This is a genomic window from Caulobacter sp. GW821-FHT11E10 (assembly GCF_058808375.1).
Window position 1 is genome coordinate 57,672 of record NZ_JBXARP010000005.1, and the last position, 111,570, is coordinate 169,241.

The 111,570-nt window shown below is 68.1% G+C and carries 106 protein-coding genes, 1 tRNA gene and 1 pseudogene (2 of these 108 running past the window's edge); 48 read left to right on the top strand and 60 right to left on the bottom strand.

Features of this window, described 5'->3' with window-relative positions; all coding sequences use genetic code 11:
• The 3 genes in view from AC1RRV_RS11345 to rhmD are tightly spaced (at most 23 nt apart) and all read right to left on the bottom strand, a layout consistent with a single transcriptional unit that may run on beyond the window.
• A protein-coding gene (locus AC1RRV_RS11345; protein ID WP_492859726.1) for an SDR family NAD(P)-dependent oxidoreductase crosses the window boundary here: on the bottom strand, window positions 1-481 show its 5' portion. Its footprint begins 272 nt before the window's first position; only the first 481 of its 753 coding nucleotides appear in the window; its start codon is at window positions 479-481; the stop codon falls past the left edge of the window.
• Entirely contained in the window at window positions 478-1,341 is an 864-nt protein-coding gene (locus AC1RRV_RS11350; protein WP_492859728.1) for a 2,4-didehydro-3-deoxy-L-rhamnonate hydrolase, read from the bottom strand. Before AC1RRV_RS11350 ends, AC1RRV_RS11345 begins: the two co-directional genes overlap by 4 nt.
• A gap of 23 nt (window positions 1,342-1,364) precedes the next feature.
• The gene (gene rhmD, locus AC1RRV_RS11355) at window positions 1,365-2,543 is read right to left on the bottom strand and encodes an L-rhamnonate dehydratase (RefSeq protein WP_492859729.1); all 1,179 of its coding nucleotides are present in this window, start codon (window positions 2,541-2,543) and stop codon (window positions 1,365-1,367) included.
• A gap of 260 nt (window positions 2,544-2,803) precedes the next feature.
• Between rhmD and AC1RRV_RS11360 the strand changes: the two genes are divergently transcribed.
• The 7 genes and pseudogenes from AC1RRV_RS11360 to AC1RRV_RS11390 all read left to right on the top strand — a co-directional run.
• A complete protein-coding gene (locus AC1RRV_RS11360; RefSeq protein WP_492859730.1) occupies window positions 2,804-3,595 on the top strand; it encodes an IclR family transcriptional regulator in 792 nt (263 codons plus the stop codon).
• Between the two features lie 25 nt (window positions 3,596-3,620).
• On the top strand, window positions 3,621-4,382 hold the full coding sequence (gene lra1 / locus AC1RRV_RS11365; RefSeq protein ID WP_492859731.1) for an L-rhamnose 1-dehydrogenase Lra1: 762 nt from the start codon (window positions 3,621-3,623) through the stop codon (window positions 4,380-4,382).
• Window positions 4,383-4,386: 4 nt separating this feature from the next.
• The gene (gene lldD / locus AC1RRV_RS11370) at window positions 4,387-5,529 is read left to right on the top strand and encodes an FMN-dependent L-lactate dehydrogenase LldD (protein ID WP_492859732.1); all 1,143 of its coding nucleotides are present in this window, start codon (window positions 4,387-4,389) and stop codon (window positions 5,527-5,529) included.
• Window positions 5,526-6,302, top strand: coding sequence for a rhamnogalacturonan acetylesterase (locus AC1RRV_RS11375; RefSeq protein WP_492859733.1), 777 nt, complete (start codon window positions 5,526-5,528; stop codon window positions 6,300-6,302). The genes lldD and AC1RRV_RS11375 overlap by 4 nt, the downstream gene beginning before the upstream one ends.
• Window positions 6,303-6,327: 25 nt before the next feature.
• The gene (locus AC1RRV_RS11380; protein ID WP_492859734.1) at window positions 6,328-7,566 is read left to right on the top strand and encodes an SGNH/GDSL hydrolase family protein; all 1,239 of its coding nucleotides are present in this window, start codon (window positions 6,328-6,330) and stop codon (window positions 7,564-7,566) included.
• A 236-nt stretch (window positions 7,567-7,802) separates the two neighbouring features.
• Entirely contained in the window at window positions 7,803-10,841 is a 3,039-nt protein-coding gene (locus tag AC1RRV_RS11385) for a DUF4982 domain-containing protein (RefSeq protein WP_492859735.1), read from the top strand.
• A 29-nt stretch (window positions 10,842-10,870) separates the two neighbouring features.
• Window positions 10,871-10,942: pseudogene (locus AC1RRV_RS11390) on the top strand (hypothetical protein); the annotation flags it as partial.
• 56 nt (window positions 10,943-10,998) lie between these two features.
• On the opposite strand, the gene AC1RRV_RS11395 reads toward AC1RRV_RS11390, so the two are convergent.
• Window positions 10,999-12,339: an oligogalacturonate lyase family protein gene (locus AC1RRV_RS11395; RefSeq protein ID WP_492859736.1), complete on the bottom strand. Its 1,341-nt coding sequence runs from the start codon at window positions 12,337-12,339 to the stop codon at window positions 10,999-11,001.
• Window positions 12,336-14,303, bottom strand: a complete 1,968-nt coding sequence (locus AC1RRV_RS11400) for a rhamnogalacturonan lyase (RefSeq protein WP_492859737.1) — start codon at window positions 14,301-14,303, stop codon at window positions 12,336-12,338. Before AC1RRV_RS11400 ends, AC1RRV_RS11395 begins: the two co-directional genes overlap by 4 nt.
• Before the next feature lie 295 nt (window positions 14,304-14,598).
• On the opposite strand from AC1RRV_RS11400, the gene AC1RRV_RS11405 reads away from it, so the two are divergent.
• Window positions 14,599-18,249 carry a TonB-dependent receptor gene (locus tag AC1RRV_RS11405; protein WP_492859738.1) on the top strand — a complete coding sequence of 1,217 codons (3,651 nt, stop codon included), beginning with the start codon at window positions 14,599-14,601 and terminating at the stop codon, window positions 18,247-18,249.
• Window positions 18,250-18,404: 155 nt separating this feature from the next.
• Here AC1RRV_RS11405 and AC1RRV_RS11410 read toward each other — a convergent pair whose 3' ends face one another.
• The 9 genes from AC1RRV_RS11410 to AC1RRV_RS11450 all read right to left on the bottom strand — a co-directional run bounded on the left by AC1RRV_RS11410 (window position 18,405) and on the right by AC1RRV_RS11450 (window position 27,237).
• Window positions 18,405-19,106, bottom strand: a complete 702-nt coding sequence (locus AC1RRV_RS11410; protein WP_492859739.1) for a DUF6250 domain-containing protein — start codon at window positions 19,104-19,106, stop codon at window positions 18,405-18,407.
• The gene (locus AC1RRV_RS11415; protein ID WP_492859741.1) at window positions 19,106-20,533 is read right to left on the bottom strand and encodes a rhamnogalacturonidase; all 1,428 of its coding nucleotides are present in this window, start codon (window positions 20,531-20,533) and stop codon (window positions 19,106-19,108) included. The genes AC1RRV_RS11410 and AC1RRV_RS11415 overlap by 1 nt, the downstream gene beginning before the upstream one ends.
• Entirely contained in the window at window positions 20,530-21,498 is a 969-nt protein-coding gene (locus AC1RRV_RS11420) for an alpha/beta hydrolase (protein ID WP_492859742.1), read from the bottom strand. The genes AC1RRV_RS11415 and AC1RRV_RS11420 overlap by 4 nt, the downstream gene beginning before the upstream one ends.
• A complete protein-coding gene (locus AC1RRV_RS11425; RefSeq protein ID WP_492859743.1) occupies window positions 21,488-22,726 on the bottom strand; it encodes a rhamnogalacturonan acetylesterase in 1,239 nt (412 codons plus the stop codon). Before AC1RRV_RS11425 ends, AC1RRV_RS11420 begins: the two co-directional genes overlap by 11 nt.
• A gap of 100 nt (window positions 22,727-22,826) precedes the next feature.
• Complete coding sequence (locus tag AC1RRV_RS11430) at window positions 22,827-23,660, bottom strand: helix-turn-helix transcriptional regulator (RefSeq protein ID WP_492859744.1); 834 nt, start codon at window positions 23,658-23,660, stop codon at window positions 22,827-22,829.
• 13 nt (window positions 23,661-23,673) lie between these two features.
• Window positions 23,674-24,645 carry an alpha/beta fold hydrolase gene (locus tag AC1RRV_RS11435; RefSeq protein WP_492859745.1) on the bottom strand — a complete coding sequence of 324 codons (972 nt, stop codon included), beginning with the start codon at window positions 24,643-24,645 and terminating at the stop codon, window positions 23,674-23,676.
• A 17-nt stretch (window positions 24,646-24,662) separates the two neighbouring features.
• Window positions 24,663-24,815 carry a hypothetical protein gene (locus AC1RRV_RS11440; RefSeq protein WP_492859746.1) on the bottom strand — a complete coding sequence of 51 codons (153 nt, stop codon included), beginning with the start codon at window positions 24,813-24,815 and terminating at the stop codon, window positions 24,663-24,665.
• A 221-nt stretch (window positions 24,816-25,036) separates the two neighbouring features.
• Window positions 25,037-26,038: a flippase-like domain-containing protein gene (locus AC1RRV_RS11445; RefSeq protein WP_492859747.1), complete on the bottom strand. Its 1,002-nt coding sequence runs from the start codon at window positions 26,036-26,038 to the stop codon at window positions 25,037-25,039.
• Window positions 26,035-27,237, bottom strand: a complete 1,203-nt coding sequence (locus AC1RRV_RS11450) for a glycosyltransferase family 4 protein (protein ID WP_492859748.1) — start codon at window positions 27,235-27,237, stop codon at window positions 26,035-26,037. The genes AC1RRV_RS11445 and AC1RRV_RS11450 overlap by 4 nt, the downstream gene beginning before the upstream one ends.
• 398 nt (window positions 27,238-27,635) lie before the next feature.
• Between AC1RRV_RS11450 and AC1RRV_RS11455 the strand changes: the two genes are divergently transcribed.
• Window positions 27,636-28,394 carry a phosphocholine cytidylyltransferase family protein gene (locus tag AC1RRV_RS11455; RefSeq protein WP_492859749.1) on the top strand — a complete coding sequence of 253 codons (759 nt, stop codon included), beginning with the start codon at window positions 27,636-27,638 and terminating at the stop codon, window positions 28,392-28,394.
• Here AC1RRV_RS11455 and AC1RRV_RS11460 read toward each other — a convergent pair.
• From AC1RRV_RS11460 to AC1RRV_RS11480, 5 genes are read right to left on the bottom strand one after another with little or no spacing between them, the layout of a single operon-like run.
• Window positions 28,391-29,248: a nucleotidyltransferase family protein gene (locus AC1RRV_RS11460; RefSeq protein WP_492859750.1), complete on the bottom strand. Its 858-nt coding sequence runs from the start codon at window positions 29,246-29,248 to the stop codon at window positions 28,391-28,393. The genes AC1RRV_RS11455 and AC1RRV_RS11460 overlap by 4 nt on opposite strands.
• A complete protein-coding gene (gene bcerS, locus AC1RRV_RS11465) occupies window positions 29,152-30,306 on the bottom strand; it encodes a ceramide synthase (RefSeq protein WP_492859752.1) in 1,155 nt (384 codons plus the stop codon). Before bcerS ends, AC1RRV_RS11460 begins: the two co-directional genes overlap by 97 nt.
• On the bottom strand, window positions 30,306-31,367 hold the full coding sequence (locus AC1RRV_RS11470) for an LptF/LptG family permease (protein ID WP_492859753.1): 1,062 nt from the start codon (window positions 31,365-31,367) through the stop codon (window positions 30,306-30,308). Before AC1RRV_RS11470 ends, bcerS begins: the two co-directional genes overlap by 1 nt.
• The gene (locus AC1RRV_RS11475; RefSeq protein WP_492859755.1) at window positions 31,364-32,584 is read right to left on the bottom strand and encodes an LptF/LptG family permease; all 1,221 of its coding nucleotides are present in this window, start codon (window positions 32,582-32,584) and stop codon (window positions 31,364-31,366) included. Before AC1RRV_RS11475 ends, AC1RRV_RS11470 begins: the two co-directional genes overlap by 4 nt.
• On the bottom strand, window positions 32,581-33,018 hold the full coding sequence (locus tag AC1RRV_RS11480; protein ID WP_492859756.1) for an HIT family protein: 438 nt from the start codon (window positions 33,016-33,018) through the stop codon (window positions 32,581-32,583). Before AC1RRV_RS11480 ends, AC1RRV_RS11475 begins: the two co-directional genes overlap by 4 nt.
• Before the next feature lie 144 nt (window positions 33,019-33,162).
• Here AC1RRV_RS11480 and AC1RRV_RS11485 point away from each other — a divergent pair, with 144 nt between their 5' ends.
• Window positions 33,163-33,699, top strand: coding sequence for a DUF2141 domain-containing protein (locus AC1RRV_RS11485; RefSeq protein WP_492859758.1), 537 nt, complete (start codon window positions 33,163-33,165; stop codon window positions 33,697-33,699).
• Here the strand turns inward: AC1RRV_RS11485 and AC1RRV_RS11490 are convergent.
• Entirely contained in the window at window positions 33,692-34,591 is a 900-nt protein-coding gene (locus AC1RRV_RS11490) for a metallophosphoesterase family protein (protein ID WP_492859759.1), read from the bottom strand. The two genes, AC1RRV_RS11485 and AC1RRV_RS11490, sit on opposite strands and share 8 nt — an antisense overlap.
• A gap of 89 nt (window positions 34,592-34,680) precedes the next feature.
• Between AC1RRV_RS11490 and AC1RRV_RS11495 the strand changes: the two genes are divergently transcribed.
• From AC1RRV_RS11495 to AC1RRV_RS11505, 3 genes are read left to right on the top strand one after another with little or no spacing between them, the layout of a single operon-like run.
• Window positions 34,681-35,808 (top strand): CDP-alcohol phosphatidyltransferase family protein, encoded by a 1,128-nt coding sequence (locus AC1RRV_RS11495; RefSeq protein ID WP_492859761.1) that lies wholly within the window; start codon window positions 34,681-34,683, stop codon window positions 35,806-35,808.
• Window positions 35,727-36,719 carry a diacylglycerol/lipid kinase family protein gene (locus AC1RRV_RS11500; RefSeq protein ID WP_492859762.1) on the top strand — a complete coding sequence of 331 codons (993 nt, stop codon included), beginning with the start codon at window positions 35,727-35,729 and terminating at the stop codon, window positions 36,717-36,719. Before AC1RRV_RS11495 ends, AC1RRV_RS11500 begins: the two co-directional genes overlap by 82 nt.
• Window positions 36,716-37,594, top strand: a complete 879-nt coding sequence (locus AC1RRV_RS11505) for a hypothetical protein (protein WP_492859763.1) — start codon at window positions 36,716-36,718, stop codon at window positions 37,592-37,594. Before AC1RRV_RS11500 ends, AC1RRV_RS11505 begins: the two co-directional genes overlap by 4 nt.
• Before the next feature lie 71 nt (window positions 37,595-37,665).
• On the opposite strand, the gene spt is transcribed toward AC1RRV_RS11505, so the two are convergent.
• The 7 genes from spt to lptC all read right to left on the bottom strand — a co-directional run bounded on the left by spt (window position 37,666) and on the right by lptC (window position 44,966).
• A complete protein-coding gene (spt, locus tag AC1RRV_RS11510) occupies window positions 37,666-38,880 on the bottom strand; it encodes a serine palmitoyltransferase (protein ID WP_492859765.1) in 1,215 nt (404 codons plus the stop codon).
• A gap of 3 nt (window positions 38,881-38,883) precedes the next feature.
• The gene (locus AC1RRV_RS11515; protein ID WP_492859766.1) at window positions 38,884-39,135 is read right to left on the bottom strand and encodes an acyl carrier protein; all 252 of its coding nucleotides are present in this window, start codon (window positions 39,133-39,135) and stop codon (window positions 38,884-38,886) included.
• A gap of 77 nt (window positions 39,136-39,212) precedes the next feature.
• Window positions 39,213-40,154, bottom strand: a complete 942-nt coding sequence (gene cerR, locus AC1RRV_RS11520; protein WP_492859767.1) for a ceramide reductase — start codon at window positions 40,152-40,154, stop codon at window positions 39,213-39,215.
• Window positions 40,154-41,872 (bottom strand): fatty acyl-AMP ligase, encoded by a 1,719-nt coding sequence (locus AC1RRV_RS11525; protein ID WP_492859768.1) that lies wholly within the window; start codon window positions 41,870-41,872, stop codon window positions 40,154-40,156. Before AC1RRV_RS11525 ends, cerR begins: the two co-directional genes overlap by 1 nt.
• Window positions 41,835-43,208, bottom strand: a complete 1,374-nt coding sequence (locus AC1RRV_RS11530; protein ID WP_492859769.1) for a lipopolysaccharide biosynthesis protein — start codon at window positions 43,206-43,208, stop codon at window positions 41,835-41,837. The genes AC1RRV_RS11525 and AC1RRV_RS11530 overlap by 38 nt, the downstream gene beginning before the upstream one ends.
• Window positions 43,205-44,332 carry a CDP-glycerol glycerophosphotransferase family protein gene (locus tag AC1RRV_RS11535; protein WP_492859770.1) on the bottom strand — a complete coding sequence of 376 codons (1,128 nt, stop codon included), beginning with the start codon at window positions 44,330-44,332 and terminating at the stop codon, window positions 43,205-43,207. The genes AC1RRV_RS11530 and AC1RRV_RS11535 overlap by 4 nt, the downstream gene beginning before the upstream one ends.
• Before the next feature lies 1 nt (window position 44,333).
• Window positions 44,334-44,966 carry an LPS export ABC transporter periplasmic protein LptC gene (lptC, locus tag AC1RRV_RS11540; RefSeq protein ID WP_492859771.1) on the bottom strand — a complete coding sequence of 211 codons (633 nt, stop codon included), beginning with the start codon at window positions 44,964-44,966 and terminating at the stop codon, window positions 44,334-44,336.
• A 188-nt stretch (window positions 44,967-45,154) separates the two neighbouring features.
• On the opposite strand from lptC, the gene AC1RRV_RS11545 reads away from it, so the two are divergent.
• The 3 genes from AC1RRV_RS11545 to AC1RRV_RS11555 are packed head-to-tail and all read left to right on the top strand — an operon-like array spanning window position 45,155 to window position 48,210.
• Complete coding sequence (locus AC1RRV_RS11545) at window positions 45,155-46,219, top strand: LLM class flavin-dependent oxidoreductase (protein WP_492859772.1); 1,065 nt, start codon at window positions 45,155-45,157, stop codon at window positions 46,217-46,219.
• A complete protein-coding gene (locus tag AC1RRV_RS11550) occupies window positions 46,216-46,839 on the top strand; it encodes a cysteine hydrolase family protein (RefSeq protein ID WP_492859773.1) in 624 nt (207 codons plus the stop codon). The genes AC1RRV_RS11545 and AC1RRV_RS11550 overlap by 4 nt, the downstream gene beginning before the upstream one ends.
• The gene (locus tag AC1RRV_RS11555) at window positions 46,840-48,210 is read left to right on the top strand and encodes a zinc-binding metallopeptidase family protein (RefSeq protein ID WP_492859774.1); all 1,371 of its coding nucleotides are present in this window, start codon (window positions 46,840-46,842) and stop codon (window positions 48,208-48,210) included.
• Here the strand turns inward: AC1RRV_RS11555 and AC1RRV_RS11560 are convergent.
• Window positions 48,207-49,514: a DsbA family protein gene (locus tag AC1RRV_RS11560; protein ID WP_492860098.1), complete on the bottom strand. Its 1,308-nt coding sequence runs from the start codon at window positions 49,512-49,514 to the stop codon at window positions 48,207-48,209. The genes AC1RRV_RS11555 and AC1RRV_RS11560 overlap by 4 nt on opposite strands.
• A 111-nt stretch (window positions 49,515-49,625) precedes the next feature.
• Here AC1RRV_RS11560 and AC1RRV_RS11565 point away from each other — a divergent pair, with 111 nt between their 5' ends.
• Window positions 49,626-51,281, top strand: a complete 1,656-nt coding sequence (locus AC1RRV_RS11565) for a sulfatase-like hydrolase/transferase (RefSeq protein ID WP_492859775.1) — start codon at window positions 49,626-49,628, stop codon at window positions 51,279-51,281.
• Complete coding sequence (locus AC1RRV_RS11570) at window positions 51,278-52,300, top strand: formylglycine-generating enzyme family protein (protein WP_492860099.1); 1,023 nt, start codon at window positions 51,278-51,280, stop codon at window positions 52,298-52,300. The genes AC1RRV_RS11565 and AC1RRV_RS11570 overlap by 4 nt, the downstream gene beginning before the upstream one ends.
• Here AC1RRV_RS11570 and AC1RRV_RS11575 read toward each other — a convergent pair whose 3' ends face one another.
• Together AC1RRV_RS11575 and AC1RRV_RS11580 are read right to left on the bottom strand one after the other, a co-directional pair.
• Window positions 52,301-52,717 carry a DUF1330 domain-containing protein gene (locus AC1RRV_RS11575; protein WP_492859776.1) on the bottom strand — a complete coding sequence of 139 codons (417 nt, stop codon included), beginning with the start codon at window positions 52,715-52,717 and terminating at the stop codon, window positions 52,301-52,303.
• A complete protein-coding gene (locus AC1RRV_RS11580) occupies window positions 52,714-53,634 on the bottom strand; it encodes a haloalkane dehalogenase (RefSeq protein ID WP_492859777.1) in 921 nt (306 codons plus the stop codon). The genes AC1RRV_RS11575 and AC1RRV_RS11580 overlap by 4 nt, the downstream gene beginning before the upstream one ends.
• Before the next feature lie 79 nt (window positions 53,635-53,713).
• On the opposite strand from AC1RRV_RS11580, the gene AC1RRV_RS11585 reads away from it, so the two are divergent.
• The 3 genes from AC1RRV_RS11585 to egtB all read left to right on the top strand — a co-directional run bounded on the left by AC1RRV_RS11585 (window position 53,714) and on the right by egtB (window position 57,989).
• On the top strand, window positions 53,714-54,811 hold the full coding sequence (locus AC1RRV_RS11585; protein WP_492859778.1) for an MBL fold metallo-hydrolase: 1,098 nt from the start codon (window positions 53,714-53,716) through the stop codon (window positions 54,809-54,811).
• A 58-nt stretch (window positions 54,812-54,869) separates the two neighbouring features.
• Window positions 54,870-55,511, top strand: coding sequence for a TetR/AcrR family transcriptional regulator (locus tag AC1RRV_RS11590; RefSeq protein ID WP_492859779.1), 642 nt, complete (start codon window positions 54,870-54,872; stop codon window positions 55,509-55,511).
• 315 nt (window positions 55,512-55,826) lie between these two features.
• Entirely contained in the window at window positions 55,827-57,989 is a 2,163-nt protein-coding gene (gene egtB / locus AC1RRV_RS11595) for an ergothioneine biosynthesis protein EgtB (protein ID WP_492859780.1), read from the top strand.
• Between the two features lie 99 nt (window positions 57,990-58,088).
• Here egtB and AC1RRV_RS11600 read toward each other — a convergent pair whose 3' ends face one another.
• Both AC1RRV_RS11600 and AC1RRV_RS11605 read right to left on the bottom strand, forming a co-directional pair.
• The gene (locus AC1RRV_RS11600; RefSeq protein ID WP_492859781.1) at window positions 58,089-58,352 is read right to left on the bottom strand and encodes a con-10 family general stress protein; all 264 of its coding nucleotides are present in this window, start codon (window positions 58,350-58,352) and stop codon (window positions 58,089-58,091) included.
• Complete coding sequence (locus AC1RRV_RS11605) at window positions 58,306-58,476, bottom strand: hypothetical protein (RefSeq protein ID WP_492859782.1); 171 nt, start codon at window positions 58,474-58,476, stop codon at window positions 58,306-58,308. Before AC1RRV_RS11605 ends, AC1RRV_RS11600 begins: the two co-directional genes overlap by 47 nt.
• 118 nt (window positions 58,477-58,594) lie before the next feature.
• Here AC1RRV_RS11605 and AC1RRV_RS11610 point away from each other — a divergent pair, with 118 nt between their 5' ends.
• Entirely contained in the window at window positions 58,595-59,263 is a 669-nt protein-coding gene (locus tag AC1RRV_RS11610) for a DUF1345 domain-containing protein (protein ID WP_492859783.1), read from the top strand.
• A gap of 2 nt (window positions 59,264-59,265) precedes the next feature.
• Here AC1RRV_RS11610 and AC1RRV_RS11615 read toward each other — a convergent pair whose 3' ends face one another.
• The 5 genes from AC1RRV_RS11615 to AC1RRV_RS11635 form a co-directional block, all read right to left on the bottom strand.
• Complete coding sequence (locus AC1RRV_RS11615) at window positions 59,266-60,015, bottom strand: EF-hand domain-containing protein (RefSeq protein WP_492859784.1); 750 nt, start codon at window positions 60,013-60,015, stop codon at window positions 59,266-59,268.
• A 111-nt stretch (window positions 60,016-60,126) separates the two neighbouring features.
• A complete protein-coding gene (locus tag AC1RRV_RS11620; protein ID WP_492859785.1) occupies window positions 60,127-61,551 on the bottom strand; it encodes an ATP-binding protein in 1,425 nt (474 codons plus the stop codon).
• Window positions 61,548-62,312, bottom strand: coding sequence for a response regulator (locus tag AC1RRV_RS11625; protein ID WP_492859786.1), 765 nt, complete (start codon window positions 62,310-62,312; stop codon window positions 61,548-61,550). Before AC1RRV_RS11625 ends, AC1RRV_RS11620 begins: the two co-directional genes overlap by 4 nt.
• A gap of 199 nt (window positions 62,313-62,511) precedes the next feature.
• A complete protein-coding gene (locus tag AC1RRV_RS11630) occupies window positions 62,512-63,222 on the bottom strand; it encodes an MBL fold metallo-hydrolase (RefSeq protein WP_492859787.1) in 711 nt (236 codons plus the stop codon).
• Between the two features lie 75 nt (window positions 63,223-63,297).
• Window positions 63,298-64,914: an amino acid permease gene (locus AC1RRV_RS11635; protein ID WP_492859788.1), complete on the bottom strand. Its 1,617-nt coding sequence runs from the start codon at window positions 64,912-64,914 to the stop codon at window positions 63,298-63,300.
• Between the two features lie 181 nt (window positions 64,915-65,095).
• Here AC1RRV_RS11635 and hrpB point away from each other — a divergent pair, with 181 nt between their 5' ends.
• Window positions 65,096-67,537, top strand: coding sequence for an ATP-dependent helicase HrpB (hrpB, locus tag AC1RRV_RS11640; RefSeq protein ID WP_492859789.1), 2,442 nt, complete (start codon window positions 65,096-65,098; stop codon window positions 67,535-67,537).
• Here the strand turns inward: hrpB and AC1RRV_RS11645 are convergent.
• From AC1RRV_RS11645 to AC1RRV_RS11660, 4 genes are read right to left on the bottom strand one after another with little or no spacing between them, the layout of a single operon-like run.
• The gene (locus AC1RRV_RS11645) at window positions 67,534-68,400 is read right to left on the bottom strand and encodes a DUF4350 domain-containing protein (RefSeq protein WP_492859790.1); all 867 of its coding nucleotides are present in this window, start codon (window positions 68,398-68,400) and stop codon (window positions 67,534-67,536) included. The two genes, hrpB and AC1RRV_RS11645, sit on opposite strands and share 4 nt — an antisense overlap.
• A gap of 24 nt (window positions 68,401-68,424) precedes the next feature.
• Window positions 68,425-69,216: a TrmH family RNA methyltransferase gene (locus tag AC1RRV_RS11650; protein ID WP_492859791.1), complete on the bottom strand. Its 792-nt coding sequence runs from the start codon at window positions 69,214-69,216 to the stop codon at window positions 68,425-68,427.
• A 5-nt stretch (window positions 69,217-69,221) separates the two neighbouring features.
• Entirely contained in the window at window positions 69,222-70,148 is a 927-nt protein-coding gene (locus tag AC1RRV_RS11655) for an RsmD family RNA methyltransferase (RefSeq protein ID WP_492859792.1), read from the bottom strand.
• A gap of 17 nt (window positions 70,149-70,165) precedes the next feature.
• Complete coding sequence (locus AC1RRV_RS11660; RefSeq protein WP_492859793.1) at window positions 70,166-71,605, bottom strand: glycosyltransferase; 1,440 nt, start codon at window positions 71,603-71,605, stop codon at window positions 70,166-70,168.
• A gap of 198 nt (window positions 71,606-71,803) precedes the next feature.
• On the opposite strand from AC1RRV_RS11660, the gene AC1RRV_RS11665 reads away from it, so the two are divergent.
• From AC1RRV_RS11665 to AC1RRV_RS11680, 4 genes are read left to right on the top strand one after another with little or no spacing between them, the layout of a single operon-like run.
• Window positions 71,804-72,439: a TetR/AcrR family transcriptional regulator gene (locus AC1RRV_RS11665; protein ID WP_492859794.1), complete on the top strand. Its 636-nt coding sequence runs from the start codon at window positions 71,804-71,806 to the stop codon at window positions 72,437-72,439.
• Between the two features lie 4 nt (window positions 72,440-72,443).
• A complete protein-coding gene (locus AC1RRV_RS11670) occupies window positions 72,444-73,250 on the top strand; it encodes an ABC transporter substrate-binding protein (RefSeq protein WP_492859795.1) in 807 nt (268 codons plus the stop codon).
• Entirely contained in the window at window positions 73,193-74,233 is a 1,041-nt protein-coding gene (locus tag AC1RRV_RS11675; protein WP_492859796.1) for a FecCD family ABC transporter permease, read from the top strand. The genes AC1RRV_RS11670 and AC1RRV_RS11675 overlap by 58 nt, the downstream gene beginning before the upstream one ends.
• Window positions 74,230-74,985, top strand: coding sequence for an ABC transporter ATP-binding protein (locus AC1RRV_RS11680; RefSeq protein ID WP_492859797.1), 756 nt, complete (start codon window positions 74,230-74,232; stop codon window positions 74,983-74,985). Before AC1RRV_RS11675 ends, AC1RRV_RS11680 begins: the two co-directional genes overlap by 4 nt.
• A 9-nt stretch (window positions 74,986-74,994) precedes the next feature.
• Here AC1RRV_RS11680 and AC1RRV_RS11685 read toward each other — a convergent pair whose 3' ends face one another.
• A complete protein-coding gene (locus AC1RRV_RS11685; RefSeq protein ID WP_492859798.1) occupies window positions 74,995-77,109 on the bottom strand; it encodes a lytic transglycosylase domain-containing protein in 2,115 nt (704 codons plus the stop codon).
• Between the two features lie 244 nt (window positions 77,110-77,353).
• Here AC1RRV_RS11685 and dapA point away from each other — a divergent pair, with 244 nt between their 5' ends.
• The gene (gene dapA, locus AC1RRV_RS11690; RefSeq protein WP_492859799.1) at window positions 77,354-78,238 is read left to right on the top strand and encodes a 4-hydroxy-tetrahydrodipicolinate synthase; all 885 of its coding nucleotides are present in this window, start codon (window positions 77,354-77,356) and stop codon (window positions 78,236-78,238) included.
• Window positions 78,238-78,696 (top strand): SsrA-binding protein SmpB, encoded by a 459-nt coding sequence (gene smpB, locus AC1RRV_RS11695; protein WP_492859800.1) that lies wholly within the window; start codon window positions 78,238-78,240, stop codon window positions 78,694-78,696. The genes dapA and smpB overlap by 1 nt, the downstream gene beginning before the upstream one ends.
• Before the next feature lie 6 nt (window positions 78,697-78,702).
• Here the strand turns inward: smpB and AC1RRV_RS11700 are convergent, their stop codons facing one another.
• The 5 genes from AC1RRV_RS11700 to AC1RRV_RS11720 all read right to left on the bottom strand — a co-directional run bounded on the left by AC1RRV_RS11700 (window position 78,703) and on the right by AC1RRV_RS11720 (window position 81,946).
• The gene (locus tag AC1RRV_RS11700; RefSeq protein ID WP_492859801.1) at window positions 78,703-78,846 is read right to left on the bottom strand and encodes a hypothetical protein; all 144 of its coding nucleotides are present in this window, start codon (window positions 78,844-78,846) and stop codon (window positions 78,703-78,705) included.
• 162 nt (window positions 78,847-79,008) lie between these two features.
• Entirely contained in the window at window positions 79,009-79,203 is a 195-nt protein-coding gene (locus tag AC1RRV_RS11705) for a hypothetical protein (RefSeq protein WP_492859802.1), read from the bottom strand.
• Between the two features lie 126 nt (window positions 79,204-79,329).
• Complete coding sequence (locus tag AC1RRV_RS11710; protein ID WP_492859803.1) at window positions 79,330-80,325, bottom strand: DUF2891 domain-containing protein; 996 nt, start codon at window positions 80,323-80,325, stop codon at window positions 79,330-79,332.
• Window positions 80,322-81,278: a DUF979 domain-containing protein gene (locus tag AC1RRV_RS11715; protein ID WP_492859804.1), complete on the bottom strand. Its 957-nt coding sequence runs from the start codon at window positions 81,276-81,278 to the stop codon at window positions 80,322-80,324. The genes AC1RRV_RS11710 and AC1RRV_RS11715 overlap by 4 nt, the downstream gene beginning before the upstream one ends.
• Window positions 81,275-81,946 carry a DUF969 domain-containing protein gene (locus AC1RRV_RS11720; RefSeq protein WP_492859806.1) on the bottom strand — a complete coding sequence of 224 codons (672 nt, stop codon included), beginning with the start codon at window positions 81,944-81,946 and terminating at the stop codon, window positions 81,275-81,277. The genes AC1RRV_RS11715 and AC1RRV_RS11720 overlap by 4 nt, the downstream gene beginning before the upstream one ends.
• A gap of 159 nt (window positions 81,947-82,105) precedes the next feature.
• Between AC1RRV_RS11720 and AC1RRV_RS11725 the strand changes: the two genes are divergently transcribed.
• From AC1RRV_RS11725 to AC1RRV_RS11745, 5 genes are all read left to right on the top strand, one after another.
• The gene (locus AC1RRV_RS11725; protein WP_492859807.1) at window positions 82,106-82,879 is read left to right on the top strand and encodes a class II aldolase/adducin family protein; all 774 of its coding nucleotides are present in this window, start codon (window positions 82,106-82,108) and stop codon (window positions 82,877-82,879) included.
• 98 nt (window positions 82,880-82,977) lie between these two features.
• Window positions 82,978-83,667 carry a hypothetical protein gene (locus AC1RRV_RS11730; protein ID WP_492859808.1) on the top strand — a complete coding sequence of 230 codons (690 nt, stop codon included), beginning with the start codon at window positions 82,978-82,980 and terminating at the stop codon, window positions 83,665-83,667.
• A 119-nt stretch (window positions 83,668-83,786) separates the two neighbouring features.
• Window positions 83,787-84,923: an efflux RND transporter periplasmic adaptor subunit gene (locus tag AC1RRV_RS11735; protein ID WP_492859809.1), complete on the top strand. Its 1,137-nt coding sequence runs from the start codon at window positions 83,787-83,789 to the stop codon at window positions 84,921-84,923.
• Window positions 84,923-88,066 (top strand): efflux RND transporter permease subunit, encoded by a 3,144-nt coding sequence (locus AC1RRV_RS11740; RefSeq protein WP_492859810.1) that lies wholly within the window; start codon window positions 84,923-84,925, stop codon window positions 88,064-88,066. Before AC1RRV_RS11735 ends, AC1RRV_RS11740 begins: the two co-directional genes overlap by 1 nt.
• A gap of 126 nt (window positions 88,067-88,192) precedes the next feature.
• Complete coding sequence (locus tag AC1RRV_RS11745) at window positions 88,193-90,559, top strand: thiamine pyrophosphate-binding protein (RefSeq protein ID WP_492859811.1); 2,367 nt, start codon at window positions 88,193-88,195, stop codon at window positions 90,557-90,559.
• On the opposite strand, the gene AC1RRV_RS11750 is transcribed toward AC1RRV_RS11745, so the two are convergent.
• From AC1RRV_RS11750 to AC1RRV_RS11765, 4 genes are read right to left on the bottom strand one after another with little or no spacing between them, the layout of a single operon-like run.
• On the bottom strand, window positions 90,556-90,912 hold the full coding sequence (locus AC1RRV_RS11750; protein WP_492859813.1) for a nuclear transport factor 2 family protein: 357 nt from the start codon (window positions 90,910-90,912) through the stop codon (window positions 90,556-90,558). The two genes, AC1RRV_RS11745 and AC1RRV_RS11750, sit on opposite strands and share 4 nt — an antisense overlap.
• A complete protein-coding gene (locus AC1RRV_RS11755) occupies window positions 90,909-91,646 on the bottom strand; it encodes a nuclear transport factor 2 family protein (RefSeq protein WP_492859814.1) in 738 nt (245 codons plus the stop codon). Before AC1RRV_RS11755 ends, AC1RRV_RS11750 begins: the two co-directional genes overlap by 4 nt.
• Complete coding sequence (locus AC1RRV_RS11760; RefSeq protein WP_492859815.1) at window positions 91,643-92,026, bottom strand: nuclear transport factor 2 family protein; 384 nt, start codon at window positions 92,024-92,026, stop codon at window positions 91,643-91,645. The genes AC1RRV_RS11755 and AC1RRV_RS11760 overlap by 4 nt, the downstream gene beginning before the upstream one ends.
• A 2-nt stretch (window positions 92,027-92,028) precedes the next feature.
• Window positions 92,029-92,523, bottom strand: coding sequence for a c-type cytochrome (locus AC1RRV_RS11765; RefSeq protein WP_492859816.1), 495 nt, complete (start codon window positions 92,521-92,523; stop codon window positions 92,029-92,031).
• 280 nt (window positions 92,524-92,803) lie between these two features.
• On the opposite strand from AC1RRV_RS11765, the gene AC1RRV_RS11770 reads away from it, so the two are divergent.
• From AC1RRV_RS11770 to AC1RRV_RS11780, 3 genes are all read left to right on the top strand, one after another.
• A complete protein-coding gene (locus tag AC1RRV_RS11770) occupies window positions 92,804-93,304 on the top strand; it encodes a GcrA family cell cycle regulator (RefSeq protein ID WP_492859817.1) in 501 nt (166 codons plus the stop codon).
• Between the two features lie 62 nt (window positions 93,305-93,366).
• Entirely contained in the window at window positions 93,367-93,591 is a 225-nt protein-coding gene (locus tag AC1RRV_RS11775; protein ID WP_492859818.1) for a hypothetical protein, read from the top strand.
• A 194-nt stretch (window positions 93,592-93,785) separates the two neighbouring features.
• Window positions 93,786-94,313 (top strand): MarR family winged helix-turn-helix transcriptional regulator, encoded by a 528-nt coding sequence (locus AC1RRV_RS11780; RefSeq protein ID WP_492859819.1) that lies wholly within the window; start codon window positions 93,786-93,788, stop codon window positions 94,311-94,313.
• Between the two features lie 12 nt (window positions 94,314-94,325).
• On the opposite strand, the gene arfB is transcribed toward AC1RRV_RS11780, so the two are convergent.
• The 4 genes from arfB to amaB all read right to left on the bottom strand — a co-directional run bounded on the left by arfB (window position 94,326) and on the right by amaB (window position 96,934).
• Window positions 94,326-94,757: an alternative ribosome rescue aminoacyl-tRNA hydrolase ArfB gene (gene arfB, locus AC1RRV_RS11785; RefSeq protein WP_492859820.1), complete on the bottom strand. Its 432-nt coding sequence runs from the start codon at window positions 94,755-94,757 to the stop codon at window positions 94,326-94,328.
• 1 nt (window position 94,758) lies between these two features.
• On the bottom strand, window positions 94,759-95,223 hold the full coding sequence (locus tag AC1RRV_RS11790) for a YaiI/YqxD family protein (protein WP_492859821.1): 465 nt from the start codon (window positions 95,221-95,223) through the stop codon (window positions 94,759-94,761).
• A 31-nt stretch (window positions 95,224-95,254) separates the two neighbouring features.
• Window positions 95,255-95,329 (bottom strand) — tRNA-Thr (locus AC1RRV_RS11795).
• Window positions 95,330-95,410: 81 nt separating this feature from the next.
• Window positions 95,411-96,934: an L-piperidine-6-carboxylate dehydrogenase gene (gene amaB, locus AC1RRV_RS11800; protein WP_492860100.1), complete on the bottom strand. Its 1,524-nt coding sequence runs from the start codon at window positions 96,932-96,934 to the stop codon at window positions 95,411-95,413.
• A gap of 111 nt (window positions 96,935-97,045) precedes the next feature.
• On the opposite strand from amaB, the gene folD reads away from it, so the two are divergent.
• From folD to AC1RRV_RS11815, 3 genes are read left to right on the top strand one after another with little or no spacing between them, the layout of a single operon-like run.
• Complete coding sequence (folD, locus tag AC1RRV_RS11805) at window positions 97,046-97,939, top strand: bifunctional methylenetetrahydrofolate dehydrogenase/methenyltetrahydrofolate cyclohydrolase FolD (RefSeq protein ID WP_492859822.1); 894 nt, start codon at window positions 97,046-97,048, stop codon at window positions 97,937-97,939.
• Entirely contained in the window at window positions 97,939-98,304 is a 366-nt protein-coding gene (locus AC1RRV_RS11810; RefSeq protein WP_492859823.1) for a c-type cytochrome, read from the top strand. The genes folD and AC1RRV_RS11810 overlap by 1 nt, the downstream gene beginning before the upstream one ends.
• Window positions 98,305-98,319: 15 nt before the next feature.
• The gene (locus AC1RRV_RS11815; protein ID WP_492859824.1) at window positions 98,320-99,726 is read left to right on the top strand and encodes a D-arabinono-1,4-lactone oxidase; all 1,407 of its coding nucleotides are present in this window, start codon (window positions 98,320-98,322) and stop codon (window positions 99,724-99,726) included.
• Between the two features lie 9 nt (window positions 99,727-99,735).
• On the opposite strand, the gene AC1RRV_RS11820 is transcribed toward AC1RRV_RS11815, so the two are convergent.
• From AC1RRV_RS11820 to AC1RRV_RS11830, 3 genes are all read right to left on the bottom strand, one after another.
• Window positions 99,736-100,224: an Hpt domain-containing protein gene (locus AC1RRV_RS11820; RefSeq protein WP_492859825.1), complete on the bottom strand. Its 489-nt coding sequence runs from the start codon at window positions 100,222-100,224 to the stop codon at window positions 99,736-99,738.
• Between the two features lie 102 nt (window positions 100,225-100,326).
• On the bottom strand, window positions 100,327-101,109 hold the full coding sequence (locus AC1RRV_RS11825; RefSeq protein WP_492859826.1) for an NAD kinase: 783 nt from the start codon (window positions 101,107-101,109) through the stop codon (window positions 100,327-100,329).
• A gap of 67 nt (window positions 101,110-101,176) precedes the next feature.
• The gene (locus tag AC1RRV_RS11830; RefSeq protein WP_492859827.1) at window positions 101,177-102,262 is read right to left on the bottom strand and encodes a DUF2336 domain-containing protein; all 1,086 of its coding nucleotides are present in this window, start codon (window positions 102,260-102,262) and stop codon (window positions 101,177-101,179) included.
• A gap of 164 nt (window positions 102,263-102,426) precedes the next feature.
• Here AC1RRV_RS11830 and glpK point away from each other — a divergent pair, with 164 nt between their 5' ends.
• From glpK to AC1RRV_RS11850, 4 genes are all read left to right on the top strand, one after another.
• Entirely contained in the window at window positions 102,427-103,917 is a 1,491-nt protein-coding gene (glpK, locus tag AC1RRV_RS11835) for a glycerol kinase GlpK (RefSeq protein ID WP_492859828.1), read from the top strand.
• Window positions 103,918-103,988: 71 nt separating this feature from the next.
• Complete coding sequence (locus AC1RRV_RS11840; RefSeq protein WP_492859829.1) at window positions 103,989-105,032, top strand: SMP-30/gluconolactonase/LRE family protein; 1,044 nt, start codon at window positions 103,989-103,991, stop codon at window positions 105,030-105,032.
• Between the two features lie 6 nt (window positions 105,033-105,038).
• The gene (locus AC1RRV_RS11845) at window positions 105,039-106,139 is read left to right on the top strand and encodes a Gfo/Idh/MocA family protein (RefSeq protein ID WP_492859830.1); all 1,101 of its coding nucleotides are present in this window, start codon (window positions 105,039-105,041) and stop codon (window positions 106,137-106,139) included.
• Entirely contained in the window at window positions 106,025-106,972 is a 948-nt protein-coding gene (locus AC1RRV_RS11850) for an alpha/beta hydrolase (RefSeq protein WP_492859831.1), read from the top strand. The genes AC1RRV_RS11845 and AC1RRV_RS11850 overlap by 115 nt, the downstream gene beginning before the upstream one ends.
• Here AC1RRV_RS11850 and AC1RRV_RS11855 read toward each other — a convergent pair.
• Together AC1RRV_RS11855 and AC1RRV_RS11860 are read right to left on the bottom strand one after the other, a co-directional pair.
• The gene (locus AC1RRV_RS11855) at window positions 106,969-107,646 is read right to left on the bottom strand and encodes a uracil-DNA glycosylase (protein ID WP_492859832.1); all 678 of its coding nucleotides are present in this window, start codon (window positions 107,644-107,646) and stop codon (window positions 106,969-106,971) included. The two genes, AC1RRV_RS11850 and AC1RRV_RS11855, sit on opposite strands and share 4 nt — an antisense overlap.
• A gap of 1 nt (window position 107,647) precedes the next feature.
• Window positions 107,648-108,247, bottom strand: coding sequence for a LabA-like NYN domain-containing protein (locus AC1RRV_RS11860; RefSeq protein WP_492859833.1), 600 nt, complete (start codon window positions 108,245-108,247; stop codon window positions 107,648-107,650).
• 48 nt (window positions 108,248-108,295) lie between these two features.
• Between AC1RRV_RS11860 and folK the strand changes: the two genes are divergently transcribed.
• The 4 genes from folK to AC1RRV_RS11880 form a co-directional block, all read left to right on the top strand.
• Window positions 108,296-108,784 (top strand): 2-amino-4-hydroxy-6-hydroxymethyldihydropteridine diphosphokinase, encoded by a 489-nt coding sequence (gene folK, locus AC1RRV_RS11865; RefSeq protein ID WP_492860102.1) that lies wholly within the window; start codon window positions 108,296-108,298, stop codon window positions 108,782-108,784.
• Between the two features lie 92 nt (window positions 108,785-108,876).
• Window positions 108,877-110,922: a M13 family metallopeptidase gene (locus tag AC1RRV_RS11870; RefSeq protein ID WP_492859834.1), complete on the top strand. Its 2,046-nt coding sequence runs from the start codon at window positions 108,877-108,879 to the stop codon at window positions 110,920-110,922.
• A 154-nt stretch (window positions 110,923-111,076) separates the two neighbouring features.
• Complete coding sequence (rpoZ, locus tag AC1RRV_RS11875; RefSeq protein WP_492859835.1) at window positions 111,077-111,436, top strand: DNA-directed RNA polymerase subunit omega; 360 nt, start codon at window positions 111,077-111,079, stop codon at window positions 111,434-111,436.
• 110 nt (window positions 111,437-111,546) lie between these two features.
• Window positions 111,547-111,570 carry the beginning of a RelA/SpoT family protein gene (locus AC1RRV_RS11880; protein WP_492859836.1) on the top strand. 2,196 nt of this gene lie beyond the right edge of the window, so 24 of the gene's 2,220 nt are visible here — the first part of the coding sequence; the start codon lies at window positions 111,547-111,549; the stop codon falls past the right edge of the window.

Sequence of the window (111,570 nt, forward strand, 5' to 3'; positions counted from 1 at the left end):
TCGACGCCGAATAGGCGCTGGCGTTGGGATTGCCTTCCTTGCCCGCCACCGAAGCGACGTTGACGATCCGGCCGTAGCCGTTCGCCAGCATGAACGGCACGACCGACTTGCAGCAGAAGAAGACGCCGTGGACGTTGATGTCGATCACGCGCTTCCAGCTGTCGGTCGGGTACTCGTGCACTGGAGCCGTGGCGCCGGTGATGCCGGCCGAGGAGACCAGGATGTCGATGCCGCCCAGAGCCTCGTTGGCGGCCTTGGCTGCGGCGAGCACGGCGGCTTCATCGGAGACGTCGAGGGCGACGGTGTGGGCCGCGCCCACGTCAGCGGCGGCTTCCTTCAGGCCATCGGCGTCCAGGTCCCACAGCGAGACCTGACCGCCTTCGGCGACGATGCGCGCGGCGACCGAGCGGCCGAGGCCCGAGGCCCCGCCGGTGATCACGGCGCGGCGACCCGCGAAACGATTGGCGTAGGGAGTGCTCACGCGACGCCTTCCTTGGTCCAGGCCACGACGATCTGGCGTTGCTCGCCCAGCTTCTCGATGCCCAGGCGGATCTCGTCGCCGGCCTTCAGATAGACGGGCTCGGGCTTCTGACCCATGCCCACGCCCGGAGGCGTGCCGGTGGTGATCAGGTCGCCCGGCTCCAGCGTCATGAACTCGCTGATGTACGAGACCAGCTTGCTGATCGGGAAGATCATGGTCTTGGACGAGCCGTCCTGCTTGCGGGCGCCGTTGACGTCCAGCCACATGGCGAGGTTCTGCGGGTCGCCCACTTCGTCCGACGTGACCATCCACGGGCCGACCGGGCCGAAGGTGTCGCAACCCTTGCCCTTGTCCCAGGTGCCGCCGCGCTCGATCTGGAAGGCGCGCTCGGAGACGTCGTTGATCAGCACGTAGCCGGCGACGTGGTCGAGAGCCTCGGCTTCGGAGACGTAGCGGGCGCGCGAACCGATCACCACGCCCAGCTCGACTTCCCAGTCGGTCTTCAGCGAGTCCTTGGGGATCATCACCGGATCGTTCGGGCCGGTCAGGCAGCTGACGGCCTTGGTGAACAGCACGGGCTCTTCAGGAATCGGCAGGTTCGACTCGGCGGCGTGGTCGGCGAAGTTCAGGCCGACGGCGATGAACTTGGAAACGCCGTTCACCGGCACGCCATAGCGGGGCGAGCCTTCGACGACCGGCAGGCTGTTCGGGTCGATGGCGGCCAGGGCCTTCAGGCTGGCGGGCGAGAGTTGGGCGCCCGTGATGTCGGCCACGTGGCCCGACAGGTCGCGGATCTTGCCTTCGGCGTCGAGGAGGCCGGGCTTCTCGGAGCCCTTGGGGCCGTAACGGAGCAGTTTCATAGGTCGTGTGCCTTCAGGGAGGTCTAGCGGGCGTAAGGCCGGTGCAGACCGACCTCGCGATTGAGTTCGACGCCGAAGCCGGGCGCGTCGGAGAGCTTGAGCTTGCCGTTCACGGGGACGGGTTCGCCGATCAGCTGCGGGTGGAACATCGGCACCACCTCGTCGGCCTTCGGGGCCATCATCAGGAACTCGGCGAACGGGCTGTTATGGCGCGTGATGACGAAGTGATAGCTGTAGACCGACGAGCCGTGGGGGATGCAGAGCACGCCGCGGCTGTCGGCCAGGTTCGAGATCTTGATGATCTCGGTCATGCCGCCGCACCAGCCCACGTCGGGCTGGATGATGTCGCAGCACTCCATCTCCAGCAGCATGCGGAAGCCCCAGCGGGTGGCTTCGTGCTCGCCGGTGGTGACCAGCATGCCCTTGGGAGCGTTCTTCTTGAGGTCGCGATAGCCCCAATAGTCGTCGGGGCTCAGCGCTTCCTCGATCCACTTCAGGCCATACTCATGGGCCTTGTGGGCCAGCTTGGTGGCGTAGTTCAGGTCCAGCGCCATCCAGCAGTCGAACATGAGCCAGAAGTCCTCGCCGCAGCGCTCGCGCATGGTGGCGAGCTCCTCGAGGTTCTTGCGTAGGCCTTCCTCGCCCTCGGCCGGGCCGTGGTGCAAGGGCATCTTGCCGCCGATGAAGCCCATCTGCTTGGCCAGGTCGGGCCGCGCGCCCGTGGCATAGAAGGTCAGCTCGTCGCGAACCTTGCCGCCCAGCAGGTGATAGACCGGTTCCTGGCGCAGCTTGCCAAGCAGGTCCCACAGGGCCAGGTCGACGCCGGAGAGGGCGTTCACCACCAGGCCCTTGCGGCCGTAGTACTGAGTCGAGAAGTACATCTGGTCCCAGATCTTCTCGACCTCGGCCGGATCGCGGCCTTCCAGGAAGCGGGCCAGGTGTTTTTCGACGATGTAGGCGGCGGGCTCCCCGCCGGTGGTCACCGCGAAGCCGATCGTGCCGTCGGCCGCCTCGATTTCGACAACGAGCGTGCCCAACACGTTGATGCCGAAGCTCTGGCGGCTCTGGCGATATTCCGGATAGCGCGACATCGGGGTGGCGATGTGGTCATCGATCCAGTGGCCGTCGCCCTGATCGTGATAGTCAGCGCCGCCCCCTCTGACCACGAAGGCGCGTACATGTTTGATGACCGGAAACGCCATGGACGACGAGGCTCCAAACCTTTGGGCGCGCCCCTCGACGACGCTCCCGGGATCAAGGGAGGCCCACCTGCCGGACGATCTCCGACAAGTCCTGGCGAAGCCGTACAGCTCCGCCTACCTCCCCAACACAACCTATGACACGCTGTCGGTTCGCGAGGGCGGCGCGCTCTGGAGAGTCGCCGTTGTTCCGCTTGCCTTGCGTTCCACAATATGAGAGGTAGTGCTACAAAATGAAACCAGCGTCAAGGGGAGCGGAACCGGTGGCGGCGGACGACAACACGACGGCCAAGACCCCCAGCGGTAGCCAGACTCTGTTTCGGGGGCTGGATCTTCTGGATGTGGTCGCCGAGTCCGGAACGATCGCTTTGCCGGCTCTGGCCAAGCAATTGGGCCTGACGCGCAGCACGACTCACCGTCTGGCCACGGCCCTGGTCGAGCGCCGTTTGCTCTCGCAGGCGCCGCGCGAAGGCTACAGCCTCGGCTCGAAGCTTTTGGAGCTGGGCTATCTGGCGAGCCAGCAGATGGATCTGCCCCGTGTCGCCCGTCCCCACCTGGAAAGGCTGTGGGAAGACACCGAGGACACGGTGCACCTGGGCGTGCTCGACGCCGACCGGGCCCTCTATCTCGACAAGCTGACCGGCCGTCGCCGGATCAACATCAGCTCGCGCGTCGGCGATCGCCAGCCGGTCCGTTCCACGGGCCTGGGCAAGGCCCTGGTGCTGGACGAGACCGAGGACCGCTGGCGCTCGCTGTACCAGTCCGAAGGCCCGGCCGCGCCTGGCGCTCCCAACGAAACCCAGTGGGTCGACTGGATGCGCGACTATTCCAAGCGCGGGATCGCCTTCGACTTGGAAGAAAACGAGGACCGCATCCGCTGCGTCGCCGCGCCGATTCGGGGGGCCTCGGGCCAGATCGTCGGCGCGATCAGCGTTTCGGGTGCGGCTCAATACATGGACGACGACCGCATGAAGACGCTGGTCGATGACGTGCGCGACACGGCCAACGCCATCGGGCGGGACCTGGGCTGGAACGGCAAGCGGACAGCCCGCTAAGAAATCAAGACAAGACGAGGTAGGGATGCTGCTCAAGGACAAGGTGGTGCTGGTGACCGGCGCCTCGCAGGGGATCGGCAAGGCCGCCGCGATCGGCTGCGCCCGGCACGGCGCGGACGTGGCGATCAACTACCACTCCGACGAGGCCGGCGCCGCCGACGCCGTCGCGCAGATCGAGGCCCTGGGCCGTCGCGCTATCGCCATCAAGGGCGACGTCGCCAATGTCGAGACCTCCAAGTCCTTCGTGCAGGCCGCCGTGGATGCGTTCGGCAAGGTCGACGTCTTCGTCAACAACGCCGGCATCTGCCCCTTCCACGCCTTCCTCGACATGCCGCCCGAGGTCATGGAGCGGACGATGAAGGTCAACCTGTTCGGCGCCTACTACATGGTGCAGGCGGCGGCCAACCAGATGGTCAAGCAGGGTAACGGCGGCGCCATCATCGCCGTCAGCTCGATCAGCGCCCTGGTCGGCGGCGGCATGCAGACCCACTACACCCCGACCAAGGCCGGCGTGCACAGCCTGATGCAGTCCACGGCCATCGCCCTGGGCAAGTACGGCATCCGCTGCAACTCGGTGCTGCCGGGCACGATCGAGACCTCGATCAACAAGGAAGACCTGGCCGACGTCGCCAAGCGCGAATACATGGCCGGCCGCATCCCGCTGGGCCGTCTGGGCGAACCGGACGATCTGGCCGGGCCGATCGTGTTCCTGGCCTCGGACCTGGCCAAATACGTCACCGGCGCGGCTTTGCTGGTCGACGGCGGCGCGTTCGTGAACCTGCAGTAGTCCGGTGATCGTCTCGTCCACCACGGACTTCCGGGAAGCGGCGCGACGCAAGCTGCCCCGCTTCCTGTTCGACTATATCGACGGCGGCGCCTATGCCGAACGGACCCTGGCCCGCAACGTCTCGGACCTGGCCGACATCGCCCTGCGTCAGCGGGTTCTGAAGGACGTTTCGGCCGCCGATCCCTCGACCACGCTGTTTGGCGTCAAGCAGGCCCTGCCGGTCGCCCTGGCCCCGGTTGGGCTGACGGGCATGTACGCCCGCCGGGGCGAGTGCCAAGCGGCCCGCGCGGCCGCCAAGAAGGGCGTGCCGTTCTGCCTGTCGACGGTCTCGGTCTGCGATGTCGATGAGGTCAGCAAGGCCTCGTCCGCGCCGATTTGGTTCCAGCTCTACGTGCTGCGCGACCGGGCCTTCATGCGCGACCTGCTGGCCCGGGCCAGCGCGGCCGGCGCAACGGCCCTGGTGTTCACGGTCGACATGCCCGTGCCCGGCGCCCGCTATCGCGACGCCCATTCGGGCATGAGCGGCCCCAACGCCGCGGCGCGCCGGCTGGTGCAGGCGGCGCTCAAGCCGGCCTGGGCCTGGGATGTCGGCCTGATGGGGCGTCCGCATACCCTGGGCAATGTCGCGCCCGTGCTGGGCGCGAACTCCGGCCTCGAGGACTTCATGGGCTGGCTGGGGGCGAACTTCGACCCCTCCATCCAGTGGAAGGACCTGGAGTGGATCCGCGACCTGTGGAAGGGCCCGCTGATCATCAAGGGCGTGCTCGATCCCGAGGACGCCAAGGCCGCCGCCGACATCGGCGCGGACGGGGTCATCGTCTCCAATCACGGCGGCCGCCAGCTGGACGGCGTGCTGTCCAGCGCCCGCGCCCTGCCGGCGATCGCCGACGCGGTCGGTGACAGGCTGACCGTGCTGGCCGACAGCGGCGTGCGCTCGGGCCTCGACGTGGTTCGGATGCTGGCCCTGGGCGCCAAGGGCGTGCTGCTGGGCCGGGCCTTCGTCTACGCCCTGGCCGCGCGCGGCGAAACCGGCGTCACCCAGCTGCTCGACCTGATCGAGAAGGAGATGCGCGTGGCCATGGCCCTGACGGGCGTACGCGACGTCGCCTCGATCGACCGATCCATCCTCGCGGAGTTCAAGTCGTGATCGCGTCCCTGATGATGGCGGCGGTCCTGGCCGCCACGCCCGTCGCATCCGCCCCACGCATCGTCATCGCCAGCGACTCCACCGCCGCCAACTACGGCCCGGACCGCTACCCCCAGATGGGCTGGGGCATGGTGCTGAAGTGCTCGCTGGACCCGACCGTCGAGGTCGTGAACCTGGCGCGTGGCGGGCGCTCGACCAAGACCTTCATCGAGGAAGGGCTGTGGGACCAGCTGATCGCCCAGACCAAGGCCGGCGACACGGTGCTGATCCAGTTCGGCCACAACGACGCCGACACCAAGAAGATCGTCCGCTTCACCGACCCGAACGGCGCCTATGATGTCAATCTTCGCCGTTTCGTGGCCGACGTTCGCAAGGCCGGCGGCGAGCCCGTCCTGGTGACGCCCATCGCGCGCTGGATGTGGGAGAACGGCCAGCCCAAGGACGCCCACGGCCCCTATGCCGCGACCATCCACCGCGTGGCCGCCGATCTGAAGGTCCCGCTGGTCGACCTGGACGGCGACATGATGGCGGCGCTGAAGGCGAGGGGAGAGCTGGCCTCGCGCGGGCTCTATCTTCAATACAAGCCCTACGACAACGTCGCCCGCTATCCCGAGGGGGTCAGCGACGACACCCACATCAACGAGCAGGGCGCGCGCCTGGCCGCGGCCCTGGTGGCGACGCGTCTGGCGGGCCTGAAGCTGCCGATCTCGAAAAGTGTCCATCCGGCCTCGGTCGCCGGGCAGCCGAAACTGGGCGCGCCGAGCTGCCCTTGATCCGCATTCCTTGAGGGAGGAACGCATGAAGCTTTCGCGTGCGAGCTTGCTCGCCTTTTCCGCCGTGGCTGTTCTCTCGAGCTCGCCGGCGTTTTCAGCCCCTAAGCCCAAGCCGGCGGCGGTCGCCGCGCCGCTGTCGACCTGGTCCGGCGCCTGGGGCACGGCGCCCAGCGCCTCCCAGGCCGTCGCCCGGCCGAACGAGGTGCGGGCCTTCAGCGATGTCACGGCGCGACAAGTCATGCGCCTCAATCTGGGTGGCGAGGCGCTGCGACTGCGCCTGACCAACGAGCTGGGCGAGCGACCGCTCAAGGTCGGCGCGATGAGCGTCGCCCTGGCCGGACCGGACGGCAAGCCGCTGGGGGCGCCGGTTCCCGTCACCTTCGGCGGCCGGACCGAGGCCCTGATCCCGCCGGGCGGTCCGCTGCTCAGCGATCCGGTCGCCTTGCCGGTCAAGGCCATGGATCGGATCTCCGTCTCGACCTTCTATGTCGAGCCGACCGCGCCGGCGGGCCATCGCGTGCGCCTGTTCCTCTCGCCGCAGGGCAACCATACGGCCAAGACCGATACGCTCGGCGAGCAGGTCACGCGCGGTCCGGGCCTGGTCTCGGGCGTCGACGTGCGTGGCGCGACGCAGCGTCCGGTGCTGGTGACCATCGGTGACTCGATCACGGAAGGCGCGGGTTCGACGGCAAATGCCGACATGGGCTGGCCCGAGCAGCTGGCGGCGCGCATCGCCGCGCGCGGCGGCGACTGGAGCGTCGTCAATGTCGGGATCAGCGGCGGTCGGCTGCTGCGCGAGGTTTCGGGCCCCAGCGCCCTCTCGCGCTTCGATCGAGACGTGCTGTCGGTTCCGGGCGTGACGACGGTGGTGGTGCTGGAAGGCATCAACGACATCGGCCGCGCGGCCCAGCAGGGCTATGCCAGTGAAGCGGTGACCGCCGACGAGGTGATCGCTGGCTATCGCCAGCTGATCGCCCGCGCCCACGCGCGCGGTGTGAAGATCTGGGGCGGCGCCATTCTGCCGTTCGAAGGCGCGATGTACTATCATGCGGCCGGCGAGGCGACGCGTCAGGCGGTCAACGCGTGGATCCGCGCCAGCGGCGAGTTCGACGGCGTGATCGACTTCGAGGCCGTCACCAAGGATCCCGCCAAGCCGGGCCAGATCCTCGACGGCCTGCACAACGGTGACCACCTGCATCCGACCGACGCCGGCTACGCGCGCATGGCCGAGGCGGCCGACAAGGCGCTGTTCGGTCCGAACTAGAGTGTGGCAGCCGGCAAAGAAAAATGGAGCGCCTAAGAGGCGCTCCATGACCCGCAGAGGGGAAGAAGCGGGTACTGAAAGTGTCGAGCGCCGTTGGGGAAACAAAAACGCACGCTCAGGATAAATCCCAAATATTGAGATATCATCCGATATAATGAGATTGCTTGACATGGGGCGGGTTGTCAAGCCACACGTGCTTCCGGGCTAAAAGTGGCCTGACCAATCCGAGGCGTTCCATGTCGAGCTTTCCCCGGGCCGCACCCTTCGTTCTCACCGCCTTGGCGGCCGTCGCGCCCGCGCAGGTCCAGGCGCAGCGGACCGAGTACGCGTTCAACGACGGCTGGCGTATGGCGGTCAGCGACCTCGCCGGCGCCGAGAAGCCCGAGTTCGACGACGCGACGTGGAAGGCCGTCACCTTGCCGCGCGCCTTCAACGAGGATGAGGCGTTCAAGGTCGACATCCACGACCTGAAGGGCGGGATCACCTGGTATCGCAAGCGTTTCGTCCTGCCGCCGGGCGCGCAGGCGGGCGGCAAGGCCTTCATCGAGTTCGAGGGCGTGCGCCAGGCCGGCGATGTCTACATCAACGGCGAACGCGCCGGCGGGCATGAGAACGGCGTCACGGCCTTCGGCGTCGACGCGTCCAAGCTCCTGAAGCCTGCCCCGTTCGAGAACGTGGTGGCCGTCCGCGTCGACAGCGACTGGAAGTACAAGGAGAAGGCCACTGGCAGCGGCTTCCAGTGGAACAACAACAACTTCAATGTGAACTACGGCGGCATCCACCGGGCCGTGCGCCTGCACCTGACGGGCGGCCTGCACCAGACCCTGCCGCTGTATTCAAGCCTGGGCACCACCGGCGTCTACGTCTGGGCCGACGGGTTCGACATCAAGGGTCGCTCGGCCACGATCCATGCCGAGTCCGAGGTCCGCAACGACAGCGATCGCCCGCGCACCTTCAGCTACCGCGTCACTCTTCGCGACGCCGACGGCAAGCCGGCGGGCCAGTTGGTCGGTCCGACCGTCACCCTGGCGCCGGGCGAAACCCGCGTGGTCTCGGCCAAGGGGCAGGTGAAGGGGCTGAACTTCTGGAGCTGGGGCTACGGTTATCTGTACGCCGTAACCACGGCGCTGATCGAGGACGGCAAGGCGACCGACGAGGTCGTCACCCGCACTGGCTTCCGCAAGACCGCTTTCGGTCAGGGGATGATCCGGCTGAACGACCGTGTCATCCAGGTCCACGGCTACGCTCAGCGCACCAGCAACGAATGGCCGGCCCTGGGGACCGACATCCCGCCGTGGATCAGCGACTTCTCCAATGGCCTGCTGGTCGAGAGCGGTGGCAATCTGGTCCGCTGGATGCACATCACCCCCGCGCGCCAGGACGTCACCTCGGCCGACCGCGTGGGCCTGATGCAGGCCATGCCCGCCGGCGACGCCGAGAGCGACGTCACCGGCCGCCGCTGGGACCAGCGCAAGGAGGCGATGACCGACGCCATCGTCCGCTTCCGCAACAACCCCTCGATCGTCTTCTACGAGGGCGGCAACGAAAACATCAGCGACGAGCACATGGCCGAGCTGAAGGCCATCCGCGACCGCTTCGACCCCCATGGCGGCCGCGCCATCGGCTCGCGCGAGATGCTGAACAGCAAGGTCGCGGAGTACGGCGGCGAGATGCTCTACATCAACAAGAGCGCCACCAAGCCTGTCTGGGCTATGGAGTACTCCCGCGACGAGGGCGCTCGAAAGTTCCAGGATGCCTTCACCCCGCCGTTCCACGCCGACGGGCCCGACTACAATCGCAACCAGGACAGCCACGCGGCCGAGAACGTTCGCCGCTGGTACGACTACTGGCGCCAGCGTCCGGGCGGCGGCGAGCGGGTCAGCTCGGGCGGCGTGAACATCATCTTCTCCGACAGCAACACCCACTTCCGTGGCGACAACAATTACCGCCGCAGCGGCGAGGTGGACGCCATGCGCCTGCCGAAGGAAGGTTTCTACGCCCACCAGGTGATGTGGGACGGCTGGGTCGACGTCGAGCGGCCTCGCACCCACGTCATCGGCCACTGGAACTATCAGCCGGGCGTCGTGAAGGACGTGCTGGTCGTCTCCAGCGCCGACAAGGTCGAGCTGAAGCTGAACGGCCGCTCCCTGGGCTTCGGCCGCAAGAGCGACGGCTTCCTGTTCACCTTCGACAAAGTCGCCTTCGCACCTGGCAAGCTGGAGGCGGTCGGCTACGACGCCAAGGGCAAGGTCATGTCGAGCGGCGAGGTCGCCACCACCGGCGAGCCGGCGGCGCTTCGCCTGACGCCCCGCACCGGCCCCGGCGGCTGGCGAGCGGACGGCGCGGACCTGGCGCTGGTCGATGTCGAGGTGGTCGATAAGAGCGGCCGCCGCGTGCCTACGGCGCTGAACACGATCAGCTTCTCGACGACAGGTCCGGTCGAATGGCGGGGCGGGATCGCTCAGGGCGACTCCCTCGGCCGCAAGCCCGCGCCGCCGGCCTCGGGCGAGCAGAAGCCGGCGGGGGCGGACCAGGTGACCAGCTTCCCGGGCGCTGCGCGGTCGGACGACAACTTCATCCTGTCCAAGACCCTGCCGGTCGAGGCGGGCGTCAACCGCGTCTCGCTGCGCTCGACCCTGGAGGCGGGGAGGGTGACCGTCACGGCCCAGGCCGAGGGGCTGCCGGCCGCCAGCGTCACCCTCGACGTCGCCGCGCCCGCCAAAGCGGACGGCCGCTGGCCCGTGGGCGACGACGCCCTACCGGTCAGCTTGGCGCGCGGCCCGACGCCGGCGACGCCATCGTTCAAGCCCTGGCGCTTCACCATCAAGCCGGTGGAGACTCTCGCAGGCTCGAACGTAGCGGACAGGAAGCTGGCCCAGGACGACGACGAGACCACCCACTGGGCTAGCGACGGCCAGTTGGCCAACGCCTGGATCGAGTACCGCCTGGACAGGCCACAGGTGGTCGACGACGTGGAGCTGAAGCTGATCGGCTGGCGCCTGCGTTCGTATCCGCTGCGTATCACCATGGACGGCGTGGTGGTCTACGAGGGCGAGCCCGGCAAGAGCCTCGGCTACGTCGCCGTGCCGCTAAAGCCGGTGAAAGGGACGCGCCTGCGCATCGCCCTGACCGCGCCGACAGTGGACCGCGACGGCTTCGGCAAGATCGTCGAGGTGAACGGCGCGCGCGCGGGCCTCGACACCGGCGCGGAAAAAGTGGCGACCGGCGGGCGGTTGGGGATCATCGAGGCGGAGCTGCATCGGCGGTTGCCGTAGAGGGCGCCGCTTGGACTTCTAATTCTCGTCATCCCGGCCGCAGCGTAGCGGAGAGCCGGGACCCAGGGGCGACCGCACTGCATCGGCCCCTGGGTCCCGGATAGCCTCTGCGAGGCTTCCGGGATGACGGGAGATTGGTGTTTGGCGGGAGCAGGCGCTACTGCGCCTTCGCCACTTCCACCGCGTACACTTGGTTCGCGCCGTGCATGTTCGAGCGGAACACCAGCCACTTGGCGTCGGGCGTGAAGTTGACGTTCGGCTCCAGGCGATAGTCGTGGGCGCGCATGTCGACCAGGCGCTCGGAATCGAGCACGCCGGGGGCGATCAGGTGCTCGGCGCCGGGGGCGTGGATACCGGCGACGTCCGGCACGGTGCGCGGCTTCAGCAGGACGATCCATTTGCCGTCGGGCGCGTGGGCGACCATCTCGCTGTCGCCGCCGTCACCCGCGAACAGCTTGCCGTCCGGCGAGCTGTTGAAGTGCACGGACCAATCGTTGCGCTGGACGTGCATCCAGTTGCGCTTGCCCGTGGCGATCTCGTAGCCGGCGACCCAGAAGTCCTCGCCGCGCGGGGTCTGCAGGTCGTACCAGACGGTCTTGCCGTCGGCGCTGAACCACTCGTGGCCCGCGATCTCCATGTTCATGGTGCGGGTGTGGATCTTGACCGGCTTGTCGCCCGCCTTGTCGGTGCGGATCAGCCACAGGCGGTCGACCTTATGCCAGGGCCCCTCGTGGCAGAACATCAGCAGGCCCGGGTCGGTCGGCGAGAACTGCAGGTGGTTCAGCCAGTCGGTGGCCTGATGGACGATCTTGCGCTCGCCGGTGACCGTGTTGATCGTGAAGATCTCCATCGGAATGCGGCTGTCCAGGCGCGCGTTCAGCTGCACCTCGCGGCCCTCGGCATAGGAGAGCTCGCGACCGTCGGCGCTCTTCACGTCGTCGGGGTTCCTGGGCAGGGCGTCGGCGCCGTTGGGCGGGATCGGCACGTCGGTGCGGACGGCGACCCCGGCCAGCAGGGTCTCGTCGGCGTTGATGGTCTGCAAGGATCCACGATCCATGACCGCCACCTGGCGCGTAGCCTTGGTGTAGGGGTCGGTGGCCATCACGGCCTTGGCCCCCATCGGATTGTCGGTCAGCGCCTTCTCGTAATAGACCGCCCCGGTCTTGCGACCGACATAGAGCAGCCGCACCCGGCCCTCGACGATCTTGGTCAGGGCCCGGGTCTTCAGGTCCATGGCCGTGACGCCATTCGGCGATGAAAAGATCAGCCGGTCGCCCTTGGGCGTGTAGCCGTTGTAGTTGAAATAGAGGCTCGAACTGCCGGGCTCGCGCGACAGCCGTACGATCCGGTGGCCGGTGGTCTTGTCCACCCACTCCAGCGGCGGCTCGGGCGCGCCGGGCTTGGCGGCGGTCTGCATGTCCTGAGCCGATGCTGCGCCGACCAGGAAGAGGGCGGTTAGGCCGCCAACCACGAGGGACTTCATCACGAACGACTTCATCGCGACGCCTTTCGAGTTTCGATGGCCGCCGGCTTGGGCTGCTTCATGCCCTCGCCAAGGTGGAAGCTGGTGTGGGGAGGCTGGTTGTAGGCGGTGTTCTGCCAGGCGATCGACACGCGGTACTGCGGGTCGTGCATCAAGGTCACCAGGCGCCGCTCCGTGGCGTAGGGCGTGGCGTAGATCCGCAAGGACTTGTTGTCCTCGGCCCGCAGGATCACCTCCTCGCGCCAGTCGCCCAGGATGTCGGCCGACAAGGTCGGCGTGGCCTTGGTGCCGTTGTTCGAGGTCATGCCGTCCGCGGTCAGCAGCGGCGTCGTCTGGCCGGTCTTCCAGTCCCACTTGCTGATCTGGTTGCGGTCGAGAAGCTCGCGCAGGTCATCGCCGTCCCACCAGACCGCGAAGTTGCTCTGGCGCGGATGCTTCACGCCCTCGATGGCCTTGCCCCGGGCGGTATAGAGCGCGTCCTGGTTCGTGCCCCAGGCCTCGTCGCCGGGGAAGCGCGGATCGATGTCGGCCGCTAGACCGCGGCCAGTGTCCTTGTCGGTCGGCGTGCTCCACAGGACCTTGCCGGTCTTGGCGTCGAGCATGGCCGCGCCAATCCCGCCGTTCATCCTGGGGCTCTCATGGACGCCGAACTTCTCCAGGCCCGGATGGGTCGGGTCGAGGTCGCCCACGTGCATGGCGTCGCCATGGAAGAGGCGGGCGCTCCACAGGCCCTTGCCGTTGTCGTCAACGGTCATCGAACCGTAGACGATCTCGTCGCGACCGTCGTCGTCGACATCGGCGACGCTGAGCTGGTGATTGCCCTGGCCGCCGAAGGCCTCGTTGCCGGGCGTGGCGCTGTCGAATAGCCAACGCTGGCTCAGCTTGCCGTCCCGGAAATCCCAGGCCGCCAGGGTCGAGCGGCCGTAGTAGCCGCGAGCCATGATGATGCTGGGCCGCTGGCCGTCCAGATAGGCGGTGCCGGCCAGGAAGCGGTCGGAGCGGTTGGCGTAGCCGTCGCCCCAGATCTCGGTCATCTGCTCGACCGACGGAGCGTCGGTGCGCGGATCACGCGCGGGCGAGTAGGGGGCGCTGGCCAGAGCCTTGCCCGTCGGGCCCTCGAAGACGGTCAGATATTCGGGACCCTTCAGGAGGCGGCCCTGGACCCGGGCGACCTTGGTGCCATCCGGCTGGACGAAGGCGCCGGTGCGATCGGCCTGGGGCCGCTCGCCGCCGCTCTCGCGCCAGTCGACATTGGGATCGCCGAGCACCTTGCCGGTCCCGTCGATCGTTCCGTCGCTGGTGCGCACGGCCAGCTCGGCCTTGCCGTCGCCGTCATAGTCAAAGACCTGGAACTGAGTGTAGTGCGCGCCGGCCCGGATGTTGCGACCCAGGTCGATGCGCCACAGACGCTTGCCCTCCAGGGTGTAGGCGTCGATGAAGGCGTTCCCGGTGTAGCCGCCGAAGGCGTTGTCCTTCGAGTTGGTTGGGTCCCACTTCAGGATGATCTCGTAACGGCCGTCACCATCCAGGTCGCCGACGCTGGCGTCGTTGGCCGTGTAGGAATAGGCCTCGCCGGCGGGCGTCACACCACTGGGCGGCGGGTCGAGGGGGATCGAGAGGTAGCCGTCGGTCCAGACGCCGGTCGCGGCGCTGGCCGCGCCTTCCTTGCCCTTGGCGACTAGACGCACCGTGTAGGCGCCCGCGCCGGAGGTCCTGTCGACGAAGTCCGTGCCGCTCTTCAGCGGCTTGGCGTTCAGCTTCTTGCCGTCCTTATAGAGGTTGAAGGCCGCGCCGGCCGGGTCATCGCCCAGCAGGCGCCAGCTGACCAGGACGCCACCGTCCTTGGCCGGAACGGCGACGACGCCGCGATCCAGCGATTCCATCCAGCGGGGCGCGGCCTGCGCGGCGCCCGCCATTCCGATCAGCAGTGCGGTCGCGCAGACCGTCGCGCCGAGTCGCTTGTCTCTATGCGTGAACATGGGCGTGGCGCCCTCCCTGAAAGCCTTGCACGATCCCGGTCCGCGTCGGGCGGCTTCTATCTGCGCGCCCGCGAGAGGCGCCGTCAGGATCGCTAAGGGTTACATCACGAAACCCGTATTGTGTCTTCCCACAAATTGCGTTGACATCTCAATATATGGCACTAGGCTATTTGTACTAAGAATGAGCCGGAGTGCGCGGATTCGAGGGCGTTCAAGCCTGCTGAATTGGCGTGTGCAAGGCGGTCGATCTGACGCCCGGGGGACGGCGTGTCAGGCCAATAAAGGGAGGGACACCATGGAGTTCTCGAGGGCTCGCCAACGCGCGACCGCCACGGCCTCAATTCTTGCCCTGAGCGCGGGTATCGCGTTCGCGGGGGAGGCCGTCGGTCAGACGACCGCCACCGCAAGGGGCGGCGCGGACGCGCCGATCAGCACGGCCAGCGAACCGACCACGGTCGAAGCGATCATCGTCGGCGCGCGGGCTTCGCAGCAGTCGTCGATCCAGCGCAAGAAGCGCAGCAAGACGGCGCAGGACTCGATCGTCGCCGACGACGTGGGCTCCTTCCCGGACAGCAACGTCAACGAAGCCATGTCGCGCATCGCCGGCGTGGCCATCGAGCGTAACGGCTTCGGCGAAGGCGACGGCGTTTCGATCCGCGGCAACGGCGCCGATCTGACGCGCGTCGAGCTGGACGGCCTCGGTGTCGCCGCTTCGGGCTTCAGCCTCGCGGCGGGTGGTGGTGACGGCCGCTCGGCCGACATGCGCGAACTGCCGGCCGAAATGATCAAGAGCCTGGACGTCATCAAGGGCCAGACGGCCGACATGACGCCCGGCGGCCTCGGCGCCACGGTGCAGATCCAGACCCGCACCGGCCTCGACTTCAAGAAGCCCTACCTGTCGGTGCGCGGCGCGGCCGCCGGCAACTCGCTGTCGAAGAAGGCCTCGCCTGAAATCGGTGTGGTCGCGACTCGCAAGTTCTTCGACGACCGTCTGGGTGTGATGGTCAATTTGAACTCGACCAAGCGCCTGAACGACAGCCACGCGCTGAACAACGCCGGCGCGAACAACCAGCAGGGCTATACCCGCTTCGCCGACTTCGACAATTCGCCGAACAAGACCTGGTCCTTCAATCCGGCGGCGACCAACGGCCCCGACGCCAGCACGCCGCTCGGCACCTGGGCCCTGGCCAGCGGCACGGGCAACTTCCTCGCGCCGACGCCGTTGGAAGTGGTCACCAAGTCGGCCGGCGCCAAGACCAAGGCCGAATGTCTCACGGCGTTCCCGCTGCTGACCGACGCCCAGCTGAACACGATCTCGGCGGGTACGAACAACGCCAACCGTCAGGCGGCGCAGACGGCGATCATCAACTCGCAGATCAGCTGCTTGAACCAGTGGAACGAGTACACGCCCAATCTGGTCCGCGACCAGAACTGGTCCCAGTACGAAGACCGGCTGTCCTATGACCTGCGCCTGGACTACCGCGTCACCGACAACCTGACCGTCTTCGCCAAATATCAGGTCGCCAACCGCAAGCAGCATGAGGACAACCGCCAGCGCACGCGCGGCGGCATCACCTCGCTGGGCGTGGCGACGGCGGGTTCGGTCACCTCGCCGCTGGTCACCAACACCTTCTATCCGGCCGGCACGACGAACCCGCTCGCGGCCGTACCGAACTCTGGCTACACGATCTACAGCGGCGCCTTCCCGACCGGCGTCGCCGTGATCGACACCACGCCCGGGACGGTGGTCACCAACAACGCGTTCCCGATCTACGGCATCGCGGCCAACATCATTCCGGGCTCGGTCAAGTACGACGAAGCCCACCACCTGACCTCGTTCGACATCACCAACGCCGGGGTGGGCATCGACCACATCGAGAACACCCAGGACTGGAAGACCAACTACCTCACCTACGGCGCCGACTATGATCGGGGGCCGTTCAAGGTCGAGTTCCGCGGTGGTCGCACCGAGGGCAGCTATACGCGCTACGACCGTCGCCTTTCGCGCAGCTACAACTACGGCAACGCCACCATGCGCGTGCTGGAGAACGGCATCTGGACGATCGACACGCCGGCCTCGTACGACGAGACCAACATGTCGAACTTCGTGCAGATGCTGGCCCCGACCGCGGCCGGCCTGCCCAGCTACAGCGGCCTGTACCGCCTGCAGTGGAATCCGCGGATCGTTGAGAACAGCGAGGACCAGTACAAGCTCGACGTCAGCTACCTGGTCAACGAGAAGATTCCGTTCTTCACGCGCTTCAAGATCGGCGGCTTCTACCGCGAGGCCGGCACGGATTCGTGGGGCGCCGGCGGCTATTCGCCCAAGGCTGGGGTCTTCGTCCCGACCCTGGCTTTGCGCAGCGACGTCCGCGCCTGCGAAAACGTGGCGAGCACCACGGCGGCCAACTCGTGCGCCTACGGTTATGTTCCGAACCCGACGACCGCCAACGCCTTCCTGTACGGCATCGAAACGGTGCCGCAGGCTAAGCTGATCTCGATCTTCCAGAATAGCCTGGAGTCTCTCGATGGCCCCTTCATGAAGGGTTTCGAGGGCACTAAGGGTCTGAAGGTATGGGACAGCATCGACGTGCCGAAGGCCTTCAGCGAGCTGGCCAGCTCCCAGAACTACAACTTCAGCTGCGTGAAGTCCTGTAAGGGCAGCGATGGGGTTGTCTACGACCAGCCGGTCAACAAGGCGCTGGAGAAGTACTTCTCCTGGTACTGGATGGCCGAGTTCGAACAGCAGCTGCCCTTCAACATGGAGCTGAATGGCAACCTCGGCATGCGGATGCTGAAGACCGAGGTTTCGGGTTCGGGCTATGTCGGCCTGGCCGCCACGCTGAAGACTCCGCTGTACAACCCGAACCTCCCGAACGACGCGGCCGGCATCACGACCACGACGATCACCAAGCCGGTGGCGATCAACCGCGAATACACGGGCTGGATGCCGGCCTACAACGCGGCCCTGTGGATGATCCCGGACAAGGTGGTGCTGCGTTACTCGTGGGCCAAGACGATCGCCCCGCCGCCGATGAACCGTCTGTGGCCGGGTGGCACCTGCACCTATGACGAACGTCGCGAGGGCGTGAACGACGCCGACGGCAGCGAACAGGACATGACCTGCACCACGTTCGGCAACCCCGAGCTGAAGCCCTATACGGCGACCAAGAACAACACGAGCCTGGAGTGGTATCCGAACCGCGATACCTCGTTCAGCCTGGCCTACTACCGCCAGAAGGTTCGGATTGGCGCGCCGGTCCAGGTTCCGGTCAAGAACAACGCCATCTTCGCCGGCTCGGATGAAGTCGTTCCGGGGACGAGCAAGAAGTTCTCCGACTACGAGTTCGGTATGAACACCTTCATCAACGGTCCGGGCTATGTGCAGTCGGGCTGGGAGTTCGTGGCGCGGACGGCCTTCACCTACTTGCCGTGGAAGCTCAAGCATACGGGCGCGGACTTCAACATCTCGACCACCAAGTCGGGTACGGCGGCGGCCTATATGGATCCGCTGACCGCCGAAGCGCTGGATCCGGCGGGGCAGTCGAAGTACTTCGCCAACCTGGTGTTCTGGTACGACGACAACGTGACCAAGATCCGGATCGCCTACCAGACGCGCGACCGGGTGCTGAGCTGCATCTCGCCGTGCACCGCCACCGCGAGCTCTCCGGTTCGGAACTCGCCCAACACCAACGTCGGCAACTTCGTCGGCTTCCCGTACAATCCGAGCGAGCCGCTCTATTCGGAGAAGTACGAGTACCTGGACGCCAAGATCTCGCGGAAGATCAACAACAACTTCGAGATCTATGCCGAGGGCCGCAACCTGCTGAACGCCGCCCGCCTGACCGTCGGTTCCGACCGGGCCGGTTTCGCGGATCGCGCCAACCCGTGGTCCGCCGCCTTCGGCGGCGCCCGCTACGCGGTCGGCTTCATCTACAAGAACTAGGTTTAGGTGGAAGCGTCGGGCCTCGGTCCGGCGCTTCCCGCCGTCCTCGTCTGGGCGGCGCGCTATCGAAACTATCTCGACGGCCAGGCTCGCGCTCGCGGACCTGGCCGTCGTCAATTTGGGGGATGGGTTGATGGCGGCGCCGCGTCGGCGGCCTAGCGCCCCGTCGGGACGAGCGCGTGGACGGCGAAGTTCCGGATCCGCAGGTGGCTCTGGGTCGTCCTCAGGCCAAACCAGCCGCGCACATAGGGTTCTGCATCGCGGTGCTCGAACAGGCGGCGATCGTCGCTCCAGTATTCGATGAGGCCGCCGCACGCGATCAGCTTCACGCGCGTCCAGCGGTTGGGCGCCAGCATCTCGTCGGCGGCCGTGTGGTCGTGCTGGGGCAGGAGCGGTCGATCGCCCGGCTTGCCGACATAGCGACGAAAGCGCGTGGTCGTGTTCGCATTGCCGCCCTGGCCGACATAGTACGTTTTCAGCGTATCGTAGTCGGCGAAGGCCCCCGAACGCGGATGGGCCAGCGGCGAGCCGCCATCGACCTCTCGCGCCATCCAGAAGGCGTTGAGGTCGCTGACCCGGTCGTAGGGACCGTCGGCCGACACGGCCTGGGCCTCGTAGGAGATCCCGACCGGACCAATCAGCTCCGGCTTGAACCAGGCCGTGAAGCCCGCCGGAGCGACGATGTCCAGCACGCCACTTTTTCCCGTCACCGTCGCGGGCTTCTCCGCCTCGACCACCCAACGGCGCAGGCCATGGCGGAAGTCTTCGACGTGGAGCCGGCGGCCTTGGCGATAGGGGGCGTCTGTCGCGAAGGGCGCGGCGGCCAGGCTCGCCAGCAGGGTTCGGCGGTCGAGCATCACGCGACGATCTCTTCCCGGACATTCTCGAACAGGCGCTCTGGTCGCGCGTCGGACGCCGCCGTCTCGATCGTCAGATTATCGATCTTCAGGCCATCCACGTGTCGGGCCCACAGCCCATGGACCGGGGAGGGGCCGAACATGCTGGGCTCGGGATAGGCCTCGGGCAGGTCGCCAGGCCGCCGCTGCGCCCACTCGGCCGGCCCGCCGCCGCGATACGACAGGCGGATGTTCGACAGGGTCACGTTCTGGATCGGCGCGTCCGGCAGGCCGGCGAGTGTGGCGGCGTAGTCGGGCAGGATGTCGAAGGCTTCGATGTCGCGCAGCACGATGTTGCGCATCGCGCCGACGCCCGAGCCTTCCGGTCCTCGCCGCCGGTCGCCGATCCGCAGGAAGATCGGCGCCGTGGTCACCTCGTGCAGGTGCAGGCGCTCGGCCGTCACGTTCTCCATCGTTCCGCCATCGACCACCTCCAGGGCCAGGCCACGCGAGCGGACGAAGCGACAGTCGCGGATCGTGACATCCCGAAAGCCGCCGTTGGATTCCGTGCCCAGCTTGATGCGCCCGGTCACCCGGTCCTGGTCGGGTGAGACCAGCTGGGTCCGGCCGAAGGTCCCGTCCAGCATGGTCCCGAGATCGAAGCCGCTGACCTCGCAATGCTCGATCACCACCCGCTCGGTCGGGATCAGCTCGCCGAGGGCCAGGGAGCTCTTGAGGACGATGGCGTCATCGTTGGGCGTGTTGACACGGCAGCCGCTCACCAGGACGTCGCGGCAGGCGTCGATGTCGAGGCCGTCGCGGTTGGTGTCGACGACCAGGTCGCGCAGGGTCAGGCCTTCGCATCCCGTCGCCAGGACCGCGAAGTGGCCGCCCCGGAAGATCGTCAGGCCCTCGATCCGCGCCCGCCGCACGCGCTTCAGCGCGATGGCTTTGTTGCCGAGACCCGCCATGGCCTCGACCGCTGGCGACAGCTCGGCCATGACCTCCGCCGAGAGCCCCGCCATGCTGAGTGGGAACTCGCCCGCCTGACGCTTCCAGCGCGAGCCGGGGCCTTCGCGGGTCAGGCCCGCGCCGTCGATGCGGCCAGGGCCGAGGATAGCGACATCCTCCAGGTCCTCGCCCCAGATCAGGCTGTTGCGCCAGTGGCTGTGGCCAAAGTCCTGCCAGAGATCGTGCGGATTGGGCTCGGCCGGGTCGTAGGCTCCGCCGTGGATCGCCGGATCGGCGGCCTCCAGCACGCAGCCCTCTTCGAGCCGGAGCGTGACGCCACTGGTCAGGCGGATGGAGAACGAGAGGTAGTGGCCTCGGGGCAGGAGCACCTCGCCGCCGCCCGCCCTATGAGCATCCACGATCGCGGCGTTGATCGCGTCGGTATCGAGCGTGCGCCCGTCGCCGACCGCGCCGAAATCGCGGACGTCCACGATCATGCGTAGAGGCCGTGACGCTTGAAGAAGGCGTCCAGGGCGGCCATCGATGGGTTCAGTTGGCCGTCGCGGGTCTTCAGGCCGAAGCCGTGACCGCCGACCTCCTGAAGGTGCATCTCGACCGGGATCTTCTTCGCCCGCAGGGCCTGCCACATCAGCATGCTGTTTTCGACGGGCACGGTCTTGTCGTCGGCCGCGGCGGCGATGAAGGTCGGCGGCGTGTCGGCCGGCGTGTTCAGCTCGACGGAGATCGCCTGGCGCTGGGCGTCGGTTGGGTTCGCGCCCAGCAGTTGCTTCAGCGAGCCGCCATGGGCGTAGGGCGCCGTCGCGGTGATCACGGGATAGAACAGGCCCGCGGCGAACGGCCGGGTCGGCAGCTTGTCGGCCTCGTCGACGGGCGCGTAGGTGTCGCGGGCGAACTGGGTGGCCAGGCGCGCGGCGACGTGGCCGCCAGCCGAGAAGCCGATGGCCGCCACCTTGGCCGGGTCGACGCCGAGCGATGGAGCGCGGGCGCGGATCAAGCGCATCGCCCGCTGAGCGTCCTGCAGGGCTACGTCCGGGCCGGCCGCCCAGCCGTCGGCGGGCAGGCGGTAGTCCATGACGAAGGCGGTAATGCCCAGGCTGGCCAGCCAGGCGTCGATCGATCCGCCCTTCTTGCCGACAGCGACCCGCACATAGCCACCGCCGGGGATCATCAGCACCGCCGCGCCGTTTGGTTTGGCCGGCCGGCGCATGGTCAGCCAGGGCTTGGTCACATTCAGGAAGGCGGTGTCGTTCGGATCGCCGCCCGGCGTGCGCAGGATCACCTGCTCGGTGACCGTGACCTTCTCGCCGCCGGGAGCGGCCCCTGGCCAGAGGTCGACGGTTTCGATCGGCGGCGCGTCTTCGGCGGCGCGGGCGAGGGCGGGCAGGGCGACCAAGCCGGCGGCAAGGCCCAGCAGCGCGCGGCGGTCGGTCTCAATTGCCACGGGGCGGCTCCAGGCTACGCGCCGCGCTCGGCGCCAGGGTGAAGGTGTCGGGCGCGGGCGGTCGCGCCGGATCGAAAGGCGGCAGGTCGGCGGCCAGATGGGCGGCCAGATCCGGAACGCTCGCGCGGATCCCCTCGACGACGCAGCGGGCCAGTTGATAGGCCCCGTAGTTGTTGTGGTGCGTGGCGTCCTTGCCGCCGTCGTTGAAACCCTTCCAAGCCTGGTCGGGGCCCAGCGCCTCGTAGAAGGCCGCGCTCATGGCGTGAAGGTCGATCAACGGCGCCCCGAGCGCCTGGGCTGTCTCGCGCACCGCCCGCGGATAGTCGCCGTGGGTGTTCACGATCTTGCCGGCCGCGTCGAACTTGCGTCGGTGCATGGAGGTAACCAGCACCGGCGTCGCGCCCCGTCGCCGGGCTTCGCCGGCATAAGCGCGCAGATAGTCGCGATAGGTGGTGGCGGCCTCGACATAGGTCTGGGGCCAATTGGCCTTCTGGTCGTTATGGCCGAACTGGATCAGCAGCCAGTCGCCGGGCTTGATCCGGCTCAGGATCTTGTCCAGGCGGTGCTCGAACAGGAACGACTTCAAGGTTTCGCCGGACTCCGCGTGGTTGGCGACCGACACCTCGGGCTTGAAGAAGCGGGGCAGCATCTGGCCCCAGCCAGCCGCCGGCTCGGCGTTCTGGTCGGTGACCGTGGAGTCGCCAGCCAGGAAGACCGTCGGAACCGTGACCGGCTCGATCCGCAATCGGCGCACGGCGGCCGTGGGGCCGCAGAATTCCAGGGTCAGCTTGTCGTCCCAGTCGAAGCTGTTCGTTTCGCGCGGATTGAGCAGCACACGTGTCCCGCCGGGGGCGTTGGTCGGCGGCGGGGCGAGGTCGGGACGGCGGACATTGACGACGATGGTCCGCGTTTCGGTCTTGCGGGCGGCGACGCGGACGCCTTCCAGCATCAGGCGCCGGGCCTCGGCCTTGATGGTGGTCTCGGACGCTTTGTCCCCACCCAGGTCGAAGGTGACGCGATAGTCGCCCTCGGGGACGCGCACCGAGAACAGCCGCCCCGAACTAGGCTCGAAACCATGGCCTACGGCAGGGTCATAGGGACCGGGGGGAGATGTGGTGAAATCAAAGGCCCACACGGGTGCGATCTCCCTGGCGAGCGCGAGGCCGGGCGCGACGAGACTTGGCGCGAGGGCGAGGCCCGTCAGCAGCGTACGCCGATCCAGGATCATGCCGCCTCCCTTCGCGCACAGAGTCCACCCTCTTGGTAGTCCTGCGACGGAAGGGTTTCAATGCCAAAATACAGGATGATATCCTGCAATATGGGACTTTCTATCCAGGGCGCACCGACCGCTGGAACTCTGCCGGGGTGCGGTCATACGCCTGTCTGAACGCCGCGCTGAAATGGCTGTGGCTGGAGAAGCCCAGGTCCAGCGCCAGATTCGTCAGGTGGTCGTAGCTGTCCAATAGGTCCAGCGCCCGGGCCAGGCGCAGACGCAACTGGTAGCGATAGAGCGGCACGCCCTCGACTTGCTGGAAGACCTGGGTGAGGTAGACAGGCGAAACCCCGACCTCGGCGGCGATCTCGGCCAGGGTCCAGCGGCGGCCCAGGTCAGAGGCCAGGACCAGCTTGGCGCGGTCGACGAGCTTTTGGCGGCTCCAACTGGCGGCGGAGGCGTGCGACGTCCGCTCGCCCAGCGCTCGGCGCACCAGGGTCAGGCTGAGCGTCTCGGCCTCGAGCGTCTCGATCGTCCCGCGCGCCAGACTGTGCTTCAGGAGGGCGACCAGAGCCTGGGCGCGGGGATCGATGCGCCGCCGCTGCCGCTCGAAAGCGACCTCGGGGCCGCTCCGCCTCTGATCCTTCGGCGTCATCTCGGCCAGCATCTCATGGCTCAGCGACAGCGAAAGGCAGGCGTCGCCGCCCTCGACCGGGTGGCTGACGCGGAAGCCTTCGTCACTGTTGAAGAACAATACCTGGTTCGGCTCGGCCACCGCGTCGCGGTCGCCGCCCAGGTGGTGCATGAAGACGCCGCGATAGGGGAAAACCAGATGCGCGCCGTGGGCGCACTCCTCGCCGCTCTTGTGACGGCACCCACCGTCGCAGACCACGTCGTATAGCGACACGGTCGGCGTATCGAGCAGTTGCTGGACGGCGTATCCGCTCACGCGCTTGGATCCTCTACGCGATCCGCCAGAGACGTCGCGCTTCCTCGGCGACGATATGGGGATACTCCTCGGGGAAGAACAGCTTGGCTTCGGGAATTCTGCGTACGCCCTCCACGCGCGGCAGCACCCGGGCCAGGTAGTCGGGATTGTCCTTGGCGAAGATGTCGTCGTTCATCCCCCAGATCACCCGAACGGGAATGTCCAGCTTGCGCAGAGAGGCTTCGATCCCCGCCAGCGGATTGGGCTTCAGGCCCAGGGCGTAGCGGTTGGCGAGGTCCTTGCGCTCGACCGATTGCAGGATCGGGCCGAGATACTGTTCGATCGCCGCGTCGGTCGGGTGGGCCGGATTGGAAAAGCACATGCCGCCCAGGCCGTCCGGCGCACGGGCCTTGGCCTTGTCCTTCAGCCACGGTTCCAGCCAGGCGTCGGGCCAGATGCCCATTTCCGCCAGTTCGAACACGGGCGTCAGGGCCGGCGGCGGGCTGTCGGGCTCGACGTCGCAATTGGTCAGAAGCAGGCTTCGGACCCGCTGCGGATGCCGGATGGCCAACAACTGGGCCACCGCGCCGCCGCTGTCGTTGGCCACCAGGTCGAAGGTGTCGACCTTCAGCGCGTCGAGGAAGGCGATCAGCATCTTCACCTGATCGTCCGGCGCCACCGACTTGCCGGCCAGGACCTCGGTGAAGCCCAGGCCCATGGAGTCGGGCGCGAGACACCGCCGATGCTGGGAAAGGCGGTCGATCGCGCCGCGCCACTGGAAGCCGCTCAGCGGAAAACCGTGCAGGAACAGCGCCGTAGGGCCAGATCCTCGATCGACATAGGCGGTCCGGCCATAGGGCGTGGCCTGGAAGCGGCGCTCGAGGGTCCAGCGCCTGGCGGCCTCGGCGTCATTCTGGGCGTCGGTCGCCTGGGCCCGAGCGACGCCGGTCAGCAGGGCCGTGGCGGCGAGGCCGGTGGAGGCGGCCAGCCATCGGCGTCGGCTCATGTGGGAGGTCATTGCGCTTACGCCTCCGAGTTGGCGATGGCTGTCTGGGCCTCGCCCAGGCGCACGGCGCATTCCTCGCAGCAGACCTCGACGGTCCGGCCGCCGATGGTGACGGTGATGATGTCGGTTTCCAGCTCGCAGTCGCAAGCGGCGCAGGTCTTGGGGGTCATGGAGACTCCGTGAGCTTTGGTGATGTGTTGAAGGCTCGGCGCGCCACGAGGCGACGGACACGGAAGCGGCCAGGGCGATCGCGATCCCGCCCAACCCGGCTCCGGCCGATCCGGTCCGTCGCGGTCAGGATCGCGCGCCCGGCGTCAAACGATGGGAGAGGTCGATTTGAAGGGAAGGGCGCATGAGCGATCCGGCGGGTTTCTGACCCGACGGATAAGCCTCAGGCGGTCGCCGCTTCGCTGTCGGATTCTTTAGCGATCGCGATGGGGGCGGGTGTCGTGCGCCAGAGGGCCAGACCGATCCCACCCAGCACCAGCTCCCGCAGTCGGCGCAGCAGCGACAGCGCCAGCGCCTGGTCAGGGGTCAGGCCCAGCGCGCCGCCCAGCAGCAGGTAGCCTCCCTCCTGGACCCCCAGGGCGCCGGGAATGGCGAAGCCGACGACCTTGGCGGTCTGGGCTAAGCCCTCGACGATCAGCGCCTGCAGCAGGGTGGGCTGCAGGCCCAGCGCCCACATGGCCACATAGGTCTCGAAGGCGCCGGCGATCCAGGCGGCCATGTGCCAGGCCCAGGAGGCGAACAGGTTGGCGCGCTGGCGGCCGATGACCCGGAAGGCCTCGCCCAACTCGCCGACCCGATGGGCCACGGCGCTCCAGCGCTGCGAGAATTGGCCCAGGCGCCGTCCGACGCCCGCCTTGTGGGCGATGAAGAGGCCGACGGCGATCGCGGCGACGACGCCGACCAGAGCCAGACCGGTCAGGGCGAGGCGCGGGTCCTTCAACGTGACCATCGCCACCACCAGGCTCGTCAGGACCAGCAGCACCAGGCCCACGGTTCCGGCCAGTACGTCGACGACGCAGGCGGCGGTGGCCTCGGCCATCGTCACGCCGTTGCGCGCCGACAGCTTGGCGCGGACGACGTCGCCGCCGATCTGCGCCACCGGCAGCAGGGCGTTGACGGCTTCCTTGATCAGCCGGACGCGGAACAGGAAGGCCGGGGACGGGCGACGGCCGGGCGCCAGCAGGACCTGCCACCCGACGGTGGCCAGGAAGGTGACGGGCAGGTGGGCCAGGATCACCGGGATCGCCTGCCAACCGACGGTCTGGACGATCTCGCGGACGGCGCCGGCGCCATGGGTGGCGAGCAGGATCGCCAGCAGGGCGACCCCGACCGTCAACAATCCGCCTCGCCAGGGTGAAGGCTTGTCCGCCGCCTCGGTCGTCATGCCGCTGAGCGCGCTCGCGTGACGGGCGCGGCGCCGAGCTCGCGATAGACGTCCAACACCGATCCGCAGATCTCGGGCCAGTCGTAGCGGGCGCTGGTGGCGCGGGCGGCGCGGCCCAGACGTAACCGGCGCATCGGTTCAGAGATCAGGCCCTGGATCGCGGCGGCGTAGGCCTCGGCGTCCGGGCGTTCGACCAGCACGCCGTCCTGGCCGTCCGCGATCAGGGCGCTGGTGCTGGGCGCGCGCGGGCACAGCACGGTGAGGCCCGCCGCCATCCCTTCCAGGGTGGCGTTGCCGAAGGCCTCGGTCAGGCTGGGATTGAAGAGGATGTCGGCGCTGGACACCGCGCGGCCCAAAGCCTCGCCGTCGAGGTGGCCGGTGAACACCGCTTCGGGCAAGCGCCCCTCCAGGTACGCGCGCGCCGGGCCATCGCCGATGATCAGCGGACGGATCGGCTGGTCGCGCAAGTGGACGAGGGAGTCGGCTAGGACATCCAGGCCCTTCTCCATGACCAGGCGACCCAGGAAGGCGACGACTATCTCGTGGTCGGCGATTCCCAGCGACCGACGCCAGGCGTTGTCCCGGCGGGCGGGGGCGAAGCGGTCGCGGTCGACACCCCGTCCCCAGACCCGAACGCGCGCGCCCAGGCCCTGTTCGCGCAGCAGCTCCGCCATGGGAGCGTTTGGGGCCAGCACACGGTCACAGCGGCGGTAGAAACGGTCCAGATAGCGCTCGATGCGCGGACGCAGCCAGTCCAGGCCGTAATAGGTCAGGTAGGTCTCGAACCGAGTATGCAGGCTGGCCACGACGGGCAGACCCTTCCGACGGCCCCAGCGGCCGGCCTGCGCGCCCAACAGGTCGGGGGCGGACAGGTGGATGGCGGTCGGCTGGAACCGCGCGAGGTCGGCGCGCAGCGCGCGAGTCAGGCCCATGGCCAGACGGTACTCGCCGCGACCAGGAATAGCGACAGACGGCGCCGAGACCAATTCGCCCGCGGGCTCGAAGGCCGGTGTGTCGGTCGTCGGCGAATAGACGCGCACCTGGGCGCCCGCCTCGATCAGATAGGCCGCCAGGCGGTTCAGCGCCTGGTTCGAGCCATCGCGCGTGTAGTTGTAGTTGCCGGAAAACAGCGCCAGGCGCAGGCCTTCGGCGGGCTTTTCCTCAGGGGACCGACGACTGGATCTTGGCGCGAGCTGCACGACGCCTCCGTTGATTGCGTATCGAGGCCCCGCCCAGTCTTCCCTATGACAATGGGCATATGGTGGAAGGGTTCAGATCCCGGAAGGGGCGCCTGGGCCCGACGCGACAATCTTCAGGACGAGCCGAGCTTCAGGACGAGCCGAGCCCAAGCTGAACCATGGGTCGCAACAGCCAAGCGCGTTCAAGCGCGCCGCCACCGTCACCTATTGGGCGCGGTCGCCGAAAAACCGTCGCCGGGGGCTTGCGCCGCGACGTCATGACCGGCTTTTGACAACCCGCGAAGACTTGCCGAGAGGCGGGTTCGTGCTCAGTTATGCGATCGCGGCCGCCAGGCGCGTGGTCCTACGATTCCTTGGGGGCGAAGAAGGCCCCCATTCCAGCGAGATTTCGAAACGTCATGCAGCCGGTCAAGACCCTCATCCTCAGCGCTGGTCAGGGCAAGCGGCTGTCGCCGCTGACCGATGACCGCCCCAAGTGCCTGGTCGACCTGGCCGGGCGCACGGTGCTGGAGTGGCAGCTTCGCCACCTGCATCAGGCGGGTGTCACCGAGGCGGTGGTGGTCACCGGATTCCGCAGCGATTTGGTCGAGGCCGAGGTCGCGCGCGTCAAGCTGCCGGGCATGACGATCCGCACACTCTACAATCCGTTCTACAGCGTGACCGACAATCTCGCGACCTGCTGGCTGGCGCGTGAAGAGATGCGCGGGCCGTTCATGATCCTCAACGGCGACACCCTGTTCGAGCCGGCGATCGCCGAGCGCTTGATCAGCGCGCCGGCCGCGCCGATCACGGTGACGGTCGACCGCAAGCTCAGCGGCTATGACGCCGATGACATGAAGGTGCTGACCGACGGCGACGCCCTGCGCGCCATCGGCAAGACGATCGCCGAGTACGACGCCGAGTCGATCGGCTTCCTGCGTTTCGACGCCGAGGGCGGGGCGCTGTTCGTCAAGACGCTGGAGGCGATCATGCGCACGCCGGAAGGCCTGAAGCGCTGGTATCTCAGCGTCATCAACGAGATCGCCCATCAGCACGACGTGGTGCGCGTGCGCTCGATCGAAGGCCTGGACTGGGCCGAGATGGACTTCCCGGAAGACCTGGTCCGCAACCGCGCCCTGACGACGGCCTGGGCGGCCCAGGAAGCCGTGACGGCCTAGGGGCAGGCCTCGCCGACCAGTTGCCTGACCAAATCCAGATCCGACGGCTTGTCGACGTCCACCGCGGCTAAACCGTCGTGGGCGCGGACAGCGGCCGCCTTGACGCCGGCCAGCTTGCCCAGTCGCGCCACGGCCTGGTCCAGGGTCAGCAGACCCAGGGCGTAGCGGATCAGGAACGACGGCCCCAGCATGGCGGCGATCTTCCAGGGCTGTTTGCGCAGCGCTTCGACCTTGCGCCACAGCTGGACGACGCCCATCGCGGTCTCGTCGCGCAGCAGGAACAGGTTGCAACCCGAATAGCGACCGTCCTGGAACTTCAGATAGGTCCGCTTGGTCTGGGGCGCGGCCTCGCGCACACGGGCTTCCGGGGCCAGCAGCACGGCCACGTCAGCCCAGTCCGGCGTGTCGGCCAGGAACTGGGTGATCCACTCCGGCTTGAGCAGGGCATGGTCGACAGTGGTCACCACCAGCGGAAAGCCCAGTGTGCCGGCGCCTTCGGCGACGCTCTGGCTGGGGCCGGCGGCGGTCGGCAGGACCACGGCCTTGGAGTTGGCCAGGGCCGAGCGGATCGCCTCGTCATTGGCGGAGACGCCGATCGTCGCCGCGCCGGAGGCTTCGACGGCCCCCAGCACGCGCGCCAACAGGGTCTGGCCCTGCAGGACGATCAGGCCCTTGTGGCCGACGCCCGCGTAGGCGGCGGCCGGGTCGACCTCGCCGGGCCGCGAGCCGGCCAGGATCAGCGCCTTGAAAGGCTGGATCACAGGGCCTTCTCGTAGATCCGATAGGTCTTGTAGTGCGTGCCGCCAACGTTCTCGGCGATGTGGGTCATGGCCTTGTTGGCCTCCAGCACCCACGAGATCTCGTAGCGATTGTAGCCCAGGCTCATCGCCGTATCGCGGCTGGCCTTCATCAGCCAGAACGGCAGCATGCGGCCGCGCTGGGTGGACGAGAACTTCTTCTTCACGCCCATCAGCGGGATCCGCGCCGATTTCACGCCCTTGACCTTCAGGCGCCACAGCAGCTTGGCCCAGCCGAACGGCAGCAGCTTGCCCTTCAGGTCGGCGATGGCTTCGTTGACGTTGGGCAGGAAGACCACCACGCCGGCCGCTTCGCCGTCGATCTCGGCGAACCAGATCAGGCGCTTGTCGATCACCTGCTTGAGAGCCTTGCCCAGCTGGGCGGTTTCGGCCTCGGTGGTCGGCGTGAAGCCCCAATTGTCCTTCCAGGCATCGTTGAGGATATCCGTCAGCGTCTGGACCTCCTCATCATAGCGTTTCATGTCCAGCTGGCGCAGCACCACGCCGGTGGGCAGGCCGCGCTTGACGCGACGTTGGGCGATCTCAGGGATGTCTCCGGTCTCATCGGCCCGATAGGCGAACACGTCCTGGGCCTTGGCGTAGCCCTGCTGTTCGACGCGCTTGCCCGCATAGGCCGGGTCATGGCCCATCAGGATCATCGGCGGAGTGTCGAAGCCCCAGACCAGCAGGCCGACCTCTTCATTGATCGACAGGTTGAACGGACCCACCACGTGGGTGCGGCCCCGGGCGTGCAGCCAGTCCTCGGCCGCGCGGAACAGGATCTGGAAGACGGCCGCATCGTCCTCGGCAGCGATCATGCCGAAATGGCCGTCCAGGCGGCCCGGCGTCGGCTGGGGCGTGAGGGCGTCGATCTGGGCGCTGATCCGGCCCACGTCGCGACCGCCGCGCGTGGCCAGGAACAGCTGGACCTCGGCATGGGCGAAGAACGGATTGGTCTTCGGCGTCAGGGCCTCGGTGCGCTCCAGGAACAGCGGCGTGATCCAGTTGGGATCCTTGGCGTTCAGGCGGGCGGGCAGGGCGATGAAGCGCTTCAGCTCGTCGGGGGTCTTGACCGGGATGACCGCGAGGTCGGCGTTCGTCGAGTCGAAAGGCATCACCCCTCCAGGGCCAAGAAGGTTCGCACGGCGAGGGCGCCGAAGATCGCAGGGGCGGCCCAGACGGCCAGGAACGGCGACAGCGCGCCGGACTCGCCCAGCGCCGTCAGCATGCCGTTGGTGACCAGGAAGACGAGGCCGGCCGCCAGACCCACCGTCAGCAGCACCGCGCCCTGGCCGCTGCGGAAGTTGGCCAGGGCCACTGGCGCGCTCAGCAGCAGCATGACCAGCGCCACGAACGGACTGGCGAAGGCCGCCTGGAAATGAGTGGCGTAGAAGCTCTCGGGCCGGTCCGAGCCGCCGTTCTGGAGCGCCCGGCGGGCCGAGGCGGCGGTGGGCATGGCGTCCTCGCCGAACAGGCCCTGCACGTCCTGTGGCCTCAGGGCGGTGGGCCAGGTGGTGGAGGCCGCGCTCGAGCTCTGGGCCAGATCGCCGGTGAAGCGGGTGGTCTTGGGCTGGTCCAGGGTCCAGGCCTCGCCGTCATAGCGGGCCTTGGGCGCCTCGAGCTTCTCGATCAGTATGCCCTTGGCGTCGCGACGGAAGATGGTGAGGGTGTTGATCTCACGACCATCGGCGGTGGCCGTGGCGCCGGTGACGAGGTCAGGGCCGGCGCGGAAGGTGCGCGGGGCGGGAACCTTGCGCTCGGCGACCGGCGTGGTGTTGCGCCACCAGTCCGCCAGGGCCGGGTCGGCGCGGGGCGCCAGGACCTGGCCGCACAGGGCGTCCAGCAGCATCACCGCGATCGCGGCGGGCACGGCCATGCCCACGATGCGATAGCCCGAGATTCCGCTGGCGCGCATGGCGACGACCGCGCTCTCGCGAGCCAGTTGCGAGAAGGCGAACAGGCCCCCCGCCAGCACGGAGATCGGCGCGACCTGCTCGAACAGGCGCGGCACGCGCAGGGCGGCGTAATAGGCGATGCCGCCGGCGCCCAGGCCCCGCTCGAGAATGTCAGGCGTCACATCCAGCAGATCGAGCATCTGCAGGATGGACATCAGGATCAGGGCCGCGACCAGGATGCGGGTGGCGACGATCCGCAGGACGTAGAACTGCAGGTTCATGCGTGACGTCGCTTCTTCGGCTTGGGCAGGGCGCGGATGAAGCGCGCGATCAGATTGTTGATGCGGCGGACCAAACGCGAGACCGGCGTATCGCCGGGGCGGGTGCGGCTGCCGATAAACAGCCAGACGGCCAGGGCGGCGAACACGGAGAAGGGGACCCAGATCGCCGGGAATGGCGGGATCATGCCGACCTTGGCCATGCCTTGGCCCAGCAGCAGCGAGTGCTGGAAGGACAGCAGCAGCAGGCCGGCCATGACCAGGCCCGGCGCTCGGTTGCCTCGCTTGGAGGCAAGGCCCAGCGGGAAGGCCAGCAGCGGCAGGAACGGCATGAAGATCGCCCGCGCCCAGCGGCCATAGAGCTCGCTGAGCAACGTCTCCTTGGAGACCACCGGCTTGGCGGACTTGGCCTGCCTGGCCAGTTCGCCAAGCGTCAGCTCGCGTTCGTCGCCGCCCCGCGCGCGCAGCAGGACCGCCGCGGCCGACAGCGGCGTTTGGGTGGTCAGGCTGTCGAAGGCCAGGTTGCGATACGCGCCGGTGGCGTCGTGGGCGATCCGACGGCCGTCGCGCAAATCCATGGTGATGGTCTTGCCGCCCTCGTCCAACTTCAGGTCAGCGGAGGCGGCGGTGATGATCTCTTCCTGGCCGCGGGCGTCCAGACGGCGGATGAAGACCCGCGTCAGGCGTTGGCCGGCAATGTCGGCGGTGTCGGCCGTGAGCAGCGAGCCCTTGTCGTCGATGAAAGCCCCGCCCGCCAGGCGCCCGTTCCAGCCGGCGTTGACCGCAGCGTGCATGACCGCGCGGAAAGTATAGCGGCTGTAGGGCTGCATGTAGCCGAACACGACCAGGCTGAAGACCATCAGGAACACGCCGACCGCCAGGAACGGCGCGGCGATCCGCTCCAGCGACTGGCCGCTGGCCAGCAGTGCGTCGATTTCCGAGCCGTCCGACAGTTTCGCGATGACGATGAACAGAGCGACGAAGAAGGCCACGGGCAGCGCCAGCCCGATGTAGTGCGGCACCAGATTGGCGGCCAGCTGGGCCACGTACCCGAAACGGGCGCTGCTCTGGGACAGCACGTCCAGCAGGCGTAAGGTGCGCTCCAGCAGGAGAGCCACGACGGTGACGCCCAGACAGGCCACCAGCGGCCAGAACAGGAGGCGCAGGAGGTAGCGGTCGATCAGGCGAAGGCCGCCGGCTTGCAGGTCCTTGGCGCTCACGCTTGGCCCCAGGCTTGGGCAAAGCGGACGGCGAGGCGCTCGACGGTCTCGGACGAGAGCTCCACGGCCGAGCCCAGAGCGGGCGCGGCGGGCCAACCGGTGTCAGGGAAGGGCACGCCTTCGTGCTCGCGCGAGCCCGAATAGCGCGGCAGCACATGGAAGTGGACGTCTTTGTCGACCATCATCAGCATCAGGTAGTTGATCTTCTCGTAGTCGACAGCGGCCTTGAGTAGGCGCTCAATCCCCGCGACGGCGACCTGCAGGTCGGCGAACGCCTCGGGACTCACTTCGGAGAACGCCTGAACAGCTTCCTTGCACACCAGGACCAAAGACCCAAATGTCGGTTGCTTGGGACGAACGAGAATGAGCCAGTGATCGGTCTCCGCGATCTTGGAACCGGGATAGCCGAACGCCAGGGCTGTGGGATTGGTCATGAGAAAGCCGGAACTTCAGGCTGATGTCGGCCCGGAACCAGTCAAGCTCGGATGAATCCATCCGATCCCGACTGGCTCCAGAGTCAAAGTTTGAAGCGCGCCGAGGCGCGCTCTGCGCGTAACAATAGGGATGCGGCCTTTTACATGGAAGCACGATCCGTTCTCGTCGGCGCGTTGTTGGCGGCGTTCGCGGCGGGCGGGATCGTCTGCGCGCAGACCGCGGCGCGCCAGCTGACGGAGCCCACGAGCGCCGCGCGTTCGCTGACGGACAAGGAGTGTGTCGGCCGCAAGACCGCGACGCGACTGAATGTGCAGGTCGGCGCGCTGCGCTCGAACGCGGGCAACGTGATCGTCACGGTCTATCCGGGAGACCCCAGCCGCTTCATGGCCCCGCGCGGCAAGCTGGCCCGCCAGCGCGTGACCACCTCGGCCCCGATGAGCCAGACCTGCTTCTGGCTGCCGTCGGCGACCGAGGCCTATGCCGTGTTCGTCTATCACGACGCCAACGGCGACCGGGAACTGGACCGCAGCGCGGCGGGCATGCCGACCGAGGGCTACGGCTTTTCGAACGATGCTCCGACCAAGTTCGGTACGCCGTCGTTCGACGCGGTACGCTTTGGGGTGAAGCCGGTCGGCGAGACGACGATTCGCATCAAGGTGCGCTACCCGTCGACTAAGTGATGTCCGCGAGGCTGTAGCGGCCCAGTTCGCTGAGGCTTTCGCGACCCGGCTCGATGCCGCGCGCGACGACTCGCGCGCGATGGCCGCCTCCGGGGCGGGATTCGATCTCGATCACATGCCAGCGAGCCGGCGAATGGCCCGTAGGCTTGGCTGAGGCGGAGGAGACGCCCAGCACCGGGATCGTCGAACCGTTCGGGCCGGGAACGGCGCCGACCAGGCATTCATGGGCGTGACCGTGGAGGACGAGGTCCGCGCCGCGCGCCGCAAGGACCGCGCGCAGGGCCTCCTGGTCCTCCAGCGCCTTACGCTTGACCACGGCGCCCCTCTGCGGCGGGTGGTGCAGCACCACCATGCGGAAGAGGCTCGCATAGGCCGGGTCGGCCAGGGCCACGTCCAGGCGCTGAAGCTGGTCCTCGCCCAGGCGGCCGGTCGCCAGGTGGGGGGCGGTTCGCACGGCCGAGCACAGATTGAAGATCGCCACCGGGCCGCGCACGCGAACTTGAGGGAAGGCGGTCTCGCCGTGATCGCCCAACCAGGGTGTCCAGGCGCTGAACCGCTCCGCGCCGCCCGGGCCGGCTAGGGCGTCGTGATTGCCTGGGCTGACCGTGAAGTCCTTGGGCTCGCCCAGGGTCTCGAGCCAGGCGCGCGCCGCCGCGATCTCCGTACGCGAAGCAAAGTTGGTGAGATCGCCGCTGATCACCACATGGTCGGGGGCGGCTGTCTTCAGGTCGGCGACCAGCGCCGCCAGCACCTCGGGCAGATGAACCTCGCGCTTCCGGCGCCAGGCGATGCGGCTCAACAGGCGTTTGGTGAAGACGTCTTTCCAACCGAACGCGCCCGGCGGCGGCGGCAGGTGGGGATCGGAGAGGTGCGCGATGCGGTATATGGACAAGACGGTGCGGGTCGTTCTGGTCGAAGCTGCCGAAGCTGCTTATCAATCGGCTCGGGATTCAAGGGGTTTATCTGTCTTTGAGCGTTGAAATGCAAAACGTGGCGGGCTCGGCGCCGCGCGCCCTGACCGTCGGCGAGGCCGGCGGTCGGATCTGGGGCATGAGTTCGCCCGAGCGCCTGTCGCGCATCTATCGGCGCCTGGAGCTGATCGAGACGCCTGTCGTCGACCTGTCGCATGCGGTGGTGGCGGTCGACGCCGGTTGGGTGTTCGACGAGTCGCTGATCAAGGCGCTGGCCGGCCGCGAGGGCGCGGTGCTGGTCGATGACACCGGCCGCGCCGTGGCCGTCCATGCGCCGGCCGAACTGGCCTATGCCGCTTGCGACGCGCTGGCCGCCGGTCAGGATCCCTCGGCCTTGGACCCGCGCCTGACGCGCCTCTCGGCGTTGGAGCTGGGGTCGGCCTATAACAGCGCCCTGCGCAAGCGCGAACCGCCAGTGCTGGAGCGTCTGACGCCGCAAACCGTGCGCGCCGTCGAGAAGCGCCTGTTCCAGGGCTCCTACAAGGGCGTCACCGACGTCGTCACCAAGTATGTCTGGCCGACGCCCGCGCGGATCGTGACCCGCTGGTGCGCGATCGCCAGGATGACGCCGAACCAGGTGACCTTCATCGGGTTCCTGCTGACCCTGGCCGCCACCTGGCTATTCTGGCATGGCCAGTTCGGCTGGGGCCTGCTCTGCGCCTGGATCATGACCTTCCTCGACACCGTCGACGGGAAGCTGGCCCGGGTGACTCTGACCTCGTCCAAGTGGGGCAATGTCTTTGACCACGGCATCGACCTGCTGCACCCGCCGTTCTGGTGGTGGGCCTGGTTCGTCGGCGTCTACGCGGTCGGCCAGTCCATTCCCTATGCGGGCCTCAGCCTGGCCATCGTCATCGGCGGCTACGTGGCCCAGCGGGTCGAGGAGGGGATCTTCCTGGCCCTCTTCAAGCTGGAGATGCACGCTTGGCGCCCGTTCGACAGCTTCTTCCGCCTGATCACGGCGCGCCGGAACCCGAACCTGATCCTGATGACCGCGTGTGTCCTCGTCGGCAGACCCGACGTCGGCTTCACCCTGGTGGCGATCTGGACCGCGGTGTGCTTCGTGGTGCACGCCATCCAGATCCTGCAAGGCTTGGCCGCGCCGAAGGGCTCTATCCAATCGTGGCTGTCGAAATGACGCGTATCGGGGTCGTTCGCAATCCGAAGAGCCATGGGAACCAGGCTCGTCCGCCCGGGCCGCCGCCCGAGGGCGTGCGCCTGGTCGAGCCGCACGGACGCGAGGCCCTGAAGACCGCGCTGGGGGACTTCGCCCGCGACGGGCTGGACCTTCTGATCATCGATGGCGGCGACGGCACGGTCCGCGATGTCATCAGCCTTCTGCCGCACACCTTCGGCGAGAACCTGCCGATGCTGGCGGTGCTGCCTTCGGGCAAGACCAACGTGCTGGCCATCGACCTGGGCACGCCAAAGGACTGGCGGCTGGAGGAGGCGCTGATCGCGGCCCGCCGCGCCGAGCCGACCGTCAAGTCGCGCCCGCCTCTACGGGTCAGTTGGGCGGACGGACGTCCCTGCCTGCAAGGCTTCTTCTTCGGGGTCGGCGCGCCGGTGAAGGCCACCAACCTGGCGCAGCGCGCCCACAAGATCGGCTTCTTCCACAACCTGGCCGTGGCCGTGACCATCCTGACGGCGACACTGGGCGCGCTCTTCGGGGGCGCGCGCGACGAATGGCGCGAGGGCGTGCCGACCAAGCTCAGCCTCGATGGCGACCTCCAGCCCGGCAGCGAACGCTTCGCGGTCCTGGCGACGGCGCTCAAACGCCTGCCCTTCGGCGTGAAGCCCTTCGGCGAACCTCGCGAGGGCCTGAAGCTTCTGGACGTCGACGCGCCGCCGCGACGTCTCCTGAAGGCCCTGCCGATGGTGCTGAGCGGCAAGGCCGAGCCACAGCTCGAGGGCATGGGCTATCGCCGCCGTGACCCCGGCGTGGTCACCCTGGGCGGCGGTGCGCCGTTCGTGCTGGACGGCGAGATGTTCGAGGGCGGTGACCTGACGATCGCTCTCGGACCGGCGCTGAGGTTCCTGGTCGGATGAGCAGCCTTCGCGACCTCGTCGCGGCCGAACTCTCCACGCCGACGCCCGCGCCGATCACGGCCTTCGCCGAATATCTGACGACGATCTTTCCCGACGTACGAGGCGTGTTGTTCTACGGCTCGATCTTGCGGACCGGCGATCTTTCCGGGGTGCTGGACTACTACGTCCTGACCGAGCGACCGCCGGCGGGGTGGCGCGGCTTCTTCACGCGTATCCTGTGGCCGGACGTCAGCTATCACGAGCTGGAGCACGACGGTCAGGTCCTGCGGGCCAAGGTGGCTTCGATGACCCTGGCCCAGTTCCAGCGCGCCACGAGCGGGGCGGGGGCGGACACGACCATCTGGGCGCGTTTCGTTCAGCCCTGCGCCTTGACCTGGGCGGCGGAGGGCGCCCGCGAGGCGGTGATCGACGCCGTCACCCAAGCCTGTCGGACAGCGGCCCGCTTCGCCCAGGCTCTAGGGCAGGTCGGCGCCGCGCCGCAAGCGTTGTGGACCGCCCTGTTCCGGGAAACCTACAAGGCCGAGTTGCGGGTCGAGAAAGCCGGCCGGGAGGTCTCGATCCTGACCTTTGACCCCCAGCGCTATGACCACGTCCTGGACGCCGTCTGGCGCGACGAGGGGACGGTCATGGCCGAGGGGGAGCGCTTGCGCCTCCGGAAGGCCTGGGGGCGGCGCAGGCTGGCCGGAAAGCCGCTGAACGTGGCGCGGCTGGTCAAGGCGGCCTTCACCTTCCAGGGCGCGGCGCGCTACGCCGCCTGGAAGATCCAGCGACACACGGGGGTGGCGGTCGAGGTCACGCCCTGGCGAGAGCGGCATCCGATCCTGTCGGCCCCTGGCGTACTGCTGAGGGTCTGGAGCGCTCGGCGAAGGGGCTGACGCCATGCCACCGACAAACAAAAACGCCCGGGCGTGAGCCCGGGCGTCTTCGTTCGCGTGGCGAGAAGCTCTTAGGCGCGGGCGCGCTTCAGGGGCTCGATGACGCCGAGAGCCGCGCCGATTTCGGCGAAGGTCTTCAGGACGGCGTCGATTTGCTCGTCGGTATGGGCGGCGCTGACGCTGGCGCGCAGCAGCGGACGGCTGTCCGGCGTGGCGGGCGGCAGGGCCAGGTTCAGATAGACGCCGGCCTGCAGCAGGCCATTCCACATCGCGATGGCGCGTTCCTGGTCCGGCATGGTGGTGGCGACCACCGGGCTGGCGGTCGGGCCGGTGTGGAAGCCCATGGTCGTCAGGCCGTCGTACAGGCGCTTGGCGTTGTGGTTCAGGCGATCGCGCAGCTCGGGCTGCTCAATCATGCGGCGCAGAGCCGTCACGGTCGAGGCGACCACGGCCGGCGGCAGCGAGGCGGTGAACATGTACGGACGGCAGACGACGCGCATGACGTCGAAGTCGTCCATGTTCGAGACGCAGAAGCCGCCGATGGCGCCCAGGCTCTTGGAGAAGGTGCCGACGATGAAGTCGACGTCGTCTTCCACGCCGGCCGCTTCGGCGAGGCCACGGCCGGTCGCGCCCAGCACGCCCATCGAGTGGGCTTCGTCGACGAGCAGGTAGCCGCCCATCTCGCGCTTGATCGCGGCGATTTCCTTGAGCGGCGCGACATCGCCGATCATCGAGTAGACGCCTTCGACCACGATCAGGCGTTCACCGGGCGCGTCGCCCAGGCGACGCAGGCGCTTGGCCAGGTCTTCGGGGTCGTTGTGGCGGAAGCGGATGACCTCGGCGTGGCCGAGACGCGAGCCGTCGTAGATCGAGGCGTGGCTGTCGGCGTCGAGGATCAGGTGGTCGCCGCGGCCGACCAGGGTCGACAGCACGCCCAGATTGGCCTGGTAGCCGGTCGTGAAGACCATGGCGTGCTTGCGGCCGTAGAACTTGGCCAACTCGGTCTCCAGCTCGACGTGAGCCTCGAAACTGCCGTTGGCGATGCGCGAGCCGGTCGTGCCGGTGCCGCGCTCCTGGACGGCCTTCACCGAGGCGGCGATCGCCTCCTGGTCGAAGGTGAGGCCCAGATAGTTGTTGGTGCCCAGCAGGATGGTCGGTCGACCATCCACGATGCCTTCGGTCGGCGAGGTCACAGCGTCGAAGCGGATCTTGAAGGGATCAGCGCCCGCTTGCTGGATGGCCTTGTACGCGTCGCGATAGGCCAGGTGCTTATCGAATAGCCCCATTAGTTAAGCCCTAGTCCGGAGATCATTGATCAGTTTGGAGAGATCGCCAGCGGTCTCGACAGAGGCCAGACGATCAAGGGGAATGGAGATGTCGAAGGTGTCTTCGAGCTCCATGATGATGTTCATGAGGGCAAGGGAGTCCACGGCGAGGTCACGACCGATATGCGACTCCGAACGCACCTCGACGGCCCGTCCCAGAACCTTGCTCGTCGCCACCCCGATCTCGCGCAAGCTGAGATCTGTAACCGTTTCCATTCTAAACCAAACCTCCGGGAGCCCCACCCGTGACACTACTGTAACGGCGAGTCTGTCAGATTTCCGCCATATTTGAACTAGGCGACGATATTTTTGGGCAGCCAGCCCTCTTCACGGTACCAATCGACGGTGTGAGCAAAGCCGTCGAGCAGGCCGAAGACGCTGGGTACTCCCTCCGCCATCGGAGCGCTAGATAGGGTCCAATCCGCGTGAAGCAACTCCCTGACCTTGCCTGAACAGAAGACCGAGGGGGTGTTCGAGGCGTAAGACCAAGCATCCGCAAGGGTTCCGGCGATCCGCAGGGCCCCGTCTGGAAGCCTTATCAGACGCGGCTTTGCGCCCATGACGGCCGCCGCGCCGCTCATGATTTCCGTCCAAGTGTATCCGTCGCGCCGCACATCGGAAAGCTCGACAAGGCCTAAAACCGGCCTTCTGCAGAAAGCAAGCAGCTTGGCCACGGCGTCCTGAACGTGAATCATCGCGATCCGCGTGGTCGGCGACAGCACGGGCAGCACCGGACTCCTGGCCGCGAACTGGAAGAGGCCGAGGGTCTCGGTGTCGCCTGGGCCGTAGATGGCCGGCGGCCGCACGATCAGCGCATCGGGAGAGATCTCACGGACGGCGTCCTCGCCCGCGCGCTTGCTGGCGGCGTAGTTCGACAGCCGCGGTTCGCGGGCGGCGAGGCTGGAGACCAGGATGAACCGGGCCCCGGCGGCCTTGGCGGCCAGGGCGGCGGCGCGGGCGCCGTCGCGATTGACCGCGTTGAAACTGTCCAGCGAGGCGGCCTTGATCAGGCCGGCGACGTGAATGACCACCTCGGCGCCCTGGCACAGGCGATTCAGCGCGCCGGGGGTCTTGAGATCGCCAGTGACGACCTCGACCTCGATGTCGCGCCAGGATGGGTGGATCGGGTCGCGTCGGACCAGCACGCGGGGCGTCCAGCCGTCCAGAGCGAGGGCGCGGACCAGATGGCGGCCCAGGAAGCCCGTGGCTCCGGTGACGGCGACGACCCCCGACATCAGTCGCCGTAGGCGCCGGCCAGATAGGCCGTGCGGGCCTTGGAGCGGCTCAACTTGCCCGACGAGGTCTGGGGCAGGGCGTGGGCGCCGACCAGCTTCACCTTGGCGTCGACGCCGTGGCGGGTGCGCAGCAGGGTGGAGACCGACTCCACCAGCGTCGCGCGGCTGTCGGCGTCGCCGCCGCGGGCCTGGACCAGCACGACGATCTGGTCTTCCGGCTCGGCCGGGATGGCGAAGGCGCAGACGTCGCCGCTGCGCAGGCCATCGATCTCGTGATCGGCCGTCCATTCAAGGTCTTGCGGCCAGATGTTGCGACCATTGAGGATGATCAAGTCCTTGGCGCGGCCGGTGATGACGATCTCGCCTTCGATGACGAAGCCGATGTCACCCGTATCGAGCCAGCCATCGGCCGACAGCACGCGGGCGCTCTCTTCCGGATTGGCGAAGTAGCCGCTCATCACCGAGGGGCCCTTGGCGAAGATGCGACCGACGCCGCGCTCGGGCAGCACCTTGCCGTCCTCGCCGCGCACTTCCAGGAAGTGGCCGGGCAGGGCGGGGCCACAGCGAGCGAAGTCGCGGGCGCGCTCCGAGCCTTCCGGGGCGTCGACGGCCACGGCGTCGCGTTCCAGGCGTTCGACATCCAGGGTCTCGGCGCGCAGGCCCAGGCCCAGCGGGGCCATGGACAGGGCCAGGGTCGCCTCGGCCATGCCGTAGCTGGCCACGAACGCCTTGTCGGAGAAGCCGGCGGGGCCGAAGGCCTCGACGAAGGCCTTCAGCGGCGGCATGCGGATCATGTCGCCGCCCAGGCCGGCGCTGCGCCAGTGGCTGAGCTCGTAGGCGTCCAGCGGCTGGCCCTGCACGCGGCGAGCGCACAGTTCGTAGCCGAAGGTCGGGCTGTAGGCGATTGTCGCCTTGTTGCGGCCGATCAAGTCGATCCACAGCAGCGGTCGACGAACGAACGCGCCGGTGGGCAGCAGGTCGACCGACATCTGGCAGCTGAGAGGGCTGAGCAGGAAACCGATCAGGCCCATGTCGTGATAGAGCGGCAGCCACGAGATGGCGCGGTCTTCGGCGGTCACATTCAGGCCGTCGCGGGTGATGGCCACGCAGTTGGCCATCAGGGCTTCGTGGCGCACCAGGACGCCGGTCGGGGTGCGGGTGCTGCCCGACGAGAACTGCAGGTAGCAGGGGTCTTCCGGCTTGATGGTCGGCAGCGTCGCGCCGCCGTCCTCGGGCAGGTCGGCCAGCACGCCGGCGAAGGCCAGGCCCGCGCGCTCGCCGATCTCGACCACCCAGTCCTTCAAGCCGACCGGGCCGATCAGGATCTTGGCCTTGGCCGAGCCGGCCAGGTTCTTGATCTGCTCGATATAGGCCTCGCGGCCGCCCAGCGGGGTTGGCAGGGCCATCGGCGCGGGCAGCAGGCCGGCGTACTGGCAGGCGAAGAAGGCGCGCACGAAGTCGCCATCGGTCTCGGCCAGCAGGGCCACGCTGTCGCCGACCTGGGCGCCGGTGGCCAGCAGGCGGCGAGCCAGCAAGACAGCCTCCTCGCGCAGCTTGGCGTAGGGCAGGGCCTCGACCAGTTCGCCGCGTAGCGAATAGAGGTTGATCCCCGTCTCGCCGGTGGCGGCGAAGTCGAGGGTCTGCGTCAGGGTCGGAAAGTCGGCGAACCGAACGGTGCGGTCAGACGCCGTGGGCGTGATCATAACTGGGGCCTTCATCGTCTTTATTCGTGCGGGCGGAGTCTTCTTCCGCCGCGAGTCGGGCGAGCCTGCGGCGCGCCATGAAATACATGCCGACGGCCATGGCCAAAGCGGCCGCAACCAGAGCGGCGCCCGCGCCGGTCAGGCCGAACGTGGTGATCAGCGGAACGAGGGCCGCGAGATAGGCGATAACGACCACGAGGCGTACAGCCAAGGCCGAACCGGCGGCGCGCATCGAAACCAGCATAGGTTCCAGCGGCAGGGTCATCACGCCGACGGCGGCGGCGGCCACCTGCCAATTCATCACGCCCGCGGCCGCGCCATAGCTGTGACCCATGACGGTCTCGAGAATCCAGCGACCCGCCAGCAGGCTGACGAGCAGCAGAACGCCGGCCGCCGCGCCGCCGATCAAGGCGATCTGCGCGGCCAGCTTGCTCATGGCCTGCTGGCCACCGGAGGCGCGCATCCTGGCCAGTTCGGGATAGAGCGCCGGCACCATCAGGCGCGCGGGCTTGGCCATGCCGTCGGCGACCTGCTTGCCGATCCGCCAGAAGGCGGCCTGGACCGGCCCCAAGATCGCGCCCACCGCCATGGTCAGCACGTGGGTGAAGCCGACATCCAGCGTGCCGGAGAAGTTGGTCGCCAAAGCGAAGCGCCAGACGCCAGGGAAGCCCTCGCTGGTCGCGCCGGCCAGGGTGAAGCCCTTGAGCAGACCGCGCCGGTTGAGGTCCCAGATGGCGATCGAGGCGATGTAGAGGAACGAGGCGAAGGTGCCGGCGGCCCAGGCCAGCATGAAATACGGTAGCGGAGCGTTGGTCGCGGCGCAGATCGCGCAGCCGATCATCCGCACGAACGAGCTGATCGCCTGTTCGGCGGCCAGGAAGCGGAAGCGGTCGAACAGGCGTAGCAAACCCACGCCCGTGGCCGAGGTCATCACCCCGATCGACAGGGCGTAGAGGGCGCCATAGCCGTGCGTGCCGTCCGGCCAGCGCAGCTCCTGCCAGAAGAACCAGGCGCCCGCCACGCCGAGGATCACGCCCACGACGCCGCTGATCAGGTCCAGCAGCAGCGACAGGCGCAACACCTGCTGGAACTTCGGCTTGTCGTTATCGATCAGGGGCCCCGCGCCGTAGGTGATCAGGGTCTGCCACGACTGGAAGTGGGCCACTTCGCCGAAGAATTGGGCGAAGGCGTTGATCAGGACCAGGACGCCGAACGTCTCCTTGCCCAGGCTGCGCGCGGTCAGGGCGATATAGGCCAGGCCCACGACGGCGTTGACCACCCGACCGCTCAACAGCTGGCCGGCGTTGGCGAGAACCTTCTTCAGGGGCGAGGTCGAGACCGCGTCGGTCATGCCACGCGCTCCAGCTTCTCGACGATGGCGCGGGCAGCGCGCACCGAGGCTGGGACGTTGCTGACGTCGAAGGTTTCGTCGATCCCCCAGGTCTGGGCCTCGCGATAGTCGCCATGCGAAGCGAAGGCCTCGTCCAGCCCCTCGGGCAGGCGGCCGATGGTCTCCAGCACGGGGCCGTACAGCCAGTGGTGGAAGCTCGGATCGCCGCACCAGGACGCGCCGCTGGAATTGAGGAACAGGCACGGCTTGGGCGTGCGCAGGAACTCGTAGACCTGGCTGGATACATCGCCGAGATAGAGGTCGGCGGCCTTGGTGTAGGTCATGTCCGCCGCCGCCGGTCCGCCCAGGTCGACATGGATGCGCGGGTGCTCGGCATAGGCCTTGAACGCCGCGCGCTCGTCGGCGGAGGCCGTCTCGAATAGCCGGATATGCGGCGCGAAGATCAGGTTGTAGCGGTCGTTGGCCGCGAAGAAGTCCAACACCTGCTTGCCCCATTTGGGCCAGGAGCCGAGCTCCCCGTGGAAGTGCGGATTGTACAGCACCACGGGACCGGGCAGGTCGAAGCGTGGCGGGGCGCGCTGGGGCAGGTCATCGACCAGGTCGAACTTGGGATAGCCGACCATGGCGCAGGTGTCTTCGGTGACCCAGCCTTCCTGCAGCATGCGGTCGCGCTGTTTGCGGCCGGCGGCCATGACCAGGTCGAAGACCTTCAGGCGCGGCTCGAACGGTCCCTCGCGGTCGCCCGCGCCATGCTGGGTATAGACCAGCAGCGGCCGGCGCACGCCGATGCGGCGCAGCAGGGCTGTGGTGCGCTCGGGCGTGATCACCGCGTCGTAGCGGGCCAGGCGGGGGGCGTTGAGGATCAGCATCGGCGCCTTGGGCGGGGCGCCCGCGCCGCCGAGACGGCGCAGCCAGGCCGGCGGCAGCAGCACGAGCTCGATAGGCGCGCCGCCAAGCTCGGCCAGCAGACCCGCGACGTAGTCCAGCGAGTCGGACGTGGTCGCGGCGATCTCGACCTTGATGGCCGGCCAGCGTCTGGCCATGACGACGGCCACCGACAGGCTGTGCCAGACCTGATGGTGTTGCGCGATGTAGAGGAAGCAGACGCGTTTGCCGGCGGCCACGTCAGCGCCCGGGCTCCAGACGGGTGCGAACCCGGCCCTTCAACACGACGCGATCGCCCTTGTCGGTGACATTGTATGCATTGGCCTGGGTGCTGCCCTTGGGGCCCGCGCCCGCGATGCCGGCGTCACCGCTGACCTCGCCCGTGCGCATGTCGATCAGGGCTCGGGGCGCGTCGAAAGTGTAGCCCTCTCCGCTGGTGATCTGCACCGCGTCCGACAGCAGCAGGGTATGCTCGGCTTCGCGGTAGAGGCCGGTCTTAGCCGTGGCCTGGCTGGGATTGGGCTCGCCATAGCCCCGCACCAGGGTCGGGGCGGTGAGCCGGACCAGGTTCTGGTCCTTGATGTCACGCTCAGCGTGGGTGGCGGTGATCAGGAAGGCGCGACCGTCCTTGAGCACGCCCGTGAAGCGGGGCTTGTCCAGGACCAGCGGCTTGGCGGTGGCCTGGGTCTGGACCTTGCTCGAGGCGAAGGTGCGCCACGAGGCCTGGGCGACCACGGCGACTCCAATGCCGACCGCGAAGACGGCCAGCGTCAGCCGCAAGCGACGAACCGGCGCCCGGCGACGATTGCGGGCCCGTTCGGCGGCGCTTTCAATGTGGGGGACGGCGGTTTCGCCATCGGTCTGGGTGAGCATTTGGGGGAATGGATAGTCCCACGTTGTCATTCGCCCAAGACCTTTGTTTTCCGGTGCGCGGTCCTGGCGCATGTAAGTTGCGTGGAGATGGCGTCGGCTGGCGTCCCGTCAAGTGCGGCCGCCAAGCCGGTTGTTTGGGGACGCGAAGCGCGTGATCCTCCCGCCCGCGCCGTGTAAGGATCCGCGTCATGTTCCATAGACCCTCGCAGCACAAGGATTTCGGCGTCTTTCTACCCGTGGCCAATGGGGGGTGGATCGTCTCGAAAACCACGCCCTCGCTGGACGGTCTCTACGCCCAGAACCGCGCCGCGGCCGTGGCCGCCGATGAGATCGGCATGGATTTCGTGATGTCGATGGGCAAGTTCCGCGGCTTCGGCGGCGAGACCGATCACTGGGGGACCTCGCTGGAGTCGGTGACGCTGATGGCCGCCATCGCCGAGGCGACCAAGAACGTCCGCATCTGGGCCACGGTGCATCCGCTGCTGCAGAACCCCGCCGTGGCCGCCAAGATGATCGCCACCCTGGACCATATCAGCGGCGGCCGGGCCGGCCTGAACATCGTCGCCGGCGCCTATAAGGCCGAGTTCGACCAGATGAGCGCCTGGGACGATTCGCTGGATCACGACGACCGCTACGGCCTGGCCGAGGAGTGGACGACGATCGTCAAGCGCCTCTGGACCGAGGACAGCGTCGATTTCGCCGGCAAGTACTTCACGATGAAGGACTGCCAGTCCAAGCCCAAGCCGCTGTCGAAGCCGCGTCCGGAATTGATCTGCGCGGGCATGTCTGATCGCGGCTTCCAGTTCTCGGTCCGCGAGGCCGACGCCTGCTTCATCGGCGGCCGCTCCCGCGAGGAGCACCGCGACGCGTCCCGCCGCGCCAAGCAGTTGGCCGAGAGCCTGGGCAAGGCGATCCGCACCTATGCCATGTGCACTGTCATCCACGCCGAAAGCGACGCCGGCGCCGAGGCCCTGGTCCGCCGCTACGCCGAGGGCGCGGACATGGGCGCGATCGTGGCCATGCTGGCCAGCTGGGGCGTCCCGGGCGACCGCCTGCAGGCCGTCGCCGCGAAGCAGGGCGCCTTCATGACCCAGACCATGGTCGGTTCGCCCGGCACGTGCCGCGAGCAGGTCGAGGCCTTCATGACCGAGTGCGAACTGGACGGGCTGATGCTGATCTTCCCCGACTATGTGGAGGGGCTGGCCATGTTCGGTTCCGAGATCCTGCCCGGTTTGCGGTCGGTGTTCTCGTGAGCGTGAAGGATTGGATCGCGCCGGGCCGCACGGCTCTGCTGATTATCGACATGCAGACCGACTTCGCCTCGCCCGAGGGAGCGGCGGGGCAGTGGGGCCTCGACCTCTCGACCGTGCCGGCGGCGCTGGCGGCGGCGGAGCGCCTGACCCAGGCGGCGCGAGCGGCCAGCGTCCCGGTGGTGTTCGCGGGCCTGTTCACCACGCCCGAGACCGAGTCCGCGGCCTGGAACGAGCGAATGCGCCGGCGTGGCGGCGATCCGACGGTCGACGCGGCCCTGTGCCGGGCCGATGGACCCGGCAGCGCCTTCGTCGGCGCGCGGCCGGAGCCGGGTGAGCTAGTGATCCGCAAGACCCGCTACAGCGCGTTCTGGGGCACGGACCTCGACGCGCGGCTGAAGGGCATGGGCGTCGACACCCTGGTGCTGGCGGGTCTGACGACCGAGTGCTGCGTCGACGGTACGGCGCGCGACGCCTTCAACCTCGACTACCACGTGTTCGTCGCCGCCGACGCCTGCGCGGCCTACGAGCCGGACTTGCACGCCGGGGCGCTGAAGGTGCTGGACCTCAACACCGCGATCCTGACCGACTCGGCCAGCGTCGCCGCCGCCTGGAGCGCCTGAGTGGATCCGATCTCCGGGCATTCGATCACCCCCCAAGCGATTACGGGGGCCGATCGCGACGCGATCGCCGCCGCTATCGACGCGGACGAACTGGTCGAACTGGCCCTGACCCTGGGCAACATCCCCAGTCGTTCTGGCGAGGAGAGGGCGGCCGGCGAGTTCGTCCACGACTGGATGGCGCGAGAGGGTTTCTCGCCGCGCAAGGTGGGAGCCACGCCGGAACGCTTCAATGTGATCGGAACCTATGGTGGCCTGGGCGCGGGCAAGAACCTGCTGTTCACCGCCCATCTGGACACCGAGAGTCCGACCCGCGATCCCGATCTTGACGTTCACAAGTACAATCCCGCCACCCTGGCCGATCCCGAATGGGAGCGTTGCTGGCTCGAGGACGGGGTGTTGCGCGGCTATCCGATCGCCAATGATCGCGGGCCGATGAGCTGCTTCCTCATCGCCGCCAAGGCCCTCAAGAAGGCCGGCTATGGTCTGGCCGGGAAGATGTACCTCACCGCCTGTCCCGGTGAGATCGGGCCCGAGCCGATCGAGGAGCATCGTGGGCTTGCCTATCTGGGCAAGGACATCGGCGCGCACTACCTGTTCCACCACGGTGGCGTCGCGCCCGACTACGCCATCGCGGCCGAGGGCTGCGACTTCGGCCAGACCTCCGTCGGCTGCGGCTATGCGGTGTTCCGCCTAAGGCTTTGGGGCGAAGGGGTTTTCACGCCGCTGCTGCGCCATCCGGAAGCGGCCGGCGACCATCCCAATCCGCTCTATCGCATCGGCAAGCTGACCGACGCCATCCATGCCTGGACCCGCGACTGGGAGGCGGAGAGCCGCTACGAGAGCGCCGGCGGGATCGCCGAGCCCAAGGTCCAGCTGTGCGCTATTCGCGGCGGCGTGCCCTATCAGTTCGGCGACGGCACCGAGGTGGTCAGCCTCTATCTCGAAGTCGGCTTGAACCCGCGCCAGAAGGCCGCCGACGCGCAGCACGCTCTCGAGGCCATGGTCCGCATCGCGGGTGTCGGGCGGGTGGAGATCGAACCGGTGGTCGTGCGCCATGGTTTCGAGGCCGACGCCGCCGAGGTCGCAGCGCTGGTCGGGGCGGTGGACGCGGCCACGCGCCTGGGCCTGGGCCATCCCGTGGCGCGGGCCAATCCGATCTATTCCAGCATGTGGCGCGACCACAATGTCTTCAACATGCACCGCGTCCCGGCGATCACGACGGGACCGAAGCGCTGGCGGCCTTCGCCTCAGGACCTCGTCGACAGCGCCCTGATTTACGCCCTGACCGCGCTGGAGGTCTGTGGTCGCGCTGAGGACGGGACGACGGCGCGCGCCTCGTCGGTCTATCCGGACAATCCGTTTGGTGGCTAGGCGCGAGACGGAGCCCGCACCGGCTCCATCGCCGCGCGGATGTCGTCCTCCAGCATCCACAGCCGGTCCTGGCCCCAATGCGCCGGACGACCGCTGACGCGGAAGGTCGGCGCGCCCCAGAGGCCAGCTTCCAGCAGAGCGGCGCGGTTGGTCTCGACGCGCCGGCACCAGCCATCGTCGGCCAGGGCGGCGGTTGTCTGGGCGTCCGTCAGGCCCGCGCGACGGGCGACGGCGAACAGGTCGCGATCCTCGGCCAGGGCTAGCCCGTCGGCGAAGGCGGCCTTCAGGCCCAGTTCGGCGAACTCCTCACCGAGACCCAGGTCGATCGCGTGATGCAGCACGGCCAGGGCTCGCTCCGCCCCGGCCCCGACCGGGTCGACGATCCTGCCGAACGGCAAGCCGAGGCGCTCGGCCTCGCGCTTGCAGTCCAGGGCGATGTAGAGGGTCTTCACACGCGGCACGGCCAGGCCCCGCATGACCATCGGCAGGATCGGCCGCAGCTCCAGCGTCGCGCCATAGGCCTTGGCCAGCTGCCGGATGCGCGGCAGGATCAGCCAGGAATAGGGGCTGCGGAACGAGAACCAGACCTCGATAGTCGGCCCCCCGCCCATCAGCGGCGCGCCCAGGGACGGCTCGATGGCCGGCGCCATCGGCGGTAAGCCGGCTTCGCGGTCGAGACCTCTGGCGGCCAGGCGGTTCTCGAGATGACCCAGGCGATCGACGCTCCAGAACCATTCGCCCTCGAAGTGGAACATGCCGCCCAGATAGTGGCCGAGGCGCGCGCGGCGGCTCTCGCCGCTGATCAGGATGTCGTCGACCAGATGCGGATCCTGGCCGCTGGCCCAGGCGGCCATGCCGGCCAGGGTGCGGGTGTCGCCCGACCACATGGCGGCGCCGGCGGCGGAGGCGACCTCCTCGAACCGACCGCGCTCCAGGGCGTCGGCCAGCACGGTCTGGAGCCGTCGAGCGGTCTCCGCCTCCGGGAGCACGGCGCCCGCCGGAAAGCCCAGGCCGCGCGCCCGGGCCAGCCGGGCGGCGTCGCGCAGGCCGTAGTCCCGCAACCGCGCCCGGTCGGGGGCGGCGGAGTCCTCGGGCGGCGGAACCAGCCAGGTCTCGATCTCGACGGCGTAGCGGGCGCGCAGCCTCGGCAGCATCTGCGCCGCAAGGTGCGAATAGGGATCGTCGGCCTGATGGAAGTAGCGGATGGTCGGCCGCTCGCCGCGAAGGCGGGCGGAGAGGGCGGCCGTGTCCCGCGCCAGCTTGCGACGGACGGGACTGGTCAGGGCGGCGGTCACGCCTCGCATGAGGTGGGTGCGCAGGGACACTGGGGCTACCTCCGGAATGTCGGAGGGATGACATCTAGCGGCACGATGAATGTCAATATATGCTGTCAGCAACGATAGGGAGAGGCGCGCATGAAGGGCTGGAAGGCGCTTGTGGCGATCGTCGCCGTGCTGGCCGTGGCCGGCGCGACGGCTTGGCATTTCCGCTTCGAGCTGATCATCCAGATCGCGCGCTCCCGACTGCCGAAGGTCGAGGCCAACCAGCCGGTGACCTGGACCAAGGGACCTGACGCGCCACCGACGGGCCAGCGGCCGCCGAACGTGGTGTTCATCCTGGCCGACGACCTCGGGTACAACGACATCACCCTGAACGGCGGCGGCGTGGCTGGCGGAACCGTCCCGACGCCCAACATCGACTCCATCGCCCACCAGGGCGTGACCTTCGCCAACGGCTACAGCGGCAACGCCACCTGCGCGCCGTCGCGGGCCGCGATCATGACCGGCCGCTACGCCACCCGTTTCGGTTTCGAGTTCACGCCCACGCCGGTGGCGTTCTCACGCGTTGTGGGCGGTGGTCACGGCGGCGATCCGCTGCATCCGCCCCGGTTCAACGCCGACCAGGTCAAGAACACGCCCAAGGACGAGAACAGCGAGGCTGTGCCCTCCACCGAGATCACCATCGCCGAGGCGCTGAAGACCAAGGGCTATCACACCGTCCACCTGGGCAAGTGGCACCTGGGCGGCATCAAGGGCTCGCGGCCCGAGGACCAGGGCTTCGACGAGAGCCTGGGCTTCATGGCCGGCGCCTCGATGTTCGCGCCGCCCGGTGACCCGTCGGTCGAGGAATCCCGCCAGGATTGGGACGCGATCGACAAGTTCCTGTGGGGCGCGGCGCCGTTCGCGGTGCAGTTCAACGGCTCCAAGCCGTTCCATCCATCGACCTACATGACCGACTACCTGACGGATGAGGCGCTGAAGAGCATCGACGCCAACCGGAACCGGCCGTTCTTCATGTACCTGGCCTACAACGCCGTCCACACGCCACTTCAGGCGCCCAAGGCCGACTACGCCGCCCTGTCCCACATCAAGGATCACCGCCTGCGGGTCTATGCGGCCATGGTCCGCAATCTCGACCGCAACATCGGCCGGGTGCTGCAGGCGCTGAAGGACAAGGGGCTGGACGACAACACCCTGGTGATCTTCACCACCGACAACGGCGGGGCCAACTACATCGGCCTGCCGGACATCAATCAGCCCTACCGCGGTTGGAAGGCGACCTTCTTCGAGGGCGGCATACACGTGCCGTTCCTGCTGCGCTGGCCGGGCCAGCTTCCGGCGGGGGCGGTCTATCGCAGCCCGGTGGGCCACGTGGATATCTTCGCCACCGCCGTCGGCGCGGCCGGGGCCTCTCCGCCCAAGGACCGGGTGGTGGACGGCGTCGACCTCGTCCCATTCGTGAAGGGGGCAGCGAGCGGCGATCCGCACAAGGCGATGTTCTGGCGCTCGGGTCGCTACAAGACGGTGCTGGCCGGTGGCTGGAAGCTTCAGGTCGCGCAGGAGCCGAACAGGACCTGGCTGTTTGATCTGTCCACTGACCCGACCGAGCGCCACGATCTTTCCAAGACGCGACCGGACAAGCTGAGGGAACTGCGGGCGGAGCTCGCCCAGTTGGACGGTCAGATGCGAAAGCCCGCGTGGCCGTCGCTGGTCTCCGGCGCCTTCTACATCGACCATCCCGGCGGCCAGCGCGCCAAGCCCAGCGACGAGTATGTCTATTGGGACAACTGAGACCGGTCGCGTCGGCCCTGGCGGTCCTGGGCGCTCTGGCGCTGGCGAGCTGCGGCGAGCCGGCGCCCAAGGCGTGCCTTGCCGGCCTGACCGTCGCCGACCCCGCCCACCGCACCGCCGGCATGGTCAAGCTGTCCGGCGGTGACTTCCTGATGGGCGCGGCGCCTCAGCGACCCGAGGAGGGGCCCTCGCAGGTGGTCGCGGTCGCGCCGTTCTGGATTGATCGGACAGAAGTCACCAATGCCGCCTTCGCGCGGTTCGTCGAGGCCACGAAGTACCGCACCGTGGCTGAGAGACCGCTCGATCCCGCGCGCTACGCCCAGCTGACGGCGGCGCAGCGGGTTCCGGCCTCGCTTGTCTTCGTGGGGGCGAAGATGGCGAGGTCGGACGACCCTTCGCAATGGTGGCGGGTGCTGCCCGGCGCCGACTGGCGTCATCCGGACGGGCCTCGCTCGAACATCAAGGGCAAGGAGGCCTGGCCGGTTGTTCAGATCGCCTGGGAAGACGCCATGGCCTACGCCCAATGGCTGGGCCGCGACCTGCCGACCGAGGCGGAATGGGAGTACGCCGCCCGCGGCGGCCTGGTCGGCAAGCGCTATGTCTGGGGCGACCAGCCGCAGAATCCGGCTTCTCCGCGCGCTAACACCTGGCAGGGCGCGTTTCCGGCCCAGGATCTGGGCTCGGACGGCTTCAAGGCCAAGGCGGCGCCCGTCGGATGCTTCCCGCCCAACGGCTATGGCCTGGTCGACATGGCCGGCAACGCCTGGGAATGGACCAAGGACTGGTTCAAGCCGAACCTGGATCCCATCAGCGTCATCGAGACCGGCGGACCGCCCGAGATCAGGGCGCTGGCTCCCGACGAGCCGAACGCGCCCAAGCACGTGATCAAGGGCGGGTCGTTCCTCTGCACCGACGACTATTGCTTCCGCTATCGCCCGGCCGCGCGAACGCCCGGACCGCCCGACAGCGGAGCCTCGCATATCGGGTTCCGGACCGTCTTGCGCGAGCCGAAGGCTTAGCTAGAAGCCCGCGTTGGGCTTGGTGCGGATGTTCAGCTGCCCCGCCAGACCGGCTTTGCGGTGGTGCTCGATGACGTGCATCTCGGCCGAGAGGGCCATCTTCTGGAAGGCGGCCAAAGAGGGGTATTCCGCCAGCGCCACGGCGTCCCAGATCTCCTCGACCTCGCCGATCATCAGGCCGGTGACCGGTCCGCTGTAGCGGATCTGGCCGCCCAGGGCCGTGATGAGCTTGGCGACCTCGACGCCATAGCGGTTGTAGGCCTCCCGGCCCGAGAGCTCGGGTTCAGAGCCGTCTTCGTACTCCGCCTTCTCCCTGAACTTCAGCAGGTTGACCATCACGAACGGGCCGTCCTCGCGCCCGCCGAAAAAGGCTTCGAACTGTTCCGGGGATGGGAAGACGTGGTTGACGACGTTCATTCCGCGAACTCCGGCTGGGGAAGCTTGGCGACGATGCCGTCGAGCAGGGCGGCGATCTCGGTGGGGCTGTCTTCTTGGACGAAGTGGCCGCCCTTCAGCGTGGTGTGGGCGACGCCGCGCGCGCCCGGCACGCGGGACTGGAACACGCTCTCGCCGCCGCGGGTGATCGGGTCGGCGTCGCTGAAGGCGGTGACGAAGGGCCTGTCGTATTGCTCAAGCACCTGCCAGGCCGCCTTGTTCTCGGCGACCGAAGCGTGTTCGGGCGTGATCGGCACCAGCGTCGGAAACTGCCGCGCGCCTTCCTTGTAGCTCTCGTCGGGGTAGGGGGCGTCATAGGCGGCTCGCTCGGCGTCGGAGAGATCTCGGGCCGTCCCGCCGTTCAAGATGAAGCCGATCGGCAACTCGGGCACGTTCTGGCTGAAGTTGAGCCAGGCCTCGAAGCCCGCCGTCTTGCCCGCGCCGACCGGCAGGCCGGTGTTGGAGACCACCACGGCCGCGAACCGTTCCGGAAAGGCGGCGACCAGGCGCAGGCCGATCAGCCCGCCCCAGTCCTGGCAGAACAGAACGATGTCGGTCAGCTCGTTGCGGACCAGCCAGTCGCTCATCCAGGCCACGTGCCGCTCGTAGGTGTAGTCGGTGCGCAGGGCCGGCTTGTCGGAGCGGCCAAAGCCCACCAGGTCCGGTGCGATCGCCCGGCGGCCGCGCGCGGCGAGGTCGGCGATCACCTTGCGGTACAGATAGGCCCATGAAGGCTCGCCATGCATCAGCAGGATCGGCCGCTGGTCGCGCGGACCTTCGTCGACATGGTGGATGCGCAGCGGTGTCCCGTCGTCATTGAACACCGGGGTGTAGCGCGGGGCGTAGGGCCAGTCGGCCAGCGCCTCGAACCGACTGTCCGGCGTGCGCAGCACGTCCATGGGCTTTCTCCATCCGTTTCGCGGATTGATATTGGCATTATGCGTGCCATTATAAGTTTCAATGGTCAAGGAGACGGGCATGCGGCGGATCTGGATCGGCCTGGCGACGGTAGGCGTCGTGGCGACCGCGGCGCTGGGCGGGGCCTGGCTGCTGCGGGAGCGCCTGGCGCTGATCGCGATGCGCGGGGTCTACCAGCAGGCTCTAGCGACCGATCCGCTGGGCCAACTGCCGGACGGCCTCCACGTCGGCCTCTGCGGCTCGGGCGCGCCGATGCCGGACCCGACGCGCGCCGGACCCTGCGTGGCCGTCCTGGCGGGCAAGGACCTGTTTGTCGTCGACGCCGGATCCGGCTCGGTTCGCAACCTGCTGCTGATGAACCTGCCGCCGCCCAGGCTCAGCGCGGCCTTCGTCACGCACTATCATTCCGACCATATCGCCGACCTGGGCGAGCTGATGTTGCAGCGCTGGGGCGGCGGCGCGACCCACTCGCCCTTGCCCATCTATGGTCCGCCAGGCCTCGATCAGGTCGTGAAGGGTTTCCAGGACGCCTACACCCTGGATCGTGGCTATCGCGTCGCCCACCACGGCGAAGCGGTCATGCCGCCCTCGGGATTCGGCGGTGCGCCGCACGCCTTCACGGCCGATCCAAACGGCCCGGACGTGCTCGTTCTGGAGCGACCCGGCCTGAAGGTCTGGGCGTTCCCGGTGGCCCATCAGCCGGTCGAGGGCGCGGTTGGCTACCGCTTTGACTACAAAGGCCGCAGTGTCGTGATCAGCGGCGATACCGGCCCTTCCGAGCGGCTGACCAAGGCCGCCAAGAGCGTCGACCTGCTGGTCCACGAGGGCTTGGCGCCCAACCTGGTGGCCGTGCAGCAGGAGGAGGCGGCGAAGGCGGGACGGGCCAACTACGCGGCCATTTTCCACGATATCCTGGACTATCACGCGGCGCCGGAGGCGGTGGCCGCCGAGGCCAAGGCGGCGGGGGCCAAGGCCGTGCTGTTCTACCACATCATCCCACCGCTGCCGGTCCGGGCCCTGGAAGGGCCATTCCTGGGCAAGTCGCGCCAGATCTTCGGCGGTCCCATGAAGGTCGGGCGCGATGGCGACTTCGCGTCGTTGCCGGTGGGATCGCGAGAAATCCGCTGGTCCAACCGCCTGAACGCCTTCCAGTTTTGAGTTGGCTGATCGTTCGCCGCCAGTCTAAGCAAAGGTAAGAAGAGAAAGGGCCTGGGTCGTGAGTTCCGCCGCGCGTCATCTTCGTCTGGGATCGGAAGGCTTGGGATCGGAAGCCGAGGCCCCGCTCGCCGACGGCCGGCGCCGGCGTTCGCAGGACAGCCGCGCGCGCATCGTCCAGGCCATGCTGGAACTCGTCCACGGCGGCGACCCGTCGCCCTCGGCCGAGCAGGTGGCCGCGCGGGCCGATGTCGGCCTGCGGACCGTCTTTCGCCATTTCAACGACCTCGAGAGCCTCTATCGCGAGATGTCGGCGGTGATCGAGGCTGAACTGATGGCCCTGGTCCAGACGCCGTTCAAGGGCGTGACCTGGCGCGAGCGGGTCCTGGAGTTGGTCGAGCGCCGAGGCTGGGCCTACGAACGGATTGGACCCTTCAAGCGTGCGTCCGAGACGCTCCGCCACCAATCGCCGGCCCTGACCGTCGACCACCAGAAGATGGTCCAGATCTCGCGCGAGATCCTGCGCCGCGAATTGCCCGCCGATTTCGCCAAGGATCGCGTGCGGTTCGAGGCCATCGACCTGCTACTCAGCTTCGAAGCCTGGAACCGCCTGCGTCGCGACCAGGAGCTCACGCCCAAGCGCGCCGCCGAGGTGCTGCAGGTCGTCATCGCCGGATTGCTGGAAGCGCCGCCACAGGACTGAGGACAGTCCGGGGTTGGAAGAGGAGGGTCGCCGGTCGAGGCTGCTCAATTCCTCGACCGGCAGGCTCGCCGACGGTAAGGGGCTGCCGGCGTCCTCCGATTGATAGACGCCTCCGCACACGTTCTCCCTCTAGCGTTAGCGCGATTTGAAACCCGATTTGGGTTTCCGTCGTCCAAGCCTTGCGCGTGGCCTCCTGCCACAAAGTGTCAGCAACGCGAGGGGTGCGCGCTTGTCACCTGCGGTTGGAACGCCGAAGTTCGGAGAACGTTGTCGCGCTTGGGCTAGCCGGTTCGACCGTGGCCCGCAGGAGTGCTCATGACCCCGGACGATCAGCCCGCCATGACCCTCGCGGAGGCTTCGGTTGACGCGCTCGTCGATCGGTATCGCCATGTGCGCCGGCGCACCGAGACACTGGCCGCTCCCTTGTCGCCCGAGGACCAGGCCGCCCAGTCGATGCCGGACGCCAGTCCGACCAAGTGGCATCGGGCGCATACGACCTGGTTCTTCGAGACCTTCCTGCTGGCGCCGTTCCTGCCGGGCTACACGGTCTATGACGATAGCTTCGGCTATCTGTTCAATTCCTACTACGAGGCCGTGGGCCCCCGGCAGCCGCGTCCGCAACGCGGCCTGCTGACTCGTCCGTCGACCCAAGCCGTCGGCGCCTATCGCGTCCATGTCGACGCGGCGATGCTCCGCCTGCTGAGCGCCCCTCTGACGCCCGAGATCCGCGAACGTGTCGAACTGGGGCTGAACCATGAGGAGCAGCATCAGGAGCTGATCCTGATGGACATCCTGCACCTCTTCGCCCAGTCGCCCCTCAGCCCGGCCTACCAGGCCGGGATGGTCTCGCCGCGCCCGGATCCGGGCCCGCAACGCTTTCATCGCTTCGCGGGCGGATTGGTCGAAATCGGCGCGTGCGCGGCCGGCTTCGCCTTCGACAACGAGCGCCCGCGCCACAAGACCTATGTCGCGCCTTTCCGCCTGTCGGACCGGCTGGTGACCAACGGCGAGTGGCTGGCCTTTATCGAGGCCGATGGCTACGGCCGCGCCGATCTCTGGCTCTCCGAGGGCTGGGCCAAGGTGAAGGAAGAGGCGTGGGAGGCTCCGGCCTACTGGCGACGCGATGAGCGCGGAGCCTGGACGACCATGACCTTGCGCGGCCGCCATCCGGTCGATCCGAACGCGCCGGTCGTCCACGTCAGTTACTACGAGGCCGCCGCCTATGCCGCCTGGTCTGGCCGCCGCCTGCCGACCGAGGCCGAGTGGGAGGCCGCCGCCACCGCCAAAGGTGTCACGACCCTGCGTCAGCTCTACGGCTCGACCTGGCAGTGGACCGCCAGCGCCTACGGGGCCTATCCGGGCTTCAAGCCGGGCGCAGGGGCGCTGGGCGAGTACAATGGCAAGTTCATGGTCAGCCAGATGGTGCTGCGCGGCGGTTGCGAGGCCACGCCGCCCGGCCATTCGCGGGCGACGTACCGCAACTTTTTCCACCCGGGCAGCCGTTGGATGTTCGGCGGGCTGCGCCTGGCGGACGATGATCGCCTGTCCGAGGTCACCCCCGGCAACGGCTTTCTCGACGAGGTGGTCGCGGGGCTTTCGTCCTCGCCCAAGACCCTGTCGGCCAAGTACTTCTACGACGCAGAAGGCTCGCGGCTGTTCGAGGCGATCTGCGAACTGCCGGAATACTATCTGACCCGCACCGAGACGGCGCTGCTGCGGAAGATCGCGCCGGAGATCGCGGCGCGCATTCCCGACGGCGCGGCGCTGGTCGAGTTCGGCAGCGGAGCCAGCACCAAGACCCGCATCGTCCTGGACGCCGCGCCCCAGATCGCCGTCTATGCGCCGATCGACATCAGCCCCAGCGCGCTGGACGAGGCCGCCGCTAGCCTGCGCGCGGACTATCCGACGCTGAGCGTCGCGCCGCTGGTGGAAGACTTCACCAAGGCTATCGACCTGCCGGAAGGGGCCAAGGGTCATATGCCTGTCGGCTTCTTCCCCGGTTCGACGATCGGCAACTTCGCGCCCGACGAGGCCGAGGCCCTGCTGCGCCAGGCGCGTGAACTGTTGGGTGACGGCTCGCTGTTCATCGTTGGCGCGGACGTGGCCAAGGATCCGGCCGTCTTGATCCCGGCCTATGACGACGCGCAGGGCGTTACCGCCGCCTTCAACCGCAATGTCCTGGTGCACATCAATCGCGAGCTGGGCGGCACGTTCGATCCCGACGCCTTCGAGCACCGGGCGGTCTGGAACGCCGCCGAGAGCCGCATCGAAATGCACCTGGAGAGCAAGCGCGACCAGATCGTCATGGTCGGCGACTACGGGTTCCGGTTCGCCGCCGGCGAGACCATCCACACCGAGAACTCGTACAAGTATCCGGCCGACGCCTTCGAGGCGATCGCCCGCCGGGCCGGCTGGATGGTGGCCCAGCGCTGGGTCAGCGAGGACCCGGCCTTCGCGATCTACGCCCTCACCGCCTGACGCGGGTCAGGCCTAGGGCGTCGGGCAGGCCTACACGCGCGAAAACGCGCCGGTTCCGAAGGGCTCGGGACCGGCGCGTTTCGGATCGAAATCCGATCGCTAGAGGATACGTTCGCCGGGACGGCCGCCACGCGAGGACGAACCGCCCTTGCGTCCGGCATTCGCCGCGAGGTCGCGATCCTTTGCGAAGCTGCGCTTTTCGCTGGGCACGCTAGCTCCGCCCTTCCTGGCGATCTCGCGTCGGCGTTCCGGGTCCATGGCGGCGAAACCGCGACGACCGCGGGGACGTTCGCTATCGGTGTCCATGTGGGGGCTCCTAGTCGGGACTGGTAACAGGCGGTACGGACGAGAAGGCGGCGCCATAGGGACGGTCGTCCCCTGGATCGACCGGCGCTGGCGAGGTGGGGGGCTCCTCGATGGGCGTGACGCCGGGCTCGTACTCGGGCGGCTTGGGCTCGGGTGGTGGCGGGGCGTCTGGGTCGGTCACTGGTGTCATTTCCTGCGCGTTCCAGTGAAGTAACCAGCGAAGTCGCTTTCGGTTCACCGTGCAATGACACTAATTACGCCGCACCGGGTTGAGCGGTCCGGCAAGGAGTCGTCTGAGAATGGTCCGCAAGACCAAGCAGATCGTTGATCGCGCCGCGTCACATTGGCGTTTGGCGGCGGGTTTGGCCGTCGGCGTCGTCGCCTGGTCGGTCGCGAAATATTTTGGAGCGCCGCGGGGTTCGCACCTGTTGCTGGGCTGGGACGCGGCGGCGTCGGTCTATCTGTTGACCACGTGGACATTGTTCTTGCGCGCCGACGAGGCCGAGGTGCGGTCGCGGGCGGCGTCGGAGGATGAGGGCGTCCCGATCCTATTGCTGATCGTTCTGGCCGCCGTCATCGCCAGCCTGGGCGCGGTGGTCGACGCCATGATCGTGGCCAAGGGCGCGGCCAGCATCGCCAAGATCTTCATCGCCGCCAGCGCGGCCGCGACGCTGGTCCTCTCGTGGCTGTTGCTGCAGTCGGTCTTCGTCCTGCACTACGCCCATCGCCATTTCGGCGACGGATCGAGCAAGGGCGGGATCCAGTTTCCCGGCGAGCAGCCGACCGGCTATATGGACTTCGCCTATCTGGCCTTCAGCGTGGGCGCGACGTTCCAAGTCTCGGACAACAGCATCCTGACCTCGAAGCTGCGCAGGTTGGTCACGGCCCACGCCGCCACCGCCTATTTCTACAACACCGCGATCCTGGCGCTGGGCATCAACATCATCGCCAGCCTGGTCGGCGGCTGAGCTCAGCCGCGTCGACCGCCGGGACCGCCACGGCCACCCATCTGGCCGCCTTCGCCGCCGCGCGGACCCGCGCCGGGGCGCCGGCCCGTCTGCGCCGGAGTCTTGGGCAGCTCGGCCAGTTTCAGCAGGCCGTCCTTGTCGGTGTCCAAAAGCGTGAAGCGGGTCCTGGCGGCCTTGGTCGCCTCGTCCTTGGTGATCCGGCGATTGAAGTCTGCGTCGGCGGCCATGACGGGTTCCGGCTCGGCGATCAGGCCATAGAGGGCCGCGCCCTGCAGGGCGTTGGAGAGCTGCGGCCGGCGGCGCTGAACCAGTTCGTCGCCGCCATCCTGGCCCAGACCTCGCGGCCCGCGACGCATCGACGGGGCCGCGCCGCCGATGATCTCGGGGGCGATGTGGTTCTCGTAGGCCGAGACCTCGAACCCATCGATGACGCCGTTGTGGTCGGTGTCGATCAGGGCGAAGAAGCGCAAGGAGTCGGCGATGAACTCGTCACGGCTCAGGGCGGCGTCATGATTGGCGTCGGCGCCGTCGAACCAGGTCGTGATGGGGTAGGGGGCGCCGGGCGGGCCCCGGAAGGGCTCGCCGGCCGGGCTGATGAACAGCTGCGGTCCGCCGCCCATTGGACCGGGACCGCGTTCGCCGGAAGGGCCGTCGGGGCCGCCCCGACCGCGCGGGCCTTCGGGCGGCGCACTGGCGCAGGCGGTGAGGGCGGCGGCGAGAACGGCGGTCAGGCCCAGCGAGCGAAACATCATTCGGGAATCTCCAAGCGGCCAAGCTTTGGAGCCTGGCGGCATTGCCCGGGAATGTCAGGGCGAGGGGCTCGCCTTGCGCCGGCGCAATAAACCGCGCCGTTTCCGCCGCAATCAGGCGGGCAGGCGTACGCTGGCTTTCAAGCCGCCGCCAGTACGGTTGTGCAGCGTGACGTCGCCGCCGTGGGCGCGAGCCAGGGAGCGGACGACCGCCAACCCCAGACCGATCCCGCCGGTCTCGCGGTTGCGCGAGGGTTCGCCGCGATAGAACGGCTCGAACAGGCGCTCCATCTCGTCCGGAGGAACGCCCGGGCCGTCGTCGTCGACCTCGATGATCGCCATGCCATCCTCGGCAGCGTAGACCCGCCCGCGCGCGGCTCCGCCGTATTTCAGGGCGTTGTCAACGAGGTTGGAGACCAGGCGCTTCAGGGCCACGGGATCGCCCTCGACCACGACCTTCTCCGACAGCTCGACGGTGGCGTCGCCACCCGTCTCGGCGGCTTCGTCCATCACGCTTTCCAGCAAGGATGAAAGCTCCAGCTTGGTGCGCTCGGCCGGGCGGTTGGTGTCGCGAACGAAGCCGAGCGTGGCGGCGATCATCGCCTCCATCTGGTCGATGTCGGCGGCGAGCTTGGGCCGGATGTCGTCGGGCGCGGCCTCGATACGGAATTTCAGGCGGGTAAGGGGCGTACGCAGGTCATGGGCGATGGCCCCGACCATGGCGGTGCGGTCCTCGACGTAACGGCGCAGGCGTTCCTGCATCATGTTGAAGGCCGTCGCGGCGGCCACGACCTCGCCCGAGCCCGAGACGCTGAGCGGCGGGGTGCGCGGGTCCTTGCCCAGGCGCTCGGCGGCGTCGGCGAAGGCGCTGATCGGCTGGGCCAGGCGGCGGGCGAACAGCCACGCCAGCGGCGTGACGGCGATAACCGAAAGCAAGAGGATCAGCAGGATACGCTGCTGCCAGCTGTCGAAGCGGAAAGTCGGCTTAGGTTCGACCACCAGCCAATGGCCGTCGCTCTGGCGCACGCCCAGCTTGAAGTCGCCGAAGATCAGCGGCTCGTCCTTGGTCTGGGGACGAGGACCGCCCGGGCCACCCGGACCGCCGGAGCCAGGCTCACGGGCGAACGGCTCACGGGTTCCCCCGTTCGGTCCGACGCGGGCGTCGGGCTTGGGCGGCGTCACCGGCGTGCGGCGGACGAAGAAGCGCGGACCGTTGTCGATCTGCAGCTCGATCCGGTTCACCGGCACGTCGATCGCGCGGCTGATATTGACCTTGAAGTCGGCGCGGCGGGGGCTGTCCGGGCCCATCGAGCGGATCTTGCCGCGCTGCTTGACCACCAGCAGGCGGCCGTCGCGGGGCTGGACCGACTCGCCGGTCTTCAGGGCGCGCACGATCTCGCTGGACCGGTAAAACTCCGGCGGGGGCGGGGGCAGGGTGAAGATAACCGCGATCGAGATCAGCTGGGCCGCCACCAGGGTGACGATGACGAGGCCCAGCGCCTGGACGAACAGCGGCGCGCCGCGCCGGAAAGGGGTCATGGGGTGCGTACGACCTTGGCGGTGAACATGTAGCCTTCGCTGCGGATCGTGCGGATCAGCTCGCTGCCGCCGCCGTCGTCCAGCTTGCGACGCAGGCGGCTGATCTGGACGTCGATGGCGCGGTCATAGGCGTCGCTGTCGCGGCCGCGCGCCAGGTCCAACAGTTGATCGCGGGTCAGGACCCGCTGGGGGCGTTCGACGAAGGCGCGCAGCAGCGAGAACTCACCGCTGGAGAGGTTGACCACCACCGACTGCGGCGAACGCAGCTCGCGGCGGACCAGGTCGAGGCGCCAGCCGGCGAACTCGCAGGCCGCGCCCATGGCGTCGTCGACCGCGCGAGGTTCCTGGCGGCGACGCAGCACGGCGCGGACGCGAGCCAGCAACTCGCGCGGGTTGCAGGGCTTGGGCAGGTAATCGTCGGCGCCCAGTTCGAGGCCGACGATGCGGTCGGTTTCCTCGCCCATGGCCGAGAGCATGATGATCGCCGGCCCGTCTGGGGTGCTCGACAGGCGACGGCAGATGGCCAGGCCGTCCTCGCCGGGCAGCATGACGTCCAGGACGATCAGATCGATCGGGCCGCGCGCCAGGACCTGCTCCATGGTGCGGGCGTCCTGCGCGCTCTCGACCACGTAGCCGTGGCGGGCCAGGAAGTCGGAGACGACGTCGCGGATGCCGGGATCGTCGTCGACGATCAGGATACGTGGAGCCGCGCCGCGCGGAGCGTCGAGGTCGCCTTGAACGGGGTTCTGGACGTTTTCCATACGAATTTCCTGTCACGCCCCCGTCACGTTCAGATTTCACGCCTGAAACAGCGGCGCAACCCAGTCATGCGATCCAAAGTCGCACCGGTGAACGACTGTCCCCCATAGTCGATCGACGGCGTAGGGACCCGGCCGGCCTCTTCCCCCCTTGGCCGGTCGGGGCCCGACGGTTCAGCCCCCAAAGAGCAGGCCCCGAGGCTCAGCCTGGGGAATGATTCTTCGGAATCGCGTAGCCCGAACCCTGAGCCTGCATCGCCGCGATCACGCGGTCTCCCACGAACGGATTTGAACGGCGCTCGGCCCCGAAGGTCGACATAGGCCCGTGACCCGGCACGAAGCGGACGTCGTCGCCCAGCGGCCAGAGCTTCTGGGTGATCGAGTCCAGCAGGTCCTGGTGATTGCCCCGCGGGAAATCGGTGCGGCCGATCGAGCCCTGGAACAGCACGTCGCCGACCTGGGCGAACTTGGTCTCGCGATGGAAGAACACCACGTGGCCGGGCGTGTGGCCGGGGCAGTGGAAGATCTCCCACTCGGTCTCGCCCAGGGTGACGGTGTCGCCATCCTTGAGCCAGCGGTCGGTGACGAAGATCCTCGCCTCGGGCATGCCGTACATCTCGCCGCTCTGCTGGATCTGGTCGATCCAGAACTGGTCGTCCTCGTGCGGGCCCTCGATGGGGACGCCGGTGCGGACCTTCAGCTCGGCCGCGCCGCCGGCGTGGTCCATGTGGCCGTGGGTGACCCAGATCTTGTCGAGGGTCAGGCCCTTGTCGGCGATGGCCTTGAGCAGACGGTCGACCTCACCGCCCGGATCGATGACGGCGGCTTTCATCGTCTTGGTGCACCAGACGATCGTGCAGTTCTGCTGCAGGGGTGTAACCGGGGCGATCACGGCGCCGATGGGCATGGTCATCAGACCGAACTCCAAAAGAAAAGGGCGGGAGCCGAAGCGCCCGCCCTTTCCGACCTAAAGCCTATCGGCCGAAGATCAATCGCGTTCTTCCTTCGAGCCCGGGGCCGGAGCGCCCGGCATCGAGGGAATACCCGTGGCCGGCGCGTTCGGATCCAGTTCCGGAACGTCGAACAGGCCGCGGCCGACATGGCTCTTGCGGTAGCCGTAGGCGAAGTAGATCGCCAGACCCAGGGCGCCCCAGATCGGCAGAACCATCATCGCTTCGAACGGCAGGTTGAAGTAGAGCACCGCGCAGCCGAGCATGGCGACCGGCGCGACGACCCAGATGAACGGGGTGCGGAACGGACGGTGACGGGTCGGGTCCTTCTTGCGCAGGACCATGACCGCGATGGCGACCATGAAGAAGGCGAACAGCGTGCCCGAGTTCGAGATGTCGGCCAGCTGACCGACCGGGAAGAACGCGGCGGCCAAGGCCACGAACAGACCCGTGACGATGGTCACGATGTGCGGCGTCTTGAACTTCGGGTGGATGGACGCGAGCTTCTCCGGCAGCAGGCCGTCGCGGGCCATGACGAAGAAGATGCGGGTCTGACCGTAGATCATCATCAGGATGACCGAGGGCAGGGCCAGGTTGGCGGCCAGGCCCAGCAGGTTGCCGAGGACCGGGAAGTCGATCATGCGCAGGACGTGGGCCAGGGCCTCGTTCGAGCAGACCAGTTGATCCTTGTTGGCGGCCAGCGCGCAGGCGGCGGTGAACGCGGCCGAACCCGGCTGGACGGCCGAGCCGTCAGCGCCGAGCACCGGCTGAGCGCCGATGGCGCCGATCGCGCCGGCGGCGACCAGCAGATAGAAGACCGTGCAGAGGGCCAGCGAGCCGATCAGACCGATCGGAACGTTGCGCTGCGGGTTCTTGGTTTCCTCGGCGGCCGTGGAGACGGCGTCGAAGCCCACATAGGCGAAGAAGATCGAGGCGGCGGCGCCGACCACGCCCATGCCGGTGGTGCCGGCCGGACCGAACCAGCCGTTCGGGGTGAACGGCGAGAAGTTGCCGGTCTTCAGGACCGGAATGGCCATGACGATGAAGACGGTCAGGGCGGTGACCTTGATCGCCACCAGGACGGCGTTGACGCGAGCGCTCTCGGTCGTGCCAAGCACCAGCAGGGCGGTCACGGCCAGGGCCACGACGATGGCCGGGACGTTGACGATGCCGTGGCTGAAGTCGGCGGCCGGGATGAAGCCGTTCAGCGACCAGGTCGGTCCCTGTCGCAACAGATCAGGCCAGTGGAAACCTAGCGCGTTCTCGATCAGCCCCAGGAAGTATCCGGACCAGCCGACCGAAACGGCGCTGGCGGCGACGGCGTATTCCAGGATCAGGGCCCAGCCGACCATCCAGGCCAGCAGTTCGCCCATCACGGCGTAGGAGTAGGTATAGGCGGAGCCCGAGACGGGAACCATCGAGGCCAGTTCGGAGTAGCAGAGCGCGGCGAAGGCGCAGACGGCGCCGGCGATCACGAAGCTCCACACCATGCCCGGGCCGGCCTTCTGGGCGGCGGCGGCGGTCAGAACGAAGATGCCCGTGCCGATGATCGCGCCGACACCCAGCAGCGTCAGCTGCACGGGGCCAAGCGAGCGGTGAAGGGATTTTTTCTCAGCCGTCGCTAGGATCGCATCAAGCGATTTTACGCGCCACATAGTTCCTCCTGATTTAGGCAAGACTCCCCCCGGGGGTCGCCTTTAGAAAATTTTGCGGACCGTGACCCGTTTATGAGCATGGGGTCAAGGCCAAGCGGTGGAAGCGCGTAAATGTTCTCCGCGAGCCCCGCTAGTCCAGACTTGCTTGGCTGCGGACGGCGTGACCGCTAAAGCGGGCGCGATGTTGCCCATTTTCGAGGCCCTTCCAGCGCTGAAAGGCGCCCTCGCCGGGCGGGAAGCCGCCGTGCTCGTCGCGCCGCCCGGGGCGGGCAAGACGACGGCCGTTCCCTTGGCGTTGCTGGAAGAGCCGTGGGTCCAGGGGCGAAAGCTGATCGTCCTGGAGCCTCGACGCCTGGCCGCCCGCGCGGCCGCCGCGCGCATGGCCGCCAATCTCGGCGAATCCGTCGGTGAGACGGTGGGCTTCCGCGTTCGCCTGCAGTCGAAGGTTTCGGCCAAGACCCGCATCGAAGTGGTCACCGAGGGCGTCTTCACCCGGATGATTCTCGACGATCCGGGACTCGACGACGTCGCCGCCGTGCTGTTCGACGAATTCCACGAGCGCAGCCTGGACGCCGACCTGGGGCTGGCCTTCGCCCGCGACGTCCAGAGCGTGCTGCGCGATGACCTTCGCTTGTTGGTGATGTCGGCGACCCTTGATGGCGCGCGCATCTCTTCGCTGCTGGCCGATGCGCCGATCATCGAGAGCCAGGGCCGGATGTTCCCGGTCGACACGCGCTATCTCGGCCGCGATGAGCGCCAGCGTTTGGAGGAGCGCGTCGGCCGCGCCGTCGAACGGGCGCTGGCCGAGGAGAGCGGTAGCGTCCTTGTCTTCCTGCCGGGCCAGGGTGAGATCCGCCGCGCCGAAAGCTGGCTGAATGAGCGTCTGCGTCGTCCGGATGTCGATGTGGCGCCGTTGTATGGCGCGCTAGAGCCGGCCGTGCAGGACCGCGCCATCGCCGCCGCGCCCGCCGGCCGCCGGAAGGTCGTGCTCGCCACCTCGATCGCCGAGACCAGCCTGACTATCGAAGGCGTGCGCGTGGTGATCGACGCGGGCCTGGCCCGCGTGCCGCGCTATGATCCGGCCTCGGGCATCACCCGGCTGGACACCGTCCGCGTCAGCCGCGCCGCCGCCGATCAGCGCCGAGGCCGCGCCGGCCGGACCGAGCCCGGGGTCTGCTATCGCCTTTGGGATGAGCCAGAGACCCGGGCGCTGACCGCCTTCGCTCGGCCGGAGATCCTGGAGGCCGACCTCTCGCGTCTGGCGTTGGATCTCGCGCGTTGGGGCGCGCGCGATCCGTCGGGCCTGACCTTCCTCGACCCGCCGCCCGCCGCCGCCTTCGCCGAGGCGCGGACCTTGCTCGCTCGCATCCAGGCGCTGGACGGGCAGGGCGATCTGACCCCTCACGGCAAGGCCCTGGCCGAGATGCCGCTGCCGCCGCGCTTGGCGCACATGGTCGTCCGCGCCGCCGCCTCGGGCCAGGCCCGTGAGGGCGCCGAGATCGCCGCCGTCCTGACGGAGCAAGGCCTGGGCGGGAAGGATATCGATCTGCGTCGGCGGCTGGAAAACCTGCACCGCGACCGCTCGCCTAGGGCGCGCGACGCCATGGCCCTGGTCGAGCGCTGGAGCCGCGCCGCCGGCAAGCGTTCCGGCGCCAAGGCGCTGGAAACCGGCCTGATGCTGGCCGAGGCCTATCCCGAGCGGGTGGCCAAGGCGCGTGGCAAGCCTGGCGAGTTCCAGCTGGCCGGCGGGCGCGGGGTCTATCTGGAGCCCACCGATCCCCTGGCCCGCGAGGCCTGGCTGGCCGTGGGCGAGTTGGGCGGCGGGGACAGCCGCGACCGCATCCTGCTGGCCGCCGCCGTCGACGAGGCCGAGCTGCGCGAGACCTTCGCCGACCGTCTGGTCGCCGAGGATCGCCTGGAGACCTCCGGCGGCAGGGTGCGCGCCAAGCGCCTGCTGCGGCTGGGCCGGCTGGTGCTGGAAGAGCGCCTGATCGAGAACCCCGACCCAGCCATGATCGCCGGCGCGCTGATGGATCAGGTCCGCGCCGATGGCCTCTCGGGCCTCAGGCTGGGGCAGGGCGTCGAGGGCTTCCGCAGTCGGGTCGCCTTCCTGCGGTCGCTAGACGGCGAGGCCTGGCCGGACCTGTCGGACGGGGCCCTGATCGCCCGCCTGGGCGAATGGCTGGAGCCCTTGCTGCATGGCCGTTCCTCGCTCGCCAGCCTAGACGAGAGCAGCCTCGAAGGGGCGATCCGCTCGCTGGTCGCCTGGGACCTGCAGCAGAAGGTCGACCAGATGCTGCCGGCCCGCTTCAAGGCGCCGACCGGCACCACCGTGGCCATCGACTACGCCGCCGAGGCCGGCCCGCGCATCGACATCCGGGTGCAGGAACTGTTCGGCCTGACCGAGCATCCCAGCATCGCCGGCGGCAAGGTGCCTCTGGTGCTGTCGCTGCTGTCGCCGGGCCACAAGCCGATCCAGATCACCCGTGACCTGCCCGGCTTCTGGAAGGGCTCGTGGCGCGAGGTGAAGGTGGAGATGAAGGGCCGCTATCCCCGCCACGTCTGGCCGGACGACCCCGCCAACGCCGCACCCACCACGCGGGCGAAACCGCGCGGGACCTAGTGCGCCCGGCCCAGCCAGCGCAGGACGTTCAGGATGAACGGCTTGTTCTGGTTGGCTTGCGGATAGTTGAAGCCCATGAAGCCGCCCTGGCCGCTGCGCTGGGCGCTGAACATGGCCGCCTCGCTGAACATGGCAACGCGGCCCTTGCCGACGTTTATCACCGCGCCGCGCAGGTCCTTGTCGTCGGATTTTCGCTCGGGGACGCCGTCGAACTTCCACGGTTCCTTCGGATAGAGAATTTGCCAGCCGGTCCCCAGGCGCATGACCACGGTCGCTTCGGGCGGCGCGTGCAGCACCGTGCCGGTGAAGGCGTAGACGCTGTCGACCGACGTCCCCTTGACCTCGCCGCGGCTGATCGGACTGTCGGTCAGACGGCCGTTAGCCTTGGAGAACTGTTCGGGACCGCGCACGGCCTCGAAGGCGTAGCTGTCCTCGAACTGGAAGCCGAACGCCTGGGCCAGACCGTTCGCGGCGTGGGCGAAGGGCATGTGGTCGGCGATCAGCAGCAGAGACCCACCAGCCTCGACCCAGGCGCGGACGGTCTTGATCTCGTCCGGTGTCAGGTCCTCGGCGGCGTTGGCCATGACCAGCAGTTGGACCTTGGCCAGGCTCTCGGCCGTGAAGGGCGCATCGTTGCTGGCCACGCGATAGCCGTCGTTGCGCGCCAGGGCGGCGAACGGGGCGTAGCGGCCGTCGATGGTGTGGAAGTTCTTGTGCGCCGCGTCGATGGCCAGGACCGGACCGGCGTCCTTGGCCCAGGCCGGCGCGGCGACGGCGACGTCGGCCTTGTCGTCAGGGACCTGCTGGGCGAGGGCGGCGGCGGGGGACGCGAGCAGCGCCAGGGACAGGACCAGCCAACGCATCGCGACCACGCTCCGAAAGGGATTCTAGCCGGTCACCGTATAGATCATGATGCCGGTCGCAACGCTGAGGTTCAGGCTGTCGGCCCGGCCGCGCATCGGGATCTTGACGTTGACGTCGCAGGCGGCGGCCAGTTCGGGTGGCAGGCCCTGCTGCTCGTTGCCCATCAGGATGAGCGACGGCTTCACATAGTCGGCGGACTTGTGGTCGACGGTGGCGGTCAGCAGGGTGCCGACCACGCTGCCTGGCCAGGTCTCGCGCCAGGCCAGGAATTCGGCGATCGAGGCCTTGGCGATCTTCACGGCGAAGATCGAGCCCATGGTCGCGCGCACGCCTTCGACCGAATAGGGATCGACGCAGTCACCGACGAGGATCACCCCGCCGCACCCTGCCGCATCGGCGGTGCGGATGACGGTGCCGAGATTGCCGGGGTCGCGGACGGCCTGCATCGCCACCCAGCACGGCGCGCTCTCGGGCACGATCGCCGACAGCGACGTGTAGACCTGCTGGAAGACGGCGACGACTGCCTGGGGATTGTCGCGACGCGAGACTTTTTCCAGGATCTCGCGATTGACCTCGATGACCTCGCCGCCGGCCTTCAGGCACGAGGCGACGGCCTTCTTCAGCATCGGATGGTCGGCCGCGTCGGGGCCGTACATGACGATCTTGGGCGCGTGGCCACAATCGATCGCCTCGATGATGATCTTCAGGCCCTCGGCCAGGAACAGGCCGCTCTCTTCTCGCTCCTTCCGCATGTGCAGGGCGCGGACGGCCTTGACGGTATTGTTGGTCAGGGAGGTGACGGTCTTGGTGTTCATCGCGCTCAGCCTTCACCCATCTCTTTTTGGGCGGACCAGCGGGCGAAGAACGACAGGCCGATCTGGCGGTCGCCCTTTTCCTCGACCAGGGAGAGTTCGCCCCAGTCGATGACGCCGCCGCGGCCTTGCAGCTCCTGGGCCAGCAGACCCGACATCGCCGCGCCCGAGACGCGGGCCGCATAGGCGTTCATCAGCAGGAACGAGGCGTCCTCGGAGAGCAACTGCGCGCAGTCCTTGGTCAGGGCGGCCAGGTCCTCGAAGAGCCGCCAGACCTCGCCGTCAGCGCCGCGGCCGAACTTGGGCGGGTCCAGGATGATGCCGTCGTAGGTGTTGCCGCGCCGGACTTCGCGCGCCACGAACTTGCGGGCGTCCTCCACGATCCAGCGGATCGGCTTGTCGGCCAGGCCCGCGAAGGCGGCGTTCTCTCGGGCGAAGCCGACCGACTTCTTGGAGGCGTCCACGTGGGTTACGGCCGCGCCGGCGGCGGCGCAGACCAGCGAGGCCACACCCGTATAGCCGAACAGGTTCAGGATCTTGGGTTGCGGCCCCGAGCCTTTCGAGAAGGCGCGCACCCGTTCGTCCTGCCAGGACCAGTTGGCGGCCTGCTCGGGGAAGAAGGCCAGGTGGCGGAACGGCGTGAACTGGCCGTGGAACTTGGCCTTGCCCCAGGACAGGTCGAACTTCTCGATCGGCTTGCCCTTGAAGCGCCAGCGGCCGGCCTCGTCCTCGTCGCTGGGATCGAAGACCGCGTCGGCGTCGTCCCAGACCTTTTGATCCAGGCGCGGAGCCCAGAAGCACTGCGGCTCGGGGCGCACGACCGTGTAGCGGCCGTAGCGTTCCAGCTTCTTGCCGTTGCCGCTGTCGAGCAGGGCGTAGTCCGCCCAGCCGGTGGTGCGCATGACGATGGGGGCGGGGGCGATCTTCGGTGCCATCGCCCGCCCATACCGCCTTACGGCCCCAAAGGTCCAGAGCGCGGTCCAGAGCGTGGCGCGTGCAGGGTCTTGTCCCAGCGGTGCGGCGCGGTGACGAACTGGTGCAGGGCCTTGATCGCCGCCAGGCTCTGTAACAGCCAGTACCCGACCATGCCGAAGAGATGCAGCGACCTGGGCTGGCCGCCGGCGCGCATCACGCCGCGAACGCCCGCGACGGCCGCCGAGCCCCAGCCCAGCACGTAAAGCAGGAGGTCGGCCAGCGGGATGGTGACCTCGGCATCTGGCAGGTAGTCGACGGCCGCCGCCAGCAGGGCGACCATCATCACGGGTCCATGCAGGTGTGAGGAGGCGACCGACTGCGCCAGGGTCAGGACGAGAGCCAGCGCGTTGCGCGGCTGGCGCGGGACAGGGCCGCGCGCATGGACGGCCAGGGTCTGCATGTGGCCCTTGATCCAGCGCGCCCTTTGCGGGAGCCACTGGCTCCAGGTGGTCGGGGCGGTCTCCCAGGTCGGACGCTGGATGACGCCCAGGCGATAGCCGGCGGCGGCGAGGCGGAAGCCGACGTCCGCATCCTCGGTGACATTGTAGGGGTCCCATGCGCCGATTTCCCTGAGCGGGGCCGCCCGGAAGTGGTTGCTCGTACCGCCCAGCGGAAACGCCAGGCCCCATCGCGCCAGGGCCGGCAGCAGCACCTCGAAGTGGGCCGCGTATTCCAACCGGAACTGCGACGGCAGGAATAGCGAGAAACCCGGATCCTCGATCCGCAGCGGCGCCTGCAGGCAGGCCAGGCGCGTATCGGAAGCGGCGAAGCGCGCGGCGGCTTCGCGCAGTTGTCCGGGATCGGGCATGTCCTCGGCGTCGTAGATCACCACGAACTCGCCTCGCGCCCGGTCGAGCGCATGGTTGCAGGCGCGAGGCTTGGTCTTGGGCGTCCCCGGGGGCGCGACCAGCACCTGGACGAAGGCGGGCAAGGGCAGGGCGCGAGCCGCCGCCAGCGTCACGTCGTCGTCCGCCTCCAGGACGATCAGGGCCTGGAGTCGATCGCGTGGATAGTCGATGGCCATCAGGTTCTGGACCAGTTCGGCGACGACCTCCGCCTCCCGATACAGCGGCGCGATGATCGAGTAGGTGGGAAGGTCTTCGTCCGCGAGCGTGGGCCACTGGGCCGGCGGCAAAGGCGTGCATGCCGCCGCCAGTCGCGTGGCGCCGCCCAGCAGGAAGATCGCGAAGAACAGGTGATGCACGACGATCATCGCCGAAGCGGGATCGAAGATAACGCCCACCACGGTTGCGAGGCCGGCGAGGACCACGAACAATGCCTGGGCTGTCGAGAGCGTCCGATGGGCGCCGTCCCGCTCGCCCTGCCTCGCTATGGTCGGCTCGGTGATCCGTTCGGCGGACACAGGTCCGCTCGCCGGCGCAAGCGCCGGTTCTAGCCGTCTTTCTTCCCGCGCCATGGATGCCCCTGAACGCCCGATCGCCCCAACGACGTGGATAACGGAATCGCAACCATGAGGTGTCAAACGGAAAAATGCGCGTTTCACGCACAATCTTCACGGCGTCCCGCCAGAATTCTCCTGCGACGCACGTTCTTGCGACGGCTGAGTGATTCCCGTTTAGTGTCGTCCGGGGGAAATGTAGGGGAAGCCAAGTCCGTGACGGTCGTTCTGAAGAAGCCTCACAAGTCCGCTCGAAAGCCCAAGGGCGACGGGCACTTGCGCAGGGGCGAAATCCTGGCCGCGGCGGAGAGGATCTTCATCGCCGAGGGCTATTCCGGCGCCACGATCCGCAAGATCGCCGATGCGGTGGGGGTGTCGTCGACGGCGCTCTACATGCACTTCCGCGACAAGGATCAGATCCTGATGGAGATCAGCAATGACGCCATCGAGCGTCTGCTGGAGCTCAATACGGAGATCGCGGCCCAGCCGATCGATCCAGTGTCGCGCGTACGGGTGATGCTCGAGGCGTACATGAAGTTCGCCTTGGACAATCCCAACACCTATCAGTTGGTCTTCTGCAGCACCGGTGACCACGTCTCGCCGGACAAGTCCGCCGACGTCATGGCGCTGGGCGATCGCTGCTTCGAGAAGTTCAGCGAGCCGGTGCACCAGATCGCCGCGCAGGGCCGGCTGCGGTCCGGCTCGGCGGTAGAGGCGGCCGAGGTGCTGTGGAGCGGCTGCCACGGCCTGGTCTCGCTGCTGATCACCAAGCCGTCGCGCAACTGGTCCGATGCCGACCACCTGATGAAGGTCATGCTCGACGGTCTGCTGTACGGCCTGGTCACGGACTGATTTCGTGAACGCCGCCAAGGCTTTGTGCGCTGTTCTGGCGGCGATGACGCTCGCGCCGGCTTCGGTTCTGGCCGCGCCGCGCGTGATGTCCCTCGACTCCTGCGCCGACCAGTACGTGCTGGCCTTGGCGCCGAGGGACAGCATCGTCGGCCTCTCGCACCGGGCCATTTCGCGTGACAGCTACATGCGCCGCGAGGCCGTCGGCCTGCCGTTGCGGCGCGCCACCTTCGAAAGCCTGGTCGCGGCCAGGCCCGAGGTCGTGGTGCGCCTGTGGGGCGGTGACGCCCGGCTGTCCAAGGCGCTGGAACGCAAGGGCGTCACCACGGTTCGCCTCGACGACGCGGCTGACTTCGGCGGGGTCCGCGCCAATGTCCGCAAGGTCGCCACCGCCCTGGATCGCCGGCCCGAGGGCGAGGCGATGATCGCGCGCATGGACGCTAGGCTGGCCCAAGCGGCGGGCGCCGGGAAGGGACGGTCGGCCCTTTATCTGACGCCGGGCGGCTACACCGCTGGCCCGGGCACGCTGATCGACGCCATGCTCAGGGCGGGCGGCTATTCGAACGCCTCCAGGGATCCGTACTTCGCGCCGGTGTCGCTGGAACGGATGGTGATGAAGCCGCCCGCGGCGGTGGTCCTGGGCTTCTTCGACCTGACCCGCGCCGGCGCCGACCGCTGGGGGCCCGGACGCCACGCGGCGCTGGAAAAGGCCGTGAAGGCCCGCACCCTGGCCTCGCTGCCGGGCGCTGTGGTCGGTTGCCCGGGTTGGTTCGCCGCCGACGGGAGCGCCTTGTTGGCCGAGGCGGCGCGATGAGCCTGGTTCGTCTTTGTCTGCTGATGCTGCTGGTCCTGGCCGGCGCGACGATCCTGGCTGTGTCGCTGGGCGAGACGCCGTTCAGCCTGGCGCGGTATGCCCAGGCCCTGAGCCATCCGGCCTCTCCGCCCGGCGAAGTGCTCTGGACCATCCGCGCGCCGCGCGTGGCGGTCGCCGCCCTGGTCGGCGGCGCGCTCGGCCTGGCCGGCGCGACCATGCAGGGCCTGTTGCGCAATCCCTTGGCCGATCCCGGCGTGCTGGGCGTCTCGGCGGTGTCGGGTCTTGGCGCGGCGTTCGCCATCTCGGCGGGCCTGGCCGCCCTGCCGGGCGCCATAGAGCTGTCGGCCCTGGTCGGCGCCCTGGTCGCCGGCGGCATGGTCGTGGCCCTGGCCGCGCGGTTCCGCGAGCCCGAAGCGCTGATCCTGTTCGGCGTGGCCCTGTCGGCGTTCGGCGGGGCCCTGACGGCCCTGGTGTTCAATCTTTCGCCCTCACCGGTGGCGACGGCCGAGATCCTGGCCTGGCTGATGGGCTCGGTGGAGAACCGTGACGCCATGGACGCCGTGCGGGCCCTGGTTCCCATGGCGATCGGGGCGGCCCTGTGCGTGCGGGCGGGCGGGGGTCTACGCATGCTGACCCTGGGCGAGGAGGCGGCGCGGATGTCGGGTCTGCCGATGACGCGGCTGCGGGTCTATGCGGTGGCCGGTTCGGCCCTGCTGACCGGCGCGGCGGTGGCCGCCGCGGGCGTGATCGGCTTCGTCGGCCTGGCCGCGCCGCACCTGGTGCGGGCCCTGGTCAAGGATGACCCCAAGCGGATCCTGTGGCCCTCGGCTCTGGCGGGCGCGCTGCTGTTGGTGTTGGCCGATCTCGCCGCCCGGATGATCCCGACCGAGCAGGAGCTGAAGCTGGGCGTCGTCACCGCCCTGTTCGGCGCGCCGGCCTTCGCCCTGCTGGCCTGGCGGGCCTCGCGGAGCTGGCGGTCATGAGCGCGCTCTGGACGTTGCAGGGCCTTACGGCCCGGCAAGGCCGCAAGTCGGTGCTGGAGGCGGCGTCGCTCACGGTCGCTACCGGCGAGGTAGTCGGCGTGGTCGGCCCGAACGGCGCGGGCAAGACCAGCCTGCTCCGCGCGGGCCTGGGCCTGCTGCCGCTGACGGCCGGCCAGGCGCGTCTGTCCGATCGCCTCGTTGCCCAATTGGAGCCGCAAGAGCGAACTCGCCTGGTCGGTTATCTGCCCCAGGATCGCCGAGTGGCGTGGAACCTCCCAGCCCGTATGGTCGCCGCCTTGGGGGCCACGGAGCTAGCCGACGCAGCCGCCGATACCTTGGCCCTGGACTGCCTGGCGCGTGTGGGCGCGGCCGAGTTGGCCGACCGGGGCGTGCTCGACATGTCGGGCGGCGAGCGCGCCAGAGTGCTGCTGGCGCGCCTCCTGGCCACCCGCGCGCCGCTGCTGGTCGCGGACGAGCCGGTGGCCGGCCTGGATCCCGACGCCCAACTGTTGACCCTGGACTTGCTGCGCGCCGAGGCCGCCAAGGGCGCGGCGGTGGTCGTGACGCTACACGACCTGGGCCTGGCCGCGCGGTCCTGCGATCGGATCGTGGTGGTCTCGCACGGCCGGATCGTCGCCGAGGGGGCGCCACGCGAGGCGCTGTCGCGCGACATCCTCAGCCACGTCTTCCAGCTGGACGGCGAACTGGTCGATACCGAGGTCGGGCCGGTGCTGGCGGCGCGGCGGGCCTAGACCGCGCCCCTAGGGCTGCGCCGTCCCCGTATCCGCCGAGGCCACCGACGGCGTGTAGACATAGCCGCCGCGCTTCAGGTCCGAGGACAGGGTCAGCGGGGCGACGCCGCCGTTCAGGCGAGCGCGATAGACCATGGTCGTCTCCAGGGTCCGCATCACGTAGTTGCGGGTCTCGGAGAACGGGATGCACTCGATGAAGTCGAGCGGATCGGTGCCCGCGCCGCGCGGATCGCCACAAAGGCCAGCCCATGCCGCGGGCCGGCCGGGGCCGGCGTTGTAGGCGGCGGCGGCCATGATGTACGAGCCGCGGAAGCCGCTGATCATGTCACCCAGGTACACCGAGCCCAGACGCATGTTGTACGAGGCCTCGCCGAGGCGATCGATCGAGTGGTTCTCACCCAGTTTGCGGGCCACCAGCGAGGCGGTCGCGGGCATCAACTGCATCATGCCGCGCGCGCCGACGCCCGAACGGGCGGCCGGGTCGAAATTGCTTTCCTGGCGCGAGATCGAATAGACGAAGGCCGTCTCGGCCGCGCCCGGACCCGGCGTGAAGTGATGGTCCAGCAGCGGATAGCCGCGCTCGGCCAGGATCATGCCGCGCTGGGCGGCGGTGCGCACGGCCCGCATGGCCAGGTCCTGGTCGCCGTAGCCGCGCGCGAAGTCGACCAGCAGGGCGGACTCCTCGGCGTTGGGCAGGGTGTCGTCGATATAGAGCACCAGGCTGCGGAACAGATCCTTGGAGCCGATGTCGGCCAGGATCCGGGCGGCGCGGACTTGCTCGCGGCCATAGAAGCGGGCGCGGTCGGCCTGGGTGATGACCGGGTCGCGGTCCAGGCGCAGTTCCTTCAGGCCCGCCTTCTCAGCGGCCAGCTGGCCGTAGAAGGTGGTGATGTAGCGTGCGCCCTCGGCGTAGAAGGCCTGGGCGGCGATCGGGTCGCCCTGCGCCTGGGCCGCGCGGCCCTGCCAGTAGAGGGCGCGGCCCTTGGTGATCGGCGAGGCGCCGACGGCGGCGATCTGGGCGAAGTGGGCGGCGGCGGCGTCGGCGTTCTTCAGGCGGGTCAGGGCGATCCAGCCGGCGTAGAACTCGGATTCGGCGATATCGGCGGGAGCCAGGGCCTGGGTGTTGTCGGCCGCCGCATAGGCGCCGCTGCTGTCGCCCGCGCGCAGGGCCGAGACGATCAGCTGCTTGCGCTCCTTCCAGATGGCCGTCGAGGCCTCCTCGGTCGGCGGGGCGGGGAAATTGACCACCATCGGCAGCGCCAGGGTGTCCATGCCCTTGCGGCGAAGATAGGCGGCGCGCTCGAACACCACGCCCGGCGAGACCTGCAGGTCCGGCGTCAGGTTGTTGTAGAGGTCGTTGGCGCTGCTCGAGTTGGCGCGATAGGCCATCCGCACCCGGGCCGTGGCCAGCTGGTTCTCGGACAGCAGAGCGACCAGGTCGCGCGCGGCCGGGCCTTGCTGGCCGTAGAGCAGGATGTCGGCGCGGCGGGCGTAGTCGTCGGCGGTCAGCATGCCGCCGAACCGAGCGATCATGGCGCGCTGGGCGTCGGCCTCGAACACCTTGTCTCGGAAGGTGCGGCGGATGAGGTCGGTGGCCTCCTTGGTCTTGCCGGTCGCCTGCCAGGCGCTGGCCAGGGTCATGGCGCCCTCGGCGGTGGCCGGCTGGGCGCCGCCGAACCAGGCGACGATGCGGGCGGGATCAAGGCCGGAGGTCGAGAGGGTCTTTTCGGCGGCGGCGTCGCGGCGGGCGCCGCGCGGCCAGCCGGCCAGGTCGCGGCGGGCGGCGTCCAGCTCGAAGAAGCTCATCGCCTCGGCGTTATTGTCCACCAACTGCCACTGGGCGATCTTCTTGGCGATCGGGTCCTGCACGCTGTCCATGGCCATGCGCGCGCCCGAGACGTCGCCGCGCTTGGCGGCCGCCAGGGCGGTCTGCAGATTGGCCGCGTCGGTGTCGGTGAGGGCGGACGAGACGGCGGTCGGCGGCGTCGTGATCAGGCCGGGCGCGTTCTGGCCAAATTGACCCTGGGAAGTGGCGTAACCGGTCGAGGTCTGGGCGTCCGCCGCCCCGACCATGGCCACGATGCAAGCTCCCCCGAGCAGAATCCGACGCGCCACTGAAGCCAAAACGCTCTCCATAAATCAGGCCCCCGAAGAGCCTTGTACTCGAATCGAAGCCGTCCCCCTATGCGACGATTCAGGCCCTAATAGGTTTAAGTCCCGTTGGCGGGCTTGACCGGAGGGCCATCCCCCCTCAAATCCGCAACTGTTCCGAAGCACCGGTTGCGGTGCGACGGGGCAGGGACATATTGTCCGCCCCCATCCTCCTGCCGCAACCGATGCGGCGTCTCCTCACGGCAATTTGCAAGTCATGGTCCATTCTCCGTTCAAGGGCGTTCTTCCGGCCCTCGTCACGCCGTTCCGGGACGGTGAGGTGGACGAGAAAGCCTTCGTGCAGCTGGTCGAGCGCCAGATCTCGGGCGGCGTGCACGGCCTGGTGCCGGTCGGCACCACCGGCGAGACCTCGACCCTGTCGCATGACGAGCACAAGCGCGTGGTCGAGCTGTGCGTGAAGACGACCGCCGGCCGCGTGCCGGTCATCGCCGGAGCGGGCAGCAATTCGACCGACGAAGCCATCATGCTGGCGCGCCACGCCAAGGCCGTCGGCGCCGACGCCGCCCTGGTGGTGACGCCGTACTACAATCGCCCCAGCCAGGAGGGCATGTACCAGCACTACAAGGCGATCAACGACGCCGTCGAGCTGCCGGTGTTCGTCTACAACGTGCCGAGCCGTTCGGGCGTCGACATCTCCAACGAGACTCTGGAGCGCCTGTCGAAGCTGCCCAACATCATCGGCATCAAGGACGCGACCGGAGACCTGACCCGGATCAGCTTCCAGCGCCTGATGTGCGGGCCTGACTGGGTGCTGCTCACCGGTGACGACCCGACGGCCTTGGGCTACATGGCCCACGGCGGCCACGGCGTGATCTCGGTGACGTCCAACGTCGCCCCGGAAGCTTGCTCGGCCTTCATGAACGCCTGCATGCAGGGCGCCTGGGAAACGGGCCTCTACTGGCAGGACCGCCTGGTGCGCCTGCACAAGGCCCTGTTCCTGGATTCCTCGCCGGCCCCGACCAAGTTCGCCATGGCGCAGCTGGGCCTGTGCTCGGAAGACGTTCGCCTGCCGATCACCCCGTGCGCGCAAGCGGTGCGTCCGGTCATCCTGGAGGCCATGCGCGAGGCTGGCCTGCAGTAATGACCAAGCCGATCGCGGAGAACCGGCGCGCCCGGTACGACTACTTCATCGAGGAGACCTTCGAGGCCGGGATCATGCTGACCGGCACCGAAGTGAAATCGCTGCGCGTCGGCCGGGCCAATATCGCTGAATCCTACGCCTCGGTCGAAGGGCGCGAGATCAAGCTGATCAACGCCGACATCCCGCCCTACGGCCACGCCAACCGCTTCAACCACGAGCCGCGCCGTCACCGGAAGCTGCTGCTGCACCGCAAGCAGATCGACAAGTTGATCGGCGCCGTGCAGCGCGACGGCCGGACGATGATCCCGCTGAAGCTCTATTGGAACGAGAAGGGCCTGGCCAAGCTCGAGATCGGCCTCGCCAAGGGCAAGAAGAACCACGACAAGCGCGAGACCGAGGCCGCCCGCGACTGGGCGCGTGACAAGGCGCGCCTGATGAAGGGCAATCGCGACGACTGACGCCGCTTAGTTGAGGCCCAGGACCGTGAAACCGATCGCCAGCCCCAGGGCGAAGGCGCCCGCGCTGATGATCAGGAAGATACGGATCTCGTGGCGCAGGTGATTGCGCGTCTGGGCGTTGGGTGTCTGAACACTAGGCGTATGGGCCATGATGTGGCTTCCGCGGACCGCGCCCCGGGTAGGGCGCGGCGGATCGATCCCCGAAGGGCGATGCTAGCCCCTAACCTCGCCCAATGATTGTTAAGGATTGTAAAGGTCGCCTGGCGTGTCCCTAGAGGCTCGCATCCGCAGCGCGGCGGCGATGGTCGCGGCTCAGGCTGGTGCTGGAAGCTCGTAGACCCGCGCGGCCACGCCCCGCTCGAACAGCTCGGCGCAGATGGCGAGCGCGCGTTGATAGGCGGTTTCGGCGCTATCGAAAAAGCCGGCTGGTCGGCCATCTTCAGTGACGACCCAGCCCTCGGACACGGGGGCGATCTCGATACGCTGGCAGTTCGCGGCGTCCTTCATGACGACGAGCTCCCTGATGCGACTCGCGTCTCGGCTAGGACGCGTAGACACCCTTAGGGCGAGCCAGTTCGAGTTCATTGTCAAGGATTGTAAACAGTGGGCGGACTTTGCCGCCGCGGGCGGAACTCAGCCGTTCTCCAGCGCGAGCAGGGCGAAGGTCGCCAGCCAGTGCTCGCCCATATAGTCGCCCGAGACGTGCGGCACGGCGGCCCCTAGGTGGCTCATCGCGGCGTTGATCGCATGTCGCTTGGCGGGATCGTGCTCGGACATGGCGGCGGCCAGCAGGCGCCAGCACCAGGCGCGCGACAGGTTCAATCCGTCCAGGTGGGCGATCTTGCCGTCGCTGCGGTCGCTGACCCTGGCCGGCGTGAACAGGGTCGCCGGCTGCCTGTCGGCCAAGTCGGGCAGGAAACGCGGGAACCACAGGTCGAAGCTGTCGCGCGGCAGCAGGCGGCGCATGGCCTCGGCCTCGATCAGGGCCGGCGAGAGGAAGTCGTCGCCCGACGGCTCCCAGGCCTGGCAGGCGGCGTCCTGGCCGTACCAGACCAGGGCCCGACTCCGGAGCAGGCTCAGGAAGGCGGCGTCGCCGGTCATCTCGGCGTATTCGCTGGCCAGGACCAGGGCGAAGGCGGTGTTGTAGTGGGTCCCGGCGCGGACCGGATAGTCGGCGATCGGCAGGAAGGTCTCGAACCGCGCCTTGAAGGCGGCGGCCAGCGGCGCGTGGGCGGCGGCCCAGGGGCGATCGTGTCGCAGCAGTTCGGCCTGCAGCATCAGGCTCCAGGCCCAGCCGTAGGGGCGTTCGAAGCCGCGGCTCTCCGGGCGGACCACATAGGCGACCTCGACGGCGACCTTCTCGGCGGTGAAGGCGTCGTCGAACAGGGCGATGATGGTCTCGGCCTCAACCATCTCGGGGCGCAGGCGCAGCAGGGTGGCCAGCAGCCAATAGCCGTGCACGCACGAGTGCCAATCGAAGCTGCCGTAGAAGATCGGGTGCAGGTCGCGCGGCGAGCGGACGTCATCCGGTCCGGCCATCACGTGGTCAAGCTTGTTGGGGTACTCGCGGGTCAGGTGACCCAGGGCGATCTTGGCGAAGCGCGAGGCGGTGGAGCGGGCCAGGCTCATCGGTGAAAGGCTAGGGCGTTCATCAGGACCACATTGACGATCAGCATCAGCACCGCGGTCGGCGCCTGGGCGCGGATCACGGCGTAGCGGTCCTTCAACTGCAGCAGAGCGGCCGGCACAAGGTTGAAATTGGCGGCGAGCGGCGTCAGCAGGGTGCCGCAGAAGCCCGACAGCATGCCGATGGCGCAGACCACGGCCGGATCGCCCCCGAAGCGGCCGATGACCAGGGGCAGGGCGATGCCAGCGGTCATGACCGGGAAGGCCGCGAAGGCGTTGCCCATCATCATCGTGAAGACCGCCATGCCGACGCAGTAGGCGGCGACGACGGCGAAGCGGCTGTCGATGGGCGTGAGCTGCACGGCGATTTCGCCGATCGTCTTGCCGACCCCCGCCAAGGCGAACACCGCCCCCAGGGCCGCCAGCATCTGCGGCAGCAGGGCGGCCCAGCCGACCAGGTCCATCAGCCGCCGGCCTTCCTGCAGGGGTGCTGACGCGGGCTGGCGGAACATGAGCTTGGCCAGGATGGCGGCGACCAGGGCGGCCAGGGCCAGCGAGATCAGCGTCGCCTGCTTGGGGTCGACCAGCGGCGCGCCGTGCAGCGTCAGCCGCTTGAAGGTCAGGGAGCCGGCCAGCACCAGCACCGGAATGACCAGGGCCGGGATGAAGAGCCGCGCGCCATATGTCGCCGCCAGGCTTTCCCGCTCGTCCGGAGAAGTGGTCCTGGGCGCGCCGACGCCCAGCTGGCCGGTCCCGGAGATCAGGGCCAAGGCCAAGGCGAGGAAGCCGTTGCCGAGGTCGCCCAGGCGGTCGCCGATCAGGAAGCTCACCGCGAACAGGCCCCAGAAGGCGGCGTTGCCAAAGCGCTTGCGGTTCTCACGATCGGCGGCGCTCAAGACCGCGAAGGCCGCGAACATCAGGCTGGCCAGCAGGTAGACGAGCGGCAGGCCGATCATGCCGCGTCCTCCGCCTCGTGAGGCCCTTGGGCCAGACCGCGATCGAACAGCAGCAGCCGGGCGCCGTGGATGACGAAGGCGGCGATGGCGGTCGGGATCGCCCAGACCGACAGGGCCAGCGGCTCCACGGTGATGCCGCTCTGGTCCAGGAAGCCGACGATCAGCAGGATCGAGCCGATGGCCAGGAAGATGTCCTCGCCGAAGAACAGGCCGACATTGTCGGTGGCCGCGCTCATGGCCCTGACGCGGTCGCGCCGCGCGTCCGACAGGGGCTCGGCCGTGGCTTCGGCCATCGGCGCCAGCAGGGGGCGCACGGTCTGGGCCTGGCCGGCGACATGGGTCAGGCCCAGGGCCGCCGAAACCTGGCGAAGGGCCAGATAGGCCAGAAGGACCCGGCCCGGCGTCGCCGCGCGCAGGCTCTGGATGGTCCTTCGCGCCTGCTCCTTCAGGCCGGCCCGCTCCAGCACCCCGATGGCGGGCAGGACCACCCAGGCGACGGTGACATAGCGGTTGGTGTTGAACGCCTTGCCGAACGCGGCCAGCACCTCCAGCGGCGCGAGGCCGGCGGCCAGCCCCGAGGTCATGGCGGCGGCGATGACGACCAGCAGCGGATTGAAGCGCAGGGCGAAGCCCAGCACGATCACCGCCACGCCCAGCAGCGTCAGCATCGTTGGCGATTCCCCTTCGTTCGAAGAGACGGTCCGACGCCACGGCCCCGCTGGCAAGCGGGCAGGGCGGTTTATCGGGTCTCTCGACGGCTGCCTCTTGACGGTGCGGCGGCCCGGCGCGACGCTAACTCAACAATGATAACCTATGGGAGGCCCACCATGGCCGACGGTGCTCTGCCCATCATGTCCCTCAAGGGCAAGGTCAGCGACGCGGAATGGCAGGCGCGGGTCGATCTCGCCGCCCTCTATCGTCTCGTGGCCCTGCACGGCTGGGACGACATGATCTTCACCCACATCTCGGCCCGCATCCCCGGGCCCGAGCATCACTTCCTGATCAATCCGTACGGGATGTTCTTCGGTGAGATGACCGCCTCGTGCCTAGTCAAGGTCGACCTCGACGGCAATGTCATCGACAAGACGCCCTACTTCATCAATCCGGCGGGCTTCACGATCCATTCGGCCATCCACGCCGCCCGCGAGGACGCCCACTTCGTCATGCACCTGCATAGCGACCAGGGCGTGGCGGTGGCGGCGCACAAGCACGGCCTCCTGCCGCTGACTCAACATTCGCTAATCGTCTTGCCTCAACTCGCCTATCACGACTATGAAGGGATTGCTCTCAACTTGGACGAGCGTGAGCGGCTGGTCGCCGATCTCGGATCCAAGAAGCTGATGATGCTGCGCAACCACGGCACCCTGTCCGTGGGCGGCTCGGCGGCCGAGTGCTGGTTGGGGATGTTCTTTCTGGAGCGAGCGTGCGCGCAGCAGGTAATGGCTCTGTCGATCGGACGCGACAACGTCCTTCTGGCGCCCGAGGGCGCGCAGGAGGAGGTGCGCAAGCAGACCGGCATGGGCATGGGCATGATCGGCGGCCTGGCCTGGCCGGGCTGTCTGCGCAAGCTGGATCGCGAGCTGCCCGGCTACGCGGACTAACCGCTGTTTCCGAGCGCACGAAAGCCGTCGCGGTCCTGGCGATCGCGGCGGCTTTTTCGTGCCTGGAGACTGGCGCGGCTTGGGCCGGCGCCTGGCCCTTGGAACGCGGCAAGACCCAGGTGATCGCCAAGTATGAGCGGACGGGCGCCAGCCAGGGGTACGACTCCCAAGGCGGCCTGATCGCCGTGGCGCGTCGACGCGACGAGAACCTCTCGCTCTTCGTCGAACACGGCCTGACCTCGCGCCTGACCCTTCAGGCCAAGGCCGGGGTTACGCGCGGCGAAGATCGATGGATCGATTATTCAGGGCGCGGCCCGATCGAACTCGGCCTGCGCTGGACGGCGCGTCGCACCGACCGCTCGTCGCTGGCCGTTCACCTGGGCGCGGCCGAGCCTGGTGAAGGCCGCAACGCCGGCTACGCGGCGCCGGGCAAGGGCAGCTTGGACCTGGAAGCGCGCGTGCTTTACGGCCGCTCGGGCGTTTGGCGCGGACGCAAGGTCTATGTCGATCTGCAGGCCGCGCGCGTGCGCCGCCAGGGCCTGGCCGACGAAAATCGCTTCGACGCCACCCTGGGTCTCAAGCCGAACGATCATTGGGAGTTGCTGGCCCAGACCTACGCCGGCCAGGCCGACGACAGGTCTGTGCGGGCGCGCTGGCTGAAGACTGAATTCTCCGTCGTGCGATCGTTCGGCGACTGGAGCGCGCAGGCCGGATGGCGCGACACGGTGTCGGGTCGGGACACCGCCCGCGATCGTGGCGCCGTCGTCGCTCTGTGGCGCAGGTTCTAGCTTGTTGCAGCGCTGAAATAGTCCGTCATCCGCGTGTCACTGGACGTCGCTTTAGGCTGCGGTCATATCTCGCCGCACTTATAGCTTTGCCGAGTCCGCTCGGCGCCCGGAGCGTTTCCTTGATCCGTAGGCACTTCTTCCTCGTGGTGGCCCTGGTCGCCGTTGTCCTCATGCTGGTGGTGGGCGGCCTGAAGCTGGCTTTCGCCAACAAGGAAGCCAAGGGCGGGGGCGCCGGCGGCGGACGCGCGACCAGCGTCTCGCAGATGGTGGTCGGCGAGCGGCCGTTCACGGATCGCATCGAAGTGCTGGGCGCGGCCAAGGGCCGGCAGTCGGTGACGATCACCTCCAACACCGCCGAACTTATCACCGCCGTGCACTTCACCGACGGTCAGGCGGTCTCGCGCGGCCAGGTGCTGGTCGAGCTGAAGGCCGAGTCCGAGGACGCCGGGATCCTGGAAGCCAAGGTCCGGGTCGCCCAGGCCCAGCGCGACCACGATCGCTGGAAGGCCCTGGCCGACAAGGGCATCGCCCCCCGCGCCACCGCCGAGCAATATCTGGCCGCTCTGGAATCCGCCAAGGCCGCCGTCGCCTCGGCCCAGGCCAACAAGCTGGATCGCGTGATCCGCGCGCCGTTCGCGGGCCGGGTCGGGATTTCAGACGTCGCGCCGGGCATGCTGATCAGCCCCGGCACCGCGATCGTCAGCCTGGACGATCTGTCGGTGATCCGCGTCGATTTCTCGGTGCCTGATCGCTACCTCTCGACCCTGCGGGTCGGCCTGCCGATCGCCGCCCGTCCCGACGCCTTGCCGGGCGAGACCTTCCAGGGCCGCATCGCCCAGATCGACACCCGCATCGACCCGACCACCCGCGCCATCAAGGCCCGCGCCGAGTTTCCGAACGCCGGCGGACGCCTGAAGCCGGGCATGCTGGTCAAGGTCGCCATCGACCAGGGCGTTCGCCAGAGCGTGGCCGTGCCGGAAGCGGCCGTGCAGTTCGAAGGCAATCAGGCGTCGGTCTACCGCATCGCCAAGGGCCCCAAGGGCATGGTCGCCCGCCGCACCGATGTCGACACCGGCATCACCCAGGATGGCTTCGTCGAAATCCGCGCCGGCCTGAAGACGGGCGACAAGATCGTCGCCGACGGCCTCAACCGCATCCAGGACGGCGCACCCATCGGGAGCGGCCAAGGCGGCAAGGACGGCAAGGGTCAAAAAGGCGGCGGTCAAAAAGGCGGCGCTGACCGGAAGGCCGGCTGATGCTGTCCGATCTTTCCGTCCGTCGTCCGGTATTCGCCGCCGTCGCGGCGATCATTCTCTGCGTCATCGGCCTAGCGGCGTTCACCTCGCTGCCGATCCGCGAGCTGCCCAGTGTCGATCCCCCCGTGGTGTCGATCTCGACCAGCTATCGCGGCGCCTCGGCCGAGGTCATCGAAGAGCGCATCACCCAGGTGATCGAGCGCCAGGCGGCCGGCATCCAGGGCATCGATCGCGTCAACAGCTCGTCGCGCGACGGCCGCTCGCAGATCACCATCACCTTCAATCTGGACCGTGACCTCGACGCGGCCGCCAACGACGTGCGCGACGCCGTCAGCCGGGTGACCAGCAACCTGCCGGACCAGGCCGATCCCCCGCAGATCGCCAAGGCCAACGCCGACGCCTCGCCGATCATCATCCTGAACCTGACCTCGACCACGCTGGACCAGCTGCAGCTGGCCGACTACGCCGACCGCTATCTGGTCGAGCGGATGTCGACCATCGACGGCGTGGCCCAGGCCAACCTGTTCGGGGCCAAGATCTACGCCATGCGGATCTGGCTGGACGCCAATGAGATGGCCGCGCGCGGCGTCTCGGTGGACGATGTCGAGAACGCCCTGAACGCCCAGAACCTGGAACTTCCGGCCGGCTCGCTGGAGAGCACGGCCAAGGACTTCACGATCCGGGTCGCCCGCTCCTATTCCAAGCCCGAGGACTTCGCCCGCCTGCCGCTGCGGCCGGCCAACGCCGGCGGCTATGTGCTGCGCCTGGGTGACGTCGCGCGGATTGAGGAAGGTCCGGACGAGCGCCGCCGCATGTTCCGCGGCAACGGCATCGACCAGGTCGGCATCGGCCTGACCCGCCAGTCCCAGGCCAACGACGTCGCCATCTCCGAGGCCGTCCGCAAGGAAGTGGACGCGATCAACGAAAGCCTGCCCCCCGGCACCAAGATGGTCGTGGCCGTGGACAACTCGGTGTTCACCGCCGAGGCCATCCACGAGGTCTGGATCACCATGGGCATGTCGATCAGCCTCGTCGTGCTGGTCAACCTGATCTTCCTGGGCAGCTGGCGCTCGGCGCTGATTCCGTCGATCGTCGCGCCGATCTGCATCCTGTCGACCTTCATCATCCTGGCCCCGCTGGGCTTCTCGCTGAACCTCTTGACCCTGCTGGCCCTGGTGCTGGCCGTCGGCCTGGTGGTCGACGACGCCATCGTCGTGGTCGAGAACATCCAGCGCCGGGTCGACGAAGGGGAGCCGGCCCTGGTCGCCGCCGAGCGCGGCACCCGCCAGGTGTTCTTCGCCGTCGTCGCGACGACGATTGTGCTGATCTCGGTGTTCGCGCCGCTGATGTTCTTGCCAGGCTATATCGGCCGCCTGTTCGTCGAGCTGGCCGTGGCCATCGCGGCCGCCGTCGGCTTCTCGGCTCTGCTGGCGTTGTCGCTGTCGCCGATGATGGCCTCCAAACTGCTGCGGCCCGCCCATGGCGAGGGCTGGCTGGCCCGTCGCGTCGACCGGGCCATGGACGCCCTGCGCAACTCCTATCGCGCCTCGCTTGAAAGCATCCTGGGCGGCTGGTCGGCGGCGATCGCCGGCGGCCTGGTCGTCATCCTGGCGGCCTTCGCGGCCCTGCTGTTCGTGAGTTTGCCCAAGGAACTGGTGCCGCCGGAAGACCGCGGCCGGGTCGATGTCTCAATCAACGGGCCGGAGGGGGCGGGCTATGACTATACCTCGACGATCGGTCTGAAGGTCGAGAAGATCATCGCCAAGTATCGCGAGCAGGGCGAGGCCGAGCGTACGATCCTGACGATCCCCCGCTTCGGCGGCAATTCGTTCAACAGCGGCAATGGCGTGATCGTCATGAAGCCCTGGGGCGAGCGCACGAAGACCGCCGACGAGGTGGCCGCTGAGCTGAACAAGGACCTCTCCAAGATCACCGGCGTGCGCGCCATCGCCAGCGTGCGAGGCCCGTTCCAGCGCGGTGGTGGCGGCGGCGGTGGCGGTGGCACCAATGTCGACCTGATCGCCGTCGGCAATGACTATGTCCAACTGGCCGAATGGCTGAAGCCCATCCTCGCCGAGACCCAGGACAATCCGGGCTTCTCGCGGCCGCGTCTCGACTACGAGCCCACCGCGCCGCGCCTGTCGGTGCAGATCGACCTGGACAAGGCCGCCAGCCTGGGCGTTTCGGCCCAGTCGATCGGCCGTTCGCTCGAGACCATGTTCGGCTCGCGCCGGGCCACGACCTACATCAAGAACGGCCAGGAATACGACGTCATCCTGCAGACCAACCTCGACCAGCGTCGCAGCATCGAGGACCTGAACCGGCTGAACGTCCGCACCACTTCCGGTGCGCTCGTGCCGCTGTCGACCGTCGTCACTACGCAGCTGCGCGGCGACACCCCGGATCGTCCGCGCGTCGACCGCCTGCGCTCGGTGACCCTGACCGCCCAGCTGAACCCAGGTTTCACCGTCGAGGACGCGGTGGCCTTCCTCAAGGACCAGGCCGCTCAGCGGCCGGTTCCCGGCGTCAGCATCAAATGGGGCGGGCAGGCCAAGGACTACATCGAAGGCTCGGGCGGCATCGCCATCGCTTTCGGCCTGGCCTTGCTGCTGGTGTTCCTGGTGCTGGCGGCCCAGTTCGAAAGCTGGATCCACCCGGCCGTGATCATGCTGACCGTGCCGCTGGCGGCGCTGGGCGGCCTGTTCGGCCTGCTGATCATGGGCTCGACCATCAATACCTACAGCCAGATCGGCCTGATCATCCTGATCGGCATCGCCACCAAGAACGGCATCCTGATCGTCGAGTTCGCCAACCAGCTGCGCGACGAAGGCCTGACCGTCCGCGAGGCGGTGATCGAGGCGGCGGCCCTGCGCCTGCGTCCGATCATCATGACCTCGATCTCGGCCGCCATGGGCGCTCTGCCGCTGATGCTGTGGGCGGGCGCGGGGGCGGGCAGCCGCAAGACAATCGGCTCGGTGATCTTCACCGGCTCGATCTTCGCCACCCTGCTGACGCTCTTCATTGTCCCGGTATTCTATGACCTCCTGGCGCGCTTCACGAAGTCGCCGGAGTGGACGGCCCGGCAGATCGAGGAGTATGAAGCCGGCGAAAAGAACGGTGAGGGGCAAACCTCACCGGCTTAGAGCGCGTTAGGCGAAAGTGTGAGCGGTTTCGCCGCCAAACGCGCTCCAAGTCTAAACTAGAAGCCTGTTTATCCGGTTCAGATGTTTCATCTGAACCGGACAGGCTTCGGGCGCGGGTGAGGAAGCATGGCTGACGGCTCTCTGACGGCCAAGCGGCAGGAAATAGCTCTGCTGCGCCGTCTCGAGGAACGGATTCTCTGGTTGGCGGCGTGGACCATCCACAACGCCAACCACATCCGGGAAAGCCGTGACGGCTTGAAGGTCGGTGGCCACCAGGCGTCCTGCGCCTCGATGACCACCCTGATGACGGCCCTCTACATGAAGGCGCTGCGGCCGCAGGATCGGGTGGCCGTCAAGCCGCACGCCAGCCCCGTCTTTCACGCCATCCAGCACCTGTTCGGCCGCCAGAGCCTGGAGAACCTCCAGCGCTTCCGGGCGCTGGGCGGGGCCCAGTCCTACCCCTCGCGCACCAAGGACGTCGACGATGTCGACTTCTCGACGGGCTCGGTGGGCCTGGGCGTGGCCATGACCGCCTTCGCCTCGCTGACCCAGGACTATCTGGCGGCGCGGGGCGCGGTGAAGCCCGAGCGCATGGGCCGGATGATCTCGCTGCTAGGCGACGCCGAGCTGGACGAGGGCAACATCTACGAGGCCCTGATCGAGGCCTGCAAGCACGACATCCGCAACACCTGGTGGATCGTCGACTACAACCGCCAGAGCCTGGACGCGACCACCCAGGACCGGATGTTCACCCGCTATGGCGAAATCTTCGAGGCCGCCGGCTGGACCGTCGAGACTCTGAAATGGTCCAAGCGCCAGCGCGAGGCCTTCGCCAAGCCGGGCGGCGACAAGCTGCACGAATGGATCGAGACCGCGCCGAACGACCTGTTCGCGGCTCTGAGCTACCAAGGCGGCGCTGCGTGGCGCGAGCGGCTGAACGCCGACCTGGTCGATAGCCCCAAGACCCTGGCCCTGATCGCCGGCTACAAGGACGTCGATCTGGCCGAACTGATGACCGAACTGGGCGGCCACTGCCTGGAGACGCTGCTGGAAGCCTTCGAGCGGGCGGGCCAGGACGACCGGCCACGGTTCTTCATCGCCTATACGGTCAAGGGTCTGCGCCTGCCGTTCCAGGGGCACAAGGACAACCACGCCGGCCTGATGACCCCGTCCCAGATCGGCGAACTGCGCGAGCGCCTGGGCGTCGTCGAGGGCGAGGAGTGGGACGCGCTGTCGGGCCTGTCGGCCGCCGAGCGCACGGCCCTGAAGGGCCTCGTCGCCCGCGCCCCGTTCGCGGCGGAAGTGGAGCGCCAGCATGTCGCTCCGACCATCGAGACCCCGACCGCCGACGAATTGCTGGCGGCTGTGACAGGGGGCAAGAACGACAACGAGCAATCCACCCAGGCCGCCTTCGGCAAGGTCATGTTCGAAATCGCCGCCCGCAAGGACGAGTTCGCCGGCCGCGTCGTGACCACCTCGCCGGACGTGACGGTCTCGACAAACCTGGGCGGCTTCGTGAACCGCCGAGGCGTGTTCCAACGCCGCGCTCACGAAGACGTCTTCAAGCGTCGCCGCATTCCTTCGGCCCAGGTCTGGTCCAAGGCCGAGACCGGCCAGCACGTCGAGCTCGGCATCGCCGAGAACAACCTGTTCATCGCCCTGGCGGCGCTTGGCTTGACCGCGCCGCTGTTCGGCGAGCGGCTGTTCCCGGTCGGCACGCTCTATGACCCCTTCATCGCGCGCGGCCTCGATGCCCTGAACTACGCCTGCTACCAGGACGCCCGGTTCCTGTTGGTCGCCACGCCCTCGGGCCTGACGCTGGCCCCCGAGGGCGGCGCGCACCAGTCGATCAACGCCGCCGTCATCGGCATGGCTCAGCCGGGCCTGGACACCTACGAGCCCGCCTTCGCCGACGAGACGGCGGTGCTGATGGCCCACGCCTTCGAGCGCATCCAGGCCAAGGACGGCGCCTCGACCTATCTACGGCTCTCTACCCGGGCGATCGCCCAGCCCGAGCGGACGGACGAGACCTGGCGCCAGGGCGTGGTCGACGGGGCCTACTGGCTCAAAGCCCCCGCGCCGGGCGCGCGCCTGGCGCTGGTCTACAGCGGCGCCCTGGCGCCGGAAGCGCTCGCGGCCTTCGAAGCCCTGGTGGAAGACATGCCCGAGGCGGGCCTGCTGGCCGTCACCTCGGCCGACGTGCTGCATCGGAACTGGACGGCCTCGGGCCGGTCGCGCTGGGCCGGCGAGGGCGCGCGGGAAGGCTCGACCATCGAGACTCTGCTGGCGCCGCTGGACCGCGACGCCGGCCTGGTCACCCTGACCGACGGCGCGCCGCTGGCCTTGTCGTGGCTGGGTTCGGTGCGGGGACAGCGGGTGCGGGCGCTTGGCCTGGAAGTCTTCGGCCAGTCGGGCGACCTCCCCGACCTCTACGGCAAGTACCGCCTGGACGCCGAGGCGGTGCTGGACGCCTGCGCGGACCTGCTAGTCTAGAAGCCCCGCACGATCGTCATCCCGGACAGCAGGTCGTCGCGGAAGTGGTAGATCAGCCGCGCCCGCGTGTCGGTCCAGACGTGGCCGTCCGGGCTCTCGACCGAGTACTGGGCGTCGACCGTCAGGGAGTCGGCGGTCTCGTCGGTGATCTGGATCACCTGGATGTTCGGCAGGATGGTCGCGAAGATCCGAGCGAAGTAGCTCATCACCGCTTCCTTGCCGACCAGGTCGTCCGCGTTGTCCAGCGTGTCCGGCCAGACGACGGCGTCGTGGAAGAGCGGGCGCAGGCGCGCGAGGTCCTGGACGTTGAAAGCCTCATAGGCTTCTTCAAGCACGGCCCGCAGGGCGCTCATGGCGCGTTTCCGTCGCGATCGCTGTCGTCGATGTCCTGCTCGACAATCAGCCCCCCTTCGAGACGATACCAGACGGTGAGCAAATCGTCCTGCCAAAGCCCGCCACTGGGACCGCGGGTCACCACGCGTAGCCGGGTCCGGACGCGATCGTCGGGCTCGAGCTCGCGGTCCAGGACCTCGATCTGTAGCCGGACGGTCTCGAGGAGATGGGTGAAGTGGGCGCGAACGCCTTCCTCGCCAACGATCTCGCCGCCCTCCAGGTTGTCGGCGAACCGGGCCGTCGGCCCGTAGCAGGCGACGATGGCGTCGAGATCTCGGGCGTTGATCGCCTTGTGCAGGCGCTCCAGCAGCGCATCGACGCCGGCGAAGGTGTCGACGGGACTGTCCTGCTCGGAGTCCATCCGGGTGATCAGTCCGTCGTGCAGGGTGTAGCGGTGCAGCACCCGGGTGCTGGACCACAGGGAGCCGTCTGCGGCGCTGGTGACGGCCTGACGCGCCAGCACGGCGAGGCGACCGTCGGCCTCGGTGTGCAGGCTGATGATGTCATAGCGGGCCCGCAGTGGCGCTGTGGCCTCCACGAAATAGGCGCGAACCGCGTCGACCCCTTCCAGCAAACCGTTCTCGGCTTCGTCGGGCCATAGGACATCGGGCGCCATCATCGCGACACAGCGATCGAAATCGCGGTCGTTGAAGGCGTTATAGAGCCGCGTGATCCGATCTTCGTCGGGCGTCATGGGCCTGAGTCCGGGTCTCCCTTGGAAACCATATCCATGCGCCAGAACAGCCCGTCACGGAGCGTGTAACAATGCCGCACGCGCAGGTCCGACCACAGCTGGCCCGAGCAGTTCCAGACCACCTGGTTCGCGTCGACCAGGATCCGGCCGTCGTCCAGGACATGGACCTCGACCGGGGTGATCTCCACGCGGAGCGCCGCGTCGTTATAGGCCCAATAGTCGCGCACGGCCTCGGGGCTGGTCAGCACGCCTCCGCGCGTCAGGTCAGGCCAGATCAGCTGCGGATGCACGAGGGTCCGGAAGGCCTCGAAGTCACGCCGCCGGTTGGCGTCGTAGAGACGCTGGACCCGCTTTTCCAGTTCGGGCGAGGCGGGCCGCACCGTCAGGAACCCGGCTTGTAGCCCGTCTCCACCTTCAGATAGGCGATGAGGTCAACCCGGTCCTTCGGATCCTTCAGGCCCGCGAAGGTCATCTTGGTGCCGGGCATGAACTCGCGCGGGCTCGAAAGCCACTTGTCCAGGTGCTCGGCGTCCCAGGTGAAGCCGGCGGCCTTCACGGCGTCCGAGTAGTTGTAGCCGGCCTTGGCGCCCGCCTTGCGGCCGAACACGCCGTAGAGGTTGGGGCCCGTCAGGTCGGGCCCGCCGTCGGTGATCGTGTGGCACGAGCGGCAGAGGGCGAACTTGCTCTGGCCGTTCGAGAGGTTGCCGGTGTTGTAGGGGGCGGGGAGGGCGGCCAGGGCGGCGGCTTTCTCAACGTCGGTCGGGGCCGCGGCGGCGGGCGCGTCGGCCGGAGCTTGGCCGGAGCCGCCTCCATCCTTCGAACAGGCCGAAACGGTAAGGCAGAGGGCCGCGAGGACCGCCAGTTTCAACGTACGCATGATGATCCCCGACAGACGTTTCGCCGCACGGTCTGCGACGCCGCGACGCATTCCAAACCCTTATAAAATCTGGCCCCGCGGCTTGTCACGTAACAATGGTCCTTAAGAGAGCTTGACCAGGGGGGCTGCGACAATTGCTGGTATCTACGTGATTCTCTTGGCGAAAAGTGGAATCGCAAACCGTGGGTCCGCACATAACCGTTTGACGGTCGTTAACCATAAACCTTACCCATTTCCCTGCGGAGCGGGCTGGCTCCGGGCAGGGCTGGGAAACAGGATCATGGACTGGAGCGAAGAACGTACCGCGACGCTCAAGAAGCTGTGGCTCGAGGGCCTCAGCGCGAGCCAGGTGGCCCGTCAATTGGGTGGCGTCAGCCGCAGCGCGGTGATCGGCAAGGTGCACCGTCTGGGCATCACCGTTCGCGAGACTCCCGTCCGTCAGCGCGTCACTTCGGTCCGCTCGCCGTCACGGATCCAGACGCGCCGTCCGACCCGCGAAACCACGGCGGCCCCGCATGTCGCCCCGCGCTTCGAGCGCACCGAGGAAGACCTGCTGCCGACCTCGGGCATCCTTGGCCTCGGCTCCCATTCCTGCCGCTGGCCGATCGGCCATCCCGAGAATGACGACTTCGGCTTCTGTGGTCGCCCGAAGATCAGCGCTCGCGGCTCCTACTGCGAGCAGCACAGCCAAGGGGCCTTCCGCCGCCTCGGCACCGGCAAGGCCGTCGAGGCCTGGGCGCTCAAGGGCCTGAAGGAACGCGTCCAGCCGAGCCTGGTCTAAGCGTCTCTCACGCTGCCAACGAACCCCTTCCACATTACCCTCGAGATCACCGAGCACACCCTATGAACATGGTCCTGATCGAGAACGCCGCCGGCAGCAGCCAAGTGATCACCATCATCGAGGAGTTCGCCGGCCACTCGGTGTCCCGCGACCTGAACCCCGGCGACCATGCCCGCATCCCGGTCACCCAGTTCAAGTCGATCACCGTGCGCGAGACCTATCCGGACGACTGGTTGACCCGCGGCCGCACCCGCAACCGAGCGACCGCGGACGCCTGCGCGGCCTGAGCAAACGGATTGCGCCCATACGGTGAAAACGCCCTGGAAGTCGCTCCTGTTAACTTTAGTTCGCGTCTAAATTGAAACTTATGACCCCGCGAAGCCTTTCGCGGGGTTTTTCGTTTCCGTAAGCGACACCGCAGATTGCGCGGTCTTTAACCTTATGACACACAGATCGCCGTTTTTGGGGGACGGAAACGACAATGGGCGAGGGGGATGAGCGCGCCGACGTGGTCGAAGACCATGCGCTGCCGCTGCCGAGCTATCTCAGCTACCTGCTGTACCAGACCGAGCAGCACCGCCGCGCGGCGGCCGCTGACTTGCTGGCGCGGCATGGCCTGACCTTCGCCAAGTGGGTGGCGATGATCTCGCTGCGGCGGTTCGGGGATCTTTCAATGACGCGGCTGGCCAAGCTGGCGGCGACGGACCGGACGACCTTGACGCGGTCGATCGACGGCCTGATCGCCGACGGCCTGGTCGCGCGCGGCGTCTCGCCGGGCGACCGCCGCATCGTCGTGGTCTGCCTGACCGAGGTCGGCCGCAGCCTGCTGGAAAAGATCCGCGCCGAGATCCGGCCGCTGAACCGTGACGTCTTCGCCAATCTGACCCCGGAAGAGCAGGCGGCCATGACCCTCTCCCTGCAGAAAATGCTGGGGGGGCTGATCGCCGAACCGGACTGGAAGCAGGACGTCATCGCCTTCTCGACCCCGGTCCCGCCGAAGACGGCCTAGAGGGCCGCTTTCTCAGTCGTCGAACTTCACCCGTCCGCGCCCGGACTTCAGGGTCGCGCGCTTGGTCTTGCCCTCCAGGCGCTTGAGCTTGCTGGAATAGGTCGGCTTGGTCGCCTTGCGGGGCTTGGGCTTCTCGGTAGCCCGGCGGATCAACTCGACCAGGCGCTCGCGGGCCTCCTGGCGGTTCATCTCCTGCGAGCGGGACCCTTGGGCGAACAGCACCAGCACCCCGTCCAGCGTCAGGCGACTGCCGGACAGCACCTCCAGCCGCGCCTTCACGTCCTCGGGCAGGTTCGGCGAGCCCCGCACGTCAAAGCGCAGTTCGAGCGCGGTCGAGGTCTTGTTGACGTGCTGGCCGCCGGGCCCCGAGGCGCGGGTGGCTTTCCAGATCAGTTCGTCGTCGTCGATCCGCAGCCAGGAGGTGATCTCGATCATCGCGCCCATTCTAGGATGGGGGGAGGGTGCGCTTGGCCTTGACCACCAGCTGATCCAGCGCCTGCAGGAAGCGTGAACGGTCGGCATTGGCGAAGGCGGCGGGGCCCTTGGTGACCTCGCCCATCGACCGCAGATGCTCGCCGATCGACCGCGAGGCCATGGCCGAGCCGATCATGTCGGCCGAAAACACCCTGCCATTGGGCGCCAACGCCGCGCCGCCGGCCTTCAACACACGATCGGCCAGAGGAATGTCGTTGGTCACCACCACGTCGCCCGGCCCACAACGCTCGGCGATCCAGTCATCGGCCACGTCGGGACCGGCCGCGACCACGATCTGCTCGATGATCGGCGTCGGCGGCACACGGATCCAGCTGTTGGACACTACAAAGGTCTTGTAGCCATGGCGCGCGGCCACCTTGTAGGCCTCGTCCTTCACTGGACAGGCGTCGGCATCGAGGAAGAGCGTGGCGGTCATCGCCCTAGCCTTGAAAAGGGGGCCTGAAGAATGGTGCCGGTTGCAGGGATTGAACCCGCGACCTTCGGTTTACAAAACCGCTGCTCTACCGCTGAGCTAAACCGGCGTGGCGTGAAGCCCGAGGTCAGGGCTTATGCCGTCTGCCGGGACGAACGGCAAGGCCGGGAATACCGGCTCGCGCCGCGCCTCAAAGATCGAACCGCACGCCCTGGGCCAGCGGCAGCGCGCCCGAATAGTTCACCGTCGCGGTCTGGCGTCGCATGTACTGCTTCCAGCTGTCCGAACCGCTCTCGCGGCCGCCGCCGGTCTCCTTCTCGCCGCCGAATGCGCCGCCGATCTCGGCGCCGGAGGGGCCAATATTGATGTTGGCGATGCCGCAGTCGCTGCCGGCCGCCGACAGGAAGCCCTCGGCCTCGCGGACGTCGTTGGTCATCACGCAGGAGGACAGGCCTTGCGGGACGTCGTTCTGGATCGCCACCGCCTCGTCGAAGTCCGTGTACGGAACGACGTGCAGCAAGGGGGCGAAAGTCTCGCGCTGCATGCAGGGCGCGGGCGCCGGCAGGCGGGCGAGGGCGGGGCGGACATAGAAGGCGTTCGGGTGCTCGTCGATCAGCAGGCGCTCGCCGCCGCCGACGCTCCCGCCCTCGGCGCGGACCTGGTTCATCGCCTCGACGAAGGCGTCGTAAGCGGCGCGATCGATCAATGGACCCAGCAGGGTCTTGGCGTGGCGTGGATCGCCGACCGGCAGCCGCTGGAAGGCGGCCTCCACCGCGTCCGAAACCTTGTCGACCACGCTCTCGTGAACGATCAGCCGGCGCAGTGACGTGCACCGCTGGCCAGCGGTGCCCGCCGCCGAAAAGACGATAGCCCGCAAGGCCAGCGACAGGTCCGCCGAGGGTGTGACGATCATGGCGTTGTTGCCGCCCAGTTCCAGGATCGAGCGCCCGAAGCGCCCGGCGACCAGGGGCGCGACGGCCTTGCCCATGCGGGTCGAGCCGGTGGCGCTGACCAGCGGGATGCGTGGGTCGCGGGCCAGGCGCTCACCCGCATCGCGGCCGCCCTGGACGACGCAGCAGAGGCCGTCCGGCGCGTCCTCGAACCGCGCCAAGGCGCGCTGCAAGATGGCGTGGGTAGTCAGCGCCGTCAGCGGGGTCTTCTCTGACGGCTTCCAGATCACCGGATCGCCGCAGACCAAGGCCAGGCAGGCGTTCCAGGCCCAGACGGCGACCGGGAAGTTGAAGGCGCTGATCACCGCCACGGGGCCCAGCGGATGCCAGGTCTCGCGCATGGCGTGGCCGGGGCGTTCGGAGGCGATCGTGAGGCCGTGCAACTGGCGCGACAGGCCGACGGCGAAGTCGCAGATGTCGATCATCTCCTGGACCTCGCCGGCCGCCTCGGAGGCGATCTTGCCGGCCTCCAGGGTGACCAGGGCGGCGAGCTCGGGCTTGGCGGCGCGCAATTCCTCGCCGAACAACCGCACCAGCTCGCCGCGGCGCGGGGCGGGAACGACGCGCCAGGCCTCGAAGGCGTGACAGGCGGCCGACACCTTGGCGCCGATCTCGCGGGCGTCATCGTAGGCCACATGGGTCAGGACGGCGCCGTCGATGGGGTTGCGGACCGGCTGTCCGCCATCGGCGGGCAGGGCGGGCGCGCCCAGCTTGGCCAGGAGGTCTCGGGCGTGGGCGGCGGGAGTCGGAAGGGCCTGAGTCATGGCCATGAGCACACGCCGGGGCCGGGACCTGGTCAACCCCTTCGCGGGCGGTTGGAGGCGTTGCGCATGACACAACGAGCGGCTACGGACGGGCCAAGCAGGAGAACCCCCATGGCGCAGGCGAAACTCATCGACGGCAAGGCCTTCGCGGCCGATCTGCGGGCCAAGGTCGCCGTGGAGGTCGCGGCGCTGAAGGCCGAGCATGGGATCACGCCGGGTCTGGCGGTCGTGCTGGTCGGCGAAGACCCCGCCAGCCAGGTCTATGTCCGCAACAAGGGCGAGCAGACGCAGGCCGCGGGCATGTACTCCGAGACCCATCGCCTGGCCGCCGAGACCTCCCAGGACGAGCTGCTGGCCGTGGTCGCCAAGCTGAACGCCGATCCGAAGATCCACGGCGTGCTGGTCCAGTTCCCGGTCCCGGCTCACATCAACCAGATGGACGTCGTGGCGGCGTTGTCGCCCGACAAGGATGTCGACGGCCTGACGGTGCTCAACGCGGGGCGCCTGGCCAGCGGCCTGCCGGCCCTGACGCCCTGCACCCCGCTGGGCTGCATGCTGCTGTTGAAGGACGTGATCGGCGACCTGAAGGGCAAGAATGCCGTGGTCATCGGCCGCTCGAACCTGATGGGCAAGCCGATGGCCCAGATGCTGCTGGCCGCCGACTGTACGGTGACCATCGCCCACTCGCGCAGCCAGGACCTGCCGGGGATCGTCCGCCAGGCCGACATCGTCGTCGCCGCCGTCGGCCGGGCCGAGATGGTCAAGGCCGACTGGATCAAGCCGGGCGCGGTCGTCATCGACGTCGGCATCACCCGCTTCCCGGCCCGCGATCCCGAAGCCGCCGCGGCCGGCAAGACCCGCCTTGTCGGCGACGTCGCCTTCGACGAGGTTAGCCAGGTGGCCGGCGCGATCACGCCGGTGCCTGGGGGCGTGGGGCCGATGACGATTGCTTGCTTGCTGGCCAATACGCTGACCGCGGCCAAACGCCTGGCGGGGATCGCCTGATGAGGGGGGCGCTCGTCTTCGCCGCGTCCGCCCTGATCCTGTCCGCCTGCGGGGGCAAGCCGCCACCGCCACCGCCCCCGACCCCGGCCGAAGCCCTGGCGCTGCGCCCGGCCGGTGCGCGGCTTTCGGCGCTCTACGAAACCTCGTGCCACGCCTGCCACGCCATTCCGGACACGGGCGCGCCGCTGGTCCACGACCGCGCCGCGTGGGACCCGCGCTGGAAACAGGGCGAGACCGTGCTGCTGGACCACGCGGTGCAGGGCTTCAACGCCATGCCAGCCACGGGGCAGTGCGCGACTTGCACCCCGGCCGATTTCCAGGCCCTCATACGCTTCATGGCGGGGCGCGAAGACTCGGCCAAGTAACAAAACGGGGGCGGAATGATCTCCAGGCGCGGGGCCCTGATCGCGGGCGGTACGGGAGCGGCGGTGGTCGCCGGCGGCGCGGGGGCGGCCTATGTGGTCGCCACGGGAGACAAGCCCGAGCCGCCTTCACCGGCCTCGGTCGACGCCCAGGGCAAGCTCCTCTGGCGCAACTGGTCGGGCATCCAGCATGCCTATCCGGCGGCTCGGTTGGCCCCCAAGGACGAGGGCGAACTGGCCACCGTGCTGAAGGTCGCCCAGGCCCCGATCCGGCCGGTTGGATCGGGCCACTCCTTCACTGCCCTGGCGCCGACCGACGGGACGCTGATCTCGCTCGACTCCATTGCGGGTCTGGTCGGCTGGGAGGGCGACGAGGCGATCGTCCGCACCGGCACACGGCTGGGCGCCCTGGGTCCGCTGCTGGCCGAGAAGGGCCGGGCGCTGCCGAACCTGCCCGACATCAACAAGCAGTCTTTGGGCGGCGCGCTGGGCACCGCCACCCACGGCACCGGAGCCAAGATCCGCGCCATCCACGGTGACGTCACGGGCCTGCGGCTGGTCACCCCCTCGGGCAAGATCATCGACGCCGACGCCGCGACCAATCCCGAGATCTTCCAGGCCGCCCGCGTCTCGCTGGGATCGCTCGGCGTCATCACCCAGGTGCGGATCAAGACCAGCGCTAACCGCCGTCTACGCCGCAAGGTCTGGCTGGAGCCGTTCGACGAGGCGCTGGCCAAGGCCGAGGCGCGCTGGGCCCAGCACCGCAATTTCGAGTTCTACGCCGTGCCCTTCACGGGCTTGGCGGCCAATATCAGCCACGACGAAACCGACGATCCGGCCGAGGCGCGCGGTCCCGACCAGGACGTCGAGTTCCTGCAGGCGCTGCGGGGCCTGCGGAATCTGCTCGGCTTCGCGACGCCGCTGCGCAAGGCGGCGGGCAAGGCGCTGCTGTCGTCCGCTAAGCCGGAGACCGCCGTCGATGAGGGCTGGAAGCTGCTGTCGACCGAGCGGCCGGTGCGCTTCAACGAGATGGAGTTCCACCTGCCGGTCGAGAACCAGCTGAAGGCCCTGGCCGAGGTCGTGCGGACTATCGAGAAGGAGCGTCCGGATGTCTTCTTCCCGATCGAGGTGCGCCGCATCGCGCCGGACGACGCCTGGCTGTCGCCATTCCAGGGCGGGCCGCGCGGTTCGGTGGCGGTTCACGCCTACTACCGTGACGACTTCACGTTCCTGTACGAGCTGATCGAGCCGATCTTCCGCCGCTACGACGGCCGCCCGCACTGGGGCAAGCTCCACACGCTGCGGGGCCAGCAGCTGGGGGCGATCTATCCACGTTGGAATGACTTCCTGGCGGTGCGCCAGGAACTGGATCCGGAGGCCCGGATGCTCAATCCGTACCTGAAAGGCCTGTTCGGCCTGACCTGAAGCTCAGGTTCAGGCCGCCGGACCGAGGTAGTCGGCGACGCGCGCTTCGAGCTCGTTCGAGAGAGCCTTGCCCACGGGATGGGTGTCGACCTTGATGTCGTCGCGGACGCAGGCCTTGATCGCATCGATATGCGCGTCGACCAGGAACATCGGCGCCTGCAGGCGGGTGTCCGGATCGTCGATCAGCTTACAGAGCGAAGCGGCCAGTCGCGTGATCAGCGGGAACTCGTAGGTCGCGCCCAGGCCCTTCAGGTCGTGAGCCCGCAGATACAGGGTCTCGACCGTTTCGGCGTTGAGGCCTTCGGCGCGAACACCCTGACGGGCGGCCTCAAGCTTGACGATCTCGTCGTTCAGCCATTGGGCGAAGTTGCCCGAAAGACTTTTTAGCGCGGCCTCGGCCTTGGCGATCGCGGCCATGTCGATACCGCCACGTCCGCCCACTTTAAGCTTGAGCATATTTGGCACCTGGATCACCTCAGCGGTGGTCTTGTTCGTCACGATTCGCCTCCCCAGCGGCGGATAGTTGGGAACCGGTAACATAGCAGGCGTTAATATTGGATGAGACCAGGGTTTCTGCGACCCAACGTCTCAGGTCCGGGATCACGCGGAGAATTGCTCGGCCAGAACTCTTTCCTCCAGGCTGCGGCCGGCGTCGAACAGCATGGAGAGCGAGGTGCCACGATCCTCGGAAATGTGGACCTCCAACACGTCGCGGACCTCGAAATTGTCGGCTACCGCGCTGACGGGGCGCTTGTCGGCTTCCAGGATCTCGAAGGTCACGCGCGCCGACTGCGGCAGCAGGGCTCCGCGCCAGCGGCGAGGGCGGAAGGCGCTGATCGGCGTCAGGGCCAGGATCTGGCCGTCGATTGGAATGATCGGGCCGTGGGCGGAGAGATTGTAGGCCGTGGAGCCGGCGGGGGTGGCGAGCAGGGCGCCGTCGCAGACCAGTTCGCCCATCCGCACCTTGCCGTCGATCGAGATGCGTAGCTTGGCCGTCTGGCGGGTCTGGCGCAGCAGCGAGACCTCGTTGATGGCCAGGGCCCGATGCTGGGTCCGCCGGGAATCGATGGCGACCATGGCCAGGGGATGGATGACGGCGCGCTCGGCGGCGTTGATCCGCTCCAGCAGGCCGTCTTCGCTGTACTCGTTCATCAGAAAGCCGACCGAGCCCCGGTTCATGCCGTAGATCGGCGTCTGGCTGGCGATCGCCTCGTGAAGGGTCTCCAGCATGAAGCCGTCGCCCCCCAGGGCGACGATCACCTGGGCGTTCTCGTCGCCGACGTCGCCATAGCGGGCGGTAAGGCGTTCGCGCGCTTCCTGGGCCTCGGGCCGGTCGCTGGACTTGAAGGCCAGGCGAGTCACGAAGGGTTGCGCTTGGTACATGGCGCCAAGTGGCGGGAAGCCCGTGCGCTTGTCAAACCAGCCGTTGGGCCAGCCGTTGAGGCGGCCCTCAGGCCGAGCCGACGGCCTGCCGGAACGCCATGCCGGCGATGTCCGGCGTGAAGGGGCCGAAGGCGCTGGCGGCGCGACGCACGCCTTCTTCGCCGCCGCCCGGACGGCCGCCGTTCAGCTGGCGGACGTGCTCCAGAATGGTCGGGAACACGCTGCGGTCGATGCCGACGGCGGAGCAGGCGAGGGCCAGAAGCTCGGGGCGGCCGCTGTCGATGGCGCGACGGATCTGGGCAGCCTCGAACTTGCCGAGCCGCGCCAGGGCCATGACGAACAGTTGCAGGCGGCCCTCACGCAGGACGCGTAGCAGGTAGCCGGGCCGGAGTTGTCCCGCGGAGTCGAGCTTCTCGATCAGCGAGCGCTCCATCTCCTCGCGGTCCTCGTCCATCTCGACGGGGCCAAGATCGTTGTCGGCGTCGCCGCGATGGGCCGCGCGCAGGGCGTCGTCCACCGCCGCCTGCATCTTGGCGGGATCCAGCTGGAAGCGGTTCGTCAGGGCGTCGCGCAGCGTACGGCCGACCAGCAGATAGAGCTGCTCGGCCAGGTCGCTGGAAAGTTTCGGATGCCGGGCCAGGGGCGAGCGCATGGCGACCACCTCGCGCGAGCGGTTCACCAGACGGCCCATGGCGTCCGGCGAGATCTCGGCCGTGTCGTTCGAGGCCAGCGCGGTGAGCACCGCCGGCTCGTCGCGGCCGATGATCGCCTCGACGACTGGCGCGGGCAGCCTGGGGCGGCGGGCGATCTCGATCTGGTGTTCCAGCGTGGCCTGCACCAGCAGGCGGATCAGGTCGTGATCCTCAAGCACGGGGCTGCGGGCGATGATCGGGCGGGCGATCTCGATCTCGTCCAGCGCCATGATGTTGATCAGGGCGGAAGGCGCCCACTCGGCGTCGGCGAGGCGCTCGGAGAGGCGGCGGCGAATGTCGCGCTCGGCCTCGACCACCAGGGTCATGAAGATGGAATTCAGCAGGGCCTGAATATCAGGATGGGTCGGCTCGCCGCTGGCCTGGCCGGCCTCACACAGGTCAATGATCCCCGTGAGCAGGCGTTCACGGTCGCCAGCCTCGCGGCTGCGAGCCAGCTTCATCAGCGATGCGATCTCGACGGCTTGGATGGCCAGCCTCCTAGAATCCGGAAGACCGGATGAGGATGACCTTGCCGGCCCCAAATGAAAACATGCTTAAACAGGTCGACGACTCCGGCGTCTTTTGGCGCGTCGAGATGTCGCAAGCTTAAGTGGAGGATGCGCGGATGGCTCAAGATCTGATTCTGGCCCTCGACCAGGGTACGACCAGCACCCGAGCCATCCTGTTCGACCGCGCCGGCCAGGCTCTTGCCGAGGCCTCACGCCCACTGCGCCAGAGTTATCCCGCCGACGGCTGGGTCGAGCACGACGCCGAGGAGATCTACGCCGCCTGCGTGGCGGTGCTGCGCGAGGCGATTGAGGCGTCAGGGCGCGCGGCCGACGTCGCCGCCATCGGCGTCACCAACCAGCGTGAGACCGTGGTGATCTGGGACAAGGCGACGGGGCGCCCCATTCATCCGGCCATCGTCTGGCAGGACCGCCGTACGGCCGAGGTCTGCGCCAGGCTCAAGACCGACGGCCACGAGCCTCGTGTCACAGAGGTGACCGGCCTGCTGCTGGATCCCTATTTCTCGGCGACCAAGATCGCATGGATCCTCGACAAGGTTCCCGGCGCCCGGGTGCGAGCCGAGGCCGGCGAACTGCTGTGTGGCACCATGGACTGCTGGGTGATCTGGCGGCTGACGGGCGGCGCGGTCCACGCGACCGACGCCACCAACGCCTCGCGCACCCTTCTGTTCGATATCGCGGCGCAGGCGTGGTCTGCCGAGATGCTCGACCTCTTCGACGTTCCGGGCGCGCTGTTGCCCAAGGTGCTGGATTGCGTCGACGACTATGGCGCGACGCAGGCCCAGCTGCTGGGTCGCGAGGTTCCGATCCGGGGCGTGGCCGGCGACCAGCAGGCGGCGCTGATGGGGCAAGGCTGCGTGGCGCCGGGCCAGATGAAAGCCACCTACGGCACCGGCTGCTTCATGCTGATCAACACCGGCGAAGAGCGACCCGTCTCGCGCTCGCGCCTGCTGACCACGGTGGCGGCGCGGGTGAACGGCAAGACAACCTACGCTCTCGAAGGCTCGATCTTCGTGGCGGGCGCGGCGATCCAATGGCTGGGCGAGGGCCTCGGGATCACCGGTGGTCCGCGCGCCGCCGAGGCCCTGGCGCGCGCGGCCAAGGCCGACCACGGCGTCGTCGTGGTGCCGGCCTTCACCGGACTGGGCGCGCCGTGGTGGGACGCCGAGGCCCGGGGCGGGATCTTCGGCCTGACCCGGGACGCCGGGCTGCCCGAGATCGCCGCGGCCACCTTCGACTCCTGCGCTCTGCAGAGCCGGGATTTGATCGAGGCCATGCACGCCGACGCGCCGTCGGCGTTCGGCGAGGAAGCCCAGATGCGCATCGACGGCGGCATGTCCAAGAGCGCCTGGTTCTCACAGCGCTTGGCCGACCTAACCGGTCTGCCGGTTCGTCGGGCCAGCTATCAGGAGATGACAGCCTTGGGCGCGGCGCTGTTCGCCGGCGTGGGCGCGGGCCTGTACGCCTCGGTGGAGGAAGCGGCCGAGGCCAGTCCCGCCGCCGAGACCTTGACGCCAGCGATGAAGGATCATGAGCGCGAAGCCGCCTACGCCCGCTGGCTGGACGCCGTGCCGCGCGTACGACTTTAGTCGAACCTTGGTTGCGGTGACATCGCTGTCATGGTCTCTAGGTTTTGATCAATCAAGAAGCGGAGACCGCCATGACCACCCGACGCGCCATGCTTGGCGCCGGAGCCGCCCTGATCGCCGGAGGACGATCGCTCGTCGCCCAGGCTTCTACGCTCTCTTATCCGAAGATCGGCGGCGTCCGTCGCCTGTCGCCGGAGTTGGACGAGATCATTGCGCCCGGTGCGGTGGTCGAGCAGCTGGCCGACGGGATCGCCTGGGCCGAGGGGCCGGTCTGGATCTGGAAAGGCGGCTATCTCCTGTTCTCCGATGTGCCGGGGAACGTCATGCACCGCTGGAGCCCGAAGGACGGCAAGACGGTCTTCCTGCGGCCATCCGGCTACGACGGTCCGCCGACCAAGATCTTCCGCGAGGCCGGCACGAATGGCGCGATCCTGAATCTGGCCGGCAAGCTTCTGGCTTGTGACTGCGGCAACCGCGCCGTGACCAAGATCGAACTGGCGACCAGGAAGAAGACGATCCTGGCCGATCGCTATCAGGGCAAGAAGTTCAACAGCCCGAACGACCTGGTCGAGGCCCGCCACGGCGCGCTGAAGGGCTCGATCTACTTCACCGACCCGCCGTACGGGCTGGAGGGCATGAACGCTTCGCCCGCCAAGGAAATGGCGTTCAACGGCGTCTATCTGCTGCGTCCGAACGGCGAGGTGGCGCTGGTCGACGACAAGCTGAGCTTCCCGAATGGTGTGGCGTTGTCGCCTGACGAGAAGCGGCTCTACGTGTCGATCTCGGACCCCAAGCGGCCGGTGATCATGGCCTACGACCTGGGACCCAATGGCCTGCCGACCTCGTCGAAGGTGTTCTTCGACGCGTCCGAGCTGCACAAGGCCGGCGGCCCGGGCCTGCCGGACGGCATGAAGGTCGATGGCAAGGGCCGGCTGTTCGCCACCGGGCCGGGCGGCGTGATGATCCTGACGCCGGAGGCCAAGCTGCTGGGCGTCATCGAGACCGGCGGGCCCGTCGCCAACTGCGCATTCGGCGAAGACGGCAAGACCCTGTTCCTCACTTCAAACCACGTCGTGGCGCGGGTGCGCACCCAGACGTCAGGCCTGGCTCGGTAGATCGCCATGGATCCGATCAGCAAACGCGCCTTCCTCGCCGCCGGGTTCGCCGCCGGGGTCACCGCTCTGCCCCTGAGGGCCTCGGCCCAAGGCTCTGGGCGCAAGATGGGCTACGCGATCCTGGGCCTTGGCTACTACGCCACTCAGATCATCATGCCGCGCTTCGCCGACTGCGAGCACTCTCGGCTCGTCGCCTTGGTCAGCGGCACGCCCGAGAAGCTGAAGCGCTTTGGCGACCAGTATGGCGTGCCGGAAAGCGCCCGTTACAGCTACGAGACCTTCGATCGGATCGCCGACAATCCCGAGGTCGACATCGTCTACATCGTCACGCCCAACAGCCTGCACCGGACCTTCACCGAGCGCGCGGCCAAGGCCGGCAAGCACGTGCTGTGCGAGAAGCCGATGGCGACCACGGCGGCCGACTGCGAAGCGATGATCGCCGCGTGCAAGGCCGCCGGCCGCAAGCTGATGATCGGCTACCGCAGCCGCTTCCAGGCTCACAATATCGAGGCCATCAAGCTGATCCGTGAAGGCGCGCTCGGGCCGGTGCGGACGGTGGTGGCCGACCACGGCTTCACGATCGGCAATCCGAACCAGTGGCGTTTGAGCAAGGCGCTGGCCGGCGGCGGCAGCCTCATGGACATCGGCATCTACAGCTTGAACGCCGCCCGCTATTTGACCGGCGAGGAGCCCGTGGCCGTCAACGCCATGGAGTCCACCGACCGGAGCAATCCGCGCTTCAAGGAGGTGGAGGACATCGTCACCTTCCAACTCCTGTTCCCATCGGGCGCGACGGCCAACTGTGTTTCGGCCTACAGCGCCAACTGCAACCGCTACCGCGTCACGGGTCCCAAGGGGTGGGTCGAGATCGACCCGGCCACCAGCTATCAGGGCCAGGCGATGCGGGCGCAGCTGAACGGCCAGACCGGGCCACGCGAGCCGGCTCAGGCGAGCAAGAACCAGTTCGCCGGTCAGCTGGACCACCTTTCCGAATGCATCCTCACGGGCCGCGAGCCGATCGTGTCGGGGGAGGAGGGCTTGAAGGACGTGCGCCTGATCGAAGCCATCTATCGCGCCGCCCGCGAAGGCCGGACCGTGAAACTGTGAGAGCGCTGATCCTCGCCGCGGTCCTGCTGGCGCCGGGCCTGGCCTTGGCCCAGCAACAGATCCCGCTCTGGCCGAATGGCGCGCCGGGCTTCGAGAGCCGCAAGGCCATTCCCGAGCAGGCCGCCGAGTACTGGGCCAAGAGCATCAACAACCCGTCGATCACAGCCTACCTGCCGCCGAAGGAGATCGCGACCGGCGCGGCCTTGATCGTGCTGCCGGGCGGCGGCCACCGCATGCTGGTGATCCATCCGGAAGGCACGGACGTCGCCAAGGTGATGAACCCCAAGGGCGTGGCGGTCTTCGTGCTGAAATACCGGCTGTTCCGCGAGGAAGGCTCTCCCTACACGATCGACCACTCGCGCCAGGACGCCGCGCGGGCGGTTCGTTATGTCCGAAGCCATGCGGCGAAGTTCGGCGTCGACCCTAAGCGGATCGGCCTGATGGGCTTCTCGGCCGGCGGCGAGACGGTGAACCTTGAGGTCTACCAGGGCGCGGCCAAGGACGCGAAGCTCGATGCAGTGGACGAGGCCAGTTCGCGGCCCGACTTCCATGTGCTCGTCTATCCCGGACCGCTGGGCGTGCCCGACAAGGTTCCGGCCGACACGCCGCCAGCCTTCATGATTGCCGCCAACGACGACGAATGCTGTTCGGCGCCGCTAGCGGACCTGCTGCCGAAGTTCCGGGCCGCCAAGGTGCCGGTGGAGCTCCACCTGTTCCAGGCGGGCGGCCATGCGTTCAACATGGGCCTGCGAAAGGAACAGGCTTCGCTCAAGAGTTGGCCGAGCCTGCTGGTCAATTGGCTGAATGACAACGGCTGGATGAAGCCGCGCTAGGCGGTCTCGTCCAGATACGCCTTCACCCGCGCGAACAGGTCCTCGAACATCGGCGTCGTCAGGCGGCCGGTGTTCGTGTTGAGCCGTGAGCAGTGATAGCTGTTGAAGATCCGATAGGGGCCGGCCTGAAACTCCGAGCCGTGGCCGGGGATGCCGGCCGAGGCCTTCAGACCCATGGCCTTGAGCATGTTGCGCCGGGACACGTCGCCCAGGGTGACGATCGCCTTCAGGTTCGGGAACATCTCCAGTCGCGCCGTCAGGAACGGGCGACAGTTGTTCTCTTCCGAGGTCTCGGGCTTGTTGCCGGGAGGGGCGCAGCGGACGGCGTTGGTCACCGCCGCGCCGACCAGCTTCAGCGAGTCATCGGGACGGGCTTCGAACTTGCCGGTGGCGAAGCCGAACTTGATCAAGGTCTCGTAGAGCAGGGCGCCCGCGAAGTCGCCGGTGAACGGCCGGCCGGTGCGGTTGGCGCCCTTGCGGCCTGGGGCCAGGCCCACGACCAGCAGGCGCGCGTCCTTGTCGCCGAACGAGGGCGCGGGGCCGTTGAACCAGGCGGGATACAGATCCTGGTTCTCACGGCGATAGGCCACCAGACGCGGGCACAGAGGGCAGTCGCGCGGCGGTTCGGCGGGGTTCGGGACGGTCTCGCCGACGATGTTGGAAACCTGGCTCATCTCAGTACTCGTCATCGGATTCGCGTTCGGCCGGGGTGCGGTTGTCCGCGAACTGACGCGGCGGTGGCGCGCGCTGTGGGCGGCCGATGATGTTGCCGAGGTCGGCGAGATCGACGAAGTCGTCGGCCTGGCGGCGCAGGTCGTCGCTGGTCATCGGCGGTTGGCTCTTCATGGTCGAGACCACGGTGACGCGGCGACCCTTGCGCTGCACGGCCTCGACGACCGCCCGGAAGTCGCCGTCGCCGGAGAACAGCACCAGGTGATCGGCCGTCTCGGCGATCTGCAGCATGTCGACGGCGATCTCGACGTCCATGTCGCCGCGCCAGCGCTTGCGGCCCTGGGAGTCGGTGAATTCACGCGCGGGTTTCGTCACCAGGCTGAAGCCGTTGTAGTCCAGCCAGTCGACCAGCGGCCGGATCGGCGAATAGTCGTCGTTCTCGGCGATCGCGGTATAGTAGTAGGCGCGGATCAGGATTCCCCGCTTTTTGAACTCGTCGAGCAGTTTGCGGTAGTCGATGTCGAAGCCCAGCGCCTTGGCGGCGGAGTAGAGATTGGCGCCGTCGATAAACAGGGCCAACCGGTCGGTCGGATAGAAGGTCATCGTAATCCCTTGAAAAATCAGGTCGCTCAAAATGACTTGGACGAGGCCGTGATCGTGGCGCTCGGCTGCAATGTGCCGGGAGCCTACACGAGTCGCGAAGCCTTGTTGGAGGCCGCCCTGGCGGCGCTCCCGGAGGCCGGACTTGAGCTGGTCACGCGCTCGACCTGGTGGGCTTCGGCGGCCTGGCCCGATCCAGCGGGCCCCGAATACCTGAACGGCGTGGCGATCGTGCGGACGGACCTCTCGCCGCGCGACACCCTGGCTGTGTTGCACGACATCGAGGCGCGGTTCGGGCGGGCGAGGGGAGAGCTCAACGCCGCGCGAACCCTTGACCTTGATCTGGTCGCCCATGGGCGGTCGGTGCTGGAGGGCGATGTGCTGGTGCCGCATCCCCGGGCTCACGAGCGGCTCTTCGTGATGGGGCCGCTGACGGAGCTGGCCTCGGCCTGGATCCATCCGGTCAATGGGGAGCCCGCGTTCCGTCTGGCGGCGAACGCCAAGGTCGGGCGCGACGCCCGTTCCATTGCCAAAGTTTAATGACCACCCGGCGCGAGCGGCGCCCATAGTCCGGCCAAATTTCCGCGCCGAGCGTCCCGACCAGAGGACGCCGCTATAGGGGACCCGCTCACATGACCTTCACTCGTTCGCTGCTCGCCTGCGCCGCCGCCTGTGCGCTGCTGACCGCCGCGCCCGCCGCCTTCGCCCAGGCGAAAAGCGGCGTCGACCTGGCCTCGATCGACAAGACGATCAAGCCGGGCGACGACTTCTGGACCTACGCCAACAACGAGTGGATCAAGACCCATCCGATCCCGGCGGATCGGAGCCGCTACGGCATCACGGCGGTGATGATCGAGGAAGCCAGCAAGCGCACGGTCGACCTGATCCAGGACGCCGCCAAGGGCGGCAGCGGCGATGGCAAGCGGGTCGGCGACTACTACGCCAGCTACATGGATGAGGCCGGCATCGAGGCGAAGGGCCTGGCGCCGCTGAAGACCGACCTGGCTCGCATCGCGGCGATCAAGGACAAGAAGCAGTTGGCGACCGTGCTGGGCGGCAACATCCGCGCCGACGTCGACGCCTTGAACGCCACCGACTTCTATACCGACAACGTGTTGGGCCTTTGGGTCTCGCCGGCGTTCGACGACACCAGCAAGTACGCGCCGTTCCTGCTGCAGGGCGGTCTCGGCATGCCCGACCGCGAGTACTACCTGTCCGACAAGGTCTCGATGGTCGAGGCGCGCGCCAAGTACGTCGCCCACATCGAGAAGATCCTGACCCTGGGCGGCGTCGCCGACGCGGCGGCCAAGGCCAAGGCGATCATGGCGCTGGAAACCCAGCTGGCCCGGGCCTCCGGTTCGCGCGCCGACAGCGCCGACGTCCAGAAGGCCAACAACAGCTGGACCCAGGCCGACTTCGCGTCGAAGGCCCCGGGCCTGGACTGGTCGGTCTTCTTCGCCGCCGCCAAGCTGTCGAACCAGCCGCGCTTCATCGTCTGGCACCCAACCCTGGTCACGGGGCTGGGCAAGGCCGTCGCCGGCGTCTCGCTGGACACCTGGAAGGACTATCTGACCTTCCACCTGCTGGATCACTACAGCAACGCCATGCCCAAGGCCTTCGTCGACGAGCGCTTCGCCTTCTATGGCCAGGCGCTGCAAGGCACGCCGGCCCTGTCGCCGCGCTGGAAGCGGGCGGTGAACTCGACCAACGCCGTGCTGGGCGAGGCGGTCGGCAAGCTCTACGCCGACAAGTATTTCTCGGCCGAGGCCAAGGCCCAGGTCACGGCCATGGTCGACAACATGAAGGTCGCCTTCGAGAAGCGCATCGACGCCCTCGACTGGATGGATCCGGCGACCAAGGCCGAGGCGCGCAAGAAGGTGGCGGTGCTGAAGGTCGGTGTCGGCTATCCCGACACGTGGCGCGACTATTCGGGCTATTCCGTCGTGCGCGGCGACGCCCTGGGCAACGTTCAGCGCTCGGAAGCCTTCGACTACGCCACCGCCCTGGCCAAGCTGGGCAAGCCGGTCGATCGCGGCGAGTGGGTCATGACCCCTCAGACGGTCAACGCCGTGAACCTGCCGATGCTGAACGGCCTGAACTTCCCGGCCGCCATCCTGGCCCCGCCGAACTTCGACCTGAACAACGACGCAGCCGCCAACTACGGCGCGACCGGCGCCACGATCGGCCACGAGATCAGCCACAGCTTCGACGACCAGGGCGCACAGTTCGACAGCCAGGGGCGCCTGCGCAACTGGTGGACGCCGGCCGATCTCGCCCAGTTCGAAAAGGCCGGCACGGCCCTGGCCGAGCAGTTCGACACCTACAAGCCGTTCCCGGACCTGGCGGTGAACGGCAAGCTGACGCTCAGCGAAAACATCGCCGACGTCGCGGGCCTGGGCGCGGCGCTGGACGCCTATCACGCCTCGCTGGGCGGCAAGCCCGCGCCGGTGATCGACGGCATGACCGGCGACCAGCGGTTCTTCCTGGCCTATGCCCAGAGCTGGCTGGGCTATGCCCGTCCGGCGGCCCTGCGCCAGCAGCTGATCACCGACGGCCACGCGCCCGATCAGTATCGGGCCAGCACGGTGCGCAACCTCGACGATTGGTACGCGGCGTTCGGCGTGAAGCCGGGCGACGCCCTGTACCTGCCGCCCGAGAAGCGTGTGAAGGTCTGGTAGGCGGCAACCCTGTAAGGCTGGCGCCTACAGGGTAGACATTGACTAGCGAAGCGGGCATAAGCGCCCGCTCGCAAAAGCTGATGTTCATGCGCGACATTGCGTGTCGCCGCACGGAAGCCTATTTTGCGATTGCTATCGGCAACCCGAGGAACTCATGGCCCGCGTCACCGTCGAAGATTGCGTCGAGAAGGTTCCGAACCGCTTCTCGCTGGTTCTGCTGTCCGCGCACCGCGCTCGTGGCATCTCGGCCGGCGCGGCCCTGATGGTCGACCGCGACAACGACAAGAACCCCGTCGTCGCCCTGCGTGAGATCGCCGACGACGTGATCGACCACGAGGCCCTGAAGGAACACCTCATCAGCACGCTGCAGCGCGTGGATGAGCACACCGAGGCCGAGGAAGAGGCCGAGACCCTGGCCCTGCTGGCCGATCCCAACCACATGCAGATGAGCGAACTGGAACTGGTTCGCGCCCTGCAGAGCGACCGCGATGGCGGTCAGGAGGAGCGGTACTGAGCCCCGAAGGCGCAGACCCTCTGATCCTAGAAGCGGCTGAAACAACCGCTCCGTCTGAACGCGCGCCCGATGTCGAATCGGGCGCGTCTTCGTCTCCGGCTCCCGCTACGGTGGTCGAGCCAGCGCCGGCTCCC

Bases quoted from the DNA above. Each gene is read 5' to 3' on its own strand.
- folD (WP_492859822.1), top strand. From the start codon at position 97,046: ATGGCGCAGGCGAAACTCATCGACGGCAAGGCCTTCGCGGCCGATCTG.
- AC1RRV_RS11765 (WP_492859816.1), bottom strand. From the start codon at position 92,523: ATGCGTACGTTGAAACTGGCGGTCCTCGCGGCCCTCTGCCTTACCGTT.
- AC1RRV_RS11830 (WP_492859827.1), bottom strand. From the start codon at position 102,262: ATGAAGCTGGCTCGCAGCCGCGAGGCTGGCGACCGTGAACGCCTGCTC.
- AC1RRV_RS11575 (WP_492859776.1), bottom strand. From the start codon at position 52,717: ATGAACGTCGTCAACCACGTCTTCCCATCCCCGGAACAGTTCGAAGCC.
- dapA (WP_492859799.1), top strand. From the start codon at position 77,354: ATGGTCCATTCTCCGTTCAAGGGCGTTCTTCCGGCCCTCGTCACGCCG.
- hrpB (WP_492859789.1), top strand. From the start codon at position 65,096: ATGTTGCCCATTTTCGAGGCCCTTCCAGCGCTGAAAGGCGCCCTCGCC.
- AC1RRV_RS11750 (WP_492859813.1), bottom strand. From the start codon at position 90,912: ATGAGCGCCCTGCGGGCCGTGCTTGAAGAAGCCTATGAGGCTTTCAAC.
- egtB (WP_492859780.1), top strand. From the start codon at position 55,827: ATGACCCCGGACGATCAGCCCGCCATGACCCTCGCGGAGGCTTCGGTT.
- AC1RRV_RS11525 (WP_492859768.1), bottom strand. From the start codon at position 41,872: ATGAAGGCCCCAGTTATGATCACGCCCACGGCGTCTGACCGCACCGTT.
- AC1RRV_RS11840 (WP_492859829.1), top strand. From the start codon at position 103,989: ATGACCACCCGACGCGCCATGCTTGGCGCCGGAGCCGCCCTGATCGCC.
- lra1 (WP_492859731.1), top strand. From the start codon at position 3,621: ATGCTGCTCAAGGACAAGGTGGTGCTGGTGACCGGCGCCTCGCAGGGG.
- rpoZ (WP_492859835.1), top strand. From the start codon at position 111,077: ATGGCCCGCGTCACCGTCGAAGATTGCGTCGAGAAGGTTCCGAACCGC.
- AC1RRV_RS11755 (WP_492859814.1), bottom strand. From the start codon at position 91,646: ATGACGCCCGACGAAGATCGGATCACGCGGCTCTATAACGCCTTCAAC.
- AC1RRV_RS11815 (WP_492859824.1), top strand. From the start codon at position 98,320: ATGATCTCCAGGCGCGGGGCCCTGATCGCGGGCGGTACGGGAGCGGCG.
- AC1RRV_RS11620 (WP_492859785.1), bottom strand. From the start codon at position 61,551: ATGACCCCTTTCCGGCGCGGCGCGCCGCTGTTCGTCCAGGCGCTGGGC.
- AC1RRV_RS11480 (WP_492859756.1), bottom strand. From the start codon at position 33,018: ATGACCAATCCCACAGCCCTGGCGTTCGGCTATCCCGGTTCCAAGATC.
- glpK (WP_492859828.1), top strand. From the start codon at position 102,427: ATGGCTCAAGATCTGATTCTGGCCCTCGACCAGGGTACGACCAGCACC.
- AC1RRV_RS11825 (WP_492859826.1), bottom strand. From the start codon at position 101,109: ATGTACCAAGCGCAACCCTTCGTGACTCGCCTGGCCTTCAAGTCCAGC.
- AC1RRV_RS11625 (WP_492859786.1), bottom strand. From the start codon at position 62,312: ATGGAAAACGTCCAGAACCCCGTTCAAGGCGACCTCGACGCTCCGCGC.
- AC1RRV_RS11470 (WP_492859753.1), bottom strand. From the start codon at position 31,367: ATGAACCTGCAGTTCTACGTCCTGCGGATCGTCGCCACCCGCATCCTG.
- AC1RRV_RS11780 (WP_492859819.1), top strand. From the start codon at position 93,786: ATGGGCGAGGGGGATGAGCGCGCCGACGTGGTCGAAGACCATGCGCTG.
- bcerS (WP_492859752.1), bottom strand. From the start codon at position 30,306: ATGCCTTTCGACTCGACGAACGCCGACCTCGCGGTCATCCCGGTCAAG.
- lptC (WP_492859771.1), bottom strand. From the start codon at position 44,966: ATGCTCACCCAGACCGATGGCGAAACCGCCGTCCCCCACATTGAAAGC.
- AC1RRV_RS11680 (WP_492859797.1), top strand. From the start codon at position 74,230: ATGAGCGCGCTCTGGACGTTGCAGGGCCTTACGGCCCGGCAAGGCCGC.
- AC1RRV_RS11810 (WP_492859823.1), top strand. From the start codon at position 97,939: ATGAGGGGGGCGCTCGTCTTCGCCGCGTCCGCCCTGATCCTGTCCGCC.
- AC1RRV_RS11610 (WP_492859783.1), top strand. From the start codon at position 58,595: ATGGTCCGCAAGACCAAGCAGATCGTTGATCGCGCCGCGTCACATTGG.
- AC1RRV_RS11405 (WP_492859738.1), top strand. From the start codon at position 14,599: ATGGAGTTCTCGAGGGCTCGCCAACGCGCGACCGCCACGGCCTCAATT.
- AC1RRV_RS11790 (WP_492859821.1), bottom strand. From the start codon at position 95,223: ATGACCGCCACGCTCTTCCTCGATGCCGACGCCTGTCCAGTGAAGGAC.
- AC1RRV_RS11855 (WP_492859832.1), bottom strand. From the start codon at position 107,646: ATGAGCCAGGTTTCCAACATCGTCGGCGAGACCGTCCCGAACCCCGCC.
- AC1RRV_RS11705 (WP_492859802.1), bottom strand. From the start codon at position 79,203: ATGAAGGACGCCGCGAACTGCCAGCGTATCGAGATCGCCCCCGTGTCC.
- AC1RRV_RS11600 (WP_492859781.1), bottom strand. From the start codon at position 58,352: ATGGCGCCGCCTTCTCGTCCGTACCGCCTGTTACCAGTCCCGACTAGG.
- AC1RRV_RS11410 (WP_492859739.1), bottom strand. From the start codon at position 19,106: ATGCTCGACCGCCGAACCCTGCTGGCGAGCCTGGCCGCCGCGCCCTTC.
- AC1RRV_RS11495 (WP_492859761.1), top strand. From the start codon at position 34,681: ATGCAAAACGTGGCGGGCTCGGCGCCGCGCGCCCTGACCGTCGGCGAG.
- AC1RRV_RS11850 (WP_492859831.1), top strand. From the start codon at position 106,025: ATGCATCCTCACGGGCCGCGAGCCGATCGTGTCGGGGGAGGAGGGCTT.
- AC1RRV_RS11515 (WP_492859766.1), bottom strand. From the start codon at position 39,135: ATGGAAACGGTTACAGATCTCAGCTTGCGCGAGATCGGGGTGGCGACG.
- AC1RRV_RS11455 (WP_492859749.1), top strand. From the start codon at position 27,636: ATGCAGCCGGTCAAGACCCTCATCCTCAGCGCTGGTCAGGGCAAGCGG.
- AC1RRV_RS11725 (WP_492859807.1), top strand. From the start codon at position 82,106: ATGGCCGACGGTGCTCTGCCCATCATGTCCCTCAAGGGCAAGGTCAGC.
- AC1RRV_RS11635 (WP_492859788.1), bottom strand. From the start codon at position 64,914: ATGTGGCGCGTAAAATCGCTTGATGCGATCCTAGCGACGGCTGAGAAA.
- AC1RRV_RS11530 (WP_492859769.1), bottom strand. From the start codon at position 43,208: ATGACCGACGCGGTCTCGACCTCGCCCCTGAAGAAGGTTCTCGCCAAC.
- AC1RRV_RS11630 (WP_492859787.1), bottom strand. From the start codon at position 63,222: ATGACCATGCCCATCGGCGCCGTGATCGCCCCGGTTACACCCCTGCAG.
- spt (WP_492859765.1), bottom strand. From the start codon at position 38,880: ATGGGGCTATTCGATAAGCACCTGGCCTATCGCGACGCGTACAAGGCC.
- AC1RRV_RS11505 (WP_492859763.1), top strand. From the start codon at position 36,716: ATGAGCAGCCTTCGCGACCTCGTCGCGGCCGAACTCTCCACGCCGACG.
- AC1RRV_RS11440 (WP_492859746.1), bottom strand. From the start codon at position 24,815: ATGACCCCCAAGACCTGCGCCGCTTGCGACTGCGAGCTGGAAACCGAC.
- AC1RRV_RS11400 (WP_492859737.1), bottom strand. From the start codon at position 14,303: ATGTTCACGCATAGAGACAAGCGACTCGGCGCGACGGTCTGCGCGACC.
- smpB (WP_492859800.1), top strand. From the start codon at position 78,238: ATGACCAAGCCGATCGCGGAGAACCGGCGCGCCCGGTACGACTACTTC.
- AC1RRV_RS11645 (WP_492859790.1), bottom strand. From the start codon at position 68,400: ATGCGTTGGCTGGTCCTGTCCCTGGCGCTGCTCGCGTCCCCCGCCGCC.
- rhmD (WP_492859729.1), bottom strand. From the start codon at position 2,543: ATGGCGTTTCCGGTCATCAAACATGTACGCGCCTTCGTGGTCAGAGGG.
- AC1RRV_RS11710 (WP_492859803.1), bottom strand. From the start codon at position 80,325: ATGAGCCTGGCCCGCTCCACCGCCTCGCGCTTCGCCAAGATCGCCCTG.
- AC1RRV_RS11720 (WP_492859806.1), bottom strand. From the start codon at position 81,946: ATGCTGACGCTGCTGGGCGTGGCGGTGATCGTGCTGGGCTTCGCCCTG.
- AC1RRV_RS11350 (WP_492859728.1), bottom strand. From the start codon at position 1,341: ATGAAACTGCTCCGTTACGGCCCCAAGGGCTCCGAGAAGCCCGGCCTC.
- AC1RRV_RS11615 (WP_492859784.1), bottom strand. From the start codon at position 60,015: ATGATGTTTCGCTCGCTGGGCCTGACCGCCGTTCTCGCCGCCGCCCTC.
- AC1RRV_RS11485 (WP_492859758.1), top strand. From the start codon at position 33,163: ATGGAAGCACGATCCGTTCTCGTCGGCGCGTTGTTGGCGGCGTTCGCG.
- AC1RRV_RS11770 (WP_492859817.1), top strand. From the start codon at position 92,804: ATGGACTGGAGCGAAGAACGTACCGCGACGCTCAAGAAGCTGTGGCTC.
- AC1RRV_RS11740 (WP_492859810.1), top strand. From the start codon at position 84,923: ATGCTGTCCGATCTTTCCGTCCGTCGTCCGGTATTCGCCGCCGTCGCG.
- AC1RRV_RS11580 (WP_492859777.1), bottom strand. From the start codon at position 53,634: ATGGACGTGCTGCGCACGCCGGACAGTCGGTTCGAGGCGCTGGCCGAC.
- AC1RRV_RS11860 (WP_492859833.1), bottom strand. From the start codon at position 108,247: ATGACCTTCTATCCGACCGACCGGTTGGCCCTGTTTATCGACGGCGCC.
- AC1RRV_RS11395 (WP_492859736.1), bottom strand. From the start codon at position 12,339: ATGAAGTCGTTCGTGATGAAGTCCCTCGTGGTTGGCGGCCTAACCGCC.
- arfB (WP_492859820.1), bottom strand. From the start codon at position 94,757: ATGGGCGCGATGATCGAGATCACCTCCTGGCTGCGGATCGACGACGAC.
- AC1RRV_RS11585 (WP_492859778.1), top strand. From the start codon at position 53,714: ATGCGGCGGATCTGGATCGGCCTGGCGACGGTAGGCGTCGTGGCGACC.
- AC1RRV_RS11385 (WP_492859735.1), top strand. From the start codon at position 7,803: ATGTCGAGCTTTCCCCGGGCCGCACCCTTCGTTCTCACCGCCTTGGCG.
- AC1RRV_RS11660 (WP_492859793.1), bottom strand. From the start codon at position 71,605: ATGGCGCGGGAAGAAAGACGGCTAGAACCGGCGCTTGCGCCGGCGAGC.
- AC1RRV_RS11775 (WP_492859818.1), top strand. From the start codon at position 93,367: ATGAACATGGTCCTGATCGAGAACGCCGCCGGCAGCAGCCAAGTGATC.
- AC1RRV_RS11545 (WP_492859772.1), top strand. From the start codon at position 45,155: ATGTTCCATAGACCCTCGCAGCACAAGGATTTCGGCGTCTTTCTACCC.
- amaB (WP_492860100.1), bottom strand. From the start codon at position 96,934: ATGACTCAGGCCCTTCCGACTCCCGCCGCCCACGCCCGAGACCTCCTG.
- AC1RRV_RS11745 (WP_492859811.1), top strand. From the start codon at position 88,193: ATGGCTGACGGCTCTCTGACGGCCAAGCGGCAGGAAATAGCTCTGCTG.
- AC1RRV_RS11655 (WP_492859792.1), bottom strand. From the start codon at position 70,148: ATGGCACCGAAGATCGCCCCCGCCCCCATCGTCATGCGCACCACCGGC.
- AC1RRV_RS11650 (WP_492859791.1), bottom strand. From the start codon at position 69,216: ATGAACACCAAGACCGTCACCTCCCTGACCAACAATACCGTCAAGGCC.
- AC1RRV_RS11435 (WP_492859745.1), bottom strand. From the start codon at position 24,645: ATGAGCCGACGCCGATGGCTGGCCGCCTCCACCGGCCTCGCCGCCACG.
- AC1RRV_RS11445 (WP_492859747.1), bottom strand. From the start codon at position 26,038: ATGACGACCGAGGCGGCGGACAAGCCTTCACCCTGGCGAGGCGGATTG.
- AC1RRV_RS11870 (WP_492859834.1), top strand. From the start codon at position 108,877: ATGACCTTCACTCGTTCGCTGCTCGCCTGCGCCGCCGCCTGTGCGCTG.
- AC1RRV_RS11565 (WP_492859775.1), top strand. From the start codon at position 49,626: ATGAAGGGCTGGAAGGCGCTTGTGGCGATCGTCGCCGTGCTGGCCGTG.
- AC1RRV_RS11415 (WP_492859741.1), bottom strand. From the start codon at position 20,533: ATGATCGTGGACGTCCGCGATTTCGGCGCGGTCGGCGACGGGCGCACG.
- cerR (WP_492859767.1), bottom strand. From the start codon at position 40,154: ATGTCGGGGGTCGTCGCCGTCACCGGAGCCACGGGCTTCCTGGGCCGC.
- AC1RRV_RS11380 (WP_492859734.1), top strand. From the start codon at position 6,328: ATGAAGCTTTCGCGTGCGAGCTTGCTCGCCTTTTCCGCCGTGGCTGTT.
- AC1RRV_RS11700 (WP_492859801.1), bottom strand. From the start codon at position 78,846: ATGGCCCATACGCCTAGTGTTCAGACACCCAACGCCCAGACGCGCAAT.
- AC1RRV_RS11425 (WP_492859743.1), bottom strand. From the start codon at position 22,726: ATGATCCTGGATCGGCGTACGCTGCTGACGGGCCTCGCCCTCGCGCCA.
- AC1RRV_RS11560 (WP_492860098.1), bottom strand. From the start codon at position 49,514: ATGCGAGGCGTGACCGCCGCCCTGACCAGTCCCGTCCGTCGCAAGCTG.
- AC1RRV_RS11845 (WP_492859830.1), top strand. From the start codon at position 105,039: ATGGATCCGATCAGCAAACGCGCCTTCCTCGCCGCCGGGTTCGCCGCC.
- AC1RRV_RS11715 (WP_492859804.1), bottom strand. From the start codon at position 81,278: ATGATCGGCCTGCCGCTCGTCTACCTGCTGGCCAGCCTGATGTTCGCG.